The sequence below is a fragment of the Nonomuraea sp. NPDC049655 genome (assembly GCF_044465465.1).
Classification (GTDB): domain Bacteria; phylum Actinomycetota; class Actinomycetes; order Streptosporangiales; family Streptosporangiaceae; genus Nonomuraea.
This window is the reverse complement of record NZ_JBITLS010000019.1, coordinates 55,002-168,430: the sequence shown is the minus strand read 5'-3', so window position 1 is coordinate 168,430 and position 113,429 is coordinate 55,002. Positions and strand designations below refer to the sequence as shown.

97 protein-coding genes (1 of these 97 only partly in view) are annotated in these 113,429 nt (G+C 71.6%); 46 read left to right on the top strand and 51 right to left on the bottom strand.

Annotated elements, in window-relative coordinates; all coding sequences use genetic code 11:
• Positions 1–189, bottom strand: partial view of a DUF3616 domain-containing protein gene (locus tag ACIBQ6_RS45445; protein ID WP_397218959.1) — the 5' portion only. Its footprint begins 780 nt before the window's first position; 189 of the gene's 969 nt are visible here — the first part of the coding sequence; it begins with the start codon at positions 187–189; its stop codon lies off the left edge, out of view.
• A 170-nt stretch (positions 190–359) separates the two neighbouring features.
• On the opposite strand from ACIBQ6_RS45445, the gene ACIBQ6_RS45440 reads away from it, so the two are divergent.
• The 6 genes from ACIBQ6_RS45440 to ACIBQ6_RS45415 all read left to right on the top strand — a co-directional run bounded on the left by ACIBQ6_RS45440 (position 360) and on the right by ACIBQ6_RS45415 (position 6,552).
• Positions 360–1,178, top strand: coding sequence for a hypothetical protein (locus ACIBQ6_RS45440; RefSeq protein WP_397218958.1), 819 nt, complete (start codon positions 360–362; stop codon positions 1,176–1,178).
• A gap of 37 nt (positions 1,179–1,215) precedes the next feature.
• Positions 1,216–3,135 carry an ATP-dependent zinc metalloprotease FtsH gene (gene ftsH / locus ACIBQ6_RS45435; RefSeq protein WP_358284106.1) on the top strand — a complete coding sequence of 640 codons (1,920 nt, stop codon included), beginning with the start codon at positions 1,216–1,218 and terminating at the stop codon, positions 3,133–3,135.
• A gap of 101 nt (positions 3,136–3,236) precedes the next feature.
• On the top strand, positions 3,237–3,827 hold the full coding sequence (locus tag ACIBQ6_RS45430) for a DUF937 domain-containing protein (RefSeq protein ID WP_358284108.1): 591 nt from the start codon (positions 3,237–3,239) through the stop codon (positions 3,825–3,827).
• Between the two features lie 28 nt (positions 3,828–3,855).
• The gene (locus ACIBQ6_RS45425) at positions 3,856–4,437 is read left to right on the top strand and encodes a nucleoside triphosphate pyrophosphatase (protein WP_352327805.1); all 582 of its coding nucleotides are present in this window, start codon (positions 3,856–3,858) and stop codon (positions 4,435–4,437) included.
• Positions 4,438–4,447: 10 nt separating this feature from the next.
• Positions 4,448–5,215 carry an EI24 domain-containing protein gene (locus ACIBQ6_RS45420; RefSeq protein WP_397218957.1) on the top strand — a complete coding sequence of 256 codons (768 nt, stop codon included), beginning with the start codon at positions 4,448–4,450 and terminating at the stop codon, positions 5,213–5,215.
• A 233-nt stretch (positions 5,216–5,448) separates the two neighbouring features.
• The gene (locus tag ACIBQ6_RS45415; protein ID WP_397218956.1) at positions 5,449–6,552 is read left to right on the top strand and encodes a DUF4192 domain-containing protein; all 1,104 of its coding nucleotides are present in this window, start codon (positions 5,449–5,451) and stop codon (positions 6,550–6,552) included.
• 44 nt (positions 6,553–6,596) lie between these two features.
• On the opposite strand, the gene ACIBQ6_RS45410 is transcribed toward ACIBQ6_RS45415, so the two are convergent.
• Positions 6,597–6,941, bottom strand: coding sequence for a hypothetical protein (locus ACIBQ6_RS45410; RefSeq protein WP_352327808.1), 345 nt, complete (start codon positions 6,939–6,941; stop codon positions 6,597–6,599).
• 130 nt (positions 6,942–7,071) lie between these two features.
• Between ACIBQ6_RS45410 and ACIBQ6_RS45405 the strand changes: the two genes are divergently transcribed.
• Positions 7,072–7,668 (top strand): DUF1707 and DUF4870 domain-containing protein, encoded by a 597-nt coding sequence (locus ACIBQ6_RS45405; protein WP_358284116.1) that lies wholly within the window; start codon positions 7,072–7,074, stop codon positions 7,666–7,668.
• A gap of 1,076 nt (positions 7,669–8,744) precedes the next feature.
• Here ACIBQ6_RS45405 and ACIBQ6_RS45400 read toward each other — a convergent pair.
• From ACIBQ6_RS45400 to ACIBQ6_RS45385, 4 genes are all read right to left on the bottom strand, one after another.
• Positions 8,745–9,539 (bottom strand): septal ring lytic transglycosylase RlpA family protein, encoded by a 795-nt coding sequence (locus ACIBQ6_RS45400; protein ID WP_397218955.1) that lies wholly within the window; start codon positions 9,537–9,539, stop codon positions 8,745–8,747.
• A gap of 606 nt (positions 9,540–10,145) precedes the next feature.
• The gene (locus ACIBQ6_RS45395) at positions 10,146–11,669 is read right to left on the bottom strand and encodes an ATP-dependent DNA ligase (protein ID WP_397218954.1); all 1,524 of its coding nucleotides are present in this window, start codon (positions 11,667–11,669) and stop codon (positions 10,146–10,148) included.
• 109 nt (positions 11,670–11,778) lie between these two features.
• Entirely contained in the window at positions 11,779–12,153 is a 375-nt protein-coding gene (locus ACIBQ6_RS45390) for an FKBP-type peptidyl-prolyl cis-trans isomerase (protein ID WP_352357863.1), read from the bottom strand.
• 139 nt (positions 12,154–12,292) lie between these two features.
• Positions 12,293–13,732: a GuaB1 family IMP dehydrogenase-related protein gene (locus ACIBQ6_RS45385; RefSeq protein WP_357965821.1), complete on the bottom strand. Its 1,440-nt coding sequence runs from the start codon at positions 13,730–13,732 to the stop codon at positions 12,293–12,295.
• A 96-nt stretch (positions 13,733–13,828) separates the two neighbouring features.
• On the opposite strand from ACIBQ6_RS45385, the gene ACIBQ6_RS45380 reads away from it, so the two are divergent.
• Entirely contained in the window at positions 13,829–14,281 is a 453-nt protein-coding gene (locus ACIBQ6_RS45380; RefSeq protein ID WP_358284121.1) for an effector binding domain-containing protein, read from the top strand.
• A 10-nt stretch (positions 14,282–14,291) separates the two neighbouring features.
• Here ACIBQ6_RS45380 and ACIBQ6_RS45375 read toward each other — a convergent pair whose 3' ends face one another.
• Positions 14,292–14,810 (bottom strand): helix-turn-helix domain-containing protein, encoded by a 519-nt coding sequence (locus ACIBQ6_RS45375; protein ID WP_358284123.1) that lies wholly within the window; start codon positions 14,808–14,810, stop codon positions 14,292–14,294.
• Between the two features lie 82 nt (positions 14,811–14,892).
• On the opposite strand from ACIBQ6_RS45375, the gene ACIBQ6_RS45370 reads away from it, so the two are divergent.
• Positions 14,893–16,122, top strand: coding sequence for an FAD-dependent monooxygenase (locus ACIBQ6_RS45370; RefSeq protein WP_397218953.1), 1,230 nt, complete (start codon positions 14,893–14,895; stop codon positions 16,120–16,122).
• A 7-nt stretch (positions 16,123–16,129) separates the two neighbouring features.
• Here ACIBQ6_RS45370 and ACIBQ6_RS45365 read toward each other — a convergent pair whose 3' ends face one another.
• Positions 16,130–17,251, bottom strand: a complete 1,122-nt coding sequence (locus tag ACIBQ6_RS45365) for a CaiB/BaiF CoA transferase family protein (protein ID WP_397218952.1) — start codon at positions 17,249–17,251, stop codon at positions 16,130–16,132.
• Between the two features lie 221 nt (positions 17,252–17,472).
• Here ACIBQ6_RS45365 and ACIBQ6_RS45360 point away from each other — a divergent pair, with 221 nt between their 5' ends.
• The 5 genes from ACIBQ6_RS45360 to ACIBQ6_RS45340 all read left to right on the top strand — a co-directional run bounded on the left by ACIBQ6_RS45360 (position 17,473) and on the right by ACIBQ6_RS45340 (position 23,249).
• Positions 17,473–19,011, top strand: a complete 1,539-nt coding sequence (locus ACIBQ6_RS45360) for a serine/threonine-protein kinase (RefSeq protein ID WP_397218951.1) — start codon at positions 17,473–17,475, stop codon at positions 19,009–19,011.
• Positions 19,008–19,991 carry an NAD(P)-dependent oxidoreductase gene (locus ACIBQ6_RS45355; protein WP_397218949.1) on the top strand — a complete coding sequence of 328 codons (984 nt, stop codon included), beginning with the start codon at positions 19,008–19,010 and terminating at the stop codon, positions 19,989–19,991. Before ACIBQ6_RS45360 ends, ACIBQ6_RS45355 begins: the two co-directional genes overlap by 4 nt.
• Before the next feature lie 130 nt (positions 19,992–20,121).
• A complete protein-coding gene (locus ACIBQ6_RS45350; protein ID WP_364329616.1) occupies positions 20,122–21,471 on the top strand; it encodes an FAD-binding oxidoreductase in 1,350 nt (449 codons plus the stop codon).
• A 2-nt stretch (positions 21,472–21,473) separates the two neighbouring features.
• Entirely contained in the window at positions 21,474–22,733 is a 1,260-nt protein-coding gene (locus tag ACIBQ6_RS45345; protein WP_352357847.1) for a cyclopropane-fatty-acyl-phospholipid synthase family protein, read from the top strand.
• Between the two features lie 153 nt (positions 22,734–22,886).
• Positions 22,887–23,249, top strand: a complete 363-nt coding sequence (locus ACIBQ6_RS45340) for a DUF488 family protein (RefSeq protein ID WP_358284134.1) — start codon at positions 22,887–22,889, stop codon at positions 23,247–23,249.
• A 13-nt stretch (positions 23,250–23,262) separates the two neighbouring features.
• Here ACIBQ6_RS45340 and ACIBQ6_RS45335 read toward each other — a convergent pair whose 3' ends face one another.
• From ACIBQ6_RS45335 to ACIBQ6_RS45325, 3 genes are all read right to left on the bottom strand, one after another.
• A complete protein-coding gene (locus ACIBQ6_RS45335) occupies positions 23,263–24,309 on the bottom strand; it encodes a phosphotransferase (protein ID WP_397218948.1) in 1,047 nt (348 codons plus the stop codon).
• Positions 24,310–24,318: 9 nt separating this feature from the next.
• Positions 24,319–24,969: an HAD family hydrolase gene (locus tag ACIBQ6_RS45330; protein ID WP_397218947.1), complete on the bottom strand. Its 651-nt coding sequence runs from the start codon at positions 24,967–24,969 to the stop codon at positions 24,319–24,321.
• 101 nt (positions 24,970–25,070) lie between these two features.
• A complete protein-coding gene (locus ACIBQ6_RS45325; protein ID WP_387663520.1) occupies positions 25,071–26,606 on the bottom strand; it encodes a long-chain fatty acid--CoA ligase in 1,536 nt (511 codons plus the stop codon).
• A 198-nt stretch (positions 26,607–26,804) separates the two neighbouring features.
• Between ACIBQ6_RS45325 and ACIBQ6_RS45320 the strand changes: the two genes are divergently transcribed.
• Both ACIBQ6_RS45320 and ACIBQ6_RS45315 read left to right on the top strand, forming a co-directional pair.
• Complete coding sequence (locus ACIBQ6_RS45320) at positions 26,805–28,349, top strand: GMC family oxidoreductase (RefSeq protein ID WP_397218946.1); 1,545 nt, start codon at positions 26,805–26,807, stop codon at positions 28,347–28,349.
• A gap of 54 nt (positions 28,350–28,403) precedes the next feature.
• Positions 28,404–29,657: a cytochrome P450 gene (locus tag ACIBQ6_RS45315; RefSeq protein WP_397218945.1), complete on the top strand. Its 1,254-nt coding sequence runs from the start codon at positions 28,404–28,406 to the stop codon at positions 29,655–29,657.
• On the opposite strand, the gene ACIBQ6_RS45310 is transcribed toward ACIBQ6_RS45315, so the two are convergent.
• Positions 29,632–31,113 (bottom strand): FAD-dependent oxidoreductase, encoded by a 1,482-nt coding sequence (locus ACIBQ6_RS45310; protein ID WP_397218944.1) that lies wholly within the window; start codon positions 31,111–31,113, stop codon positions 29,632–29,634. The genes ACIBQ6_RS45315 and ACIBQ6_RS45310 overlap by 26 nt on opposite strands.
• A gap of 50 nt (positions 31,114–31,163) precedes the next feature.
• Between ACIBQ6_RS45310 and ACIBQ6_RS45305 the strand changes: the two genes are divergently transcribed.
• Complete coding sequence (locus tag ACIBQ6_RS45305; protein ID WP_358284151.1) at positions 31,164–31,850, top strand: TetR/AcrR family transcriptional regulator C-terminal domain-containing protein; 687 nt, start codon at positions 31,164–31,166, stop codon at positions 31,848–31,850.
• On the opposite strand, the gene ACIBQ6_RS45300 is transcribed toward ACIBQ6_RS45305, so the two are convergent.
• Positions 31,780–32,421 carry a TetR/AcrR family transcriptional regulator C-terminal domain-containing protein gene (locus ACIBQ6_RS45300; RefSeq protein ID WP_397218943.1) on the bottom strand — a complete coding sequence of 214 codons (642 nt, stop codon included), beginning with the start codon at positions 32,419–32,421 and terminating at the stop codon, positions 31,780–31,782. The genes ACIBQ6_RS45305 and ACIBQ6_RS45300 overlap by 71 nt on opposite strands.
• 47 nt (positions 32,422–32,468) lie before the next feature.
• On the opposite strand from ACIBQ6_RS45300, the gene ACIBQ6_RS45295 reads away from it, so the two are divergent.
• A complete protein-coding gene (locus ACIBQ6_RS45295; RefSeq protein ID WP_397218942.1) occupies positions 32,469–32,873 on the top strand; it encodes an ester cyclase in 405 nt (134 codons plus the stop codon).
• On the opposite strand, the gene ACIBQ6_RS45290 is transcribed toward ACIBQ6_RS45295, so the two are convergent.
• A complete protein-coding gene (locus tag ACIBQ6_RS45290) occupies positions 32,815–33,846 on the bottom strand; it encodes an MFS transporter (RefSeq protein ID WP_397218941.1) in 1,032 nt (343 codons plus the stop codon). The two genes, ACIBQ6_RS45295 and ACIBQ6_RS45290, sit on opposite strands and share 59 nt — an antisense overlap.
• A gap of 74 nt (positions 33,847–33,920) precedes the next feature.
• On the opposite strand from ACIBQ6_RS45290, the gene ACIBQ6_RS45285 reads away from it, so the two are divergent.
• Positions 33,921–34,760: an alpha/beta fold hydrolase gene (locus ACIBQ6_RS45285; protein WP_397218940.1), complete on the top strand. Its 840-nt coding sequence runs from the start codon at positions 33,921–33,923 to the stop codon at positions 34,758–34,760.
• A 48-nt stretch (positions 34,761–34,808) separates the two neighbouring features.
• On the opposite strand, the gene ACIBQ6_RS45280 is transcribed toward ACIBQ6_RS45285, so the two are convergent.
• Positions 34,809–35,945, bottom strand: coding sequence for an RNA methyltransferase (locus ACIBQ6_RS45280; protein WP_397218939.1), 1,137 nt, complete (start codon positions 35,943–35,945; stop codon positions 34,809–34,811).
• 228 nt (positions 35,946–36,173) lie between these two features.
• On the opposite strand from ACIBQ6_RS45280, the gene ACIBQ6_RS45275 reads away from it, so the two are divergent.
• On the top strand, positions 36,174–37,415 hold the full coding sequence (locus ACIBQ6_RS45275; RefSeq protein ID WP_387663540.1) for a cytochrome P450: 1,242 nt from the start codon (positions 36,174–36,176) through the stop codon (positions 37,413–37,415).
• Between the two features lie 24 nt (positions 37,416–37,439).
• Here ACIBQ6_RS45275 and ACIBQ6_RS45270 read toward each other — a convergent pair whose 3' ends face one another.
• Positions 37,440–39,119: a hypothetical protein gene (locus ACIBQ6_RS45270; protein ID WP_397218938.1), complete on the bottom strand. Its 1,680-nt coding sequence runs from the start codon at positions 39,117–39,119 to the stop codon at positions 37,440–37,442.
• 537 nt (positions 39,120–39,656) lie between these two features.
• Between ACIBQ6_RS45270 and leuS the strand changes: the two genes are divergently transcribed.
• Positions 39,657–42,104 carry a leucine--tRNA ligase gene (leuS, locus tag ACIBQ6_RS45265; protein WP_397218937.1) on the top strand — a complete coding sequence of 816 codons (2,448 nt, stop codon included), beginning with the start codon at positions 39,657–39,659 and terminating at the stop codon, positions 42,102–42,104.
• A gap of 4 nt (positions 42,105–42,108) precedes the next feature.
• On the opposite strand, the gene ACIBQ6_RS45260 is transcribed toward leuS, so the two are convergent.
• Both ACIBQ6_RS45260 and ACIBQ6_RS45255 read right to left on the bottom strand, forming a co-directional pair.
• Positions 42,109–43,077 (bottom strand): TIGR03557 family F420-dependent LLM class oxidoreductase, encoded by a 969-nt coding sequence (locus tag ACIBQ6_RS45260; protein WP_358284170.1) that lies wholly within the window; start codon positions 43,075–43,077, stop codon positions 42,109–42,111.
• 49 nt (positions 43,078–43,126) lie between these two features.
• A complete protein-coding gene (locus ACIBQ6_RS45255; RefSeq protein ID WP_397218936.1) occupies positions 43,127–43,549 on the bottom strand; it encodes a hypothetical protein in 423 nt (140 codons plus the stop codon).
• A 156-nt stretch (positions 43,550–43,705) separates the two neighbouring features.
• Between ACIBQ6_RS45255 and ACIBQ6_RS45250 the strand changes: the two genes are divergently transcribed.
• Complete coding sequence (locus tag ACIBQ6_RS45250; protein ID WP_397218935.1) at positions 43,706–46,852, top strand: S41 family peptidase; 3,147 nt, start codon at positions 43,706–43,708, stop codon at positions 46,850–46,852.
• A gap of 116 nt (positions 46,853–46,968) precedes the next feature.
• Here the strand turns inward: ACIBQ6_RS45250 and ACIBQ6_RS45245 are convergent, their stop codons facing one another.
• The gene (locus ACIBQ6_RS45245) at positions 46,969–48,051 is read right to left on the bottom strand and encodes a MalY/PatB family protein (protein WP_397218934.1); all 1,083 of its coding nucleotides are present in this window, start codon (positions 48,049–48,051) and stop codon (positions 46,969–46,971) included.
• 381 nt (positions 48,052–48,432) lie between these two features.
• Positions 48,433–49,140, bottom strand: coding sequence for a transcriptional repressor LexA (gene lexA / locus ACIBQ6_RS45240; protein WP_352357808.1), 708 nt, complete (start codon positions 49,138–49,140; stop codon positions 48,433–48,435).
• A 2,425-nt stretch (positions 49,141–51,565) separates the two neighbouring features.
• Here lexA and ACIBQ6_RS45235 point away from each other — a divergent pair.
• The 3 genes from ACIBQ6_RS45235 to ACIBQ6_RS45225 all read left to right on the top strand — a co-directional run bounded on the left by ACIBQ6_RS45235 (position 51,566) and on the right by ACIBQ6_RS45225 (position 56,014).
• The gene (locus ACIBQ6_RS45235) at positions 51,566–52,024 is read left to right on the top strand and encodes a hypothetical protein (protein ID WP_352325990.1); all 459 of its coding nucleotides are present in this window, start codon (positions 51,566–51,568) and stop codon (positions 52,022–52,024) included.
• Positions 52,025–52,742: 718 nt separating this feature from the next.
• A complete protein-coding gene (gene nrdR / locus ACIBQ6_RS45230) occupies positions 52,743–53,198 on the top strand; it encodes a transcriptional regulator NrdR (RefSeq protein ID WP_103955744.1) in 456 nt (151 codons plus the stop codon).
• Complete coding sequence (locus tag ACIBQ6_RS45225) at positions 53,195–56,014, top strand: vitamin B12-dependent ribonucleotide reductase (RefSeq protein ID WP_358284177.1); 2,820 nt, start codon at positions 53,195–53,197, stop codon at positions 56,012–56,014. The genes nrdR and ACIBQ6_RS45225 overlap by 4 nt, the downstream gene beginning before the upstream one ends.
• A gap of 110 nt (positions 56,015–56,124) precedes the next feature.
• On the opposite strand, the gene ACIBQ6_RS45220 is transcribed toward ACIBQ6_RS45225, so the two are convergent.
• Both ACIBQ6_RS45220 and ACIBQ6_RS45215 read right to left on the bottom strand, forming a co-directional pair.
• Positions 56,125–56,955 (bottom strand): glycerophosphodiester phosphodiesterase, encoded by an 831-nt coding sequence (locus ACIBQ6_RS45220; protein WP_397218933.1) that lies wholly within the window; start codon positions 56,953–56,955, stop codon positions 56,125–56,127.
• Between the two features lie 172 nt (positions 56,956–57,127).
• Positions 57,128–59,689, bottom strand: a complete 2,562-nt coding sequence (locus ACIBQ6_RS45215) for a glycosyl hydrolase family 18 protein (RefSeq protein ID WP_387663565.1) — start codon at positions 59,687–59,689, stop codon at positions 57,128–57,130.
• 99 nt (positions 59,690–59,788) lie between these two features.
• Between ACIBQ6_RS45215 and ACIBQ6_RS45210 the strand changes: the two genes are divergently transcribed.
• Positions 59,789–61,189 (top strand): MFS transporter, encoded by a 1,401-nt coding sequence (locus tag ACIBQ6_RS45210; RefSeq protein ID WP_358284184.1) that lies wholly within the window; start codon positions 59,789–59,791, stop codon positions 61,187–61,189.
• On the opposite strand, the gene ACIBQ6_RS45205 is transcribed toward ACIBQ6_RS45210, so the two are convergent.
• From ACIBQ6_RS45205 to ACIBQ6_RS45195, 3 genes are read right to left on the bottom strand one after another with little or no spacing between them, the layout of a single operon-like run.
• Entirely contained in the window at positions 61,140–61,631 is a 492-nt protein-coding gene (locus ACIBQ6_RS45205) for a pyridoxamine 5'-phosphate oxidase family protein (protein ID WP_358284186.1), read from the bottom strand. The two genes, ACIBQ6_RS45210 and ACIBQ6_RS45205, sit on opposite strands and share 50 nt — an antisense overlap.
• Positions 61,632–61,660: 29 nt before the next feature.
• The gene (locus tag ACIBQ6_RS45200) at positions 61,661–62,059 is read right to left on the bottom strand and encodes an ester cyclase (protein WP_358284188.1); all 399 of its coding nucleotides are present in this window, start codon (positions 62,057–62,059) and stop codon (positions 61,661–61,663) included.
• Positions 62,060–62,088: 29 nt separating this feature from the next.
• Positions 62,089–62,553, bottom strand: coding sequence for a hypothetical protein (locus ACIBQ6_RS45195; protein ID WP_358284190.1), 465 nt, complete (start codon positions 62,551–62,553; stop codon positions 62,089–62,091).
• A gap of 117 nt (positions 62,554–62,670) precedes the next feature.
• Between ACIBQ6_RS45195 and ACIBQ6_RS45190 the strand changes: the two genes are divergently transcribed.
• Positions 62,671–63,876, top strand: a complete 1,206-nt coding sequence (locus ACIBQ6_RS45190; RefSeq protein ID WP_358284192.1) for an amidohydrolase — start codon at positions 62,671–62,673, stop codon at positions 63,874–63,876.
• A gap of 75 nt (positions 63,877–63,951) precedes the next feature.
• Complete coding sequence (locus ACIBQ6_RS45185) at positions 63,952–65,037, top strand: PrsW family intramembrane metalloprotease (protein ID WP_364329272.1); 1,086 nt, start codon at positions 63,952–63,954, stop codon at positions 65,035–65,037.
• 36 nt (positions 65,038–65,073) lie between these two features.
• Here the strand turns inward: ACIBQ6_RS45185 and ACIBQ6_RS45180 are convergent, their stop codons facing one another.
• Positions 65,074–66,417, bottom strand: a complete 1,344-nt coding sequence (locus ACIBQ6_RS45180) for an MFS transporter (RefSeq protein WP_397218932.1) — start codon at positions 66,415–66,417, stop codon at positions 65,074–65,076.
• A gap of 46 nt (positions 66,418–66,463) precedes the next feature.
• Here ACIBQ6_RS45180 and ACIBQ6_RS45175 point away from each other — a divergent pair, with 46 nt between their 5' ends.
• Entirely contained in the window at positions 66,464–66,982 is a 519-nt protein-coding gene (locus ACIBQ6_RS45175) for a helix-turn-helix domain-containing protein (protein ID WP_358284201.1), read from the top strand.
• A gap of 34 nt (positions 66,983–67,016) precedes the next feature.
• Positions 67,017–67,637 (top strand): pyridoxamine 5'-phosphate oxidase family protein, encoded by a 621-nt coding sequence (locus ACIBQ6_RS45170; RefSeq protein WP_358284203.1) that lies wholly within the window; start codon positions 67,017–67,019, stop codon positions 67,635–67,637.
• A gap of 65 nt (positions 67,638–67,702) precedes the next feature.
• Here the strand turns inward: ACIBQ6_RS45170 and ACIBQ6_RS45165 are convergent, their stop codons facing one another.
• From ACIBQ6_RS45165 to ACIBQ6_RS45155, 3 genes are all read right to left on the bottom strand, one after another.
• Positions 67,703–67,876: a hypothetical protein gene (locus tag ACIBQ6_RS45165; protein ID WP_352357779.1), complete on the bottom strand. Its 174-nt coding sequence runs from the start codon at positions 67,874–67,876 to the stop codon at positions 67,703–67,705.
• Positions 67,877–68,186: 310 nt separating this feature from the next.
• Positions 68,187–68,633 carry a carboxymuconolactone decarboxylase family protein gene (locus tag ACIBQ6_RS45160; RefSeq protein WP_397218931.1) on the bottom strand — a complete coding sequence of 149 codons (447 nt, stop codon included), beginning with the start codon at positions 68,631–68,633 and terminating at the stop codon, positions 68,187–68,189.
• Positions 68,634–68,723: 90 nt separating this feature from the next.
• Positions 68,724–69,173 carry a hypothetical protein gene (locus tag ACIBQ6_RS45155; RefSeq protein WP_397218930.1) on the bottom strand — a complete coding sequence of 150 codons (450 nt, stop codon included), beginning with the start codon at positions 69,171–69,173 and terminating at the stop codon, positions 68,724–68,726.
• Positions 69,174–69,252: 79 nt separating this feature from the next.
• On the opposite strand from ACIBQ6_RS45155, the gene ACIBQ6_RS45150 reads away from it, so the two are divergent.
• Both ACIBQ6_RS45150 and ACIBQ6_RS45145 read left to right on the top strand, forming a co-directional pair.
• Entirely contained in the window at positions 69,253–70,359 is a 1,107-nt protein-coding gene (locus ACIBQ6_RS45150; protein WP_397218929.1) for an MFS transporter, read from the top strand.
• Between the two features lie 79 nt (positions 70,360–70,438).
• On the top strand, positions 70,439–70,690 hold the full coding sequence (locus ACIBQ6_RS45145) for a hypothetical protein (RefSeq protein WP_352326656.1): 252 nt from the start codon (positions 70,439–70,441) through the stop codon (positions 70,688–70,690).
• A 10-nt stretch (positions 70,691–70,700) separates the two neighbouring features.
• Here ACIBQ6_RS45145 and ACIBQ6_RS45140 read toward each other — a convergent pair whose 3' ends face one another.
• Positions 70,701–71,798, bottom strand: a complete 1,098-nt coding sequence (locus ACIBQ6_RS45140) for a winged helix DNA-binding domain-containing protein (RefSeq protein ID WP_397218928.1) — start codon at positions 71,796–71,798, stop codon at positions 70,701–70,703.
• Positions 71,799–71,869: 71 nt separating this feature from the next.
• Between ACIBQ6_RS45140 and ACIBQ6_RS45135 the strand changes: the two genes are divergently transcribed.
• Positions 71,870–72,502 carry a LysE family translocator gene (locus ACIBQ6_RS45135; RefSeq protein ID WP_364329247.1) on the top strand — a complete coding sequence of 211 codons (633 nt, stop codon included), beginning with the start codon at positions 71,870–71,872 and terminating at the stop codon, positions 72,500–72,502.
• Positions 72,503–72,509: 7 nt separating this feature from the next.
• Here the strand turns inward: ACIBQ6_RS45135 and ACIBQ6_RS45130 are convergent, their stop codons facing one another.
• The 7 genes from ACIBQ6_RS45130 to ACIBQ6_RS45100 all read right to left on the bottom strand — a co-directional run bounded on the left by ACIBQ6_RS45130 (position 72,510) and on the right by ACIBQ6_RS45100 (position 83,278).
• Positions 72,510–74,201 carry an ABC transporter family substrate-binding protein gene (locus ACIBQ6_RS45130; RefSeq protein ID WP_397218927.1) on the bottom strand — a complete coding sequence of 564 codons (1,692 nt, stop codon included), beginning with the start codon at positions 74,199–74,201 and terminating at the stop codon, positions 72,510–72,512.
• Between the two features lie 19 nt (positions 74,202–74,220).
• Complete coding sequence (locus ACIBQ6_RS45125) at positions 74,221–76,251, bottom strand: dipeptide ABC transporter ATP-binding protein (protein WP_397218926.1); 2,031 nt, start codon at positions 76,249–76,251, stop codon at positions 74,221–74,223.
• A complete protein-coding gene (locus tag ACIBQ6_RS45120) occupies positions 76,248–77,147 on the bottom strand; it encodes an ABC transporter permease (RefSeq protein WP_397218925.1) in 900 nt (299 codons plus the stop codon). The genes ACIBQ6_RS45125 and ACIBQ6_RS45120 overlap by 4 nt, the downstream gene beginning before the upstream one ends.
• On the bottom strand, positions 77,147–78,130 hold the full coding sequence (locus ACIBQ6_RS45115; RefSeq protein ID WP_358284224.1) for an ABC transporter permease: 984 nt from the start codon (positions 78,128–78,130) through the stop codon (positions 77,147–77,149). The genes ACIBQ6_RS45120 and ACIBQ6_RS45115 overlap by 1 nt, the downstream gene beginning before the upstream one ends.
• A gap of 83 nt (positions 78,131–78,213) precedes the next feature.
• Positions 78,214–80,562, bottom strand: coding sequence for an AAA family ATPase (locus ACIBQ6_RS45110; protein ID WP_358284226.1), 2,349 nt, complete (start codon positions 80,560–80,562; stop codon positions 78,214–78,216).
• Between the two features lie 64 nt (positions 80,563–80,626).
• Positions 80,627–81,523, bottom strand: a complete 897-nt coding sequence (locus ACIBQ6_RS45105) for a haloalkane dehalogenase (protein WP_397218924.1) — start codon at positions 81,521–81,523, stop codon at positions 80,627–80,629.
• A gap of 15 nt (positions 81,524–81,538) precedes the next feature.
• Positions 81,539–83,278 (bottom strand): hypothetical protein, encoded by a 1,740-nt coding sequence (locus tag ACIBQ6_RS45100; RefSeq protein ID WP_397218922.1) that lies wholly within the window; start codon positions 83,276–83,278, stop codon positions 81,539–81,541.
• Positions 83,279–83,524: 246 nt separating this feature from the next.
• Here ACIBQ6_RS45100 and ACIBQ6_RS45095 point away from each other — a divergent pair, with 246 nt between their 5' ends.
• Both ACIBQ6_RS45095 and ACIBQ6_RS45090 read left to right on the top strand, forming a co-directional pair.
• Positions 83,525–85,054 (top strand): MFS transporter, encoded by a 1,530-nt coding sequence (locus tag ACIBQ6_RS45095; RefSeq protein ID WP_358284233.1) that lies wholly within the window; start codon positions 83,525–83,527, stop codon positions 85,052–85,054.
• Between the two features lie 35 nt (positions 85,055–85,089).
• Positions 85,090–85,869 (top strand): DoxX family membrane protein, encoded by a 780-nt coding sequence (locus ACIBQ6_RS45090; protein WP_397218921.1) that lies wholly within the window; start codon positions 85,090–85,092, stop codon positions 85,867–85,869.
• Here ACIBQ6_RS45090 and ACIBQ6_RS45085 read toward each other — a convergent pair.
• Both ACIBQ6_RS45085 and sthA read right to left on the bottom strand, forming a co-directional pair.
• Positions 85,855–86,793: a DMT family transporter gene (locus ACIBQ6_RS45085; RefSeq protein WP_358284237.1), complete on the bottom strand. Its 939-nt coding sequence runs from the start codon at positions 86,791–86,793 to the stop codon at positions 85,855–85,857. The genes ACIBQ6_RS45090 and ACIBQ6_RS45085 overlap by 15 nt on opposite strands.
• 38 nt (positions 86,794–86,831) lie before the next feature.
• Entirely contained in the window at positions 86,832–88,235 is a 1,404-nt protein-coding gene (gene sthA, locus ACIBQ6_RS45080; RefSeq protein WP_397218920.1) for a Si-specific NAD(P)(+) transhydrogenase, read from the bottom strand.
• Between the two features lie 59 nt (positions 88,236–88,294).
• Between sthA and ACIBQ6_RS45075 the strand changes: the two genes are divergently transcribed.
• Positions 88,295–89,110: a PhzF family phenazine biosynthesis protein gene (locus tag ACIBQ6_RS45075; RefSeq protein ID WP_397218919.1), complete on the top strand. Its 816-nt coding sequence runs from the start codon at positions 88,295–88,297 to the stop codon at positions 89,108–89,110.
• On the opposite strand, the gene ACIBQ6_RS45070 is transcribed toward ACIBQ6_RS45075, so the two are convergent.
• The 6 genes from ACIBQ6_RS45070 to ACIBQ6_RS45045 all read right to left on the bottom strand — a co-directional run bounded on the left by ACIBQ6_RS45070 (position 89,088) and on the right by ACIBQ6_RS45045 (position 93,945).
• Positions 89,088–89,921: a biotin-dependent carboxyltransferase family protein gene (locus ACIBQ6_RS45070; protein WP_397218918.1), complete on the bottom strand. Its 834-nt coding sequence runs from the start codon at positions 89,919–89,921 to the stop codon at positions 89,088–89,090. The two genes, ACIBQ6_RS45075 and ACIBQ6_RS45070, sit on opposite strands and share 23 nt — an antisense overlap.
• A complete protein-coding gene (locus ACIBQ6_RS45065; protein ID WP_397218917.1) occupies positions 89,918–90,535 on the bottom strand; it encodes an allophanate hydrolase subunit 1 in 618 nt (205 codons plus the stop codon). Before ACIBQ6_RS45065 ends, ACIBQ6_RS45070 begins: the two co-directional genes overlap by 4 nt.
• On the bottom strand, positions 90,532–91,287 hold the full coding sequence (locus ACIBQ6_RS45060; protein WP_397218916.1) for a LamB/YcsF family protein: 756 nt from the start codon (positions 91,285–91,287) through the stop codon (positions 90,532–90,534). Before ACIBQ6_RS45060 ends, ACIBQ6_RS45065 begins: the two co-directional genes overlap by 4 nt.
• A gap of 20 nt (positions 91,288–91,307) precedes the next feature.
• Positions 91,308–92,078, bottom strand: a complete 771-nt coding sequence (locus tag ACIBQ6_RS45055) for a thioesterase family protein (RefSeq protein WP_397218915.1) — start codon at positions 92,076–92,078, stop codon at positions 91,308–91,310.
• Between the two features lie 10 nt (positions 92,079–92,088).
• A complete protein-coding gene (locus tag ACIBQ6_RS45050; RefSeq protein ID WP_358285933.1) occupies positions 92,089–93,579 on the bottom strand; it encodes a hypothetical protein in 1,491 nt (496 codons plus the stop codon).
• 141 nt (positions 93,580–93,720) lie between these two features.
• Positions 93,721–93,945, bottom strand: coding sequence for a hypothetical protein (locus tag ACIBQ6_RS45045; RefSeq protein ID WP_125639785.1), 225 nt, complete (start codon positions 93,943–93,945; stop codon positions 93,721–93,723).
• 141 nt (positions 93,946–94,086) lie between these two features.
• Here ACIBQ6_RS45045 and ACIBQ6_RS45040 point away from each other — a divergent pair, with 141 nt between their 5' ends.
• The 3 genes from ACIBQ6_RS45040 to ACIBQ6_RS45030 all read left to right on the top strand — a co-directional run bounded on the left by ACIBQ6_RS45040 (position 94,087) and on the right by ACIBQ6_RS45030 (position 98,857).
• Positions 94,087–94,656, top strand: coding sequence for an HhH-GPD-type base excision DNA repair protein (locus tag ACIBQ6_RS45040; protein ID WP_352329753.1), 570 nt, complete (start codon positions 94,087–94,089; stop codon positions 94,654–94,656).
• A gap of 206 nt (positions 94,657–94,862) precedes the next feature.
• A complete protein-coding gene (locus tag ACIBQ6_RS45035) occupies positions 94,863–96,953 on the top strand; it encodes a SpoIIE family protein phosphatase (RefSeq protein WP_352329755.1) in 2,091 nt (696 codons plus the stop codon).
• Between the two features lie 242 nt (positions 96,954–97,195).
• Entirely contained in the window at positions 97,196–98,857 is a 1,662-nt protein-coding gene (locus ACIBQ6_RS45030; protein ID WP_397218914.1) for an RNA polymerase sigma factor, read from the top strand.
• Positions 98,858–98,922: 65 nt separating this feature from the next.
• On the opposite strand, the gene ACIBQ6_RS45025 is transcribed toward ACIBQ6_RS45030, so the two are convergent.
• Positions 98,923–99,669 carry a YaaA family protein gene (locus ACIBQ6_RS45025; RefSeq protein WP_397218913.1) on the bottom strand — a complete coding sequence of 249 codons (747 nt, stop codon included), beginning with the start codon at positions 99,667–99,669 and terminating at the stop codon, positions 98,923–98,925.
• Between the two features lie 60 nt (positions 99,670–99,729).
• Here ACIBQ6_RS45025 and ACIBQ6_RS45020 point away from each other — a divergent pair, with 60 nt between their 5' ends.
• Complete coding sequence (locus ACIBQ6_RS45020; RefSeq protein WP_397218912.1) at positions 99,730–100,431, top strand: GNAT family N-acetyltransferase; 702 nt, start codon at positions 99,730–99,732, stop codon at positions 100,429–100,431.
• Between the two features lie 484 nt (positions 100,432–100,915).
• Here ACIBQ6_RS45020 and ACIBQ6_RS45015 read toward each other — a convergent pair whose 3' ends face one another.
• The gene (locus ACIBQ6_RS45015) at positions 100,916–101,146 is read right to left on the bottom strand and encodes a hypothetical protein (protein ID WP_125639804.1); all 231 of its coding nucleotides are present in this window, start codon (positions 101,144–101,146) and stop codon (positions 100,916–100,918) included.
• Positions 101,147–101,393: 247 nt separating this feature from the next.
• Here ACIBQ6_RS45015 and ACIBQ6_RS45010 point away from each other — a divergent pair, with 247 nt between their 5' ends.
• The 3 genes from ACIBQ6_RS45010 to ACIBQ6_RS45000 all read left to right on the top strand — a co-directional run bounded on the left by ACIBQ6_RS45010 (position 101,394) and on the right by ACIBQ6_RS45000 (position 107,099).
• Positions 101,394–103,460 carry a DNA topoisomerase IV subunit B gene (locus tag ACIBQ6_RS45010; RefSeq protein ID WP_352327648.1) on the top strand — a complete coding sequence of 689 codons (2,067 nt, stop codon included), beginning with the start codon at positions 101,394–101,396 and terminating at the stop codon, positions 103,458–103,460.
• Between the two features lie 1,264 nt (positions 103,461–104,724).
• Positions 104,725–106,080, top strand: coding sequence for a cytochrome ubiquinol oxidase subunit I (locus ACIBQ6_RS45005; RefSeq protein ID WP_397218911.1), 1,356 nt, complete (start codon positions 104,725–104,727; stop codon positions 106,078–106,080).
• A gap of 2 nt (positions 106,081–106,082) precedes the next feature.
• Positions 106,083–107,099 (top strand): cytochrome d ubiquinol oxidase subunit II, encoded by a 1,017-nt coding sequence (locus ACIBQ6_RS45000; protein ID WP_358284261.1) that lies wholly within the window; start codon positions 106,083–106,085, stop codon positions 107,097–107,099.
• Here ACIBQ6_RS45000 and ACIBQ6_RS44995 read toward each other — a convergent pair.
• Entirely contained in the window at positions 107,080–107,574 is a 495-nt protein-coding gene (locus ACIBQ6_RS44995) for a carbonic anhydrase (protein ID WP_358284263.1), read from the bottom strand. The two genes, ACIBQ6_RS45000 and ACIBQ6_RS44995, sit on opposite strands and share 20 nt — an antisense overlap.
• Before the next feature lie 139 nt (positions 107,575–107,713).
• Between ACIBQ6_RS44995 and ACIBQ6_RS44990 the strand changes: the two genes are divergently transcribed.
• Positions 107,714–108,034 carry a hypothetical protein gene (locus ACIBQ6_RS44990; protein WP_352357718.1) on the top strand — a complete coding sequence of 107 codons (321 nt, stop codon included), beginning with the start codon at positions 107,714–107,716 and terminating at the stop codon, positions 108,032–108,034.
• Between the two features lie 27 nt (positions 108,035–108,061).
• On the opposite strand, the gene ACIBQ6_RS44985 is transcribed toward ACIBQ6_RS44990, so the two are convergent.
• Positions 108,062–108,628, bottom strand: coding sequence for a thioredoxin family protein (locus ACIBQ6_RS44985; RefSeq protein ID WP_358284265.1), 567 nt, complete (start codon positions 108,626–108,628; stop codon positions 108,062–108,064).
• 51 nt (positions 108,629–108,679) lie between these two features.
• On the opposite strand from ACIBQ6_RS44985, the gene ACIBQ6_RS44980 reads away from it, so the two are divergent.
• On the top strand, positions 108,680–109,054 hold the full coding sequence (locus tag ACIBQ6_RS44980) for a VOC family protein (protein ID WP_397218910.1): 375 nt from the start codon (positions 108,680–108,682) through the stop codon (positions 109,052–109,054).
• A gap of 70 nt (positions 109,055–109,124) precedes the next feature.
• Here ACIBQ6_RS44980 and ACIBQ6_RS44975 read toward each other — a convergent pair whose 3' ends face one another.
• On the bottom strand, positions 109,125–111,617 hold the full coding sequence (locus tag ACIBQ6_RS44975) for a DNA topoisomerase (ATP-hydrolyzing) subunit A (protein WP_397218909.1): 2,493 nt from the start codon (positions 111,615–111,617) through the stop codon (positions 109,125–109,127).
• Positions 111,618–111,749: 132 nt separating this feature from the next.
• Here ACIBQ6_RS44975 and ACIBQ6_RS44970 point away from each other — a divergent pair, with 132 nt between their 5' ends.
• Positions 111,750–112,586, top strand: coding sequence for a TauD/TfdA family dioxygenase (locus tag ACIBQ6_RS44970; protein ID WP_358284271.1), 837 nt, complete (start codon positions 111,750–111,752; stop codon positions 112,584–112,586).
• Here ACIBQ6_RS44970 and ACIBQ6_RS44965 read toward each other — a convergent pair.
• The gene (locus ACIBQ6_RS44965) at positions 112,576–113,403 is read right to left on the bottom strand and encodes a hypothetical protein (RefSeq protein ID WP_397218908.1); all 828 of its coding nucleotides are present in this window, start codon (positions 113,401–113,403) and stop codon (positions 112,576–112,578) included. The genes ACIBQ6_RS44970 and ACIBQ6_RS44965 overlap by 11 nt on opposite strands.
• Positions 113,404–113,429: the final 26 nt, after the last annotated feature.

Below are 113,429 nucleotides of genomic sequence, written 5' to 3'. Positions count from 1 at the left end.
CACGTAGTCGGCCAGGAAGAAGGAGCGCTCGTCGCCGAAGTGGTCGCCGGTCCAGGTGAGCCGCTCGACGGTGGCGGTCTCGTCGCCGGCCACCCACAGTCCCGACGGCTCCCACCTGACCGCGGAGAGATTCGTGTGCGTCTGGGCGAACCGGGAGTCCTCGCCGAACCGCAGTTCCACCTGTTCCACCCCGCCATGATTGCACTTCGGTCGCTTCACACACGCAATGGCGGGATATGTCGTACGCTCCCGTCGTGCTCCATGGGGAAGATGAGACCGAGGGTTCACGAGTGAGAACCACAGACCGCCCTGCGAACCCTGTTTCACCGCCCAGGCGCTCCCGCATCGGCGATGTCCGGATGCGGTCGATATATCGGGGGCTCGCCGTCGTGGCGGCCGTGGCGGTCGGTGCCACGGTGATCGTCCTGGCGCTCCCGTCCGGGCCGGACGAGGTCGTGGCGGGGCCGGTAACCGCGCCGCCGGCCGCACCCGCCTCGTCCGCACCCGCCTCCTCCGCGCCGGCCCCCACGACGTCGGCCACCCCCACGCCGACGTCGTCCGCCACGCCGACGTCCTCCCTCACGCCGACGTCCGCTCTCACGCCGACCCCGACGCCGTCGCCGGGCTCCTCGCTCGCGCCCGGCTACACCGCCATGCAGGCCCTGTACGCCGACCCGCGGGTGCCCCGCCTGACCGGCCGCGTCAAGCGGATGGCCCTGCCCCGGCCGGCCAAACGGCTGGTGAAGGACCGGCGCACCGGCCTGGCCGTGCCCCGGCTGGGCAAGCCGTGGAAGACGCACGGGGCGGCGCCGTTCACCAGCAAGCAGGTGCTGCCGGCGGTGCGCGGCGGCAGGCTGCGCGGCATGCTGGTGACCTGCCCGCTGCCGATCATGGAGCAGAAGTCGCCGCGCGACACGGCGCTGCTGGCCGCGCGCTGGACGCTCAACCACCACCCCAAGGGCTCCAAGATCAGTTGGCTCGCCTCACAACGCGTCAAAACCGGATGGATGCTCGTATACCGCGTCAAATACGGCAAACATTCCTCCCGGGCGGCCGTCGTGGTGATGGACGGGGGAATGAGCAAGCCAGGACTTGCGTTCGTCACAGTGCCTGACTCGCAGAGAAAGCGTTGGCGTGATATTGGCCGCGTGGTCTCAGGAGTGCGTGTTCTAGGCTAGAAAGATCATGTATGCGGCGATGTGGGGGAGTGACGCCGTGGAACGCTCTGGACCGCCGCAGGCACCGAACAAGGGCAAGGTCAAGCCGCCCTGGCGCTCGGAAGGCCTGCCCGGTTCGCCAGGCGGGCGGCCGAAGATCAACTGGTGGCGCTTCGTCGTCACCCTGCTCGTGGTGTACGCGGGCTTCTTCGTCGTCTCCTCCCTGGTCGACAACAACTCGGTCGAGACGATCTCCTACACCGAGTTCACCAAGCAGGTCGAGGCGAAGAACGTCAAGGACATCTACGCCCAGGGGCTGTCGGTCGAGGGCGACCTGAGGAGCGCGGCCAAGAACCCCGAGAGCAACGAGTCCTACACCAAGTTCCAGACCGAGATCCCCGCCTTCGCCAACACCGACCAGCTCGACCAGCAGCTCAAGTCGGCCCAGGTGGAGACCACGTCCAAGCCGCTGACCCGCGGCTTCTTCTCCAACCTGCTGCTGTCGCTGCTGCCCGTGCTGCTGCTGGCCGGCCTGTGGATCTGGATCATGCGCCGCGGCGCCAGCATGATGGGCGGCGGACTGAGCGGGCTCGGCAAGTCCAAGGCCGCCAAGCCGGTCGAGGCCCACAAGGTGCGCGTCACGTTCGACGACGTCGCCGGCATCGACGAGGTGGAGAACGAGCTCGTCGAGGTCGTCGACTACCTGAAGGACCCCGGCAAGTACCGCAGGCTGGGCGCCAAGCTGCCCAAGGGCGTGCTGCTCGCCGGCCCTCCCGGCACCGGCAAGACGCTGCTGGCCAGGGCCGTGGCGGGCGAGGCCAAGGTGCCGTACTTCTCGGCCAGCGCCTCCGAGTTCATCGAGATGATCGTCGGCGTGGGCGCCTCGCGCGTCCGCGACCTGTTCGAGGAGGCCCGCAAGGTCGCGCCCTCGATCGTGTTCATCGACGAGATCGACGCCATCGGACGGGCCCGCGGCGGCGCGGGCGGCATCGGCGGCCACGACGAGCGCGAGCAGACGCTGAACCAGATCCTCACCGAGATGGACGGCTTCTCCGGCGCCGAGGGCGTGATCGTCATCGGGGCCACCAACCGGCCCGAGATCCTCGACCCGGCGCTGCTGCGTCCCGGGCGCTTCGACCGCACGGTGCAGGTGGGCCTGCCCGACGCGGCAGGACGCACGGCCATCCTGGAGGTCCACTCGCGCGGCGTGCCGCTCGACGGCGAGGTCAGCCTCGACCGCATCGCCAAGACCACCCCCGGCATGACCGGCGCCGACCTGGCCAACCTGGTCAACGAGGCCGCACTCCTCGCCGCCAAGCGCGGCAAGGAGAAGGTCGACATGTCCGACTTCGCGGACGCGCTGGAGAAGCTCCAGCTCGGCGCGGCCCGCAGCATCGTGATGCCGGAGGAGGAGCGCACCCGCACCGCCTTCCACGAGGCCGGGCACGCCCTGCTCGGCATGCTCCAGCCCGGCGCCGACCCGGTCAGGAAGATCTCGATCATCCCCCGCGGCCGGGCGCTCGGCGTCACGCTGTCCACCCCCGACACCGACCGCTACGCCTACGACGAGCCGTACCTGCGCGGGCGCATCACCGGCGCGCTCGGCGGCATGGCGGCCGAGCAGGTCGTCTACGGCATCATCACCACCGGCGCCGAGAACGACCTCGAACAGGTCACCATGATCGCGCGCGGCATGGTGGGCCGCTGGGGCATGTCGGAGAAGATCGGCCCGCTGACCATCCTGCCCAACGACGGCTCCTCGCCGCAGGCGTCGCCGGCCACGCTGGCCACCGTCGACGAGGAGGCGCGGCGCATCGTGGACGAGTGCTACGAGCGCGCCGTCCAGGTGCTCACCGAGAACCGCGAACGGCTCGACGGCATCGTGGCGGCCCTGCTCGAACACGAGACGCTCGACGAGGCGAGCGCGTACGCCGCCGCCGGCCTGGCCAGCGGCAGCAAGCAGCCCGCCCTCGACTGAGCCCCGCTGGAGACCCGCCTTTCCCGAGACTTAGGGGAACCCCGGCCTTGCCTCGATCACGGCCGGGGAACGTCTCCCGCGACTCGGATCGGGGGACTGCCTTGACACTGAATGACGAGCTTCTCACCCAGCTCGGCGACTCAGGCGTAGACCAGATCGCCGGCATGCTCGGCACCGACACGGCCACGGCGCGCAAGGTCGTCGAGGCCGTGGCCGGCACCGTCATCGGCGGCATGGCCCGCAACGCCGAGCACCCCGACGGCGCCGAGGCCCTGCGCGGCGCCCTCGACGACCACGTCGACGCCGACCCCTTCAACGGCGACGTGGCCTCCCTGACCCGCGACGGCCACAGCATCCTCGGCCACGTCCTCGGCGGCCAGGGCACCGAACGGGCCGCGGCCGGGCTCTCGCAACTGGCCGGCGTCAGCTCCGGCACCATCATGCGGCTGCTCCCGCTCGTCGCCCCCATGGTCATGTCCCTCCTGGCCGGCCGCGCCGCCAAGGCCAACATGGACGCCTCCGCCCTGGCCGCCGACCTGCGCGAGGAGCACGCCTCGCTGCCCGGCGGCCTCGGCCACCTGCTCGACGGCCTGCTGAGCGGCATCTTCGGCGGCACCGTCCCGGCCCAGGGCGGCCCGTACGACCCGGCCGACCGGCAGCCCGCGAGGGGCACCCCCAACCACGACTGGTGACCGCGCGGGCCTTCGGTAAGCTGGGACGGTGATCGTTCTGGCCTCTGCCTCGCCCACCCGCCTCACCGTTCTGCGCAACGCCGGCCTCGACCCCAAGGTGATCGTCTCCGGGGTCGACGAGGACGCCTTCTCCGCGCACTCGCCGGCGGCGCTCAGCCTCGTCCTGGCCAAGGCCAAGGCGCAGGCCGTCGCGAGCGGGCTGGAGGAGGGGCTGGTCATCGGCTGCGACTCGATCCTCGAACTCGACGGCCGCCCCTACGGCAAGCCCGGCACCCCCGAGGAGGCCGTCGAGCGCTGGCGCATCATGCGAGGGCGCACCGGCCGCCTGGTGACCGGCCACTGCGTGATCGACGTGCCGGCCGGCCGGCAGGCGGCGCAGGTGGCCACCACCGTGGTGCGCTTCGGCCAGCCGTCGGAGGAGGAGATCGCCGCCTACGTCGCCACCGGCGAGCCGCTCGGCCTGGCCGGCGGGTTCAGCATCGAGGGGCGCGGCGGCTGGTTCGTCGAGGGCATCGAGGGCGACCACGGCAACGTGCTCGGGGTGTCCCTGCCGCTGCTGCGCGAGCTGTTCGACGAGCTGGGTTACGCGGTCACGTCGTTCTGGCGCTAGCCTGCCGGGCATGCGATCTCTGCGCGACTTCGCCGCCGGCGTCGGCTTCTTCTTCCAGGGTCTCGGATGGGTGTCGCGGCACGGCCGGTGGTGGCTGTTCGGGCTGATCCCGGCGGTGATCGCGTTCGCCGTCTACGTGGCGGCGCTGATCCTGCTCGGCACCCACGCGCGCGACGTGGCCGAGTTCTTCACCCCGTTCGCCGACTCGTGGAGCTGGGCCGACCTGTTCCGCACGCTGGTCGGCATCGCGATCTTCCTCGGCGGGCTGGCGCTGGCGGTGCTGACGTTCACGGCGCTGACGCTGGCGATCGGCGAGCCGTTCTACGAACGGCTCTCGGCCGAGGCCGACCCGCTGCCCGGCGCGGTGGAGCAGCCGTGGTGGCGGACGCTGCCCCGCTCGATCAGGGACAGCCTGATCACCCTGTTCTACGTGCTGCTGTTCACCGTGCCGCTGTTCTTCCTGGGGTTCGTGCCGGTGATCGGCCAGACGGTGGTGCCCGTGGTCGGCGCCTTCGTCTCCGGGTTCTTCCTGACGGTCGAGCTGACCACGCTGGCCCTCGAAAGGCGGGGGGTGGCCAGGAAGGAACGGTTCGCGCTGCTGCGCCGGAACATGGCGACCACGCTGGGGTTCGGGGTGGTGGGGTTCCTGCTGTTCCTGGTGCCGTTCGTGGCGGTGGTGGCCATGCCGGCCGCGGTGGCCGGCGCCGCCCTCCTCGTACGCGCCCGCACAACCCCCACCCCACCCACCAACCCCACCCACCTGACCCCACCGGCATAACCCACCCGCGCGCCCCTCACCCGCGCGCCCCCACCCGCGTCACCCCAGCGGCCTGACTCCCCACCTGCGTGACCTCCCACCCGCCTGATCCCCCTCCCCGCTTCGCCGCCTGACCTGCCGGTTTGTTCCATTCGTGCGAGGTCGTCCACAGGGTGGGCCGTCGGGGCGCTCGTCATCCACAGAACCGCGCTCGGGCGTTTGCGAGGCGTGCCTCCCCGGCACCCTTGACGCTCATGACGACCAACGCCTCGGCCCCCTGCCTCACGCTCATCAGCCCGGCCGACATCCTGGCCGCCGTACCCTACCTGGTCGGCTTCCATCCCCACGACAGCCTGGTCGTGGTCGGCCTCCACCGGGGCCAGGCCAAGGTGGCCGCGAGGTGGGACCTCCCGTTCCCCCGGGGCACCCTCGACCCCCTCCCCGGCCTGCTGTCCCGTGAAGGCGTCACCGAGCTGGTCATCGTCGGCTACGGCAGAGGCGACACGGTCACACCCGCCGTCGACGAGGCCAGGCGGCTCGCCGCCGCATCGGAGATCCGCGTGGGCGAGGCGCTCCGCGCCCACGAGGGCCGCTACTGGTCCTACATCTGCGACCTGCCCCGGTGCTGCCCGCCCGAAGGCACTCCATACGACCCGACCACCAGCCAGATCGCCGCCGAGGCCACCGTGCGCGGCCTGGTCGCCCTCCCCGACCGCCGCAGTCTCGAACGCACGATCGCCCCCGCCGCCGGCCCGGTCCGCATGGCGATGCGACAGGCCACCGCCACCGCCGTCGCCGAGGTCCGCGCCCGCCTGGTGGCCGCCCCGGACCTGGACACCTTCGCCCGCGGCTACGTCGCCGAGGCGCTCGCCGAAGTCCGCGCGACCCTGACCGCCCACGCCGACGGCACCCGCCTCGACGACATCGCAGCCGCCCGCCTGGGCCTGGCCCTGACCGTGATCAGAGTCCGCGACGAAGCCTGGACCATGATGCGCGAGGCCCATTTGCCCCTGTGGAAAGACCTCACCCGCCGCCTGGAGCCCCGCTTCGTCCCGCCGGCCGCCTCTCTGCTGGCCATGGCGGCCTGGCGTACGGGCGACAACATCCTGGCCACCATCGCCCTCGAACGCGCCCTCACCACCGACCCCCACTACTCGATGGCCAATCTCCTGATGCACGCCCTGCAGAGCCTGCTCTCACCAACCGTCGTCCGAGACCGCCTGCCCAGCCCCGCCGAGCTCGACACCGCCATGGGGACGGCCAACGGCGGCTGGCTGATCCCCATGCTCGGCCTGCTCGACGACGTGCCGCCCCCGCCGGGGCCCGACCGGCACCGGGGGCCGGGCGGGAGCGCATGAAGAAAGGGTGCCGGTGGCCTCCACCAGCACCCTTTCCGCCGGAACTACAGGCTGCCTTCTTCGCGGCGCCGGCGCTCGTTGTAAGCACGCATCCGAGGGGGATAGCCCGTCAGCTGCACGTCGTACACCGGTAACGCCAGATCTCGGGCCACCTTGTGGATCACCGCGGGCGACCCGACCCTGCGCCTGGTCCACTCGCCGTCGTCGGCCACCGCCACAGCGGTCGTGTCGGTGGCGAACGTCTCAGGCTCGACGTAGAACTCGACGCCACGCCGCGAACGTGCGAAGGCGATGAGCGCTTCGATGTCGGCATCGGTCGCCTCGCGGTCGAACCGCGCGATCTTCTGCCCGCGCAGCCGACGGATACCGTAGCGGTCTCGCCATCTCATGGATCCTTTTTATACCGTCCGGAGCGCCGGTGTCGGGGATGATCTCGGGGACAGCTCGGGGTTTCTCCCGATGGCACGTCCGGCTCCGAGGACGCAGTATGAAAGTTGACTGCCGATTCCAAGGAGAGGCATGACCATCATGGCTGGGGTACCCAAGACCCCCGGGCCGGGACAGGTGCCGCCAGCTCATCTGCGCGTCACCCACCAGGACCGAGAGCACGTCGTCGAGCACGTCAAGGCTGCCTACGCGGAGGGCCGCTTCGACAAGCTGGAGTTCGACGACCGGCTGGAACGTGCGATGACCGCGCGTACGCACGGCGACCTGATGCCCATCATGAACGAGCTGTACGGGACGATGGCGGTGCCGAGATTCGCGCCGCCGATGCCCCGGCCGGTCCGTCCGGAGCGGGCTCCGGAGAGCAACGAACGCGTCCAGGCCGCCCTCGGCCACTTGCTGATGGCCGTCGGGATCCCGGTGGTGGGCCCGTTGATCCTGCTGCTCACGGCGGCCAAGACCTCTCCGTACCTGCGGCGGCATGCGCTGGAGGCCCTGAACTTCCAGCTCACCGTGGTGGGGGCGAGTTGCATCCTGCCGCTCACCGTCATCGGCATCGTGCTGCTGCCGGTGATCTGGGTCGGTGCCGTCGTCCTGGGCATCGTCGGTGGCATCTCAGCCCTGGCCGAGAGCAGCTTCCGCTACCCGTTGACGGTCCGCCTGGTCAAGTAACGCCTCCCGGCAGCACGCGGGGGAGCCTGCTCTCGACGAAACGGCGGCGTGCGCACGGGTTGGAGAGAAGCCGACGCGCGTCGGCGGCTAAAGACGGACGCGCGGATCGCAGATGCGGGGGTCTCGCGGGTACCGGATATCGGGGGATACCCGAGAGGTGGATCGCGACGTCCAAGGATCTGGATCAGGACCGAGCGATGCCGAGACCCGGGAACTCAGATCGGGCTCAAGGGATGTCGGGGGACGTCTCAGGAATCGCGGGGGACCGGGGCGGAGACACGCGGTACCGGGACCAAGGGACGTCGGGGGACGTCCGGGGACATCGAGGGCGTCCCCAGGATTTCGGGGTTCGAGGATTTCGGGTCGGGGCCCGAGCCATCGAAACCGCGGTATCGGGCCCGCGATCGGGTAGCCGCTCGGGGAGCGGGCCTGCGGGATGTCGGGGGACGTCCGGGGATGGCAGCGGATCGGGACCCGGGGATCTGGACCCGCGGATCTGGACCGTGGGACGTCGGGGGACGTTCGGGAACATCGGGGCGTCCCCGGGGCATCGGGGTGCGGGGATTCCGGGTCGGGGGCCCGAGCCATCGAAATCGCGGTATCGAGACCGCCATCGAAGAGACGTCCGGGCAGCGGGCCGAGGGATTCAAGGACGTCTGGAAGAGCAGGGGGCACGGGGTTCGGATCGCGGGCTGCGGTAACGGCCCGACGGATGTCGGTGATGTCCGGAACCAGTTGTCCACCTAGGTCTCCAGGGATCCCGGTCGCAGCTCCCGGACATCCGGGCCCAGTTCTCGGGTTCCAGCCCTCCAGGCATAGCGGTCGCAGCCCCGACATTCCGGGTTCGGTCCCCCGGGCGACCGATGTCCGTCCCCCGAACACCCCGATCCCGATGTCGCGGTTCCATCTCCTCCGCTCCCCGGCCCTCCGATGGAGACCGGCGATCGGGGCTGGGGTGTCGGCAGCCAGGATCGGCGCATTGTGGGATTCGTGGGGGGCGGTGTTGGGGGAGGGCCCGCCCCGCCCCCAGCGGACGAATGAGCGGGGGCGGGGCCGAGGAGAGAGACCGAACGCGGTCAGCGGGCCAGAACTTCGTAGCGGACGGTCATCACGCCCGCCCCCAGGCTGCCGATGGCGTCGAACGCGGCCCTGGAGAGGTCGAGGCATCGGCCGCCCACGTACGGGCCGCGGTCGTTGATGCGTACGGTGACCGCCGAGCCGTTGCGCGGGTTGGTGACGCGGACGCGGCTGCCCAGCGGAAGGGTCTTGTGCGCGGCGGTCATGGCGGAGGGGTTGAAGCGTTCGCCGCTGGCCGTCATCTGGGGCTCGCCGTAGTACGAGGCGCCACACGTCCCGGAGGACAGGACGCGGACCTTCGGCTTCGTGGCCCGGAGCTTGACCGGCTTGACGGTCTTGGTCGTCTTCTTCGCCGAGTCGGACGTTGCCGCGTCGGATGCCGCCGTATCGGACGAGGCTGTGTCGGAGGCCGGCGTCTCGGTGGCGTCGGGCCGGGCGGCGGCGGGGGCCTTCGGCGCGGGGTTGGCGCCGTGCGGGGAGTTCGGGACGCCCTTCGCGCTCGGCCCCGAAGCGGTGGAGGTCGAGGCGCTGGGGCTCGAAGCCGTGGGAGCCGGGGCAGTGGTCCTGGCCTGGGAGACGTTGGCCGCGACCGGCGGGTTGGGGGTGCCGGTGGAGGTCGCCGTGGCGGCGTCCTTGGCGGCGGTGGTGCCGGGGGCATCGTTGCCGACGGCGGCCCAGGCGGTGGTCGAGGCGGCGGCCACTACGGCGGCCCCAGCGGCGATGGCGGTCCAGCGGCGCTTGCCCGGGGAGAGCTTGCGGTCGTTGGGGGACGATTTGTGGGAGTGCTGGCCCAAGGTAAACCACGGTCCTAGCTAGGGGACAGGAAAGGGAAAGGCCAGGTCATGGGGGGTGGGAGGCGTGTGACGGCCTGTCCGCCCGCAAGGGATGGGGGATCCGGCGGGCGAGGACGAACATATGCGACAAACGGCAAGTAAAGACAACTTAATGCGACATACAGTGACATATCTCACTTAAGGGCGCAAGAGGCCCAGAACGCCGAGCGTACGCCGAGGATCTTGGGCTTTCCGAAGAACGACAGAACTCGTCTAAACACCACGCCTCAGGCCAACCCGACCGCAGCCCACAAACGGGCGCAACTTGATCTAAGGCCGCAACTGGGCTGACCGTGATCTAAGGCCGCGAACGCCCAACCTGCCCAACCCGCCCCTCAGGTCGAGACCGAGGGCATCCTCACGCCGCGGTGCCTGCTCTTTGATCGTGCAGTCTGCCCTGGGAGGGGGCGGGGGATCTGGCGGGAAGGTGGCGCGGCGGTCATGGGTGCGGACTCGTAAGGCGTTCGGGAGTGTGTGCAGGTGGAAGCGATGGGAGCTCCAGGTGACCCCTCGCTTACCTGCACGGGCCGGGCTCTGCGCTGCGGACGTGCAGGCCGGCGGGTGCGGTCAGAGCATGAGGGAGCGGACGGTGGCGACGGTGTCGGCGTCCTCGGGGCGTTTGTCCGGGCGGTAGCGCAGCACCCGGGCGAACCGCAGCGCCATCCCCCCGGGGTAGCGCGGCGAACGCTGCACGCCGTCGAAGGCGATCTCCACCACCAGCTCGGGCCGCAGCTTGACCGCCCATTCGTCGGTGGGGCCGTCGGCGAGTTCGAGGAAGCGTTCGGTCTGCCAGGCCAGCAGCTCGTCGGTGAGCCCCTTGAACGTCTTGCCGAGCATGACGAACCCGCCCTCGGGGTCGCGCGCGCCCAGATGCAGGTTGGACAGCTTGCCCTCGCGCCGGCCATGGCCCCACTCGGCCGCCAGGACGACCAGGTCGAGCGTGTGCCGGGGCTTGACCTTGATCCAGCCCGCGCCGCGCCGGCCGGCCGCGTACGGGGAGGACAGGGACTTCACCACCAGGCCCTCGTGGCCCGCCTTGACCACGTCGGTGAAGAACTTCTCCGCCTCGGCCACGTCGGCGGTGATCAGTCGCGGCGTCAGCAGACCGGGCGGGACGGCGCGGGCCAGGGCCTCCTGGCGCTGGGAGTACGGCAGGTCGAGCAGGTCGGCGCCGTCGGCGCGCAGCGCGTCGAAGAAGAACACGCTGAGCGGGGTCTGCTCGCGCAGCCTGGCGACGTCGGTCTTGCTGGAGACGCGGCTCGCGGTCACCTGGAACGGGTGGGGACGCCCGTCCGGCCGCAGCGCGAGGACCTCGCCGTCGAGCACCAGGTCGGCGGAGTCGAGCCCGAGCACCGCCTCGACCAGCTCGGGCACCTGCGCGGTGATGTCGTCGAGAGTGCGGGTGAAGACCCGCACCTGCGCGCCCGAGCGGTGGGTCTGCACGCGTACGCCGTCGAGCTTCCACTCCAGGGACGCGGGCGAGCCGGCCTTCTCCAGCGCGGCCGCCACGTTGGGCGCGCTGCCGGCGAGCATGGGGGAGACCGGCCGCCCCACCTCCAGCTTGAACGCGTGCAGCGCCGCCACGCCGCCCGTCAGCGCCGCCGCGCCCACGGCGGGCAGCCAGCCGCGCAGGGTGAGCGCCCGCCGCACATCGGCCGACGGCGCGCCGGACGCCTTGGCCAGCGCTTCGATCATCACGCCGTCGAGGGCGCCCTGGCGCAGCTCGCCGTTGAGCAGCCTGCGCATGAACTGCTGCTCCTGGCTGGTCAGCCCGGCGAACAGCTCGGCGACCAGCGCTCTGCGCGCCGCCTGCGAGCCGGGGCCGGAGACGGCCTTGATCCGGGTCAGCAGCGCGTCGACGGTCGTGAGGGTGGCGGTTGCGGCGAGTTTGGGCTGCGGGACGTCCTCCAGTGAGCGCCAGCCCACGCCGATCTGGCGCTGCGGCAGGTCGCCCGACAGGTAGGCGATGGCGATCTCCGCCTCGTCCGGGCCGACCCGGGCGAGCAGCTCGGCCAGATGCCCGACCTTGCCCAGCCGTGCGGAGGTGCGCGTCACCGCGTCGGAGGTCCGGACCACGTCGATCAGAAGCACACCGCTATCGTGCCTCACCACGCCGACATTTCCCCACCCGATATGTGCCGGGTTTTCCAAAGCAGGGGTAGCCGGGCGGGCCACCGTCGGCGGCCCGCCCGTTCCCGGTCTAGCTGACGCCGAGCAGGTCGACCACGAAGATCAGCGTCTCGCCGCCCTTGATGCGCGGCGGCGCGCCGCGGTCGCCGTAACCGAGGTGCGGCGGGATGACCAGCTTGCGACGGCCGCCGACCTTCATCCCGGCGACCCCGCGGTCCCAGCCCGCGATGACGCGGCCGCCCCCGAGCGGGAACTCGAACGCCTGGCCGCGGTTCCACGACGCGTCGAACTCCTCCCCGGACGAGAACGAGACACCCACGTAGTGGACGCTGACGTTGTGGCCCGGCTTGGCCTCGGGGCCAGTGCCTTCGACGAGGTCGACGATCTCCAGGTCGGCGGGCGGGTTGCCCTCGGGGAAGTCGATCTCGGGCTTCTCGAGTGCCACGAATGTGCTCCTGTTGACGATGACAATAACCCGACGACTCTATGCCGTCGGGGTACGGCCGTCGTTCATGCCCGCCCTTTTCTCCCGGCGCCGGGCCGCCCGAAGCCGGGAGAAAGGGCACGTCACCGTGGCCGGTGGATCACCAGCTCTGGTGCAGCGGCATGCCCTCGGCGTAGCCGGAGGAGCTCTGGATGCCGACGACGGCCTGCTGGTGGAACTCCTCCAGGTTCGCCGCGCCCGCGTACGTGCACGACGACCGCAGGCCCGCGACGATCCCGTCGATCTGGTCCTCCACGCTGGGCCGCTTGGGGTCGAGGTACATGCGCGAGGTCGAGATGCCCTCCTCGAACAGCGCCTTCCTGGCCCGGTCGTAGGCGGAGTCCTCGGCCGTCCTGAGCCGTACGGCGCGGGAGGAGGCCATGCCGAAGTTCTCCTTGTACTTGCGCCCGTCGGCGTCGGTGCGGGCGTCGCCGGGCGACTCGTACGTGCCGGCGAACCACGAGCCGATCATGACGTTGGACGCCCCGGCCGCCAGCGCCAGGGCCACGTCGCGGGGGTGCCGGACGCCGCCGTCCGCCCAGACGTGCCTGCCGAGCCGGCGGGCCTCGGCCGAGCATTCGAGCACCGCCGAGAACTGCGGACGCCCGACGCCGGTCATCATCCGCGTGGTGCACATGGCGCCCGGCCCCACGCCGACCTTGAGGATGTCGGCCCCGGCCTCGACCAGGTCGCGCACGCCCTCGGCGGTCACCACGTTGCCCGCCGCGACCGGCACGCCGGGGTCGAGCGCCCGGACGGCGCGCAGGGCGGCGATCATCTTCTCCTGGTGGCCGTGGGCGGTGTCCACGACCAGGCAGTCGGCCCCGGCCTCCAGCAGTTCCTTGGCCTTGGCGGCGACGTCGCCGTTCACGCCGACGGCCGCGGCGATGCGCAGGCGGCCCTGGGCGTCGAGCGCGGGCTGGTAGAGGGTGGCCCGCAACGCGCCCGTGCGGGTGAGGATGCCGACCAGCCGGCCCTCGTCGTCCACGATGGGGGCGAGGCGGTGGCGGCCCTCGTGCAGGCGGTCGAAGGCGCCGCGCGGGTCGAGTCCGGCGGGCAGCGTGAGCAGCTCGCTCGACATGACCTCGGACAGTTGCGTGTACATGTCCACGCCCTGGCAGTCGGCCTCGGTCACCACGCCGACGGGCCGGTTGTCCCAGTCGACGACGATGACCGCGTTGTGGGCGCGTTTGGGCAGCAGTTGCAGCGCCTCGCCCACGGTGTCGTGCGGGGTGAGGGTGAGCGGCGTGTCGTGGACCAGGTCGCGCTTCTTGACCCAGTCGACCACGTCGGCGACGACGTCGAGGGGGATGTCCTGGGGGATCACGGTGATCCCGCCGCGGCGGGCCACGGTCTCGGCCATGCGGCGGCCGGCGACCGCGGTCATGTTGGCGACGACGACGGGGATCGTGGTGCCCGTGCCGTCATTCGTGGAGAGGTCGACCGCGAGCCGCGATCCGACCGAGGAGCGCGACGGCACCATGAACACGTCGCTGTAAGTCAAATCGTAACGAGGCTCTTGGTCGTTGAGAAACTTCACGTTCATCCATCTTATGGGGTGACAGGTCCAACAAGGGGTTTCCCCCGTTCTCCGGGGCTTATGATCGGCCGGGGACATATTTGGGGGAGGTAAGTCGTGGACATCGTCGAACGGGCCGAGCTGACCGTCGTGGGCTTCGCCGTACGCACGACGAACGCCGACGAGGCGGATCCGGCGCGGGCCGCGTTGCCCGCGCTGTGGCAGCGGGCGGGCGCGCCGGGGGCCTTCGCGCACGTGCCGGGCCGCATCGACGAGAACCTCTACGCGGTGCTGACCGACTACGAGAGCGACCACACCGGCGCCTACACGCAGATCGTCGGCATCGGCGTGCGCACGGTGCCGCGCCTGCCCGAGGGCATGGTGGCGGTGCGCGTGCCGGCCGCCAAGTCGATCCGGCTGGCGGCCCGCGGGCAGCTGCCGCAGGCGCTGATCGAGGCGTGGCAGCAGGTGTGGCAGCACACCGAGTCGGGCGGCCAGCCCTCCCGCGCCTTCACCACGGACCTGGAGGTCCATCACTTCGAGGGCGCCGACCTCTACGTGGCCGTCTAGGCCCGGGGGGTCACAGGCCGAGCGCCTCGGCCGCCGCCGCGACGGCCGTCGGCTTGACCTCCTCCAGGGGGAGGCCGGCGTACTCGACCGTGCAGTCGGCCATGCCGCCGAGCGCCAGTGTGGCGCGGATCTGCTGGGCCTGCGTGAGGTCGGGGCCGAGCAGCAGGGCGATCAGCTCGCGCCGCCATTCGAACATGCGCTGACCCAGGTCGAGGTAGGCCAGGATCGAGATGTCGCGCACCATCATCCCGGTCACGTCGCGGTGGCGCCACATGAGCTCGAAGTAGTCGTCGAGCAGCGCCCGCGGGTCGCCGGGCTCCTGCCTGGCGGCGAAGCGCTCGAAGTCCTCCACCAGCGGCTGCACGATGCTGCGCACCAGGTCGTCGCGTGAGGCGAAGTGGTAGTAGAGCGCCGGCTTGGTGATGCCCAGCCGGTCGGAGATCTGGCGCAGGCTGGTGTTCTGCACGCCCTGCTCGGCGAACAGCTCGCGGGCCACCGCCTGGATACGGGACTTGGTGTCACTGGGCATGCCTGAAGTTTATCCCTTACCTACCGTTAAGTAAGGACGCGTGCTAGCGTGGACTTACCAACCGTTAAGTAAGGAGGCGGCCATGAAGGTCCTCGTCTCGGGCGCCAGCGTCACCGGGCCGGTGCTGGCGTACTGGCTGACCAGGTACGGCTTCGAGGTCACGGTGGTCGAACGCGCCCCGGCGCTCAGGAAGTCGGGCGGCCACGCGGTGGACCTGTTCCGGCCCGCCATGGACATCGTCGAGAAGATGGGGCTGCTGGAGCCGGTCATGGCGAGGAAGACCGGCACCGACCGGCTCCGGGTCCACCGCGAGGGCCGGGCGCGGCCCGTGGAGCTGGAGCTGCGCCGCATCCTCACCGCCGTCTCCGACCGGCACATCGAGATCATGCGCGACGACCTGAGCGAGGTCTTCCACGAGGCCACCCGGCACGACGCCGCCTACGTCTTCGGCGACTCCATCGCCTCGATCGCCGAGGACGGCGAGGTGCGCTTCGACAGCGGCCGGCAGAACCGCTTCGACCTGGTGATCGGCGCCGACGGACTGCACTCCAACGTGCGCCGCCTGACCTTCGGCCCCGAGGAGCGCTTCGCCGCCTGGATCGGCGCGTACCTCGCCGTCGCCTCCGTGCCGAACTTCCTGGGGCTCGACGGCCGGATGGAGGCCATGGCAGGCGAGGGCTACATGGCCGCCGTCTACAGCGCCGCGCACATGGACGACGCCCGCGCCGGCTTCCTGTTCAGGACGCCGGAGCCGCTCGACTACCACCACCGGGACGTGGCCCGGCAGAAGGAACTGCTGCGCGAGCGGTTCGGCGGCCTCGGCTGGCAGGTCCCCAGGATCCTGGACGAGGTGGACCGCACGTCCGTCTTCTACTTCGACTCCATCACCCAGCTCAGGCTCGACTCCTGGTCGCGCGGCCGGGTGACGCTGGCCGGCGACGCCGGTTACTGCCCGGGGCCGGCCGTGGGCGGCAGCACGAGCCTGGCGGTCGTGGGGGCGTACGTGCTGGCGGGCGAGCTGGCCGCGCACGGCGGCGACCACCGCACGGCCTACCCCGCCTACGAGGCCGAGATCGGCGAGTACGTGCGCCGCAGCCGCGCCTTCGCCCGCCGCGCGGCCAGGGGGATCGTCCCCGGGAGCCGCTTCGACGTGTGGGCGCTCACCCAGGGCATCCGCCTGGTCAACCACCTGCCGGTCGCCCTCACCAGGGCCGCCACCAAGATCAGCAGCAAGGGGGTGCGCCTGCACGACTCGATCCGGCTCAAGGACTACGCCGCCCACGCGCGCCCGGCGACGTCGTCCCGCCCCTGACGAAGGCTCAGGCCAGCACGCCCTGCTCCCGCAGCTTCTCCGCCTCCGCCGCCGGCAGCCCCCACGCGGACAGGTCCGTGAGGCGGGTGGCCGGCGACAGGTCCGGGTCCGGCACGCCGAGCAGGCGCGGTGCGGGCACCGGATGGGTCACGCCGCCGACCTCGGCGAACGTGCCCCGGGCGACGTTGTGCGGGTGCCGCGCGGCCTCGGCCATGGACAGGACGGGCGAGACGCAGGCGTCCGAGCCCTCGAACAGGGCCTCCCACTCGGCACGGGTGCGCTTGGCGAACTCCTCGGCCAGCCGGGCCTTGAGCGCGGGCCACTGCGTCCTGTCGTTGCGGTCGGGCAGGCCGGTCAGGCCCATCAGGTTCACCATGGCGTCCCAGAACTGCGGTTCGAGCGAGCCGACGGCCAGGAAGCCGCCGTCGGCGGTCTCGTAGGTGTCGTACTGGGGGGCGCCGGTGTCGAGCAGGTTGGTGCCGCGCGGGCCCCAGAAGCCGCTCTGCGCGGCCTGGTAGAACATCGAGAACAGCAGGGCGGCGCCGTCCACCATGGCGGCGTCGATCACCCGGCCCTTCCCGGTGCGCTCGCGTTCGAACAGGGCCAGCAGCACGCCGTAGGCGAGCATGAGGCCGCCGCCGGCGAAGTCGCCGAGGATGTTGATCGGCGGGGTCGGCTTGCCGCCCTCGCGGCCGAGCATCGACAGCACGCCGGAGATCGCGATGTAGTCGATGTCGTGGCCGGCGGTGGGCGCGAGCGGGCCGTCCTGGCCCCAGCCGGTCATCCGGCCGTAGACCAGCCGCTCGTTCACCGCGTGCAGGTCGGCTGGGCCGATGCCGAGCCGTTCGGCGACGCCGGGACGGAAGACCTCGATCACCACGTCGGCGTTGCGGGCCAGCTCCCTGAAGGCGGCCACGCCCTCGGGCGACTTCAGGTCCAGGCCGATCGTCCGCTTGCCGCGGTCCATGACGTCCGTACGAGGTCGGTCGGAGACGGCCTGCACCCGGTCGACCCGCAGCACCTCGGCGCCGTGGTCGGCCAGCATCATCCCGGCGAACGGCCCCGGGGCCAGCCCCGCGAGCTCCAGCACGCGCACTCCGGCCAGCGGGCCGCCACTACCCTTCGACATGGACATCTCCTCGACAGTCGCACAGGCAAACGGTTGTCTTCACGGCTCCGAACCTGCCTCAGTAGAACAACATTCGGCAAGTCGTGGCAAGCGGCCTTTTGCGTCCTTCCCGCGAACTCGTGGGAGGTATGGGAAACTTGCCCACTGTTCGGGTGGTCTACAGATCGCCGGCGTCCAGCGGCTGTCTGCAGCAGGCGCTCGCGCCGCTACAGGGGTAGGACATGGTTTCGGAGAGCAACCGGCTTGTCGCCAGGCGCTACCAGTTACGGCGCGAACTGGGCCGCGGGGGTATGGGCGTCGTCTGGGAGGGTTACGACACGCTGCTCAACCGGCAGGTGGCCATCAAGGAGGTGCTGCTGCCCGAGGGGCTGTCGCCGGGCGAGCAGGAGCGCCACCTCATGCGCACCGCCCGCGAGGCCCGTACGGCGGCCAAGCTCAACCACCCCTCCGTGGTCGCGGTCTACGACGTGGTCGAGGAGGGCGGCCGGCCCTGGATCGTCATGGAGCTGGTCGCGCACCCCTCGCTCGAAGAGGTCGTGGCCACCTCGGGGGCCCTGCCCGTGCGGCAGGCGGCCGACGTGGGCCGCCAGGTGCTGTCGGCGCTCAGGGCCGCCCACGAGGCCGGGATCCTGCACAGGGACGTCAAGCCCGCCAACATCCTGCTCGCCGACGACGGCCGCGTGGTGCTGATGGACTTCGGCATCGCCACGGTCGAGGGCGACGCCTCGCTGACCAGGACGGGCATGGTGACCGGCTCGCCCAGCTTCCTGGCCCCGGAACGGGTGCGCGCGGACGAGGCCGGACCGCCCTCCGACCTGTGGTCGCTCGGCGCGACGCTGTTCGCCGCGATGGTCGGCCGCTCGCCCTTCGACCGCGGCGAGGCCATGGCGACGATCAACGCGCTGCTCAACGAGGAGCCCGACTACCGGCGCATCCCGCCGATCATGCACCCGATCCTGAAGGGCCTGCTGCGCAAGGAGCCCGCCGACCGGGTGGACGCCGAGGAGGCCGACCGGCTGCTCGCGGCCATCGAGGTGGCGGCCAAGCCCGCCTACACCGACCTGCCGGAGAAGAAGCCGGGCAGCGGGCGCGGGCGGGCCGTGCTGGCCGTGGCCGCCGCCGCCGTCGTGGTCGTCGCGGGCGGCGCGGTCGCCTACTTCAAGCTCGCCACGCCCGCCGAGGGCGCCCCGCGCACCGCCCAGCCGGCCGCCGCGGCCAGCCCGCTGAGCCCGTCACCCTCGCAGCAGCCCACGACGAGCCGGACGCCGTCGGCGACCCCCACGACGACCGTGCGGCGGGTGCGCCCGGCCGTACGCGCGTGGACCTCGCGGGAGGGCTGGTCGATCCTGCGCCCGACCGGCTGGCGGGGCGCGCTGCGCGAGTCCGTGACCGAGTGGACGCGCCGCGACGGCAACGCCCACCTCGGCGTGGAGGCCCTGTACTCCAGCCTCGACGCCAACCAGATCCTGCGCGACTCGGAGGAGACGCTGCGGCAGGAGGGCCAGGAGGTGATCAGCCGCGGCCGCCGCGTGGTCAACCACCGGGGCGTCAAGGCGGTCGAGTGGGAGTTCTCCTGGACCGCCGCCAGCGCCGCCGGCACCCACTGGATCAGGCCGGGCATGACCTACCACGAGGTGCGCCGCGCGGTGGTGTCCGGCGAGACGGCCTACATCCTGTCCTGGACGGTCACCCAGGACCAGTGGCTGCGCAACAGGGTACTGATGCGACAGGTGATCGACAGCTTTACTGTGAAGGCATGAGCCCCTGGAACCTGCTCGCCCTGCCGCCGCTCCCCGAGGAGGCGACGCGCGGCCTGCTCGCCCCGCTCGGCGACCGGGTGACGGTCCGCGTGCCCGCCACCCGCGACCGGGCCGGGCTGCTGGCCGCGCTGCCCGAGGCCGAGATCGTGCTCGGCGACTGGACCTCCACGCTCGTGCTCGACGCCGAGGCGGTCAAGCACGCGCCCGCGCTGGCCTTCGTGCAGCAGCCCTCGGTGGGCGTCGACGGCCACGACCTGGCCGCCCTGGCCGAGGCCGGGGTGCCGCTGGCCAACACGCCGGGCGTCAGCGCCGTCGCGGTGTCGGAGTGGTGCCTGGCCGCCACGCTGTCGCTGTCGCGCCGGCTGGGGGCCGCCGACGCCGCCGTGCGCGCGGGGGAGTGGCCGCAGCAGGGCCTGCGCCCGCGCGAGCTGAGCGGCCGCCGGGTCGGCGTCGTCGGGTACGGCCCGATCGGCGAGAACTGCGTGCGCCTGTTCGGCGCCCTGGGCTGCGAGGTCTCCTACTGGACCAGGTCCCCGCGGCAGGCGCCCGGCCGCGCCGACCTGGAGACGCTGGTGGCCGGCAGCGACGTGCTGGTGGTGGTGATCGCGCTGTCGGAGGAGACCCGCGGGCTGATCGACCCGCGCCGCATGAAGCAGGGCGCGCTGCTGGTCAACGCGGCCAGGGGCGGCGTCGTCGACCAGGCGGCGCTGGTCGCCGCGCTGCGTGACGGGCACCTCGGCGGCGCCGCGCTCGACGTGTTCGACGCCGAGCCGCTGCCCGCCGGCGACCCGCTGCGCGATCTGCCGGACGTGCTGCTGTCGCCGCACGCCGCCGGGGTGACGCCCGAGGCGACGACGCGCCTGCTCACGGCCGTGCTGGACAACCTCACGGCGGCACTGGAGGGACGAGAGGTGCGTGCCGTGCTCAATGGGGTCTCACCCCTGGTTCGACGCAGATTTCCGCATTTGCCTGCCACATAGGCGTTTCACCTGGCACGATGAACAGTTTTCGTGTCTTTAACGACCCCGGTCTGTTCGAGCCGGGCTGCGGGAGATACGGTCTTACGGACGATCTCTACCAGCTCAAGGGGGTGCTTCCGTGACGACGACGATGTCGACACACCAACGGGCAGTAGAGCAGATCCGGCAGTCCTACGCCGAGATCCCCGGCGACGCCGCTCCCCGGTTGGCCAAGTCCACGTCCAACCTGTTCAGGTTCCGTGACGGAGGCAGGACGGCCAAGCTGTCGGCCAGAGACCTCGACGAGGTCATCAGCGTGGATCCGGCGACGATGACGGCCGAGGTCCAGGGCATGACCACCTACGAGCACCTCGTCGAGGCCACGTTGCCGCACGGGCTCATGCCGTACGTGGTGCCGCAGCTCAAGACGATCACGCTCGGCGGCGCCGTCACCGGCCTCGGCATCGAGTCGACCAGCTTCCGGGACGGCCTGCCGCACGAGTCGGTGGAGGAACTGGAGATCCTCACCGGCGACGGCCGCATCGTCGTGGCCCGTGACGACAACGAGCACCAGGATCTGTTCCGCGCCTTCCCCAACTCCTACGGGACGCTCGGCTACGCCCTGCGCATCCGGATCAAGCTCCGCAAGGTCCAGCCGTACGTGCACCTGACGCACATCAGGTTCACCGACGCGGCCAAGTGCATGCTGGCCATGCAGGAGATCTGCGACAGCATGGTGCACGACGGCGAGCAGGTCGACTTCGTGGACGGCGTCTTCTTCGACCCGGAGGAGATGTACATCACGCTGGGCCGCTTCGCCGACCGCGCGCCCTACGTCTCCGACTACACCGGCATGCGCATCTACTACCAGTCGATCAGGCAGCGCAGCCGCGACTGGCTGAGCATCCACGACTACCTGTGGCGCTGGGACACCGACTGGTTCTGGTGCTCGCGGGCGTTCGGCGTGCAGCAGCCGGTGGTCCGCTCGCTGATGCCGCGCCGCTGGATGCGCTCCGACGTCTACCGCAGGCTCGTCGCCCTCGACCGGCGGACCGGCCTGACCGCCCGCATCGACCGCTGGCGCGACCAGCCCGTCCAGGAGTCGGTCATCCAGGACGTCGAGGTGCCGGTCGAGCGCGGCGCGCAGTTCCTGGAGTTCTTCCACGACAAGGTGGGCATGACCCCCGTCTGGATGTGCCCGCTGCGGTCGAGCTCCCAGTGGCCGCTGTACCCGCTGGAGCCCGGGAAGCTCTACGTCAACTTCGGCTTCTGGGGCATGGTCCCGCTGCCGCGCGGCCAGTTCGACGGCTACTACAACAGGCTCATCGAGGACTCGGTACACGAGCTGGACGGCCACAAGTCGCTCTACTCGACCTCCTTCTACGCCCGTGAGCAGTTCTGGGAGCTGTACAACGGTGATGCTTATTGGCCGGTCAAGCGGGAATACGACCCGAACGGTCGCCTGCTGGACCTGTACGAAAAGTGTGTACGGGGAAGGTGAGCATGGCTCTCGCAAGCATCTTTGAGAAGATCGTCGGCTCTGACGCGAACATCTCGTTCATGGCCTATGACGGCAGCAAGGCCGGTCCCGACGGCGCCGACCTCGGTCTTGAGGTCAAGTCGCCCATCGCGGTGGCCTACCTGGCACAGGCCCCCGGGGAACTGGGTCTGGCCAGGGCGTACATCTCGGGGCACATCGACGTGCACGGCGATCTGTACACCCTGCTCGACCGCATGTGGAACATCACCACCAACGACCTGACCGCGGGCGAGAAGCTGGCCGCCGTACGGTCGCTGGGCGTCAAGCCGTTGCTGATGCGGGTGCCGCCGCCTCCGCAGGAGGTGCGTCAGAGCGCCCTGGCCCGGCTCGGCTCGCGGCACGCCAAGCAGCGTGACGCCGAGGCGATCCACCACCACTACGACGTGTCCAACCGGTTCTACCGGTGGGTGCTGGGGCCGTCCATGGCCTACACGTGCGCGACCTACCCCGAGGAGGGCGCGACGCTGGAGGAGGCCCAGTACACGAAGTTCGACCTGGTGGCCAGGAAGCTCGACCTCAAGCCGGGCATGCGCCTGCTCGACGTCGGCTGCGGCTGGGGCGGCATGGTCATCCACGCCGCCAAGCACTACGGCGTCAAGGCGCTGGGCGTGACGCTGAGCCGCCAGCAGGCCGAGTGGGCCCAGAAGGCGATCGCCGACGAGGGCCTCCAGGACCTCGCCGAGGTGCGCTTCATGGACTACCGCGACGTGCGGGAGACCGGCTTCGACGCGGTCAGCTCCATCGGCCTGACCGAGCACATCGGCAAGGACAACGTCCCGTCGTACTTCGAGTTCCTCTACGGCAAGCTCAAGCCGGGCGGCCGGCTGCTCAACCACTGCATCACCCGTCCGACGGGCAAGGAGAAGACGTTCAACAAGGGCGGCTTCATCAACCGCTACGTCTTCCCCGACGGCGAGCTGGAGTCGGTGGGCTGGCTGATCAGGCAGATGGAGGACATCGGCTTCGAGATCCGCCACGAGGAGAACCTGCGCGAGCACTACGCCAAGACCCTGCGCCACTGGTGCGACAACCTCGACGCCAACTGGGACGAGGCCGTCCAGGAGGTCGGGATGGGCACGGCCAGGGTGTGGGCCCTGTACATGGCGGGCTGCATCGTGGGCTTCGAGCGCAACAAGGTCCAGCTGCACCAGGTGCTGGGCGTCAAGCTCGACGACGACGGCCGGTCCGGCGTGCAGCTGCGCCCGGCGGTCAACTGGCCGTGACGGGCGGGAGAGGGCCCCTCGCCCTCTCCCCACGTCTCACCCCCCAAGGCGCTGTCCGAACGGCCGGCCTCACAGTCCCCCGGCCGGGTCCCTGAACGGCGCTTGGCATCGCCCGGCGTAGCGTGGTCTCACGGTCGGAAGGAGGGGCGGACGGTGACGGCTGGGAACAAGGTTCGGGTGCGCCGGGTCTACGAGGAGCCCGCGCCGGACGACGGCGCCCGGGTGCTGGTCGACCGGCTGTGGCCGCGCGGGCTGGCCAAGGCCGACGCCCACCTCGACGAATGGTGCAAACAGGTCGCTCCCTCCACCGAGCTGCGCACCTGGTACCGGCACGACCCCGACCGGTTCGCGGAGTTCGGCGACCGCTACCGGGACGAGCTGGCCGAGCCTGAGCGGGCCGAGGCGGTCGCCCACCTGCGCGAGCTCGCCGGGAAGGGCCCGCTGACCCTGCTCACCGCCACCAAGCAGCCCGAGATCAGCGAGGCCGCGGTGCTCGCCGAACTGCTCGGCGCCTGACCGCCGGGAACGCTCAGCGGGCGGAGGGCCCGCCGGCGGCCAGGCCGTCGAGCGTGCGGGTGAGGAAGTGCCAGCTCAGCTCGGCGTCGCGGGTGTGGCCGTGCGGGGCGCGGAACAGGGCGACGTACTGGGCCACGTCGTCGAGGCTCCAGCGCAGCCGGTAGAGGGCCAGGGCGGCGGGGTCGGGCGTACGGCCGGTGGCGGCCGCGTACCTGGCCAGGTCGCCGGGGGTCCTGGCGACCAGCCACAGGTCCCGTTCCGGCACGGCCAGGCCGACGGTGTCCCAGTCGATCAGCAGGCAGCGGCCCTCGTGCCGGAGCACGTTGCCGGGGTGGGGTTCGCCGTGGGTGACGACGGGTGGGCCGAGGTCGCGGCAGCCGCGGTCGAAGTCGCGCAGCCGGGCGTGCAGGGTTCCGGCGTGCCGGTCGAGCAGGGCTCGGGCCCGTTCGGCGTACGGGCCGCCGGTCCACGGGCGGCCGGTCTCGGCGAGGGCCCGCTCCAGCGCCGCCCGTCCGGCCGGCTGCAGGGGGCGGGACGGGGTGGACGGGGGCGGGGACGTGCCGTGCAGCTCGGCGAGCAGGTCGATGACCTGGGCGCGGTCGTGCTCGGCCGGCTCGTCGTCGAAGCCGCCGGTGACGCCGTCGACGAACGGGAAGACGCTCAGCGCGTACCGGGCGGCGAGCGGGCGGAGCAGCGCGCCGCCGTCGAGGTCCGGCACGGGCGCGACCACGAACTTCAGGGTCGCTGACAGCGCCGCCGCCGTCTCCAGCGCCCGCCCCAGCTCCCCGAACGCCACCCGCGCCCCTTCGTCCAGGCCACCGGCAGCCCGTGGCTCTTGGAGGAGGCCGTCGGGAGCCGGTGAGGGGGGTGGGGCGGTGTGCGGCGCGGAGGGCAGGGTGGCGGCGGTGAGGAACCAGCGTCGTCCGTCGGCGCCGGTCGCGATCCAGTGGTGGTCGCCGAAGCCCACCGGCGCGTGCGCCAGCCCGACGGCCTTGATCCCCCACGCCTCCAGGGCGGGCGCCAGCAGCGATTCGTCCAGATCCGCGGGTTTGTCACGCATCCGGCCACATTAGCGACCGTCCCCGCCGCCGGGCATCCCGATCAACAGCTCCATGGCCGCCAGCACGTCGTCCACCGTGAGGTCCGCCGGGGGAGCCGCCGCGCCCGTCCCGCGGTCGATCCAGATCGTCCGCAGTCCGGCCGCGCGTCCGCCGGCGATGTCCTTCTCCGGGTCGTCGCCCACCATCCACCCGCCCGCCGGCACGGCTCCGCACCGGTCGGCGGCGATCCGGAACAGCCGCGCGCCGGGTTTGCGCACGCCCTCCGCGCCGGAGATCGCCCATCCGTCCACCCGTTCGGCCAGCCCGGTACGCCGGATCTTGCCCGTCTGGTTGTCGGCCATTCCGTTCGTCACGATCCCGACCGCCCACCCCGCCGCCCGCAGCCGGTCGAGCCCCGCCAGCACCTCGGCACGGCACTCCACCAGCCACGGCAGCCTGGCCCGGTAGGCCCGCCACAACTCCTCGACGGGCTCGGCAAGCGCGAAGCGCTCGCGTACGCGGGCGAAGAAGACGTCCATCGGCACGGACCCGTCGGCGTCCAGCCGTACCAGCCAGTCCACGGCGTCCGGGCCCAGCCCGCGGCCCACGGCGAACTCGGCCGCCCACAGCCGGAACGCCGCCAGCCGGTCGATCAGCGTGTTGTCCAGGTCGAACAGCACGAGCGGGCGGGCCTTGATGATCGGCTCGACGATCGGCGCAGGGGGCGGCGCGGGGGGCGGCGCGGCGGGAAGGCGCGGGCCGGGGCCCGCGCCGCGGCCGGTCAGCGGAGCTCGCGCTTGAGGATCTTGCCCGTGGCCGTCATCGGCAGGGCGTCGCGGAACTCGACGATCCTCGGGTACTTGTAGGCCGCCATGTTCTCCTTGGCCCAGGCGATCAGCTCGTCCTCGGTGACCGACGAGCCGGGCGTGCGGATGACGTACGCCTTGACCTCCTCGCCGTGCGACTCGTGCGGGACGCCCACGACCGCCGCCAGCGACACCGCCTCGTGGGTCATGAGCACCTCCTCCAGCTCGCGCGGGTAGACGTTGAAGCCGCCCCGGATGATCATGTCCTTGGCCCGGTCGATGATGGCGTAGTAGCCGTCGGCGTCGCGGGTGGCGATGTCGCCGGTGCGGAACCAGCCGTCCTTGAGCACCTCGGCCGTCGCCTCCGGGCGGCCGTAGTAGCCCTTCATGACGTTGTGGCCGCGGATGGCGATCTCGCCGGGGCCCTCGCCCTCGACCGTCTTCCAGTCGCCGTCGATCAGCTTCATCTCCACGCCCCAGATGGGCGTGCCGATCGTGCCGGGCTTGGTGGGCCGTCCGAGCTGGTTGAAGCTGGCCACGGGGGAGGTCTCCGACAGGCCGTACCCCTCCAGGATGCCGATGCCGAAGGTCTGCTCGAAGTCCTTCAGCACCTCCACCGGCGAGGACGCGCCGCCGGCCACGGCCACCTTCAGGCTGCGTGGCACCTCGGCGCCCTCGGCGTGGATCTTCGTGAGCATGCCCCAGTACATCGTCGGGACGCCGGCGAAGGTTGTCACGCTCTCCTTGCGCATGAGCTCCAGGGCCTCGCCCGGCTCGAAGCGCGGCATCAGCACGACCGTCGCGCCGCGCATGAAGGCGGTGTTCATGACGGTCGTCTGGCCGAAGGAGTGGAACAGCGGCAGCACCGCGAGGTAGGTGTCGCCGCCCTCGCTGCGCGGGAACATCCGGTCGCTGATCAGGGCGTTCATCAGCATGTTCTGGTGGCTGAGCTCGGCGCCCTTGGGCTGGCCCGTGGTGCCCGAGGTGTAGAGGATCACGGCCGTGTCCTCGGGGTCGGTCTGCACCGTCTCGAAGTCGGCCGGCACGCCGTTGAGCGCCGCCCACACCGTCTCGCCGTACGGGGACTCGGTGGCCAGCGGGGTGGCGGGCAGCACGAAGAAGTGCTCGCAGCCGTCCGCGGCCTCGAAGCCCGCCTTGCCGCGCTCGCCCAGCGGCAGCTCCGGCGAGCCCTCGAAGCAGAACAGCGCCTTGGCGTCGCTGTCGTCGAGATGGTAGGCGATCTCCCGGCCCTGCAGCAGCACGTTCAGCGGCACCACGGTGGCGCCGGCCTTGAGGATGCCGAAGTAGACGAACGGGAAGTACGGCAGGTTGGGACAGGCCAGCGCCACCTTGTCGCCCTTGCCGATGCCACGCGACACCAGCAGGTTCGCCACCTGGCGGGCGACAGTGTCGATCATGCCGTACGGCAGGCGCATGTCGCCGAAGACGATCGCCGTGCCGTCGGGGTTGTTTCTGGCGCTGTCCTCCAGGACGACCGACAAGTTGAGCATGAACGCCTTCCTCCTCTGTACGCGCTTGCCGCCATCTTGGCATCAGCCCATACCGACCGGTAGGGCGAATTTCATTCGGCCCTGCTGCGGCCCGCTGAACGCGGGCCGCAGTAGGTGACAGAGGTTACAGATGCATATGGACGCGCCAGCTCACCTGGAGTAAGCAAGTGGCAGGTTACTTAGCCCCCTGGAGTGCTCATGCAGTACGACTACGTGATCGTCGGAGCGGGGTCCGCCGGGTGCGTGCTGGCCAACCGGCTGTCGGCGGACCCGTCGGTGTCGGTGGCGCTGGTCGAGGCGGGCGGGCATGACGACAAGCTGGAGATTCGCATGCCCGCCGGCTTCGCCAAGCTGTTCAAGACCGACTACGACTGGAACTTCACGACGGCCAAGCAGGGCGAGATGTCCGGCCGCGAGCTCTACTGGCCGCGCGGCCGGGTGATCGGCGGCTCGTCCTCGCTCAACGCGCAGATGTGGGTGCGCGGCTGCCAGGAGGACTACGACCAGTGGGGGGTGCCCGGCTGGACGTACGAGGAGGTCCTGCCCTACTTCACCAGGGCCGAGCAGCGCGTCGGCAGCAACCACGGCGGCGTCTACGGCACCTCCGGCCCGCTCTACGTCTCCGAGCTGCGCAGCCCCAACGTCACCACGGCGGCCTTCCTGCGGGCCTGCGAGGAGCTGGGCCTGACCCGGCTGGCGGAGCTGAACGGCCGCTCCAACGAGGGCTACTGCCCCACCCCTGTCACCCAGAACCGCGGCCGCAGGTGGAGCGCCGCGGACGCCTACCTGCGCCCGGCCGCCGCCAGGCCGAACCTCACCGTGCTCACCGGCGCGACCGTGGACCGCGTGGTGTTCGAGGGCTCCCGCGCGGTCGGCATCGAGCACAGCGGCGGCACCCTGGTCAGAGCGGCCAGGGAGGTCGTCCTGTCGGCGGGGGCGATCGGCTCGCCGTACCTGCTGATGCGCTCCGGGGTGGGCGCGGCCGAGGAGCTGCGCGACGCGGGGGTGCCGGTCGTGCGCGAGCTGCCCGAGGTCGGCAAGAACCTCCAGGACCACCTCGCCTCCGGCGTGTACGTCGAGTGCAAGGAGCCGGTGACGCTGACCAAGGCCGAGTCCCTGGTGAACCTGCTGCGCTACATCGTGCTGCGTTCGGGCATGCTGACCACGAACGTCGGCGAGGCGGTCGCCTTCGTCCGGACCTCGGCCGAGGAGCCCGCCCCCGACATCGAGCTCGTCTTCGCCCCCGGCCCGTTCGTCGATCACGGGCTCACCCCGCCGACCGGCCACGGCCTGACCGTCGGCGTCGTGCTGCTGCAGCCGCAGAGCCGCGGCAGGGTCGGGCTGAGCGGCCGCGACGTGCTGATCGACCCCGGCTATCTGAGCGCGGAGGCCGACGTCAAGCGCCTGGTCGCCGGGCTGAAGACGGCCAAGCAGGTGTTCGCGACGAGCGCGATGAAGCGGTACGCGGGCGGCCCGATGGCGCCCTACTGGGGTCCGGAGAGCGACGAGGAGCTGGCCCGGTGGGTGCGCGAACGCGGCGAGACCCTCTACCACCCCGTCGGCACCTGCCGGATGGGCACCGACGAGGGGTCGGTCGTGGACCCGTCGCTCCGGGTGCGCGGCCTCGAAGGGCTCAGGGTGGTGGACGTCTCCGTCATGCCGACGCTCAACCGCGGCCACACGCACGCCCCGGCGATCATGATCGGTGAGAAGGGCTCCGAGTTGATCCTGGGAAACCGGTAGCCGCGATGCGGCGGACCTTGACGTAAGTGAGCACTTGCCCAAGGCTTGTACGGTATGACGCTCTCCGCGGATCTGGACATCTCGCAGATACCGTTCTGGGGACTGCCGCAGGCGGACCGCTTGGAGACCTTCCGCCGCCTGCGCCGGCTCGAACGGCCCCTCTTCGTGCCGGAGCAGACCGTGCCGTTCATCGGCGGCGGGCCCGGCTACCACGCCCTCGTGCGCCATGCCGACGTCACCGAGGCCAGCAGGAACGCGGCCGTCTTCAGCAGTGAGCCGTGTTCCAACAGCATCCCGGACATGCCGCGCTGGCTCAGCGTCTACTTCGGCTCGATGATCAACATGGACGACCCGCGCCACGCCCGCCTGCGCAGGATCGTCTCCAGGGCCTTCACCCCGCGCATCCTGTCCAAGATGGAGGAGGACCTGGCCAGGGCCGCCGCCGAGATCGTGGACGAGGCGATCGAGCAGGGGCCGGGCGACTTCGTGGCGCAGGTCGCCGCCCGGCTCCCCGTACGGGTCATCTGCGACATGATGGGGATTCCGCCGAAATTTCATGACCTGGTGTTGCGGCGGACCAACGTCATCCTCGGCAACGCCGACCCCGAGTACACCGGCATCGACCCGAACTTCAGCCGCGTCAACGTCGCCCGCGGCCTGGCCAAGCTGCTGCGCGCCGGCTACTCGCTGAACCGGATGGCCGCCCGCCTCGGCGACGAGCGCCGCAAACGCCCGACCGGCGACCTGGTCAGCCTGCTCGTGGGCGGCGAGGAGCGGCTCAGCCCGCAGGAGCTGGGGTCGTTCTTCATCCTGCTGGTGGTGGCCGGCAGCGAGACCACCCGCAACGCCATCGCCTACGGGCTGAAGCTGTTCACCGACCATCCCGGCCAGCGGGAGCTGCTGCTGGCCGACTTCGACGCGCGCGCCGGCCGGGCGTGCGACGAGATCGTGCGCTACGCGACCCCGGTGATCCAGTTCCGCCGCACGCTGACCCGGGACCACGAGATGAACGGCGTGCCGTACAAGAAGGGCGACAAGGTGCTGCTCTTCTACAACTCGGCCAACCGCGACGAGTCCGTCTTCACCGACCCGGACGTCTTCGACATCACCCGCGACCCCAACCCGCACGTCGGCTTCGGCGGCCCGGGGCCCCACTACTGCCTGGGCGCCCACCTGGCGCGCAGGGAGATGAGCGTGATGTTCCGCGAGCTGTTCACCCGCCTGCCCGGCATCAGGACGGCCAGCGAGCCCGACTTCCTGCTGTCGAACTTCATCAACGGCATCAAGCACCTGCCGTACACGTTCTGACCGCCTCGGCCAGGCCGTCGTCCGCGCCGCGCCAGGCCACGAACCCGTCCGGCCGCACCAGCACGGTCCCGTACGGCCAGCCCTCGACCACGTGCACCGGGACGCCGGGGTCGGGCACCGGCGCGCCGGTGAACACGCTGAAATCGGGCCCGACCAGGTCGAGGCTGGACCGTTCGCCGATCCACACGTGCGGCAGCCGCGAGCCGGGCGAGCCGTCGAGGCAGAGCGTCACGTCCTCGGTGGAGGGCAGGCCCTCGACCGCCGAGGCGCCGCCGTAACGGTAACCGACGTGCACGATCGGGGCGTTCACCGCGCCCGCCGCCGCCCTGAGCCGGGCGGCCTCGGGGCCGGAGCCGAAGTGCATCCGCAGGTCCCGCATCCGCAGCCGCGACTGCTCCAGCGCCAGCAGCGCGACCGGCCGCCGCTCGTCGTGGTAGGTGTCCAGCAGCGCGGGCGCCGACCGGCCGGTCAGCACGCGGGCCAGCTTCCAGGCCAGGTTGTGGGCGTCGGCGACCCCCGTGTTCAGCCCGAACGCGCCCGTCGGCGGCACGGCGTGCGCCGCGTCGCCGGCCAGGAAGACGCGGCCCTCGCGGAACCGGTCGGCGACCTGGCCGCGGGCCCGCCAGCCCAGCACGCTGACGATCTCGACCTTCAGCCCGGGGTCGCCGATCGCGGTCCTGAGCAGGTCGGGGCTGGGTTCCTGGGCGGTGTGGAAGACCCATTCGCTCTCGCCGTCGATCGCCATGAGCATGCCGGGCGCGTCGGGAGTGGTGAGCTCGGCGAGCGCGAAGCCGTACCCGTCGGTCAGGTGGCTCAGATCGGCGTGGAACATGACGTTGTGCAGCTCGGGGCCGAGCGCGCCGGGGCCGGTCACGCCGATGCCGAGCGCCGCCCGCACCCCGCTGCGCACGCCGTCCGCGGCGATCACGTAGCGGGCGCGCAGGGTGCGGGTCCCGTCCGGGCCGGACACGACCGCCGTCACGCCGTCGGCGTCCTGCTCCAGGGAGAGCAGTTCGGTGTCGTACGCGACGTGCGCGCCGCGCTCGCGGGCGGCGTCGAGCAGCACCCGGTCCAGCCGGTTCTGCGGGCATATGCCGCGCAGCCGGGCCGGGCTGTAGGCCGCCGTGTCGAACATCCGCGTCCGGGCGGGCAGACCGGCCGCGATCGCGGCGAGGTCGGCGCCGGCCAGCGTGTCCACGGTGATCTTGCCGAGGGTCGCGTTCGTCATGTCGATGGCCACCTCGTCCACCGCCCGCTCAAGGCCGGCCTCGCGGAGCAGCTCGACCGTCCGCGGGCCGATGCCGGTGGCGCGGGGGTGCGCCCGCGGGCCGGGCTCGCGCTCGACGACCAGGGCGGGCACGCCGTGGCGGGCGAGGAACACGGCCGCGCTCAGCCCGACGCTGCCGCCGCCGACGATCAGGACGTCGGCGTTTTGTGGGAACACTGTGTCCGTCATGGGAACACTGTAACCACAGGCGTACGATGAAGGCCAGAGGGGGGAGCCGGATGTCACTGGTGTGGAGTCGCGAGCCGTACGCGCCGAAGCGTCAGGCCCTGAGCGTCGAGGCGATCGTGCGGGCCGCGATCGCGGTGGCCGACGCCGAGGGCCTCGACGCGGTGTCCATGCGCCGGGTGGCGAGCGAGGTCAAGTCGGGCACCACCTCGCTCTACCGCTACCTGGAGAACCGCGACGAGCTGCTCGACCTCATGGTCGACGCGGTGTGGGGCGAGGGCGAACCCGGTCCGCTGACCGGAGACTGGCGGGCCGACCTGGCCGGGGTGGCCCGCGACCAGCGCGCCGGCGTGCTGCGCCATCCGTGGCTGGCCGCGCTGATGACGAGCAGGCCGGCGCTCGGGCCCAACTCGCTGCGGCGGGTGGAGCACGCGCTGTCCGCGGCCCGGCCGCTGACCTCCGACATCACCCGGGCCGCCGCCGTGATCGGGGTGATCGGCGACTACGTGCTCGGCGCGGTGGCCAAGGAGCTGGCCGAGCAGGAGGCGCTGCGCCGCACGGGGCTGTCGGAGGAGGAGTGGCGGGCGACGATCGGCCCCTATGTCCGCGAGGTGATGGCCACCGGCGCCTATCCGGAGTTCAACCGGCGGGTGGCCGAGGCCGACGACCTCAGCTTCGCCGACCAGTTCGAGTTCGGGCTGGAGTGCCTCCTTCAGGGGTTCGCGGAGCGAATCCGCTGAGCAGGGCCGCCACGGCCAGCTCGAAGCGCTCCCGGTGGTCCTCGGGCGTGCCGAGGCCGTCGGCGACCGCCCGCGCCAGCACCGGATGGTCCGCCAGGTCAAGGTCGGGCTGCCGCGGGCTGTCCGGCCCCGCCTCGGCCAGCGTGTGCCCGATCACGAACGTCGACACCGCGTTGATGACGTGCAGCGCCTCCTTGGCCGTGAAGCCCGCCTGGGTCAGCGCGGCGGCGGCGCCTTCGACCATGCCCAGGGCTCCCGGCGTGGCCACCGGCCGGATGGCGACCACCGGCATGAGCGCGGGATGCCGCAGCAGCTCGTCCCTGATCGACTCGGCGAACGCCCGCATCCACACCTGCCAGTCGCCGGAGGGCTCGATCGTGACGCGCGAGAGCACCAGCTCGACCAGCCCGTCGAGGACCGCGTCCTTGTTCGGCACGTAGTAGTAGAGCGTCATCGCCTCCACGCCCAGCTCCTTGCCCAGCTTGCGCATGGACAGCCCGGCCGCGCCCTCGCGGTCGAGGAGTCCGAGGGCCGCCTCCAGCACCCGCTCCCTTGACATCCGCTCTCTCATACACCGTAAGATACTGCCGTCTTACACCGTAAGAGAGAGGGTCGACAGTGATCACCGACTTCTTCGCCGCCGTCAACGAACGCCGCCTCGACGACCTGGGCGACTACCTGACCCCCGACGTCGTCGACCACAACAAGATCATTTTCGGTGAGCCGGACGAGCCCGGCGCCGCCTTCGAGGGCATCCGGATGCAGCTCGACGCGTTCGACCCGTTCCACATCGAGGTCGAGGAGGTCGTCGCCGAGGGGGACAAACTGGTCGCCCGGCTCCGCATGACCGGCACGCACTCCGGCGCCCACCCGCGCATGCCCACGCCCACCGGGCGCAGTTTCGACGTCGAGGCGATCTTCCTGGTCACCCTCCGCGAGAGGCGGATCAGCGAGATCCGCGCGGTCAGCGACCGGCTGGGCCTGTTCCTCCAGCTGGGCTGGGACTGGCCGGAGACCGACTGATCCGCCCGCCCGCCAGGGCCAGCGGCAGCAGCGCGCCCATGGGCCAGCGGTGCAGCACCTGGCCGACCGCGATCGGGCCGATGACCGCGGCCGCGCTGAAGGCCAGGAAACGCACCCCGGCCTCGACCGGGCTCGCCTCCAGGGGGCCCTGCACGTACAGGGTGAGGTACGTGAACCCGCCCAGCAGCGCGGCCAGCATGAGCAGCGTCGTGGCCGAGCCGACAGCGAACACCCGGTTCCGGAACAGCCCGAAGTCGATCATCGGCGTCGCCGTCCGCCGCTCGGCGAACACGAACGCCGCCAGCAGCGCGAGCCCGGCCACCAGCAGCAGCGGCACGTCGTGGATGAGCGCCGGGATGATGGCGAACAGCGCCGCGGCGATCAGCACGACGCCCAGCGGGTCCAGGTGACCCCGGCCGCGCGACTCCGGCACCCGCTGCCGCAGCGCCACCAGGATGAACACGCCGATCGGCAGGTTGATCAGGAAGATGGCCCGCCAGCCGAACGTCGCCGTCAGCACGCCGCCCACCACCGGGCCCAGCGTCATCGCCAGGCCGGAGACGGCGCTGAAGATGCCGAGCGCCCGGCCCCGGGCCGGGCCCTCCGGGTAGACCGAGGCGATCAGCGGGGTCGTGGTGCCGTACAGCGCGGACGCGCCCAGGCCCTGGACGCCCCTGGCCACGTCCAGCAGGGCAGCCGTGGGGGCCAGCGCGCAGGCCAGCGAGGCCACCGTGAAGACCGTCACGCCCACGGCCAGCATCCGGCGGCGGCCGTACCTGTCGGCCAGCACCCCGGCGGGCAGCAGGACGGCGGCCAGCGTCAGCGCGTACGCGTCCACCACCCACTGCACCTCGGGCAGGCTCGCCCCCAGGGCGGCGCGGATGTCGGGCAGCGCGATGGTCACGGCGGTCAGGTCCACCACCACGAGCACGATGGTCAGTGAGGCGAGAGCGAGAACCCATCCGCGTCGCATACCTGCTCCTCACGATGAGAGGCCCCTTGTGCAGTGGTACTCCCGGAAGGAGGCGAATGCTAGGTTTCCCAGTCATGGAGATCAGAACGATCCACGCCAACGGTGTGGAGTTCGCGTATCTGACCGTGGGGGAGGGGCCGCTGGCGTTGTGCCTGCACGGGTTCCCCGACACCGCGCACACCTGGCGGCACCTGATGCCCGAGCTGGCCGGGCGCGGCTACCGCGCCGTCGCGCCGTTCAGCCGCGGCTACGCGCCCACCGAGATCCCGGCCGACGGCGCGTACGAGGAGGCGGCCCTGGTCGCCGACGTGCGCGCGCTGCACGAGGAACTCGGCGGCGACGAGAACGCGGTGATCGTCGGGCACGACTGGGGAGCCTTCCCCGCCTACGCCCTGGCCGGGCGTTTCCGCCGGGCGGTCGCGCTCGCGGTGCCGCCGCCGGGCGCGCAGCTTCCCGGGCTGCTGGCGTACGAGCAGCTCAAGCGGTCGTTCTACATCTTCCTGTTCCAGACCGTGCTGGCCGAGCCGGCCGCCGCAGACCCGGCCTTCCTCGACCGGCTGTGGCGGGACTGGTCGCCCGGCCACGACCCGGCCGAGGACCTGGCGTTCGTCCGGCGCAGCCTGGGCGAGCCCGCCAACATGGCGGCGGCCATCGGGTACTACCGCGCCGCGCTCGGCACCACGCCCCCCTCCGGCCGCTACCCGGACGTCGACCCCGCCACCGCGGGCCCGGTCCTGTACCTGCACGGCGAGCGCGACGGGTGCATGGGCGTGGAGATGGCCAAGGACGCGGCCGGCAGCCTGCCGCCGGGGTCGCGGGTCGAGCTGGTGGCGGACGCGGGCCACTTCCTGCACCTGGAACGGCCCGCCGAAGTCAACGGCCTCATCCTCGACTGGCTCGGCCCCGCCTCCTGACCGCAGTGATCACCGGGTGGGGACCGGCTCGCCTCCTGACCGCAGTGATCACCGGGTGGCACCTCGGCCGGCACGGTCCCGCCTGCTGAGTACGGTGATCACCGGGTGGCGTCCCGACAGGCCCACCGGGAGCGCCTGCTCGATCGTGAACCCGCGCGGCGCGCCGCCCGGTGTCCCGCCGGCGCCGGGATCGTCGTGGAGCAGCGCAACGGCCAGGCCGCCGGGTTCCAGCACCCGCCGCACCTCCCGCCACAACGGGTCCAGGCCGGGCCCGAGCAGGCCGCGCGGCGGCACCTGACGTCCCCAGGGCGGGTTCACCAGCACCCGCCGCACGCTTCCGTCCGCCACGGGGAGCCGCCCGGCGTCGGCGAGCCCCCAGCGGAACGGGCCAGGACCGTCCGGTGGCAGGGCGGCCCGCGCGTTCGCGGCGGCCGCCGCGACGGCGGCCGGATCGCGGTCGAACCCGACGAACCCGACACCCCCGACACCCCCGGCGAGCCCGGAGAGCCCGGCGGGCCCGGTGTGCGGCGCGCGCGTGAGCGCGTGGGCCTCGATGAGTGTGGTGCCCGCGCCGCAGCAGGGGTCGAGCACGACGCCGCGGAAGCCCTCCGCGCCCAGCCCGGCGAGCTGGGCCATCGCGGCCGCCAGCGGCGGGTGCAGCGTGCCCGGGATCGAGGCCGTCTTGTACGGCCTGCGGTGCAGCGGCCGGTCACCGGCCCGCCGGGCGATGACCGCCTGGTCACCCTCGATCGTCACCCGCCACGCCGTCGCCCCCGCGGGCGGCCGGCCGCCGTCCCGCCGGGAGTGGTAGCGCAGCCGCCACGACCGGGCCAGCTCGGTCCCGACGGCGTCCTCGATCTCGTGCCTGGTGTAGTTGCGGCGTCCCACGAACGAGGCCGAGACCTCGACGTCGGGGCCGCCGGGCGGGCCGAGGTCGATCCCGCGGGCCGCCCGCGCCAGCCGGGCGAGCGCGGAGCGGCCGTGGCCGACCCCGTCCACCACGGCCGCGGCCAGCAGTACGTCGTCCGCGGTGCGCAATCCCAGGAGCCCGGCGCCGGGCCGGACCTCGAACCACACCTCCCGATGGCGGACGCCGACGACGACCCCGAGACGGGCACGCCGAATCTCCGCCGCGACCAAGGGCTCGGTGCCACGCACCGCCCTGGCCACCGCCAAGGTGAGCAACTGTTCTTCTCCCACGTAGCGACCCGGGACGGCGGCAGGCCGCCCCGCATCACCGGCGGTGGGTCAGCCCACGGCCCGCCGGCGGATCGCTAGCCGAGGAGGAAGAAGAACGTCATGCGCGGCACCCTACAAAGCCCCGTCCGCGCGAGCCACCGGTTTTTCCGGCCGCCACGTACGGTGTACGTCGAACCCATTGACGTAAGTGGTCGCTTTCCGAATGATGGCCCTATGACCGTCCTGGACTTCGACCTTTCGGACCGGAACTTCTGGGCCAGGCCCATGAGCGAGCGCGAGGCGGCGTTCGACCGGTTGCGCGCCCGCGAGACGCCGGCCTTCTTCGAGGAGATGGAGATGGCCGTCGCGCCCAAGGGGCCCGGCTACTACGCGCTGGCCAGGCACGCCGACATCCTGGAGGCGAGCCGCAACCCCGAGGTCTTCTGCTCCGGCGACGGCGGCGCGACGAACATCCCCGACATGCCCGCCGAGTTCACCGAGTACTTCGGCTCCATGATCAACATGGACGACCCCCGGCACGCCCGGCTGCGCAGGATCGTCTCCCGGGCCTTCACGCCCAAGATGATCAAGCAGTTCGAGTCGGACGTCGAGGCCGCCGCCGTGCGCATCGTCGACGACCTGGTGGCCGCCGGTCCCGGCGGCGACTTCGTCACCGACGTGGCCGCGCGCCTTCCGCTGAAGATCATCTGCGACATGATGGGCATCCCCGAGCGCGACTACCGGTTCGTCTTCGACCGCTCGAACATCATCCTCGGCGGCTTCGACCCCGAGTACACCGGCGGCGACCTCGACCAGCTGGCCACCCGGCTGCTCACCGCCGGGATGGAGCTGCAGCAGCTCGTCCAGGACCTCGCCGCCCACCGCACCGCCAACCCCACCAACGACCTGACGTCCTCGCTGGTCAACGCCAACATCGACGGCGAGCGGCTGACGATGCAGGAGCTGGGGTCGTTCTTCATCTTGCTGGTGGTCGCGGGCAACGAGACGACCAGGAACGCCATCTCCTACGGCCTGCGCCTGCTCACCAAGAACCCCGACCAGCGCGCCCTGTGGCTGGAGGACGTCGAGGGCCGCGCCCCCGGGGCCGTGGAGGAGATCGTCCGGCTGGCCTCGCCGGTGAACTTCATGCGCCGCAAGGTCACCCGCGACCACGAGATGAACGGCCACCTCTACCGCGCCGGCGAGAAGGTGGTGCTGTTCTACTGGGCGGCGAACCGGGACGAGCGGGTGTTCGCCGACCCGTACCGCTTCGACATCACCCGCCACCCCAACCCGCACGTCGGCTTCGGCGGGCCGGGGCCGCACTTCTGCCTCGGCGCCCACCTGGCCCGGCGGGAGATCACGGTGATGTTCCGCGAGCTGCTGCGCCGGGTGCCGCAGATCGAGGGCGGCAGGCCCGACCGCCTGCACTCCTCGTTCATCAACGGGATCAAGCACATGGAGTGCACGTTCTGAGCCGGGCGCGGCGGCGCCCGGGGCTCAGGACTGCGCGCTCAGCTTGAGCTGGTTCATCACGGTACGGATGTCCGGCAGGAGCTGCTTGCCCTCGTCCGGGATCGACACGAACACGATGGCGGGCACGCTGCCGCCGGTGTTGACCGCCATCGTGACGATCGTGGCCTTCTCCGTGCCGGCGGTCATGGCGTAGGCGATGAGCCGGCCGGTGGAGGCGCCCACCTTGATCGGCTGCTGCGCGATCTTCCTGACCTTGTTGCCGTCGGGGTAGAAGTCCTTGCGGGCCTGCAGCACCATGCGCCGGATGACCGGCTCCAGGTCGTCCTCCTGGTACAGGGAGGACAGGTTCGCCGGCAGCGGGCCCGACATGACCTGGGCGTACTTGTCGGGCGCGACCTCCGTGTACTGGCGGGTGTCGTAGCCGAACGTGGACTTGACCGTGGCCCGCTGGTCGAGCTGCCAGCTGCCGCCCAGGCGGGGCAGGGAGACCCCGGCCGCCGCGTCCTCGACCCGGCCGGTCACCGGGGACGCCTTGCCCGGGTACTTGGGCAGCGCGGGGATCGTGGTGGAGCGCTTGCCCGTGCCCGCCTTCGTGGGGCCGGCCGAGGCCGCTGGGGAGGAGGCGGTCTTGCCCTCCGGGGTGTCCTCGCCGGCCAGCGGGCCCGCGAGGAAGGCCCATAGCAGCGCCGCGACCAGGGCGATCACGACCGAGCCGCCGAGCGCGTAGATCCAGATGGGCTTGCCCGGCTCGTCGTCCAGGGAGTCGTGGTCGCCGCCCTGGTACTCGTCGCCGAAGACGTTGTTCCAGAGCTCCTGCTGGCGGTCGGGGGGCGGGGTGCGCGAGCCGCTGATCTGACCGGCCGTCACGAACCGGCGGTCGGGGTCGGAGGGGTCGCGGTTGAGGTTCGAGCCGGGGCGCGGGTGGTCGGGGTGGCCGTCGCCGGGCATGCCCGGTCCGGCCGGAGGCGCTCCGACGTGGGCCGCCGCGAGCGGGCCCGGGGGCATCGCGGGGTCGCCCACCATCGTGTCGGCCTGCCGGCCGCCGTACATGACGGTGTGCTCGTCGGCCGGGCCGGCGGACGGCGCGCCAGGTCCGCCAGGTCCGCCAGGTCCACCGGGCCCGTCGAGCGGCGACGGCGCGGGCTGGACGGGGGCGTCGAGCGGGCCGGGCGCGCGGCCCAGCGTGACCGTGCGGTCCAGCGGGTCGGCGGCGGACGCCGACGGGGCGGGGGCGGGGCTGTTGGGCCAGGGCGCCGGCGTGGACAGGTTGGACCACGCGCCGGGGGACGGCGTCGGCGGCTGCGACCAGGCGGGCACCGGGTCCTGCGGCTGGGCCGGCTGCTGCTGCTCCGGCCAGGAGACGGGGACCTCCTGGCGGGGGGCCTCGGGCCAGCCCTGCTCCTGCCGGGGCGGGTCGGGCCAGGACGGCCGCGCCGGCTCCGGCCACGACGCGTCGCCGCCCCGCTGCTGCGCGCGGGAGTCGTTGCGAGACGGGTCGTTGCGCGGTGAGTCGTTGCGCGGTGAGCCGGTCCGCGCTGAATCGTTGCGCGGGACGTCGGGCCAGGAGGGGTCGGGGCGCGGCGGCTCGGGCCAGGAGGGCGCCTGCGGGGCCTCGGGCCAGGACGGCTGGGCCGGGGCGGCCTCCGGCCACGACATCGGCACGCCGGAGGACTCCTGCCCGCCGGACGGCCAGGAGGAAGGCACGTCGTTGCGGACCTCCGGCCAGGACGGTGGCAGGTGCGACGCTCCGGAGCTCGCGGAATTCTCCGTTGCCATTGCTGCCGGCCCTCCCGAGGTTGTGTCCGGATGTGCCGCTATATCCGGATTTGACGTACCAGGCATGATCTCATGGGATTTTCCAGGAGATACGGCTGGTTTCGCAGCGAAACGAGCGAAGCCGTGCGGATCGGTTGGCGGATCCTGCAGCGGCAGGTCGCCCTCCGGTCGATCTGGCTCAGCTGGGTACACCACGCGACGACAGTATTCTAAAGGGACATATGAGGTCACAACGGATACATCACCATCAGGTCTCGCTGGACCTGAAGGGTCTATTGTGCCTGCGCCGGTCCCCGGAGTATCTGCATTCCGTCGAAGACGTGCGCTAGGCTTGACACATGCGTTCCGCGACCCTGCTTCTTAGCGGGCCGCGACGGCCCTGAGAGGTCTCGCCGTCGCGGCTACCCCTCGTCGTGCACGAGGGGTTTTCTTATGGGTCCGAGTCAAGCCAGAAGGACAGTAGCCGTGAGTGAGTACGACCCGCAGGCGCTGCAGGCCAAGTGGCAGCAGCGATGGGAGGAACAGGAGCCCTACCGGGCGAGCGAGGACGCGGCCGACACCCGGGAGCGGCGCTACATGCTCGACATGTTCCCCTACCCGTCGGGCGACCTCCACATGGGCCACGGCGAGGTGTTCGCCATCGGCGACGTCGTCGCGCGCTACTGGATGCAGCAGGGCTACAACGTCCTGCACCCGATCGGCTGGGACTCCTTCGGCCTGCCCGCCGAGAACGCCGCGATCAAGCGCAACGCCCACCCCGCCGAGTGGACCTACGCCAACATCGAGACGCAGGCCCACTCCTTCCGGCGCTACGGCATCTCCTTCGACTGGTCGCGCCGCCTGCACACCAGCGACCCCGAGTACTACCGCTGGAACCAGTGGCTGTTCAACCGCTTCTTCGAGCGCGGCCTGGCCTACCGCAAGGGCGGCCTGGTCAACTGGTGCCCCAACGACCAGACGGTGCTGGCCAACGAGCAGGTCGTGGCGGGCAAGTGCGAGCGCTGCGGCGCCGACGTCATCCGCCGCGAGCTGACGCAGTGGTACTTCAAGATCACTGACTATGCCCAGCGCCTGCTGGACGACATGGAACAGCTCGACGGCTGGCCCGAGCGCCTGCTGACCATGCAGCGCAACTGGATCGGCCGCTCCGAGGGCGCCGACGTGCTGTTCGAGATCGAGGGCCGCGACGAGCCGGTCCACGTCTACACCACGCGCCCCGACACCCTGTACGGCGCCACGTTCTTCGTGGTCGCGGTCGACGCCGCGCTGGCCGACGAGATCGTCACCGACGAGCAGCGCCCGGCCTTCGAGGCCTACCGCGCCGAGGTCGCCAAGCTGAGCGACATCGAGCGCCTGTCCACCGACAAGGAGAAGACCGGCGTCTTCCTGGGCCGCCACGCGGTCAACCCGGTCAGCGGCGAGCGCATCCCGGTCTGGGCGGCCGACTACGTGCTGTCCGACTACGGCCACGGCGCGATCATGGCCGTGCCCGCCCACGACCAGCGCGACCTCGACTTCGCCAGGAAGTTCGAGCTGCCGGTCAAGGTCGTCGTCCACACCGGCCTGGCCGATCCCGGCGAGACCGGCGAGGCCACGCCCGGCGAGGGCACGCTGGTCAACTCCGGCCCGCTCGACGGGCTGACCAAGGCCGAGGCCATCGCCAAGATCATCGAGATCCTGGAGGCCGAGGGCCGGGGCACCGGCGCGGTCAACTTCCGGCTGCGCGACTGGCTGCTGTCCCGTCAGCGGTTCTGGGGCACGCCGATCCCGATCATCCACTGCGCCGACTGCGGCGAGGTGCCCGTCCCCGACGAGCAGCTGCCCGTCACGCTGCCCGACCTGCGCGGCGAGGCGCTGGCGCCCAAGGGCGTCTCCCCGCTGGCCAGCGCCACCGAGTGGGTCAACGTCGAGTGCCCCAAGTGCGGCGGTCCGGCCAAGCGCGACACCGACACGATGGACACGTTCGTCGACTCGTCCTGGTACTTCCTGCGTTACACCTCGCCCGGCTACACCGACGGGCCGTTCGACCCCGAGCAGGTGCGCAAGTGGGGCCCGATCGACCAGTACGTCGGCGGCATCGAGCACGCCGTCCTCCACCTGCTGTACTCGCGCTTCTTCACCAAGGTCCTGCACGACATGGGCATGGTGAGCTTCACCGAGCCGTTCCTGCGCATGCTGAACCAGGGGCAGGTGATCAACGGCGGCAAGGCGATGTCGAAGTCCCTGGGCAACGGCATCGACCTGGGCCAGCAGATCGACGCGTACGGCGTCGACGCCGTACGCCTGACGATGATCTTCGCCGGTCCGCCGGAGGACGACATCGACTGGGCCGACGTCTCGCCGGCCGCCTCGCAGAAGTTCCTGGCCCGCGTGCTGCGCGTGATGTCGGAGGCGACCGCCGAGCCCGGCGTGTCGTTCGAGGGCGGCGACGCCGAGCTGCGCAAGGTCACCCACCGCACGATCGACGAGGTCACCAAGCTGGTCGAGTCGCAGCGCTTCAACGTCGCGGTGGCCCGCATGATGGAGCTGACCTCGGCCGCCCGCAAGGCCATCGACTCCGGTCCCGGCGCGGCCGACCCGGCGGTGCGCGAGGCCGCCGAGTCGCTGGCCGTCATGCTGTCGCTGGTGGCGCCCTACGTCGCCGAGGAGGGCTGGGAGCGCCTGGGCCGCACCGGTCCGGTCGCCTTCGCCGGCTGGCCCGTCGCCGACCCCGCGCTGCTGGTGCAGGAGTCGGTCACGTGCGTGGTGCAGGTGGCGGGCAAGGTGCGCGACCGGCTGGAGGTCGCCCCCGACATCTCCGAGGACGAGCTGCGGGCCCTGGCCCTGGCCTCCGACAAGGTGTCCGGCTACCTCCAGGGCGCGCCGCGCAAGGTGATCGTGCGCGCGCCCAAGCTGGTCAACATCGTCCCGTAGGCGGCTAGATCCGGCGCAGGGCCGGCAGGAGCTCCTTCTCCGCCCAGTCGAAGAACGGCTCCTGCTGGTCGTGCCCGATCTGCACGAGCGCCACGTGCGTGTACCCGGCGTCGGCGAACTTCTTGACGCCCTGCACGACGGCGTCCAGGTCGTCGCCGCAGGGCACGCTCTCGGCGACGTCCTCGGGGCGCACCGAGCCGGCCGCGGCGGCGAAGTTCACCGGGCCGGGCAGCTCGGCCATGACCTTCCAGCCGCCGACGCCCGACCAGCGCCACAGCCGGTGGGCCCGCTCCTTGGCGGCCTCGGGGTCGGTGTCGTAGGCGATGGGGAGCTGGCCGTAGACCGGTTTGCCCTGGCCGCCCGCGGCGTGGAACTGCTGCACCACCTCGGGCATCGGGTCGTTGATGACCAGCACGTCGCCCAGCTCCGCGGCGAGCTCGGCCGACCGGCCGCCGGAGGCGGCGATGCCGATCGGCACCTGCTCGTCCGGCAGGTCGTAGAGCTTGGCGGAGTCGACGTCGAAGAACTCGCCCTGGTAGGTGACGTACTCGCCGCTGAACAGCTCCTTGATGATCTGCACGGCCTCGGCGAACATCCGGTGCCTGGTGTCCACCGGCGGCCAGCCCTCGCCGACGACGTGCTCGTTGAGGTTCTCGCCGGCGCCCAGGCCCAGGGTGAACCTGCCCTCGCTCAGCACCCCCATCGTGGCCGCCTTCTGCGCCACCACGGCCGGGTGGTAGCGCATGATGGGGCAGGTCACGTACGTCATGAGCGGCAGGCGCTCGGTCACCTGCGCCGCCGCGCCCAGCACCGACCAGCAGTACGGCGAGTGGCCCATCTCCTCGATCCACGGGAAGTAGTGGTCGGAGATGACCGCGTAGTCGAAGCCGACGCGCTCGGCGGTGGCGGCGTAGTCCACCAGTTCGCGGGCCGGGGTCTGCTCGGACATCAAGGTGTAGCCGATTTGTACCATGCGGTCGGGCTACCCACGTTTGTCCGGATTAGGGTCGGGCGTCCGGAGATCAATCGTCACTCCGCAGCTCCTCGATCACCAGCCCGAGGCCGATGGCCAGCAGCCAGAGGTCCTTGGACAGGCCGATGCCCTGCTGGCTCGGGCGCAGGCTGCCCTCCTCGCGCATGCCCGGCGTCCTGAGGTAGAGCCCGAGCAGGCCCGCGGCGAACGCGGTCAGCCCCGCGCCGGCCAGCAGCGACGGCACGAACGGCAGGACGAGCGCGGCCCCGAGGGCGAGCTCGCCCTTGGACAGCAGCCGGGTGAAGGCCACCGGGTCCTGGCCGCGCAGGAACGGGTACGTGCCCGCGGCCATGCCGTGCAGGCCGGCCGCCGTCTGCTCGTCGGCCTTGGTCTTGCCGATCCCGGAGTTGAGGATGATGGCGGCGGCGGCCAGGCGGCCCGGGACCTGGTGTGGGCGGACGAAAAATCGCATGATTCCTCACAGCGTGTGATTTGTGGCGATTGGCTCCTTCCCTGCCGTTCCCCGCACATCCGGGACATCGGACGGTCTTGGCTGTTCGCGGACGGTGGACCGCCGCTCTGAGAGAAAATCTTTAGCTGGTTTGGTGTCTCGCATTAGTGTCTAGCTGTGACATATGGCGCATACCTGAGATATCCACATCTGTCTGGTGACCTGGTCACCTTCGTCGCCGACGACGATGTCTGGCTCGCCCCCGTCGCCGGCGGCCGGGCCTGGCGCTTCACCGCCGACCGCGTGCCGGTCTCCACCCCGCGCTTCTCGCCCGACGGCTCGCGCATCGCGTGGACCAGCGGCAAGGAGGGCGCCCCCGAGGTGTTCGCGGCCGAGCTCGACGGCGCCGAAGGCACCCGGCTGACGCACTGGGGCAACGCCATGACCGGCGTCCGCGGCTGGACCGCGGACGGAGCCGTGCTCGCGGTCAGCTCCACCGGGGAGGCGTCGCGTACCCGGCTGTGGGCGTACGCCGTCCCGCTCGACGGGGGGCCGGCCGGGCGGCTGCCGTACGGCTGGGTCAGCGACGCGGCCGTCAACGGCGCGAAGGTGGCCACGGTGTCGCCGGTCTGGCGCGAGCCGTCCCAGTGGAAGCGCTACCGGGGCGGGACGGCGGCCAAGATCTGGGTCGACGCCGACGGCGACGGGGAGTTCGTCCGGCTGTTCGCCGACAGCCCCGCCCAGCACTGGGCGGTGAACTGGGTCGGCGACCGGATCGTCTACCTGTCCGACGCGGACGGCGTGGGGAACCTCTACTCGGCCCTTCCCGACGGGTCCGACGTGCGCCGGCACACCAGCCACGACGAGTTCTACGCCCGTCACGCCACGAGCGACGGCGAGCGGGTGATCTACAGCCACGCGGGGGACCTGTGGCTGCTGGAGAGCCTGGACGCCGAGCCGTACAAGCTGGAGGTGAAGCTCGGCGGCCCGCGACCGGGACGGGCGCGCCGCCCCGCGCCCACGCGCGTCGGCGCCTTCTCCCCGGACACGACCGGGCGGGCCAGCGCGGTCGAGATCCGCGGCACCGCGCACTGGGTGACCCACCGCGACGGGCCCGCGGGCACGCTGCGGGTGGAACCCGGCGTGCGGGTACGCCTGCCGCGCGCCCTCGGCGCCGACGGCCGGGCCGTGTGGGTCTCCGACGCCGGCGGCGAGGACGGGCTGGAGACCGGCGCCCCCGGCGGCGAGATCAGGAGCCTGGCCGGCGGGCAGCTCGGCAGGGTGCTCGAACTGACCGCCGCCCCCGACGGCAAGCACGCGGCCGTGGCCACGCACGACGGGCGGCTGCTCGTCGTGGACCTGGAGTCCGGCGACCTGCGCGAGCTCGACCGCACCACCCAGGGCGACATCAGCGGGGTCACCTTCTCGCCGGACTCCGGCTGGCTGGCCTGGGTGCATCCGGACCACGAGCCGCTGTCGCAGATCAAGATGGGCCGCGTGGACGGCACATCGGTGATCGACGTGACGCCGCTGCGCTTCTCCGACTACGACCCGGTGTTCACCAAGGACGGCAAGCACCTGGCCTTCCTGTCGGTGCGCACGTTCGACCCGGTGTACGACGCGCACGTGTTCGACCTGTCGTTCCCGGCGGGCTGCCGGCCGTACATCGTGCCGCTGCAGGCCGCCACGCCGTCGCCGTTCGACCCGTCGTTGCAGGGACGGGGGTTCAACGGGGAGGACGACAAGCCCGGCAAGGACGACAAGAAGGACGACGCGCCGCCGCGTACCGAGGTGGACCCGGAGGCGCTGGCCTCCCGCGTGGTGCCCGTACCCGTGCCGGCGGGCCGCTACGGCAACCTCAGGACCGCCAAGGACGCGCTGCTCTGGCTCCGCCACCCCCTGACGGGCCAGCTCGGCGACGGCACCGAGCCGGTGAACGAGACCGTGCTCGAACGCTACGACCTCAAGAAGCGCGCCAAGGCCGAACTCGGCAAGGAGGTGCGGGCCTTCGAGGTCAGCGGCGACGGCACCAGGCTCGTCACCAACGGCAAGAACGGCCTGCAGACGCGGGCGGCCGGCGAGGGCGACGAGGTCGTCACCATCGACCTCGACCGCATCACCGTCCAGATCGACCCGGTCGCCGAATGGCTCCAGGGCTACCGCGAGGCCGGACGGCTCATGCGCGACCACTTCTGGCGCGAGGACATGGGCGGCCACGACTGGCAGGCCACGCTCGACCGGTACGAGCCGCTGGTCGGCCGCCTCGGCTGCCACTCCGAGCTGATCGACCTGCTGTGGGAGGTGCAGGGCGAGCTCGGCACCTCGCACGCCTACGCCAGGGGCCACGACGGCGTCAGCGACCCGCGCCGCCGCCAGGGCCTGCTCGGCGCCGACCTGGCCAAGGACGAGGACGGGACCTGGCGGGTCGAGCGCATCCTGCCGGGCGAGACCTCCGACCACGCGGCCCGCTCGCCGCTGCTCGCGCCCGGCGTCGCGATCCGTCCCGGCGACGCGATCGTGGCGGTGGGCGGGCGTCCGGTCGATCCGGTACGCGGCCCGCTCGCGCTGCTGTCCGGCACCGCCGACCAGCCCGTGGAGCTGACCGTGCGGCCCGCGGCCGGCGGCTCGACGCGCCGGGTCGTCGTCACCCCGCTCGCCGACGACAGCCAGCTGCGCTACCACGACTGGGTGGAGAGCCGGCGGGCCTTCGTCCGCGAGTCGTCCGGTGGGCGGCTCGGTTACCTGCACGTCCCGGACATGGTGGCCTCGGGGTGGGCGCAGTTCCACCGCGACCTGCGTACCGAGATGGCCTTCGAGGGGCTGGTCGTGGACGTGCGCGAGAACGGCGGCGGGCATCTGTCGGAGCTGGTGCTGGAGAAGTTGTCGCGCAAGGTCACCGGCTGGGCGCGGGCCCGCGGCTACGAGCCGATGCGCTACCCCGAGGACTCGCCCCGCGGGCCCATCGTGGCCGTCGCCGACGAGTTCGCCGGGTCCGACGGCGACATCGTCAGCGCCGGGATCAAGAACCGCGGCCTCGGCCCGCTGGTCGGCACCAGGACCTGGGGCGGCGTCATCGGCATCGACTCGCGCTACTCCCTGGTGGACGGGACCGTGGTGACCCAGCCGCGGTACGCGTTCTGGCTGGAGGGGCCGGGCTGGGGCGTGGAGAACCACGGCGTCGATCCCGACGTCGAGGTCGTGATCACGCCGCAGGACCGGGTGGCGGGCCGCGACCCGCAGCTGGCGAAGGCGGTCGAGCTGGCGCTCGCCGCGCTGGAGGAGCGTCCGGCCGCCACCCCGCCGGACCTGCCGCCGCTGAGCTGACCGTCCTGAGGGGCGGCCCGTCGGGGCCGCCCCTCAGCCTGGCGGGATCTCGGAGCGCGGCCGGTCCGGCCGTCTGCCGGCCCGGCCTGGCGGTCTCGAAGAGCGCCGGGCCCGCCTCAGTTCAGCCTGGTGAGGATCTCCGAGAGCACCGGTTCGGTCGTCGCGAAGTTCAGCCGTACGTAGTCCGCGCCGCCCGGCCCGAACGACGCGCCGTCGTTGAGCCGCACCTTGGCCTCCCGCTCGATGACCTCGGCCATGCCGGGCTGGCCGGTGTGCAGCCACGCCAGGTAGGTGGCCTGGGGCATCCGGTACCCGAACCGGTCCGGCAGCCGCTCGGCGATCAGCCGGCGGTTGCGGTCGAGCAGCGCCCGGGTCCGGTCCAGCCAGGCGTCGCCGTGCCGCCAGGCCGCGACCGTGGCCTCCACCCCGAACAGGTGCGTCGAGCCGAAGAGGAACGGCGGCTGCGCCGCCAGGGCCGCGCGTATCCCGGCGTGTCCGATGTGGGCGACCGAGCAGCGGATGCCGCCCAGGTTGAACGCCTTCGTGGCCGAGGTGAGGGTGACCGTGCGCTCGGGGAGGATCGTCGCGAAGGGGATGTGCCGGTGGGGCGCGTAGGTGAGGTCGGCGTGGATCTCGTCGGCCAGCACCAGCAGGTCGTGGCGTTCGACGTGCTCGGCCAGCCCTTCCAGCTCGGCGCGGGTGAACACGCGGCCCGTCGGGTTCTGCGGGTTGACCAGCAGCAGCACCCGGCAGCCGGACAGGTCGGGCACCTCGAACCGCCACGCGTCGCCGTCCGGTTCCAGCTGGATGGGGACGAGCGGACGTTCCATGACATCGAGGGTCGTCAGGAACGGGTGGTAGGCGGGGGTGTGCAGCGCGACGCCGTCCCCCGGCTTGGTCCAGAGGTGCAGCAGCACCTGGAGGGCCTGGTTGATGTCGCTGAACGTGTGGACGTGCGAAGGGTCGGCCGTCCAGCCGTGGCGGACGGCCATGCGCTCGGCGAACGCCTCGGCCAGGGGGCCGGCCTGCGGCTTGTCCAGCCAGGTCGGGTAGCCGAGGTCGCCGGCGGCGCGGCGGGTCAGGGCCTCGATCACCTCGGGGGCGGTGGACAGGTCCATGTCGGCGATCCAGGCGGGGACGACACCGGGGGCGGTGATTGCCCATTTGAGACCGTCATGCGTCTCTTTGAGGTCCTTCATCTCTTTGGAGGCGGGGGTCTCTTTTGGGGCATTCGTGTCGGTCACGGGCACAGTCTAGGAGTCTGCGGTGTGGCGGTATGGGGGGCCTTATGCCGGTGCCTGCCGTCTGGGGCGTGGGCGGCTGCGCGGGGGTGGGCGCGTTGTGTTCCGGGGCCCGAAGGAACGTCCCGGGAGAAAGGCGAGCGGGCGATGCGACGCCGCCCTCCACGCGAGGCCGGGGTGGAAGGGCCTCGACGTTGGAGGGCGGCGTTCGGTGCGTGCGACTTGCGAGGAATCGCCACATGGCGCCGACGACCACAGCCCCCGTGTGAGGGAAGCCGGATCGCGGAGAAACCGAACGGCGGCCGCAGCCTCAAGGAGGGCGGCCGGCCGGCGGACGGACTAGAGGCGGCGGAGGACGGCCACCACCTTGCCCAGCACGCTGGCCTCGTCACCGGGGATGGGCTCGTAGTTCGAGTTATGAGGCACCAGCCACACGTGCCCGTCCTTGCGCTTGAACGTCTTGACCGTGGCCTCGCCCTCGATCATGGCGGCCACGATGTCACCGCTCTCGGCGACCGGCTGCTGGCGGACGACCACCCAGTCGCCGTCGGCGATGGCGGCCTCGATCATCGAGTCACCGGCCACCTGGAGCAGGAAGAGCGTGCCCTCGCCGACGAGCTGCTTGGGAAGGGCGAAGACGTCTTCCACGCTCTCCTCGGCCAGGATCGGGCCACCGGCGGCGATGCGGCCCACGAGCGGGACGTAGGCGGCGGTCGGCCGGCTCACCGGAGCCTCGTCGTCGGTGGCGTCGGGGTCGACCCACAGCACGGGCTCGCCGGGCAGGCGCACCTCCAGGGCGCGCGGCCGGTGCGGGTCGCGGCGCAGGTATCCCTTGCGCTGCAGGGCGGTCAACTGGTGCGACACGCTGGACGTGCTCGTCAGCTGCACGGCCTCGCCGATCTCGCGCATCGATGGCGGGTAGCCGCGCTGCTGCACCGAATCGCGGATCACTTCGAGGATCTTGCGCTGCCTGGGCGTCAGGCCCAGGGAGTCGCGCCGGCGCACCGCGAGGTCTGTGACCCCGTTAGCGTCTTCCCGCTCGCTCATGCTCTTCCTCCTCGCCTGGCGGCGGCCCGCCTCACCGGCGAACCTCCCGGTCCGTGGTCTTGATGTCGCACACAGCGACCGTATCGCTGTTGAAGATCATCTTCAAACAATTGTTCGAGTCTTCCTCGAAATTGTCGCCAGCGTGGTGTACAACATCGTACGGGAGTTCGATCGACACCGTGTTCGATTTGCTGATCTTATTTTGGCCGTTTCCTCGGGCCAGACGGCGGGAGGTCAATCGTGCGAACGACCCCGAGCACCGACACGACCAGCGAAGACGCCAACCGGCTCACCCTAATCGCCGACGCCACCCGGGGCGCGGGCCGACGGGGAGACGACCCGCACACCGGCTCCGGCCGCCACGAAAATCCGGGAAAACGACCGGCTCCCGATTCGAACACCCGGCGGCGCCGCGCCGGCGGCTCAGGGGGAGCCGTCCAAGGCTCGGGCCGCCCCCGGCTGTGGCTGGTCCCCTCCCCGCGTCCCGACGCGGACACGGACACGGGCGCCGACCGGACGCTGCCTCAGAAGGGCGGTGGACAGCCTCTCGCCGACGACACACTGACTGGCCGCCGCCCCGAAGGCGAACAGGGCACCCCCGGCACGGACGTGACAAAACCCCGCGCCCGTCCGCCCGAGCCCGGCACCTGGCGCCGACGGCCGCCCGAAGCGAGCGGACGGCATACGGAAGACGAGACGGAGGGGCGGCGAGGCCGAGGTCAGGCGGAGGGGCCGGGCAGGCGCGGCGAGGCCGACATGTCAGGAAGCCGAGGTCTGGCGGAGGCGTCGGGGAGGCGAGGTCAGGGGGGCCGTGCGGCGCGACCGGCGGGCCGGAACTCGGCGATCGTGCCGGAAGGGGAGCGGGAGCGCCGGGCGGAGGCCCGGGCGGACCGCCCCTGGGAACGGCGGCGTCCAGGGGAGGCCACGGGCCGGCCCGAGCTTCGTAGGCGGCGCTCTGGTGAGCCCACGGCCCGACCCGAGACGCGAAGGCGCCGCTCGGGCGACTCGACCGAGCAGCCCGAAGCTGAGGGGCGGCGCCGGACGAGGAGCGAGCGGCTGGGCGAGCAGGGGCGACGCCGGGAGGAGGCCGTCGAGCGGTCCAGCAAGCAGGGGCGGCGCTCGGGGCAGTCGGTGGAGCGGCCGGGCGAGCCAGGGCGGCGCTCGGAGCAGTCGGCCGAGCGGTCGGACAGGCGGGGGCGGCGGTCGGGACGGGTGGCGGAGCGGTTCTCGGTACGGGGGCGGCGCTCTGGGGAGGCCAAGGGCCGGGATCGGGGGCAGGTGGTGAGCGGGCCGGGGGGCTCGCGGCGCCAGGGGGCGCGGAGGAACGGGGGTTCTGGTGACGGTGAGGCTCGCGGGGGGCGGGAGATGTTGGGACGCGTTGTGGGGGCGGAAAGTGCTCCGGCCGGTGACGGTGCAGGGCTTGCACGGAATGGTCGTACGACCCCTACGGTCTTGCGGCGGCGGCGGCGGCGGCGGGGCCGTGGGCGGGGTGTCGGGGTGATTCCCGCGGGGGCTGGCGTCAAGGCTGCGGCTCCTCCGGTGCGGCTGACCCGCCGGGGGCGGATCGTGCTGCTGGTGGTGGTGATGGTGTTGCTGTCCCTGGGCGGGTTCTGGCTCGGGACGCGGGCGGCCGGGCATGCGGCTGTGGGGGCCGGGGCGCCCGGCGCTTCGGCTGTGGGCGTCGGGGTGCTTGGCCACGCGGCTGTGAGTGTCGGGCTGCCCAGCCGGGCGGGGTAGCCGGGGGCGGAGGTCGGCTGAAGGCACTCCCTGCGGGGGATCGCCGGACGCCGGACGCAGGGGGTAGAGCTCCGGGGGCCGGCCCAAGTGGGCGGGGATGGGCCCAGGCTGATGGGCCCAGGCCCAGCAAGCAGGCACAAACGGGGTCCCACGGGAACGGGCGCAGGCTGGCCTGGCCTCAAGAAAGCGGCAAGCGGGCAGGTGGCCTGGCCTCGAGAGAACGGGGGCAAGGAGTCCTGCCAAGGCGCCAAGGGTCAGGCCAGCCTGGGCCACCACCAGGCGGGCACTGGACAGCCTGACACCGGCACATCGCCCTGGCTCTGCACGCCCTGGCTCTGCACGCCCTGGCTCTGCTCGCGCCGGCCCTGCGCGGCCATCGCCGCCGCCCGGCCGCTCAGTACTGATGACGGCGTCTTGCTGACGGCCCTTCAGATCTGGCGGTTACCGGCCGTGCTCATCTTGACCACGACCCGCACGATCACGGACGTCGTGCGCTGGTCAGGGTGGTGGCGTCATCATCAGGCAGCCGTCCGACACTGCCACTGCCAGGGCGGATCCCCACCATGAGCGCGATGTGTCACTGGAGGACAGCTAGCCGATCGGTCGCTCAACAGGCACTCCACAGGTTCTCAACATCGGCCTGGCTACCTTCGCGGTGTCCAGTACGACGAGCACCAAGGAGAACTCGATGCGAACGTTCAACACGATGGTCGTCGGTGCGGCGGTCGCCGCCGCGGCTCTGACCGCGGGTGCCCCGGCGCAGGCCTCCGTCCAGACCGGCGCCCAGACCTCCCTCACCGCCGTCACCACGGCCGCCGCGGCGGCCGGCTCGGCGACGATGTCCTGCCGTGAGGTGCGTGTGTACCGTCCGGAGATGCGCAAGGGGCACGTGGCCGCGACCGGCTGGGCGATCGGCTGCTCCAGCAACCAGCGCGTCAAGATCATGCTTCAGCGCAAGCGCTGGTGGGGCTGGCAGAACATCTCCAGCGCCTCCTGGTACGGGGCCGGCAAGAGGACGTTGTACAAGGGCTGCAAGCGGGGGGACACCTTCACCTACCGCCTGCAGGGCCAGGTCAGCTACTACGCGGGAAGCAAGTACGTCGTCCACAACGGCTGGAGCCCCACGATGCGCGCCAAGTGCCCGTGACGGGCTCCGTCCGCCACCCCGTGGGATGACCCTCCACGACTCCAGTGACGCTTGGTGATCTTGAGGCGTTGGGGTCGCATGGAGACGGCCACCGCGTGATCATTCGGAGCTCGTGAAGACAGCCGAAGATCGCGCGGTGGCCGCGAGCCACAGCGTTGCCCCTGACGGCTGGGTGGTCGTCTTCAAGGAGCCGGCCTTCCACTGCTGCCGCGTGCATGGCTCAGGGGCGGGGCTCAGGGGGGCAGGGATGCAAGCGAAAGGCCGGGGAGGCAAGCGAAGGACGGGGAGGCAAGCGAAGTGCCGGGGTGGGGGTTCCGCGGTGTTTTGTGGGGGTAGGGGAGGGGGCTTCGGGGGTGGTGGGAGGTGGGGGGAGGCTGTGAGCTCCGGTACCTTTGTGGGGCCTGTTTGGGCTGGTCGCCGTCGGGTGTGAGGGGTCCGGTCGGGTGAGGCGCGCGAGGGGCCGGCCGGGGCGACACGCCCGGGGCCCGTGTGACGCGGGGGCTGATCAGCGACTTCAGCTCCACGGTGTTGCTCAACTTGCGTTCATGGTCGCGCGCTTCTACGGTTGGACCACAACATCTAGTAGTTACACCGATGTCGGTTCACCACACCTTGTGTTTCCGTGACCGCACCATGGCGAGCCGTGGGGCGTGCGCGAGCGTACCGCGGCGAGGGTTTTACGCGTGTGGTGGGCCGGGCGGGTCGAGGAGGCGAAGCCGTGCACTGTCCGTTCTGTCGCCACCCTGACACCAGGGTCATCGACAGCCGGTCCACGGACGACGGCGCGGCCATCAGGCGCCGGCGCACCTGTCCCGAGTGCGGGCGCAGGTTCACCACGCAGGAGACCGTCCTGCTGATGGTGAGCAAGCGTAGCGGGGTGACGGAGCCGTTCTCGCGGGACAAGGTCGTCGCGGGCGTGCGGCGGGCCTGTCAGGGCAGGCCGGTCAGCGAGGACTCGCTGGCCCAGCTCGGGCAGCGGGTAGAGGAGGCCATCCGGGCCAAGGGCGCGGCCGAGCTGCCGTCGAACGAGGTGGGCCTGGCGATCCTCGGCCCGCTCCGGGAGCTGGACGAGGTGGCCTACCTGCGATTCGCATCGGTTTATCGCGGTTTCGAGAGCCTGGCGGACTTCGAGGCCGAGATCTCACAGTTGAAGGCGGAGAAGGGGGAGTCATGACGGACACGGCCAGCGGTTCAGTGGCGCGCGGGGGTAAGCGGCCGCGTAAGGGGCTGAGGATGAAGCGGATCTTCACGAAGCCCGGCGTGCACCCGTATGACGAGGTCCAGTGGGAGCGCCGCGACGTCGTGATGACGAACTGGCGCGACGGCTCGATCAACTTCGAGCAGCGGGGTGTCGAGTTCCCCGAGTTCTGGTCGGTGAACGCGGCCAACATCGTGACGACCAAGTACTTCCGCGGCGCCGTCGGCACGCCGCAGCGCGAGTGGAGCCTGAAGCAGCTCGTCGACCGGGTGGTCGGCGTCTACACCCGCACGGGCGTCGAGCACGGCTACTTCGCCAGCGACGAGGACGCCGAGATCTTCGACCACGAGCTCAAGCACGCGCTGGTCCACCAGGTCTTCGCGTTCAACTCGCCGGTCTGGTTCAACGTGGGCACCGCCTCGCCGCAGCAGGTCAGCGCCTGTTTCATCCTCTCCGTGGACGACCAGATGGAGTCGATCCTGGAGTGGTACAAGGAAGAGGGCGTGATCTTCAAGGGCGGTTCGGGGTCGGGCGTCAACCTGTCCCGCATCCGTTCGTCCAAGGAGCTGCTCTCCAGCGGCGGCACGGCCAGCGGGCCGGTCAGCTTCATGCGCGGCGCGGACGCCTCCGCGGGCACGATCAAGTCGGGCGGCGCGACGCGCCGGGCGGCCAAGATGGTCGTGCTCGACGTCGACCACCCCGACATCGAGGAGTTCATCGAGACCAAGGCGCGCGAGGAGGACAAGGTCCGCGCGCTGCGTGACGCCGGCTTCGACATGGACCTGGGTGGCAAGGACATCGTCTCCGTCCAGTACCAGAACGCCAACAACTCGGTGCGCGTCTCCGACGAGTTCATGCGCGCGGTGGAGAAGGGCGACCAGTTCGGCCTGCGTGCCCGCCTGACCGGCGAGGTCATCGAGAAGGTCGACGCCAAGGACCTGTTCCGCAAGATGGCCAAGGCCGCCTGGGAGTGCGCCGACCCGGGCGTGCAGTACGACGACACGATCAACGACTGGCACACCACGCCGGAGACCGGCCGGATCACCGCCAGCAACCCGTGCTCGGAGTACGTGCACCTGGACAACTCCTCGTGCAACCTGGCCAGCATCAACCTGCTGAAGTTCCTGAAGGACGACAACACCTTCAACGTCGCCGACTTCGTCAAGCTGACCGAGCTGATCATCACCGCGATGGACATCTCGATCACCTTCGCCGACTTCCCGACCGAGAAGATCGGCGAGACCACGCGGGCCTACCGCCAGCTCGGCATCGGCTACGCCAACCTGGGCGCGCTGCTCATGGCCACGGGCCACGCCTACGACTCCGACGGCGGCCGCGCGGTGGCCGGGGCGATCACGTCGCTGATGACCGGTGTGTCCTACCGGCGCAGCGCCGAGCTGGCCGGCGTGGTGGGCGCGTACGACGGTTACGCCCGCAACGCCGAGCCGCACAAGCGGGTCATGCGCAAGCACGCCGCCGCCAACGACAACCTGCGCACGGTCGGCACCATGGACGCGAAGATCCACGCCGAGGCGTCGCGCCAGTGGTCGGAGTGCCTGAAGGTCGGCGAGAAGAACGGCTACCGCAACGCCCAGGCCAGCCTGCTCGCCCCCACCGGCACCATCGGCCTGATGATGGACTGCGACACCACCGGCATCGAGCCCGACCTCGCGCTGGTCAAGTTCAAGAAGCTGGTCGGCGGCGGCTCGATGCAGATCGTCAACCAGACGATCCCGCGGGCGCTCAAGCAGCTCGGCTACCAGCAGGAGCAGATCGAGGCCATCGTCGAGTACATCGGCGAGCACAGCCACGTCGTCGACGCTCCCGGCCTGCGCAAGGAGCACTACGAGGTGTTCGACTGCGCGATGGGCGAGCGGGCCATCGCGCCGATGGGCCATGTGCGGATGATGGCGGCGACCCAGCCGTTCCTGTCCGGCGCGATCTCCAAGACGGTCAACCTGCCGGAGTCGGCCACGATCGACGACATCGAGCAGGTCTACCTGGAGGGCTGGAAGCTCGGCCTGAAGGCGCTGGCCGTCTACCGCGACAACTGCAAGGTCGGCCAGCCGCTGTCGGCCGGCAACGGCGCCAAGAAGGACGAGCCGAAGGCCGTCGAGGCCGAGCCCGAGGTCAAGGTCATCGAGGTCAACCGGCCGACCCGGCGGCGCATGCCCAACCAGCGTCCCAGCATGACCACCCGCTTCACCGTGGGCGGCGCCAAGGGCTACATGACCGCTTCGTCCTACCCTGACGACGGGCTCGGCGAGGTCTTCCTCAAGATGTCCAAGCAGGGCTCGACGCTGGCGGGCGTCATGGACGCCTTCTCGGTGGCGATCTCCATCGGCCTCCAGTACGGGGTGCCGCTGGAGACGTACATGAGCAAGTTCGTGAACATGCGGTTCGAGCCGGCGGGCATGACGGACGACCCGGACATCCGGATGGCCACGTCGGTGATGGACTACATCTTCCGCCGCCTGGCCCTCGACCACCTGCCCTACGACGAGCGGGCGGCGCTCGGCATCTTCTCGGCGGCCGAGCGCGCCGCGCAGCAGCGCGGCGAGGACCCGGCGGCGCTGCCGGAGGCGGTCGACCGGGAGGCGCTGGCCCAGTCGGCGCCCATCGAGAAGCCCAAGGAGGAGCCGAAGGAGGAGCCGGTCCGGGAGCTGACGCTGGAGAGCCACCAGCGCTTCACCGCCGACGCGCCGCTCTGCATGACCTGCGGCACCAAGATGCGGCCGGCCGGAAGCTGCTACGTCTGCGAGGGCTGCGGCTCGACCAGCGGCTGCAGCTGATCCGCGCTGAACTGAGATGAGGGGGCCCGGGAACGGGCGCCCTCATCGGCTTTCCGGGGTCGGGTTCCCGTCAGGTGTTCGGGGTCAGGTTCCGGTCAGGGGTTCTGGGGTCAGGCTCCGGTCAGCAGGTCGCGCAGGATGTCGGGTTTGTCGGTGATGATGCCGTCCACCTGGTACGTGAGCAGGCGTTGCATGACGTCGGGGCTGTCGACCGTCCAGGCGAAGACCTTCATGCCGTGCTCGTGGGCCAGCTTCACGTACGAAGGGGTGAGCGCGGCGTACGGCGGGTTGACATGGTCGGCGAACCTGGCCAGGCCGGGCAGCGCGGCGGCGCTCGGCGTGCCGAGCAGCCCGATCGGCACGTCGGGCAGCAGCCGGTGGAAGGCGCGCATCGAGTCCCAGTCGAACGACTGAACCACCAGCCGCCCCGGCGCGAGCCAGGAGGGCTCGGCGCGCAGCGCGCGGACGATGCGGGCCTCGATGCCAGGGTAGAGCTTCGGCTCCTTGACCTCCAGCAGCATGCCGGCGCGGGACCCGGCCGTCGCGCGCAGCGCCTCCTGCAAAGTCGGCACCCGCTCGCCGGTGTACTCCCGGTCGAACCAGGAACCCGCGTCCAGCCTGCGGATCTGCGCGAGCGTGAGGTCGCGCACCCGCCAGGGCGCAAGGCCCGGCAGGGCGCGCTCGGCGTCGGTGGTGCGGGCGAGGGTGGTGTCGTGCATCAGGACCAGCTCGTGGTCCTTGGTCTCCTGGACGTCCAGCTCGAACAGGTCGGCCCCCTGACGGGCGGCGAGCTGGAAGGCTGCGACGGTGTTCTCCGGCGCGTACGCCGAGGCGCCCCTATGGGCGACGTTGACCACTGTGGTCACAGTGGCGGCGGAGGAGGGCGGGGAGGCCAGGGGGAGGAGGGCGAGGGGCAGGAACAGGGCGAGTCGCCGCAACATGGATCTCCTCGGTGGGGGAGAGACCGACAACCCCGACCATGACCAGCAATGATGACCGTGAGTTGAGGGCAGAGTAACGCAGCGGTGCCCATCCGATGAGGCTTCGACACGCGGACATGCCTGAGGGCGGGCCGCCCGCGGCGGCCCGCCCTCGGCTGTCACCGAACCCGGGTTACTTCAGGCCGGCGTCCAGCGCGGTGGTGAGGACGCCCGGATCGCCGGACATCTCCCAGATCATCGCGCCCAGCAGGCCCTTGCTCTTCAGCCAGGCCGTCTTCTTGCCGATCGACCAGGCGTCGTCGAACGTCCACCACTGCCCGTTGTTGCCGGTGTAGCAGTAGGTGGCGACGGCGACCTCGTCGTGGCGGATCGTGCAGCCGGGCACCATGGCGAGCAGGTTGCTGTAGCCGCGCGTGCCCGCCTCCTCCTGGAACTGGCCGGGAGCGGCGCCGTGCGCGTCCTGCCACTCGCCTGCCTTGCCGCCGTCGGTCACCTGCTGCCAGCCGCGGCCGTAGTAGGCCAGGCCGATGGTCAGCTTGCGCGGGTTGACGCCGGCCTGGAGGTAGACGTCCACGGCCTTCTCGACGCTGAAGTCCGGGTTGTACGGGCTGTCCGCGTCGAGGTACAGGTTGCCCTGGTGGCCGGTGCGGTTCGGCTCCCAGGAGTTGTCGCTGCCCGCGCCGTGGAAGTCGTAGCCCTGGATGTTGAAGATGTCCAGCGACTTGGCGACCTCGGGCAGGTCCCAGCCGGCGGCGATCTTGGCCGGGTCGGCCGGGGTGAACGCCGTGAGCTGGTACCGCTTGCCGGTCGTCGTCGTCAGCGCGTCGAGCTGGCGGCGGAACTCGGCGATCAGCAGCGTGTTGTTGGCCTTGTCGTTCTGGCCGATGTGGTTGCCCGCGTGCCCTTCGGCGCCCGGCCACTCCCAGTCGAGGTCGATGCCGTCGAAGATGCCCGCGGCCGTGCCCGGACCGCCCTTGCCGTTGTAGTCGGGCAGGTTGCCCTTGATGTAGGTGTCGATGCAGGAGGACACGAACTTCTTGCGGGAGGCGTCGGTCGCCGCCACGTCGGAGAAGTACTTGGAGTACGTCCAGCCGCCGAGCGAGATCAGCACCTTGAGGTTCGGGTACTTCGCCTTGAGCTTCTTGAGCTGGTTGAAGTTGCCCTGCAGCTTCTCCCAGCCGGTGTCGGCGACCCCGTCGACCGACTGGGCGGAGCTGAACGGCCTGCCGTAGTCGGCCTCGGCGTCACCGGCGCCGTCGCCCTGGTTCGGGTCCTGCGGGTCGGACGTGGTGCCCTTGGTGACGCCCTGCAGGCAGGTCAGGTTCTTGGGGTCGATGTTGGCGAAGGCGTAGTTGATGTGGGTCAGCTTCGCCGCGGCCCCGGTGGTGTCCAGGTTGCGGACGAAGTACTGCCGGCCGTAGATGCCCCACTGGACGAAGTAGCCGACGCGGGCGTACCCGGTCTCGACGATGTCCGACGTCGTCACCTTCACCGGGGTGGAGGCGGCCGAGAGGTTGTCGTACAGGTCGCGGGCCTTGACCGTGAAGGAGTACTCGGTCGAGGGGGACAGGCCGGAGACGACCGCCGTCGTGCCCGTGACGGTCGTGGCCAGGGTCGAGCCGGCGAAGACGTCGTAGTTGGCCACGCCGGTGTTGTCGGTGGAGGCCGTCCAGGCCAGCGTGACGCTGCTGGAGGACTTGGCCGTGCTGCGCAGTCCCGACGGCACCGACGGCGCCTGCGAGTCGTCGGCCGGGTTGCGGGTGGTCACCTTCAGCGGCGCGGAGGCGGCCGACAGGGTGCCCTTGCGGTCCTTGGCCTTGACGGTGAACGTGTACTCGGTGTTCGGCGTCAGGCCGGAGACCGTGCCGGAGGTCTCGGTGACCGAGGCGGCCAGGGCGGAGCCGTTGTAGATCTCGTACCCGACGATGGGCAGGCTGCCCTGGGTGGCGGCGTCCCAGGCGAGGGAGACCGTCTTGGTGGTCTTGACCGGCGAGCGCAGGTTCCCGGGGGCGCCGGGCGGCGCGTCGGGGGTGCCGTCGCAGTTGACGTCGTTGATCCGGCAGCTCGTCGGCTCGGCGTTGGCCGTGCTCACGGTGAAGCTCGGGCTGTAGGGCTCGGTGGTCGCGCCCGCGTTCACGGTGGTGTTGTAGTGGACGGGGGTCAGGGTGACGGTCCGCCCGCTCTGGGTGAGTGAGCCGTTCTGGGCGTTGCTCGCGGTGACGCCCGCGGGCAGCTCGAACACGATCGACCAGCCGTTCAGCGCGGTGGTGCTGTTGTTGGCGACGATGAACTTGGCCGAGGTGCCGTTGACGTCGTACGTGGCGCTGACCGGCGGCTTGGCGGGCGGGTCACCGCCGGTGCCGTCGCAGTTGGCGCCGTTGATCAGGCAGCTCGTCGGCTGGACGGCCGAGCTCAGCGTCACCTTGGGGCTGTAGGGTTCGGTGTTCTTCCCCGCCTGCACGGTGTTGATGTAGAAAGCGGGGGTGAGCGTCACCTTGGTGCCGTTCTGGCGGATGGTGGCGTTCTGGGGGTTGCTCGCGGTGACCCCGGACGGCAGCTCGAAGACGATCGACCAGCCGCTGACGGCGGTCGTGCCCGGGTTGCTCACCAGGAAGGTGCCGGTGTTCCCAGAGAGGGAGAACGTGGCGATGAGGCGGCTCGCGGCCTGTGCGGGAAGGGTGCACATGCCGATGATCACGAGGACGGCGATCAGGGGGGTGACTAATCGGCGCACGTCAAGGACCTTTCTTTAAAGAAAGTTTCCTAACAATTACGCGGATCGTAAGCCCCTCCCACTCAACTTGCAAGAGCCTGTCTGATCTAGCCTGACAAGATGCGAGGGGTGCTGCCGGTCCTGCTGTCGGCGTGGTTCATGGCCCAGTTCGACTTCTTCGTGGTCAACGTGGCCGCGCCGGCCATCGAGCACGACCTGAGCGCCGGTCCGGCCGCCCTGGAGCTGATCGTGGCCGGGTACGCCTTCACGTACGCGGCCGGCATGATCACCGGCGGCCGGCTCGGCGACCGCTACGGCTACCGGCGGCTGTTCGTCCTCGGCGTGGCCGGGTTCACCGTCGCCTCGGTGTTGTGCGGCCTCGCGCCCGGCGCCGCCTGGCTGGTCGCCGCCCGGCTGCTCCAGGGCCTGGCCGGCGCCGTCATGGTGCCCCAGGTGCTGGCCATGATCTCGGCCGTCTATCCGCCGGAGCGCCGCGGCCGCGCCCTCGGCTGGTACGGCGCCGCCGGCGGCCTCGGCTCCATCGCCGGCCAGGTGCTCGGCGGCCTGCTGCTCACCGCCGACGTGTTCGGCCTCGGCTGGCGGGTGATCTTCCTGATCAACCTGCCGGTCGGGCTGGTCGTCGTGCCGCTGGCCCGCTGGCTGCTGCCCGAGGCCGACCCGCACAAGCCCGTCGCGTTCGACCTGCCGGGCGCGGCGGGGCTGGCCGCCGGGCTGGCGCTGCTGCTGGTGCCGCTCGGCCTCGGCAACAGCCTGGGCTGGCCCGCCTGGACGTGGGCCGCCATGGCGGCGAGCGCGCCGGTGTTCGCGCTGACCTGGTGGTGGCAGCGGACGCTGGCCGCCCGGGGCGGGCAGCCGGTGCTCGACCTCGGCCTGCTCAAGGTCCACTCCTACCTGGCGGGCGTCGGGGCGATCGTCGCGTTCATGGCGTACTTCGCCTCGTTCATGTTCACGCTGACGCTGCTGCTGCAGAGCGGGCTCGGGCTCACCGCGTTCCAGGCGGGCCTGGCCTTCGCGCCGATGGGCGTGCTGTTCACCGTGACCTCGCTGCTCGGCACCCGCCTGGTCGGCCGGTACGGGCTGGTCGTCGTCATGATCGGCGGCCTGGTCACCGCCCTGGGGCTGGCGCTGCTGGTGGCCGGGGCCGGGTGGGGGCTGCCGTACGTCATGGTCGCGCTCATGCTCGTGGGCTCGGGCAACGGCCTGGTCCTGCCGCGGCTCATCGGCGCGGCGCTGGTGGAGGTCGCGCCGCACCAGGCCGGCATCGGGTCGGGCGTGCTCAGCACGGCACAGCAGTTCGCCGGCGCGGGCGGCGTGGCGGTGATCGGGGCGGTCTACTTCGCGGTCGCCGAGGGCGGCCACCACGCGCGGGCCATGCGCTGGTCGGCGGCCATCGACCTGGCGCTGATCCTGCTGGTGGTGGCGATGGTGGCCTACAACCGGCGGCGCGCGGTCAGGGCGTCGGCAGCAGGGCCCCGTAGAGCCGTCTCGCCTGGATCCTGACCACCAGCCGGCGGTCGGCGACCATGCGGTGCAGGAACGCCAGCTCGCCCGCGGCGTCACCGAAGGACGGCTGCATGGCCAGCAGCTCCAGGCCCACCTCGTCACCCGGCCGGTCGCTCACGGGGGACAGCTCGGCCTCGCCCTCGGCGACGGCGTAGGAGCCGAAGTCGTCGCTGGCGACGTAGAGCGCGCAGCGGGGGTCCTGGTGCAGGCGGCGCACCGTCAGCCGGTCGGCGACGGTCGAGATCCGCACCACCCGCCGCGGCGGGTCCCAGGTGTAGACCACCGTGGACAACTGCGGACGGCCGCCGCCGCCGTTCGTGGCGAGCGCGCCGAAGCGCTGGCCGGCGAGCAGCGCCGACAGGTCCTCCTCGGGCAGCTCCAGCGGCTGTGCGCCCATCGAGCCCATCGAGCCCATCGCCCCCATTGCCTCCTGTGACATCCTTCGCCCCCCGTCGTGATGCGAATATGTCAGCCTATCCCGAGTTGCCGGGAGAACGACTGGACGTCGGAGATCACCCAGTATTCGGAGAATCGTCCGTCCGTGGCACGCAGGAGGTCGTGCCCGGAGAAGGAGACGGGGGTGCCCGGCTGGGCGCTCGCGCCGGGCAGGCCGCCCCGGTAGGCGCCGGTGAACGTCCACCGGGCGGCGACCAGGTCGCCGTCGACGGCCGGGCCCACGTCGAGCGTGACCCGGACGTCGTCGAACGGCTCGTGGCCCTGCCGGATCGCCTCGATCAGCCCGTCGGGGCCGTGCACGTCCGCGCCGGGCCAGTGGCCGACGAACTCGGGGGTCACCAGGTCGTGCGCGAGGGGGAAGTCGCCGTTCCACAGTTCGAGCAGCCAGCGCTCGTACAGTTCGGTCAGCATGGCGGCAGGACTACCCGCGCGGGAGGCCCCTAGCCGCAGTTGCCCCAGCTGGTACGGCCGCCGCCGGCGATGGACCCGTCGGTGCCCTGGATCGTGCCCCAGAACTTCACGCAGGCGCTCTTGGCCCAGTACTTGACCGGCCCGGCGTACTGCCCGAACTTGCCGGCGTCCATGCGCACGATCGGGTCCTGCTTCTCGTCCTTGTGCGGCTTGGGCATGACGGTGAGCCTGGCGCTCATCTGCGTCTTCGAGCCGATGAAGCTGGACTTGATGGTGACCACGCAGTTCTGGCCGGTGCCGCGGTTGTACAGGAGGTAGACCGTGCCGTAGCGCTTGCCGCCCTGGGTCTTGACGGGCTTGGCGCCGCCGGAGACGAGCCCGAAGCCCGATCCGCAGACGCCCTGCGGGGTGCTCGCGGCCGTGGCGTTCGCCGGGGTCGCGAGAACGCCGCTGAGACCGATCGCCGCCGTCAGAAGGATTGCCTTTGCGGGCATGCGCACCAGTACGTCCCTTTCGATTGGCCTTGACTGAAGATCTCGACAAGCATGCCCGAAATCTGGTTATCGGTCCAGGCTTTACGGGGGAAAGCATGGCAACGGTAAGTTGCCGCTATGACTCTCGCCATCATCAACGGATATGTCGTGCCGGTTGACGGAGATCCCATCGAGGGCGGCACCGTCCTGGTCGGCGACGGGAAGATCCTCGCCGTGGGGCGGGACGTGACCATCCCCGACTCCGCCACCGTCGTGGACGCGGACGGCGGCTGGGTGCTGCCCGGTTTCGTCGAGGCGCACGGCCATCTCGGCGTGTACGAGGAGGCCGAGGGCTGGGCGGGCAACGACACCAACGAGATGACCGACCCCAACGGGGCCCGGCTGCGCGCCCTCGACGCCATCAACCCGGCCGACCAGGGCTTCGCCGACGCGCTGTCCGGCGGCGTCACCACGGTCGTGATCAAGCCGGGCTCCGGCAACCCGATCGGCGGCCAGACGGTCGCGGTCAAGTGCTGGGGCAGGTCGGTCGACGAGATGCTGGTCAGAGAGCCGGTGAGCGTCAAGAGCGCGCTGGGGGAGAACCCCAAGCGCGTCTACGGCGACCAGAAGAAGCTGCCCTCCACCCGGCAGGGCGTGGCCGCGGTGATCCGTGACGCCCTCATGAAGGCGCAGGACTACAAGGCGAAGAAGGCCGCGGCCGAGCGCGAGGACAAGCCGTTCGACCGCGACGGCACGCTGGAGATCCTGGTCCGCGTGCTCGACGGCGAGCTGCCGTGGTGCCAGCACGCGCACCGCGCCGACGACATCGCCACCGCGCTGCGCCTGGCCGACGAGTTCGGCCACCGGCTGATCCTCAACCACGGCACCGAGGGCCACCTGCTGGCCGACACGCTGGCCGAGCGGAACGTGCCGGTCATCATCGGCCCGCTGTTCACCAGCCGGTCGAAGGTCGAGCTGCGGCAGCGCGCCCTGCGCAACCCGGGCATCCTCGCGCGGGCCGGGGTCGAGCTGGCGATCACCACCGACCATCCGGTGGTGCCCATCCACTTCCTCGTCCACCAGGCCACCCTCGCCGTCAAGGAAGGGCTCGACCGGGACACCGCGCTGCGCTCGATCACCGTCAACCCCGCCCGCATCATGGGCCTCGACGACCGGGTGGGCTCGCTGCGCCCCGGCCTCGACGGCGACGTGGTGATCTGGTCGGGCGACCCGCTCGACGTGATGAGCCGGGCGCTGAGGGTGTTCATCGCCGGACGTGAGGTGTACTCCTACGTGGACGGGGAATCCGTCGTGGCCGATCCCTATTACCGCGAGTCACGGTGATGTAGGCGACTGTCAAGTGCGCGACGGCCGGGAACGCTCATAGTAGGTGCACTGAGTCGGAGAAAGGCGCCCCCCATGACAGCTCCGCACCCCGCCAGGAGACCCAGCAAGGCGCTCCTGATCGGACTCGTCGTCTCAGGCGTCCTCGCGCTGATCGTCCTCGGTCTCATGCTGCACAAAGGCGGGCCGGTCGGGTTCGGGCTGTCGGCGGTGCTCGGGCTCGCGCCGCTGCCGGTGCTGCTGGCCGCGGTGCTCTCGCTCGACCGGCTGGAGCCGGAGCCGAAGCTGCACCTGGCCTTCGCCTTCGCGTGGGGCGCGGGCCTGGCGATCGTGCTCGGCGTCGGGCTGACGCTGGCCGGACAGGCGCTGTTCCTGCGGGCCGGGTACGGCGCCCAGCTCGTCAACGACGTCGGCACCGTGTTCCTGGCCCCGGTGATCGAGGAGGCGCTGAAGGGGTCGGCGCTGCTGCTGCTCCTGCGCAGGAAGCAGGAGATCGACGGCCTGACCGACGGCATCGTCTACGCCTCCATGGCGGGGCTCGGCTTCGCCGCCGTGGAGAACATCGGCTACTACCTGATCGCGTTCGGCCAGGACGGCACCGGCGCCGCGGTCCGGCTGTTCGTGCTCAGAGGGCTGATCGACCCGCTCGGCCACCCCATCTACACCTCGATGATCGGGCTCGGCGTCGCCTACGCGCTCACCCGCCGCACGCCCGCCAGGTTCGCCGCGATCCCGCTCGGCTACCTGGGCGCGGTCGTCCTGCACGGGCTGTGGAACGGCGCCGCCTCCACGCAGTCGCTGGCCTGGCTGGGCACGGCGTACCTGGTGATCATGGTGGCGCTGGTCCTGCTCATCGTGGTCACCGTCGTCGAACGCCGCCAGCTCGTCTCGAAGATGGGCGTCTACCTGCCCGGCTACGGCCAGACCGGCCTGGTCACGGCGGCGGACCTGAAGATGCTCAGCACGCTCAAGGCCCGCAAGGCGGCCCGCAGGTGGGCCAGGGGCGCCGGGCTCGGCCGCGCGATGAGCGACTACCAGCAGGCGGCGACCGAGCTGACCGTGCTGCACCTGCGGGCCGAACGGCAGGGCATGGACCCGGCCAGGTTCGCCATGGAACGCGACGCCCTGCTCACCTCGATGGCCCACGCCCGCCGCTGGTAGCCGGGACCGGGCTCAGGGCCGGACCCGGCGGCGGGCTCAGGGGCGCGTGAGCACGGCGGCCAGGGCCGTCACCGCCGCCAGCACGATGCAGGCCGCCACCGCGACCGTCGCCCCCCGGTCCACGCCGAACGCGCCGACGACCGCGGCCACGCCGGCCGCGCCCAGGGAGGAGCCGACGTAGCGGGCGGTGTTGTTGGCGCCCGACCCCATGCTGACCCGGTGGGCCGGCACGCTCTCGATCGCCAGGTGGGTGATCGAGGAGTTGATCAGCCCGGACCCGGCGCCGCTCACCACCAGCCCGGCGATGACCAGCGGCAGGTCCAGCGAGCCGCCCACGCCCAGCAGGCCGGCGAACCCGAGCGCGGTCAGGCCGAGGCCGAGGGCCAGCCGGGCGGCGGTGCGCAGGCGTACCAGCCGGGACGCCAGCGACACCGCGAACGACGTGCCCGACCAGAGGCAGAACAGCAGGCCGGTCTGCAGCGGCGTCAGCGCGTGCGCGGTCTGGAGCACGGTCGGCAGGTAGCTGAGCAGGCCCACCACCGCCGCCCCGACGACCAGCGCGCCACCGGTGGCGACCAGGAACACCGGCCGTCCGAACAGCTCCAGGTCGAGCAGCGGCTCCGGACGCCGGCGCTCCACCGACACGAACGCCGCCACCAGCACCGCCGCCAGCGCGAACGCCCCGATCACCACCGGACGCCCCCACCCGGCACGCCCTTCGGTGACCCCCGCGACCAGCGCCCCCACGCCCAGGCTGAGCAGCACCACGCCGGGCACGTCGAAACGGCGCGGCGCGGGGGAGCGGGACTCGGCCAGCAGCCGCGCCGAGGCCACCGCCAGGGCGAGCGCGACGGCCGACAACACCCAGTAGACCGCCCGCCAGCTCACCGCCGTGGCCAGCACGCCGGAGGCCAGCGGGCCGAGCGCGGTGCCCAGCCCGATCATGGCGCCGTACAGCCCGGTGGCCCGCACCCGCGCGGCGCCCGAGGGGAAGGCGTGGCCGACGATGCCCAGGCTGGCGGCCAGCATCGCCGCGCTCGCCCCGCCCTGCGCCAGCCTGGCCAGCACGAACACCGGCACCGACGTGCTCAGCGCGGCCGCCACGCCGGCGGCGGCCAGCACGGCCGACCCCCACACCAGCACCCGCCTGCGCCCGTGGTCGTCGGCCAGCCCGCCGGAGACCAGCAGCAGCGCCGACAGCCCGAGCGAGATGCCGCCCAGCATCCACACCGGCCCCGTCGGCCCGGCGTCCAGGGACGCGGCCGTCTGCGGCAACGTCACCATCGGCACCGTGTAGTTCGTCAGCACGAGCAGGGGCGCCGAGGACGCCACGGCCAGCGTGCCCGGCCGGACCCGGGTCAGTTCGGTCATTGAACTCATGCGGCGCAACGTATCACGGTTCGGTGAATGAACTAACATGGCTCCCATGGCGCTCGGCAAGAACTACGAAGGCCAGGACTGCTCGCTGGCCAGGGCCCTGGAAGTGATCGGCGAACGGTGGACGCTGCTGGTCGTCCGCGACGCCATGTACGGCGTGCGCCGCTACGGCGACTTCCTCGCCCACCTCGACATCCCGCGGGCGGTCCTGTCCCAGCGGCTCGGGGCGCTGGTCGAGGCCGGCGTGCTGGCCAGAAGCCGCTACCAGGACAACCCGCCCCGCGACGAGTACGTCCTGACCGCCACGGGCCGCGAGTTGTGGGTCCCCATGCTGGCCCTGTCCCAGTGGGGCGAGCGCAACCTCGGCGGGGACGGCCCGCGCCGCCTGTTCCACCACGCCGCCTGCGGCGCCCGGCTCGACCCGGTGTCCCGGTGCCCGTCGTGCGGCACGGCCGTCGGACTGGAGGACATCGAGGTGCGCCCCGGCCCCGGCCTGACGGACAACCGTGATGATCCGGTCAGCGTTCTGCTCAGGGCACCCCACAGGATGCTTGCTCCGATCTCCTGACAAAATCGAGCGGTACCCCTCGAAAGGAGATCAGATGAGCTGGGCGGAGATCGGGTCCGAGGAGGAGTTGCGGGAACTGCTGGGCGAGGTGATGCCGAGGGCCGTGACCAAGGAGCGGGTCCGGCTGCACGCGCGTGACCGCGACTGGCTGGCGGCCTCCCCGTTCTGCCTGATCGCCACGTCCGACGCCGAGGGCAACTGCGACGTCTCGCCCAAGGGCGACCCGGCCGGGTTCGTCCACGTCATCGACGACACCACCATCGCCATCCCCGACCGGCCGGGCAACCGCCGCGCCGACGGGTTCCTCAACGTGCTGAAGAACCCGCACGTCGGCCTGATCTTCCTGATCCCCGGCCGCAACGAGACCCTGCGGGTGAACGGTCGCGCCCGGCTCGTGCGCGAGGCGCCGTTCTTCGACGAGATGGTCGTCAAGGGCCACCGGCCGCGGCTGGCCCTGGTGGTGGAGATCGAGCAGATCTTCTTCCACTGCGCCAAGGCGTTCCTGCGCTCGCAGCTCTGGGCGCCCGACTCCTGGAACCCGTCCGTCCTGCCCTCGCACGCCACTCTGATCAAGGAGGTCCAGGTGGTCGAGGAGACGCTGGAGCAGCTGGAGTCGTACTACGGCGAGGGCTACGCCAAGAGGCTCTACGGCTGAGACCGGACGGCCGGCGGGGGGAGCCGGTCGTGTCGGGCCTCAGCGGTGCGGTGAATCCGTGCGGTTCAGGCGGCCGGCGTCGGTCCGCCGGGGAAGCGGATGACGTTCCGGCCGCTGTAGGCCCGCAGGTCGACCACCTTGGGGTCGGTGGCCTCGGTCCTTCGGCGGCGGACCGCCGCCCGGATGTCGCGGATCTTGTGCCTGGCGATGTGCGGCGGCACCACCGCAAGCCTCTTCATGTGAGCCCCCCGTGATGTTTCTGTTACCTCTGTTATCTACCGATACAGCCGTAAGTTCGCTGTAAAGGGTAGCTAATAGGGCAACTTTCGCCCTGACGGGGTGCGCAGATCGGGTTCGGCCGACGGATGCGGACGCCTGATGGCCGTCGATTTCGGGACTCTGACACGTTTCACGGTCTTCCCCCTTCCGGGCCGCCGCCGGCTGACGGCGGCTCGGCGGGTGCCGCCACCCGCCTTGCGCGCCAACCTAACCGGGGCTCCCGGGACCGCTCAACGCATTTCTACGGCCTCGCGTGCGGGTGCGCCCGCGTCACGTCCCCGGAACCAGGCGGGCGGTCACGCCGATCCGGTTCCAGGCATTGATCATCGCGATGGAGACGACGAGGGCGGCGAGCTGCTTGTCGTCATAGTGCTCGGCCGCCTGCTGCCACACCTCGTCCGGCACGGCCTCGCCGCGGTCGGCCAGGCGGGTCGCCTCCTCGGTCAGCGCCAGCGCCGCCCGCTCGGCCGGGGTGAAGACCGTGGCCTCCCGCCATGCGGCGACCGACCACAGCCGCTCGTCGCTCTCCCCGGCCTTCTTCATGTCCCCGCTGTGCATGTGCACGCAGTAGCCGCAGCCGTTGATCTGGCTGGCCCGCAGCTTGACCAGCTCGATCGTGGCCGCGGGCAGGTCGCTGCCGTGCATGTACGCCTCCACCGCCAGGAACCCCCGGTACGCCTCCGGGGCGAGTTTGGCGATGTCGATGCGCTGGGTCATGGTGATCCTCCCTGTGTCGTCATTTCCATGACACACGACGAGACGGCCCGGTTCGATGTGACAGCTCCGGCGGGAGGACCGGATTCGTTCTCAGCCCCGGCAGTTGCCCCACGAGCCGCGGCCGCCCCATGCCTCGACACGGTTGTCCGGGGTGCGCGTCCAGCCCGCGTACTTCACGCACTTCCAGCTACCGTCGATGTGGCCGGTCTCGGCGTAGAAGCGGTAACGCTGCACGTCCTCGCTGCGGCCGCCGCCGCGGACCTCGATGGAGGCGCCGGTGACCGTAGGGGTGCCGCGGAAGGCGGTCTTGATCGCCGCCACGCAGTTCTTCCCGGCGCGCTTGTCGTACATGAGGTAGACGTGACCGAGCACCTTCCCGTCGCGCGTCTTCATCGCGCGGTGGCCGTCCTGCACCCGGTGGTAGCCCGCGCCGCAGACGCGCTCGGGCGTCTCGGGGGCGGTGGCCGCGGAGGCGGCGGAGGGGGTGGCGGCGAGACCGGCGGCGACCAGTCCGGCCGCGATGACCGTTCGCGTCAGCACGATATTCCCTTCGGCGGGGGACATTAAGGACGTCGTCGATCTTTACCGAGACTTGACCGCAATTCAAGGGGGTTGGTGAATGCCGCTCATCGCGGTGTCCGCCGTCTGGGCGGTGTTCTGGGGGTCCTGGGCGGCTCTGCTGCCTGCCGTGAAGCACGAGCTCGGCGTCTCGGCGGCGCAACTCGGCACGGCGCTGAGCGCGGTGCCCGTCGGGGCCCTGCCCGCGATGGCGCTGACCGGCCGGCTGGCCCGCGGGCGCGAGCGCCATGCCCTCATGACGACGACCGTCCTGTTCGGTCTGGCCGTGGCGGGCCTGGCCGCGGTCACCGCGTACTGGCCGCTCGTGGCCGGGCTGCTGCTGCTCGGCGCGGCCAGCGGGGCGCTCGACGTGGCGCTCAACCTGACCACGGGACGCGTCGAGCGCGAGAGCGGCCGGCGGCTCTTCCAGGCGGTGCACGCGGCCTTCCCGCTCGCGGTCATCGTGGCCGCCCCGCTCACCGGCCTGGCCCGGTCGCTCGGCCTGGACGTCCGGGCCGTGCTGCTGGTGATCGCGGTGCTGGTGGCGGCGACGTCTCTGACGCTGCCTGCCCTGCCCGTGGGCGGCGGCCGGGCCGCCCCCTCCGGCGACCACCACGCGGGGCGCCGGCTGTGGGGCGTCGCGCTGCTGCTCGGGACGCTGGCCGGATGCGTGCTGGTGATCGAGAACGCCGTCGAGCAGTGGTCGGTGCTCCTGCTGGAGGAGCACCGGGCCGCCACGCCCCTCATGGCGAGCCTGGCCCCCTCGGTCTACATGGCCGCGCTCACGGCCGGCCGGATCGCCGCGCAGACCTTGCCTCCGGTGCCCCTGCGCGCGCTGTACCTGGTCGCCGGGGTGGGCGGCGCGGCCGGGATCGGCCTGGCCGGCCTCGGTGACGGCGTGCCGCTGTCGATGGCGGGCTTCGCCCTGACCGGGCTGGCGCTCGGGCCGCTGGTGCCCGCGCTGCTCAGCCGCTCGGCCGCCGACGACCCGACCGGGACGCTGGTGTGGGGCGTCTCGATGGTCTCCTACGCCGGGTTCGTCGTCAGCCCGCTGCTGGTGGCGGGGCTGACCGGACCGTTCGGGCTGCCCGTCGCGCTCGCCGCGCTCGGCCTCCTGGGGCTGCCGCTGATCGTACGTTTCGTCATCATCGACGGTGACTCGGCGTGAATATGGCGTTTCGTTGGGGAAAGCGCACCACGGTTCGGGGTATTGCCCCAGGTGATTCGGACGTGAAGAGGGGATCACCATGGCCGTCTGCGACAACTGCGGCAACGACTACGACATGGCCTTCGAGGTGCACGCGCAGGGGGCCGTGCACACCTTCGACTGCTTCCAGTGCGCGATCGAGGCCATGGCGCCGATCTGCGAGCACTGCGGCACCAAGGTCATCGGGCACGGAGTCCAGTCGGGCGAGCACTGGTACTGCTGCGCCCACTGCGCCCGCGAGGAGGGCAACAAGGGCATCGTCGACCGGGTGATGGCGAGCTCGTCCGCCTGACCGGACGGCGTCAGGCCGGGCCCAGCAGCGACCGCATGCGGCCCAGGGCGCGGTCGAGCGCGTCCTGGGGCACCGGCGCGGCCAGGTCGAGGGTGATGGCGCCGTTCTTCGCCTCCCACACACCGGCCACCCGGCCCTCGTGCACCACGACGGGCGAGATCCAGCCCGCCTGGCGGCTGACCTTGGGCTTGAGCGACGGCGGGACGAGCGGGGCGAGCGTCCGCGGCGCCCCCAGGATGAACTGGTCGAAGCCCGGCAGCAGGTGGACCTCCTGCGAGGGCCGGGTGGCGGCCAGGTCGTCGGCGTGCTCGGCCAGCGCGTACAGGGTCGTGCCGTCGTCGGCCCTGACCTCCACCAGCTCCGGGGCCAGGCCCTTGACCCACGCCTTGAGCACCGCCTTCCTGGCCACGCCGCCGAACAGCCAGGTGTCGAACATCTCCGGCGTGGCCGGCCCGTGGGCCCCCAGGAACGCCCGCAGCACCCGCACGCCCGCCTCCTCCTGGCCGGGCAGCTCCCCAGGCCAGCCCGGCACCCACGACCGCGGCGCGGTGAAGGTCACCTTGCCCTCGCGGGGCGGCCCGTAGCACAGCTCGCCCAGGCGGCTCAGCGGCTTGAGCAGCGCCCCCCATCCGGACGTCAGCGCCTCGCGGAGATGGGCGTCGCCGGTCAGCGCCACGATCGCGTCGACCAGCTCCTCGCGGGTCAGCGGCGCTCCCTTCAGCGCTTCGGGAACGGCCTCGATGACGGCCTCGATCTCCGCGGCGGTCACGCCGTGCCCGCGCTGCCAGGAGCCCTTCTCCCAGAAGCGCAGCGTGCTCAGCGCCGCGCACAGGCCGGCCAGCTCGTCGGCGGGCACCAGGTGGAGGGTGCCGCGCATGAGCCAGGTCTTGACCAGGGTCCGATCGCTCCACAGGGCCCGGTCGATCTCACCGGGGTCGGGCCGGGCGCTCCTGACCGCCACCGCGAGCTGGGCCGAGGAGGCGACCTGGGCCTGCACCCCGCACAGCCGGCGGGCCACCGACACCGCGTCCGGCCCGTCGGCCGCCGCCACGAACTGCCTGCGCAGGCGCCAGGAGAGGATCTGCGGCCAGGTGAGCTCCATCGTCATGCGTCACTTCTACCGCCTCCCACCGACATTCCGCACATTGGGCGAAAAAAGGGGATATGAGAGGATCAAGCGTGCCTCTCGACGGTCATCTTCTCGCGCTGTTCGCGGTCACCACCATCGTGGCGATGATCACGCCCGGCCCCGACATGCTGTTCGTCCTGGGCTGCGGGATGCGGGGCGGCCCCAGGGCCGGACTGCTGGCCACGGCCGGGGTGGCGACCAGCGAGGCGATCCACGTCGCCGTGGCCGCCGCGGGGCTGGCCGCGCTCTTCGCGGCCGTGCCGGTCGCCTTCACCGTCGTACGGATCGGCGGCGCCGCGTACCTGATCTACCTGGGCGTGCGGATGTTGCGGGACCGCAAGGGCGGGGTGAGCGACATGCCCGAGCCGGGCACCGGGATGTCCGGCCGCCGGGCCTACCTGAGCGGCCTGCTGACGAACCTGCTCAACCCCAAGATGGTCACCTTCACCGTCGCCTTCCTCCCGCAGTTCGTCGATCCGGGGCTGGGGCGGATGTGGCTGCAGTTCGCCGTGCTCGGCGCCGTCCTGATCGCCTTCGAGTTCGTCGTGGACGGCGCAGTGGGCGTGCTGGCCGGGCGCATCGGGGGATGGCTGCGCCGCAGCGCCGTCGCCCGCCGCCGGGTGAACACGGCGACGGGCGGCATCTTCGTCGGGCTCGGCGTGAAGCTCGCCGTGGAGCGTTGAACGCCGGTCAGCCGGTGAAGCCGATGTCCTCGTAGCGCAGGTCGTAGAAGCCGCGCGCGCCGACGTTGGCCAGCGTCTGCTTGGCCGCCACGTTCTGCGGACGCTGGTAGAGCGGCAGGACGTTGACCAGCTTCCAGATCAGCCCGTCGGCCTCGTTCGTCTGGGTGCGGGCGCCGGCCGGGTCGAGGTTCTGGGCCGCCTTGTCCATGGCCTGGTCGATCTCCGGCGAGCCGGTACGGCCGAAGTTGGCGTTCCACGTCTTGCCGTTCGCCGAGTTCGCGTAGATCCCGTAGCTGCTCGAAATCGGGTAAGGCGTCCCGATGTAGGCGAAGGGCGTGATGTCGAAGTTGCCGGGGATGACGTACTTGGTGAAGAAGTCGTCGCTCGGCACCGCCTTGATGGTGAGCTTCACCCCGATCTGGGCCAGCATGTTCTGGGCCAGCTCACCCTCGGACTTGCTGAGCTGCACCCCGGACGGCACCACGAACCGCAGGTCGAGCGGCTGCCCGTTCTTCTGCCTGACGGCCCCGTTCAGCTTCCAGCCGGCCGCGTCGAGCATTTGCTTGGCGCGTTCGGGGTTGTAGACGCCGAGACTTCCGGCGTTGTCCAGGTAGCCCTCCTGGGTGTTCATGAAGAAGTGGTTGTTCAGCAGCGCGATCGGCCAGTCGAGCCCCTGCAGGTCGGACTGCGCGATGGCCTGCCGGTTGATGCCGAGCTGGATGGCCTGCCGCACGTTCACGTCCTTGAGCGGCTCGCTCGACCCGTTGAAGGTGAAGTGCCGGAAGTCGGGCCCGGCGGCCTGGCGCACCTGGGCGCCCTGCGTGGCCCTGGCCCGCGCGTAGTCGGGCGCCGACGGCCCGACGTCGATGAGGTCGAGCTCCCCGTTGCTGAACGCGCCGATCAGTGAGTCCTGCTCCGAGGCCCGGTAGATGATCTGGTCGAGCTTGGCCCGGTTGCCCCACCAGGCGTCGTCGCGGACGATCGTGATCGTCTTGGCCGTCTGGTCGAAGCCCTTGAACTTGAACGGCCCGGCGGTCACCGGGATCTTGTTCAGCCACGCGGTGTTGAAGGCCTGCGGCGTCCGGTTCGTGGCGGCCGGCAGCAGCGGCCCGAACAGCGACTGCCAGTCGCCGAACGGCTTGGCGAAGGTGACCTTCACCTCGTGGTCGTCCTTGCCCCGCTCGACCTTCTCGATGTCCTGGTAGCCGGTGGCCGAGACGATGTGGAACTCGGGGTTGCGGCCGTTGAGCGCCTGCCACTGGGCCTGGTAGTCGGCCCAGGTGATCGGCTGCCCGTCCGACCACTTGGCCTTGGGGTTGAGCGTGTAGGTGACGACCTGCTTCGGGCTCTGGTCGGTGACCTTGGCGTCGAGCACGTAGTCGGGATCGACGGTGATCTCCGCCTTCTCGTCGGAGACGAACGGCGAGGGCAGCAACGCGTTGCTGATCACGGCCGCCATCGCCAGGTTGCCGTCGACGTGGTTCCGGTTCCACTGGGTGGGGAACTCGTTGATGCCCCAGCGCAGCGTGCCGCCGTCCTTGACCTTGTCGCGCGGCTGCGGGTTGATGTCGAAGGCCTTGATGGTCTTGTGCGCGCCTTCCGTGCCGCTCGCCGAGCCGCCCCCCGAGCCGCCGCCGCAGCTCACCAGCGACAGCGAGCCGGTCACGGCGACGGCCACGACAAGACGTGAAGCTTTCATCGAGCGCATTCCTCCTGAACTAGACGACGTCGAGCCTCTCGGCGTAATGGCAGGCCGCGCCCTGGTCGTCGCCCACCGGCAGCACCTCGGGCTCGACGTCCACGCAGAGCGCGCGCTCGTCGTGGGTGAGCACCGAGCGGAACTTCGGGCAGCGGGTGCGGAAGCGGCAGCCGGTCGGAGGGTGGGCCGGGCTGGGCAGGTCGCCTTCGAGCAGGATGCGCTCGCGTACGCGCTCACGCGCCGGGTCGGGCAGCGGGATCGCCGACAGCAGAGCCTGCGTGTACGGATGCGCCGGAGCCCCGTAGACCGCGTCGACCTGCCCGATCTCGGCGATCCTGCCCAGGTACATGACCGCCACCCGGTCGGCGATGTACCGCACCACCGCCAGGTCGTGCGCGACGAACAGGTACGACAGCCCGAGCCTGGACCGCAGCGAGCCGAGCAGATTGATGACCCCGGCCTGGATCGACACGTCGAGCGCGGAGACCGGCTCGTCCAGCACCAGCAGCCTGGGCTCCAGCGCCAGCGCCCTGGCGATGCCGATGCGCTGCCGCTGGCCGCCGGAGAAGTCCTGGGGGTAGCGGGCGGCGTGCGCCGGGTCGAGGCCCACCAGGGCGAGCAGCTCGCCCACCCGCCGGCCCGGCCGGCGCTCGCCGTGGGTGCGCAGCGGCTCGGCCAGGATGTCGTAGACCGTCATGCGCGGGTCGAGCGAGGCCATCGGGTCCTGGAAGACGACCTGCATGTCGCGCCGGATCGCGGTGCGCCCGGGGCCGTCCAGCCGGGCGGTGTCGCGGCCGAGCACGACCACGCGCCCCTCCTGCGGCGGGACCAGCTCCAGGATCTGGGTGAGCGTGGTGGTCTTGCCGCTGCCCGACTCGCCGACCAGGCCCAGCGTCTCGCCCCGGCGGATGTCGAAGCTGACGCCCGCCACCGCGTGCACCGTGCCGACCCTGCGCTTGAACAGCGCCCCCTTGAGCAGCGGGTAGTCCTTGACCAGGCCGTCGACCTCCAGCACCGGCTGCTCGGCGCGGACCGCGGGGGCGACGGGCTCCCCGGCCGCGTGGCGGCCGGGGCCCTGGGGCCGGACGATCTCCCAGCGGATGCACGCCGCCCGGTGGCCCGTCGCCACCTCGAACAGCGGCGGCTCGGCCGCGTCGCACTCGTGGATCTTCAGCGGGCAGCGCGGCGCGAACGGGCAGCCCGGCGGCAGCGCCGCGGGGGAGGGCGGGTTCCCGGCGATCGGCAGCAGTGGCTGACGGCCGCCGCGGTCGACCCGCGGGATCGAGGCCAGCAACCCCGCCGTGTACGGCATGCGCATCCGGTAGTAGATGTCGTCGACGTCGCCCACCTCGACCGGGCGCCCGGCGTACATGACCAGGACCCGGTCGGCGAAGCCGGCCACCACGCCGAGGTCGTGCGTGATCATGATGATCGCCGCGCCGGTCTTGCGCTGGGCCTTCTTCAGCACCTCCAGCACCTGCGCCTGGATGGTCACGTCGAGCGCGGTGGTGGGCTCGTCGCAGATGATCACGTCGGGGTCGTTGGCGATGGCCATCGCGATCATCACGCGCTGCCGCATGCCGCCGGAGAACTCGTGCGGGAAGGCGAGCGCCCGCTCGCTCGGCGACGGGATGCCGACCAGCTCCAGCAGCTCGACGGCCTTGACCGCGGCGTTCTCCTTGCTCACCCGCTGGTGGACGCGGACGGCCTCGGCGATCTGGTCGCCCACCCGGTAGACGGGCGTGAGCGCCGACAGAGGGTCCTGGAACACCATCGACACGGTCTTGCCGCGGAAGCGGGTCAGCTCCCGCTCGGAGGCGCCGATCAGCTCCTTGCCGTGCAGCCGCACCGACCCGGTGACCCGGGCGCTCGGCGGCAGCAGGCCCATGACCGCGGCCGAGGTGACCGACTTGCCCGACCCGGACTCGCCCACGATGCCCAGCACCTCGCCCGGGCTCACCGAGTAGGTGACCCCGCGCACCGCGCGCACGTCGCCGAAGGACACGTGCAGGTCGCTGACCTCCAGGACGGGGTTCGCCGCCGGCCTCATCGCCGCGCCGCCGGGTCGAAGGCGTCGCGCAGCGCGTCGCCGATGAGGTTGACCGCCAGCACGGTGACCACCAGCAGCCCGGCCACGAACCAGAACGTCCAGGGCGCGTAGACCGCCGTGCGCGAGCCGTCGGCGATCAGCGTGCCGAAGGACACGTCGGGCGGCTGGATGCCGAACCCGAAGTACGACAGTGAGGTCTCGGTCAGGATGGCCGCGCTGACGTTGAGCGTGGCGTCGACGATGAGCAGCGAGGACAGGTTGGGGATCACGTGCCGGAAGATGATCCGCACCGGCGGCACCCCCATGAAACGGGCGGCGTGGATGTACTCGCGCTCCTTCAGCGAGATCGTCATCCCCCGGACGATCTTCGAGGTCACCATCCACAGGAACAGCGCCAGCATGACCACGAACAGCACCCACTGCCCGGCCCCGAACAGCGGCGACATGATCGCCAGGATGAGGAACGCGGGCAGCACGAGCAGCAGGTCGGTCACCCAGCTCAGCGCCCGGTCGGTCCAGCCCAGGAAGTAGCCGGAGAAGGCGCCCACCACGGCCGCCACCGCCGTGGACACCAGCGCCGCCAGCAGGCCCACGATCAGTGACTTCTGCATGCCGCGCAGGGTCACCGCGTAGACGTCGGAGCCTGTTTGGAGCGTTCCGAACCAGTGCCGCGGCGAGGGCGGCTGGAGGAACGCCGTGAAGTCCTTGTCGGTGTAGGACCACGGGCTGAACAGCGGGCCCGCGAACGCCAGCAGGAACATCAGCGCCAGCACCGCGAACCCGACCAGCCCCTGCGGCGAGCGGAAGAACCGCCCGGCCACCACCCGCAGCCGCGACGGCGCCCGGCCCAGGTCGCCGGTCAGCTCCTCCGCCAGCTCCTCGTCGGAGAGCGTCATCACGCCCGCACCCTGGGGTCGAGCGCGGCGTGCAGCAGGTCGGAGGCGAGCGCGGCGCACAACACGGCCACCGCGGCCAGGAAGGAGATCGCCGCCACGGTGTTGACGTCGTTGGTGAAGATCGAGTTGATCAGCTGCTCGCCCAGCCCGTGCCAGCCGAAGATCTTCTCGGTGAAGGTGGCCCCGGTCAGCAGGGTGCCGAACGTGAAGGCGAAGTAGGTGGCCACCGGGATGAGCGCGGTGCGCAGCGCGTGGCGGGTCAGCGCCCGGCCCCTGCTCAGCCCCTTGGCCCTGGCCGTGCGGACGAAGTCGGCGCCGAGCACGTCGAGCATCATGTTGCGCTGGTAGCGGCTGAAGACCGCGACCAGGCCGACGGACAGCGAGATCGTCGGCAGGATCAGGTGTTGCACCCGGTCGAGCACGTAGCCCCAGAACCCGGTCTGCAGGCCGGCGCTGTACTCGCCGCTGACCAGCAGCACCTGGCGGCCGAAGAGGTTGTCGTTGGCCCAGGCGCCGGCCAGGATCAGCATGTTGGCCAGCACGACGACCGGCACCGCGAGCACGACGAACGACAGGCCCGTGGAGAGCCGGTCGAACCAGCCGTACTGCCGCACCGCCGCGTACGCGCCCACCAGCACCCCCAGCAGGCTCCCGAACAGCAGCCCCAGGATGACCAGCCGGAACGTGACCCCCATCCGCCGCCTGAGGTCCTCGTTCACGGGCGAGCCGGTGACGGTCTTGCCGAAGTCGCCGTGCAGCACGCCCGCGGCCCAGGTGGCGTAGCGCTGGAGCAGCGGGGTCTTGTCGTTGAGGTTGAGGGCGGTGAGCTGGGCGTCGACGACGGCGGGCGGCGGTTTCGGGGTGCGGTCGGCGTAGTTGGAACGCGGGTCGAGCGCCCCGGCGGCCAGCAGGTACGCCAGGCTCGCGGCCACGCCGACCAGCACCACATAGTTGAGCAGCCTGCGGGCCAGGAACCCCGCCATCGTCCCCCTCCCGGACGCGCACGATAGGTAGTCATACTGCTACACCCAGCAGCATCGTGGCGCGGGGAAATGCCAAAGAGGGGTTAACGTCCGGAAAGTTCGTCCACGGCGGTGCGCACGTCGTCGCTGGTGATCGTCGTGAGGTCGGCGGCGCTGGCCGACCCGCCGCCCGACGCGTGGGCGGCCAGGCGCACGTCGCGGCGCATCGCGGCCCGTTCGAACAACGAGCGGGCGAAGCGGCCGTTGCCCAGGCCGTCGATCAGGCGTTCCTCGCACACCCAGGCGAACACCTCGTCGAGGTCGCGCAGGGCCTGCTCGTCGAAGCTGTCGCCGGCCTTGCCGGCCAGCAGCACCGCGATCTGCGACAGCTCGCGCGGCGAGTAGCTGGGGAAGGCCACGCGCTGGTTGAACCGGCTGGCCAGGCCCGGGTTGGTGGCCAGGAAGGAGTCCATCTCGCGCGAGTAGCCGGCCAGCACGATGACCAGCCGGTCGCGGTCGTCCTCGGCCCGTTTGAGCAGCGTCTGGACGGCCTCGGAGCCGAAGGCGTCGCCCCCCGCGTAGCCGGGGTTGACCAGGCTGTAGGCCTCGTCGATGAACAGCACGCCGCCGAGCGCCCGGTCGACCAGCTCGTTGGTCTTGATCGCGGTCGCGCCGAGGTGCTGGCCGACCAGGTCGGCCCGATGCGCCTCGACGACGTCGGGTCTGGCCAGCAGGCCGAGCGCGGCGAAGACGCGGCCGAGCACCCGCGCGACGGTGGTCTTGCCGGTGCCGGGCGGCCCGGCGAAGACGAAGTGCCGCATCTGGGGCGGCGTGGGCAGCCCGCGCTCCTGCCGCATGCGGGCCACCTGGAGCTGGGCGGCGATGGCGTGCACCTGCCGCTTGACCGGCTCAAGACCGGCCATCGCGTCGAGGTCGGCCAGCGCCTCCTCCAGCGTGGGCGTGGCCACGTAGCCGCGGAAGCGGGCGGTCAGCTCCTCGAACGCCTTCGTCACGTCCGGCGTGGTGGTGGTCACCAGGTCGTGGGTGGTCGGGGTGCCGCCGGCGCCCACCACGCGCACGTCTCTGGCCTGCGCGGCGGCCTCGACCAGGCTGCGCACGAAGCGGGCGTTGCCCAGCTCGTCGACCAGGCCGCGCCGCTGGACGTCCTCGTAGAGGCCGAGCAGGGCGCGCCTGGCGTCGGGGGCCATCGTGTCGCCCCTGCGCCGCTGGAGCACCTCGGTGATCTCGGCCAGCTCGGGGGCGGAGTAGCTGGGGAAGCGCACCCGGGTGGCGAACCTGCTGGCCAGGCCCGGGTTGCTGGACAGGAACGAGGCCATCTCCTGCTCGTAGCCGGCCAGGATGATGATCAGGCGCTCGCGGTCGTCCTCGGCCCGTTTGAGCAGGGTCTGGACGGCCTCGGCGCCGAACCTGTCGGGCTGGCCGTCGGAGGAGTTGACCAGGCTGTAGGCCTCGTCGACGAACAGCACGCCGCCGAGCGCCCGGTCGACCAGCTCGTTCGTCTTGATCGCGGTCGCGCCCAGGAACTCGCCCACCAGGTCGGCCCGCTGCGCCTCGACCACGTAGGGGGTCTCCAGCAGGCCGAACGCGTAGAAGATCTTGGCCAGCGCGCGCGCCACGCTGGTCTTGCCGGTGCCCGGCGGGCCGACGAAGACGAAGTGCCTGGTCGGGCGTTCGGCGGTGTAGCCGGCCTCGGCCCGCAGCCGGGTGGCCTCGATGGAGGCGGCGATCGAGCGGACCTGCTCCTTGACCGGCGCCAGCCCGATCATGCCCTCCAGCTCGGCCAGCGCCTCCTCGACGGAGATCTGCGGCGGCGCGCCCGCCTTGTCGGCCTGCGGCTCGGGCCGGCCCTCGCGGGCGCGCACGCGCACCTGCTGCTCCTCGGCGGACAGCTCGGCCTTGGCCCGGCGCGCCTGGAGGAACCGGTGGACCAGCACGACGACGGCCGCCAGGCAGGCGCCCCAGAGCGCGACGGCGGCCGACAGGAAGGACAGCCCGAAGGCCAGCACCCCGGCGGGCACGAGCGCGGCCAGCGTGGTCACCCACGGCGTGACCCAGCGAATGAGGTGGGCGGCGGCGGCCACGGGCAGGGCCAGCGCGACCATCGCGTGCAGCGCCATGGAGCCCGGGGGGAAGCGCCAGGAGAACAGCGGCAGCGCCAGCACCACCCAGCCGGCCACGACCAGCGCGGTCGCGGCGGCCCGCGGGAAGCGCATGGTCAGCGCCACGAAGGCGAGCGCCATCAGGACGAGGGGGAACGTCTTCAGCAGATCCCAGCCGAGCGCCGCGCCCACGCCCATGACGACGATGAGCAGGACTGCGTAGAGCACCCGGCGCACGGCGGGGGGAATCTGGAAATAACGCAGTCTCACCTGCTCGAACAGATCCCGCGCCGCGGCCCGCCCCGCGGCCTGGGCCCTGTCGGACTCACGCATCACGCCTCCCCGGTCCGCCCCCGGTTATACCGCACCCGACCGACGATTGGGCGGGCCTGACACGCTAGGTGGAGGTCACGAAAAGGGCGATCCGCCGTCCGAGTTCGGTGCCGGCGTCCTCCTGGAGGAAGTGGCCGGCGCCGGCGATCACCGGATGGGACAGCCCGGCCGTGCCCGCGACGGCCTTGAGCATGATGGGCGCCATGCCGCCGGTGATGGGGTCGCCGTCGGAGAAGGCCACCAGGAACGGGCGGTCGAGCGTAGTGAGGATCTGCCAGGCAGCGCGGTTGGCGGGCGCGGCGGGGTCGTCGGGCGTGATCGGCACGAGCCCGGGCAGGGCACGCGGGCCCGCTTTGTACGACTCGTCCGGGAACGGCGCGTCGTAGGCCGCCCGCACCTCGTCGCTGAGGCGCGTCCGGCAGCCCGCCTGGACCAGCCGGGCGATGTCCAGCGTGGGGGCACCGGCGACGGTGTCCCTGAAGCGGTGCCAGACGTCGGGCATGGGAATGTCACCCGAGGGCAACCCCGTGTTGGCGGCCACGATCCTGGCCACGCGCTCGGGGTGCTCGGCGGCGATCCGCAGCCCGATCAGGCCGCCCCAGTCCTGGCCGACGACGGTGACGCGGTCCAGGGCCAGCGCGTCGAACAGCAGCGCGCGGGTCCACTCGACGTGCCTGGCGTAGGTGTGGTCGGCGGGGTCCACGGGTTTGTCCGAGCGGCCGAAGCCGATCAGGTCGGGGGCGATCGCGCGCAGCCCGGCCGCGGCCAGCTCGCGCATGACGTGGCGGTAGAGGAAGGACCAGCTCGGCTCGCCGTGCAGCAGGACGACCGGCTCGCCGTCCGCGGGGCCGGCCTCGACGTAGGCCATGCGCGGGCCGTCCGGCAGGTCGGCGTGGCGGGGCTCGTAGGGGAAGTCGGGCAGGTTCGCGAAACGCTCTTCGGGGGTGCGCAGGGTCCGCATAGAACAAAACTCTATTCACCGTCGCTGGTGCCTGCCGGGGAACTCGCCGACGAGCACCTGCTTGGGGGTGACGCGCAGCACGTCCGGACCGGCCAGGGCGATGCCGCGCACCTCCACCCAGAACCGCCGCTGCAACGGGTCGGCCGCGAACACCGCGACGCGCGGGTCGGCCGCCACGCCCTCCCACGCCTCGGGCCCGGCGATCAGCCGCAGCTCGCCGGAGGAGGTGACGGACCCGGCCGCGCCCACGACCCGGGGGCCCGCGGGGTCGCCGTAGGACAGGACGAGGCTCCTGGCGTAGGAGAACGCCTGGCGCGCCTCCGGGGTCAGGGCCACCGAGGGCGCGCCGCCCATGGGCAGGTCGCACATGACGAGCGAGGCCCGCCACGGCCCCGGCGCGCCGCGCCACCACGCGCGCAGGGCGCGGGCCGCGAACACCGTCATCGCCGCGCCGAGCGCGCCCACCCCCGCCCGCCAGCCCCAGGCCGACCCCAGCGCGCCGCCGGCGGCGCAGCCGAGGGCGGCGAGCGCCACCAGACCGCCCGCGGCCAGCAGCCAGCCGTCGCCCCCGCGGCGGGCCCGCAGCCAGGCCCGCACCATCGGGAACGGCACCGCCACCGCCGCCACCGCGGCCCGCGGCTCGACCGCCAGCGCCCCGCCGACCAGCGGCACCAGCACCGACCAGGTCCTGATGAGCACGATCCACAACGTCACGCCGGCGTTCCTGGCCGCCGTGCGCTCGCCCGTGACGCGGGCCAACTCGGCCAGCGCGGGCATCGGCCGCCCCCGCCACGAATCCGCCAGCACCCGGACGACCGTCAGCGCCGGCCACATCAGCACCACGATCCCGGCCAGCCCCGCCCAGACCGGATCCCGCCAGGACGGCGCCGCGTGCGCCGCGCCCAGCAGCAGCCACCCCGCGAACGCCGGCACCGACAACCCGGCCGACACCACGGCCGCGCCCAGCCAGGGATCACGCCCCGCCATGGCCGGCACGTACGCCCAGACCCCCACCCGTCGCGCCTGCCGGACCGTCAGCGGCACCAGCGCGGCCAGCGCGGCGAACCCGCACCAACGGGCCCACCCCGCGGAGTCGAGGGTCAGCGCGGCCGCCGTGACGGCGATCGTGGCCAGGGCGAGCAGCAGCCGGGCCTGGCGCGCCCACACCTCCAGCGCCCGCCTGGCCCGTCCCGTCTGGCGCGGATCGACCGGCCAGGCGGGATCGTGGTGCGGGCGCGGACGGTCCCAGCGCAGCAGGCACAGCGCCAGGTTCACGCGGGCCTGCGGATGGGCCGGAGCCGTGGCGAGCGCGGCGCGGTAGGCCCGCCCGGCCCGCGGATGGTCGCCGCGCAGCAGCGCCAGGTCGCCGAGCAGGACCTCGGGGTCGGCCTCCTCGGGGGCGAACCGCGCGGCCAGCACGGCGTCGGCGACCGCCGCGGGCCAGCGGCCGGGGATCCGGCGGGAGATCGCGGCCAGGCGCAGGCGGGCCGACCAGGAGCCGGGCGCGAGGTCCACCGCGCGTTCTGCCGGGGGGAGGGCGTCGGCGTCGCGGCCCTGGCGCTCGTGGGCCAGGCTGATGAGGCGGCAGGCCCATTCGTCGCCGGGGTCGAGGTCGGCCGCCCGGCGCGCGGCCTCCAGCGCCGATTCGGGACGGCCCGCGTTCAGCCTGGTCAGGGCCTCGGTGCACCACTCGCGTGAGGACTTATCGGAAATATCATCTTTACCGGCACTTCCAGCGTTCCCCACGGCTCCCATGATCGGGTGGCGGATGGAGGTTGGGTAGATCCGGACATATGGCTGTATCTCACTAGAGAGGTGGGGGGCCTCGCGGATCGGCCCATACCGCTATGCCGAGCGCCTGGCATGGCCTAAGCTGCCACGCAAGCCGGAGTGGAGAGCCGCGGCAGGAGAGGGCGCGAGACCGCCCCCCGTGAGTTCCCCCGCTTTCGACCGTTCTGCACGTGCAGGCCCTGGTGACCGGATCGGCCTGCAAGGAGGCCCATGACCGTCACCCAGGCCGCACCCCTCGTACGGCGTGCCGATCGCCCGCGACGGGACAACCGCTGGGCCGTCCTCGTGCTGCTCTGCCTGAGCCTGCTGCTGATCACGGTCGACGCCACCGTCCTGCACATCGCGGTGCCCGCGCTCACGGCCGCGCTCGAACCGTCCTCCGTCGAGCTGTTGTGGATCATCGACAGCTACTCGCTCGTCGTCGCGCCGCTGCTCATCGTGTTCGGCACGCTCGGCGACCGTTACGGCCGCAAGCGGCTGGTCCTGGGCGGTTTCGTGCTGTTCGGCGTGGCCTCGGCGGGAGCGGCGTTCGCACCCACGCCGCTGACCCTGATCCTGGCCAGGGCGCTGCTCGGCGTCGGCGGCGCGATGATCATGCCGGCCACGCTCTCGCTGATCCGCCAGGTGTTCACCGACCGGCGCGAGCGGGCCGTCGCGCTCGGCGTCTGGAGCGCGGTCGCCGCGGCCGGGGCGGCGGTGGGCCCGCTGATCGGCGGCGTGCTGGTCGGCCTCTGGTGGGGCGCGGTCTTCCTGATCAACGTGCCGATCCTGCTGGTGCTGCTGCCCCTGGCCGTCCGGCTGCTGCCGGAGTCGCCGCTGCGCAGGGAACGTCCTTGGGACGCGACGAGCGCCGTGTTGTCGGTGCTCGGCCTGCTCGCCCTGGCCTTCGGGCTGAAGGAGGCCGGGTCGGGGACCCTGCTGCCGTTCTGGGCCTCGGTGCTGGTCTTCCTCGGCGGCGCGGGGCTGCTGGTCGCGTTCGTCCGCCGCCAGTCCCGTCTGCCGGCGCCGCTGCTGGAGCTGGCCCTGTTCCGGCGGCGGGAGTTCACCACCGGCGTGGCCGGCGTGCTGCTGGGCGTGTTCGCGCTGGTCGGGCTCCAGCTCATGCTGGCCCAGTACCTGCAGCTCGTGCTGGGCGACAGCCCGGTGCGCGCGGCGGTCAGGATGTTGCCGCTGGTGCTGTCGGCCGTCACCGGCGGGCTCGCGGCGGCCCACATCCTGCCCAGGATCGGCATGCGCGCCACGATGAGCGGCGGGCTCGGGCTCGTCGCGCTGGCCCTGACGCCCACGCTGGGCTGGGGCGTCGAGGGCCATCCGGTGATGCTGGCGGTCTGCTTCGTGGGCATCGGGTTCGGCGTCCAGGTGGCGCTGCTGGCCGCCTCCGACACGATCATGTCCTCGGTGCCCGAGTCCCGGGCCGGCGGGGCGGCGGCCATCGAGGAGACCGCGTACGAGCTGGGCGCGGGCCTCGGCGTCGCCGTGCTGGGCACGATCACCACGCTCGCCTACGCGCCCGCCCTGCCCGCCGTGCCCGGCGTGTCCGCGGGCGGCATGGACCAGGCCAGGCAGTCGCTGGCCGGCGCCGCCCACGTCGCCCGCGAGATCGGCGGCAGCACCGGCGACGCGCTGCTCGACGCCGCACGCTGGGCCTTCGTCAACGCCCTGCACACGACCGTGGTCGTCAGCGTCGTCCTGCTCGGCCTGACCGCCGTCGCGGTGGCCATGCTGCTCAGCCGTGATTGAGGTGTGCCGTGCCCCGGACAGGGCAGACAAATATCGTGAAACAGGCCCTGCGTGATGTCGCCGCCTTAGTCGCCCGCGTCGGCGTGGGCGGCATCTTCTTCGCCAACGGCTGGACCAAGCTGGAGGACGGGCTCACCGCCACCGGCGCGAAGTTCCTCCAGCAGGGCGCGCCCGCGCCGGGCGCGTGGGCCACGGTCACCATGCTCACCGAGCTGATCGGCGGGGCGCTGCTGATCGCCGGGCTGGGGGTCGCCGTCACCGGGCTGATCCTGTTCGCCGAGGCGCTGGGCGTCTTCCTGGTGGCTCCGCCGCTCAACCCCATCAGCATGAACGAGCTGATCCTGCTCGGGGCGGCCGCCATCCTGCTCGCCGTCGTGGGCGCCGGACGGCTGTCGGTCGACCACATGGTGGTGATCCGCAGGCGGGAGACGGAGGCGGCCAACGAGTTCGCCGCCGACGCCGAGGCCGACCGGGTCATCGCCTCCCTGCGCGACGCCGACGCGCCCGCCCACCAGTCGAAGCCGGCCGAGGACGCCGCCCCGCCCGCCCGCCGGTCGAGACCGGCCGAGGACGCCGTCCCGCCTGCCCGCCGGTCGAGACCGGCCGAGGACGCCGTCTCCGAGGGGGCCGGTCAGCAGGCCGGGGACGCGCCCTCGCCCATGACGGACACCATGCCGCACCCCCGGCCCCGCACGCGGCCCGCCGGCCCGCCGGCCACCGAGGAGCCCGCGCCGGCCCCCGTGCCCGGCGACACGCTGGTGGCGGGCCGCAAGAAGCCCGCGCCCCGCGGACGCCGTCCCTCAGCGGACGGCTGAGCGCGCGGGCACGCGCAGCGCGCCCTGGGTGAGCGCGATGGCCAGCAGGATGACCAGCGCGCCCACCGGCTGGTTCCAGGTGATCGTCTCGTCGAGCAGCAGCACGCCGGAGGCCACCGCGAACACCGGCAGCAGGTACGTCACCGTCGAGGTCGTCGTCACGCCCGCCAGGGCCTGGACCCGGTACAGCAGCAGGTAGGCCACGCCCGTGCCGAGGCCGCCGAGGCCCAGCAGGCTCCACCAGACCTCGGCGGGCGCCGCGGTGTCCACCAGCGGCACGCCCGCCACCAGCGTGATCACCGCGAGCTGGACCGCGCCGGTCAGGAGCTGCCCCGCGGCCAGCACCACCGGCGGCTCGGACCGCCGCCCGGTGATGAAACGCCCCATGTACGCCCCGCCGACCCCGTAGCACAGCGCCGCCCCGAAGCAGGCCAGGCTGCCGCCGAGCTGCCCGCCCGCCATGGGCTGCCACACCCCGAGCACCACCATGACGCCGGCGAACCCGAGACCGAGCCCGGCCGCCCGCGCGGCGGTCGCCCGCTCGGCGCGCAGCACCAGCGTGAAGGCCAGGGTGCACAGCGGCGTGGTGGCGTTCCAGATCGCGGCGACGACGGAGGAGACGTACTGCTCGCCGTAGGCGAACAGGGTGAAGGGCAGTGTGGTGAGCACGACGGAGGCGATCTGGAAGTGCCCCCACAGCCGCGGGTCGCGGGGGAGCGGCCGCCTGGTCACCGCGAGCGCGACCAGCAGGGTGACCGCGCCGACCGCCATGCGGCCGAACGACACCTGCAGCGGGTGCAGCGCGCCGACGGCGATCTTGATGAAGAAGAAACTGTTGCCCCAGATGGCGGCCAGCAGCAGGAACGCGGGCAGCCACCTCCCCGTGGCCTCGCTGCGCACGTACGCCTCCTGTAGATGAACCATCGAGGAGCGTAGCGGTCACGACCGACAATTGGGAGAAGTCACATGTCGGCGGTGAGCCGGGCCACCACCCGCATCTTGTTCATCGCGTCCAGCGCCGCCACCTTGTACGACTCCGCCAGCGTCGGATAGTTGAACACCGCGTTGACCAGGTAGTCGACGGTCCCGCCGCAGCCCATCACGGTCTGGCCGATGTGCACCAGCTCGGTGGCCCCCGTGCCGAACACGTGCACGCCGAGCAGCCGCCGGTCCTCCGAGGAGACCAGCAGCTTGAGCATCCCGTACGAGTCGCCGATGATCTGCCCCCTGGCCAGCTCCCGGTAGCGCGAGATGCCCACCTCGAACGGGATCCGGTCGCGGGTCAGCTCGTCCTCCGACCTCCCGACGAAGCTGATCTCGGGGATCGTGTAGATGCCGATGGGCGGCAACTCCCGCACCTCCGCCACGGGTTCGCCGCAGGCGTGCTGGGCGGCCACCCGGCCCTGCTCCATCGAGGTGGCGGCCAGCGCCGGGAAGCCGATCACGTCGCCGACCGCGTAGATGTGCGGCACGGCCGTGGCGTAGTGCTCGTCCACCCGGATCCGGCCGCGGTCGTCGGCGGCCAGACCGGCGGCCCCCAGGTTCAGCTCGGCCGTCCTGCCCTGGCGTCCGGCCGAGTACATGACGCAGTCGGCGGGGATGCGCTTGCCGCTCTCCAGCAGGGTCAGCGCGCCGCGCGGGCGGCGTTCGACGGCGGCGACGTGCTCGCCGAAGCGGAAGGTCACCGCCAGGTCGCGCAGATGGTACTTGAGCGCCTCGACGATCTCCAGGTCGCAGAACTCCAGCATGCGCTCGCGCCGTTCGACCACGGTCACCTTGGTGCCGAGGGCGGCGAACATGGAGGCGTACTCGATGCCGATGACCCCGGCGCCGACCACGACCATGGTCTCGGGCACCCGGTCCAGGTGCAGGATCGCGTCGGAGTCGATGACCGTGCGCTCGTCGAACTGCACGCTGTCCGGGCGGGCGGGGGAGGTGCCGGTGGCGATCACGATCCGGTCGGCGGTGACCTTGCGCTCCTCGTCGCCGCTGATCCCGATGGTGTGCGGGTCGAGGAAACGTCCGGTGCCGGGCAGGACCGTGACGTGGTTGCGGCCGAGCTGGCTGCGGATCACCTGGATCTCGCGGCCGATCACGTGCTGGGTGCGCATCCCGAGGTCGGCGACCGTGATCTCGTCCTTGACGCGGTAGCTGGCGCCGTACAGCTCCCGCTGGTTGAGGCCGGTGAGGTAGAGGACCGCCTCGCGCAGCGTCTTGGACGGGATCGTGCCCGTGTTGATGCAGACGCCGCCGATCATGTTCCGTTTCTCGACCATGGCGACGCGCCGGCCCAGCTTCGCCGCCGCGATGGCGGCCTTCTGCCCGCCGGGACCGGAGCCGAGCACCAGCACGTCGTAGTCCGCCACATCGCCCAGTGTGAGCGCGCGGGGTTACCGGCGGAAGACCCGTCGGCCAGACTGCGCGTATGCAACGTGCATTCCGTCAGGTCGACGTGTTCACCTCCGTCCCTTATCGCGGCAATCCGCTCGCGGTCGTGCTCGACGGCCAAGGGCTGGACACCGAGGAGATGCGGCGCTTCGCCGCCTGGACGAACCTGTCCGAGACGACGTTCGTGCTGCCCCCGACCGTGCCCGGGGCCGACTACCGGGTCCGGATCTTCACCGGGGGCGGCGAGCTGCCCTTCGCCGGGCATCCCACGCTCGGCACCTGCCACGCCTGGCTGGAGAGCGGCGGCCGGCCGCGGGACACGGCGGAGATCGTCCAGGAGTGCGACGCCGGGCTGATCCGGGTGCGCAGGACCGCGGACGGGCTCGCCTTCGCCGCGCCCGAGCTGCTGCGGTCCGGGCCGGTCGAGGAGGAGCTCGCCGAGCGGCTGGCCGAGACCCTGCGCATCGGACGCGAGCGCATGCTGGCCGTCGAATGGGCCGACAACGGGCCCGGCTGGGTGGTCGTGCTGCTCGCCGCCGCCGAGGAGGTGCTGGAGCTGCGGCCGGGCGCGATCGAGCACATGGTCGGCGTGGCGGGGCCCTGCCCGGAGGGCTCGCCGTACGCCTACGAGGTGCGCGTCTTCGCCCCCGACGTCGAGGATCCGGTGACCGGCAGCCTGCACGCGTCCCTGGCGCAGTTCCTGCTGCGCACGGGGCGGGCGAAGGCGCCGTACACGGCGGGGCAGGGGACCGTGCTCGGCCGCGCCGGGCGCGTGCGGATCACCGCCGACGATCGTGACGTGTGGGTCGGCGGGTCGGTCGTCACCTGCGTCAGCGGCCAGGTCGCGTTGTGAAGCGCACCTCGTCGCCGGGCCGCAGCTGCGCCGCGACCGGCAGGTCGGCCTGCCGCACCACCGCGATCACCGGGTAGCCGCCCGTGGGCGGGTGGTCGGCGAGGAACACGATCGGCTGCCCGCTCGGCGGCACCTGCACCGCGCCGGTGACCATGCCCTCGCTCGGCAGCTCGCCCTGCCTGGCCCGCGTCAGCCCGGGGCCGCGCAGCCGCACCCCGACGCGGTTGCTGTCCTGGCTCACCTCGTACGGCCCCCCGCACAGCGCCTCCAGCGCCCCAGGGGCGAACCAGTCGTCCCGCGGCCCGGCGAGCACCCGCAGCACGGCGGGCGCGGGCCCCGGCGGCGGCGCCAGGTCCACCGAGATCTCCCCGGCGGCGGATCCGCCCACCGGCAGCAGCGTCCCGGCCCGCAACGGCTCGGGGCCGAGCCCCGACAGCGAGTCGGTGGACCGGCTGCCCAGCACCGGCTCGACCGCGATGCCTCCCCGCACCGCCACGTACGTGCGCAGCCCCCACTTCGGCGCCCCCAGCCGCAGCTCGCCCCCCGGCGGCACCCAGAACGGCGCCCCCATCCGCGCCTCCGCCGGCGCGCCGGTCAGCGCCGCCCACGCGCCCTCGTGGAAGCGCAGCCGCGCCAGCCCGAACGTCGCCTCGACGCCCGCCGCGTCCTCGCGGTTGCCCACCAGCCGGTTGGCCAGCCGCAGGCTCGCCGCGTCGGCCGCCCCCGAGCGCGGGACGCCCAGATGGGCAAGGCCCGGCCGCCCCAGATCCTGGACGGTCGCGTAAGGGCCGGGCGCGATCACCTCGATCATGCGCGCTCGAACCGCACGCGCATCCCCGGCCGGAACAACGACGGCGGCTCGGCCGTCACGTCCCACACCCGCGTCTCCGTGCGCCCCAGCAGCCGCCACCCGCCGGGCGAGGCCGTCGGGTAGACCGCCGAGTACGGCCCCGCGACCGCCACCGAGCCGGCCGGCACCGACGTGCGCGGCGTGTCCAGCCGGGGCAGCTCCAGCACGGGGTCGAGCCCGGTCAGATAGGCGAACCCCGGGGCGAACCCCAGCCACCCGACCACCAGCTCGCGCCCGGTGTGCCGGGCGACCACCTCCTCGGCCGAGATCCCGGCCAGCGCCGCGACGGAATCGAGATCGGCCCCGTCATAGACGACGGGAATCGTCACCACCGGTCCGGCCGGTGCGTCCGCCCCGGCCGCCGCCTCGCGCGCCGATCCCGTCAAGGCCGTCAGCCTGGCCCGCAACCGCTCCCGGTCGGCGCCCGGCGCCACCACCAGCACGGTCTCCGGCCCCGGCACGACCTCCACGACCCCTTCGGGCCGCTCGGCCCGCAGCGCCGCGTCGAGCCGGTGGGAGGCCGCCAGCGACCCGGTCTCGACGAGCAGCGCGTGCTCTCCCGCCGGACGGATCACGCGAACGCCTGCAGGACCACTCCGGCCGCCAGCAGGTCGTTGCGCACGGCACGGGCCAGCCCGACGGCGTCAGGGGTGTCTCCGTGGACGCACAGCGACCGGGCGGAGACGGACACCTGACTGCCGTCGACGGCCGTCACAGAGCCCTCCAGGGCCATCCGGCGGGCCCGCGCGGTCACCGCCGCCGCGTCGTGGATCACCGCCCCCGCCTCGCGCCGCGGCACCAGCGCCCCCGCCGCCGTGTACGCCCGGTCGGCGAACGCCTCGCTCACCGTCGGGACGCCCGCCGCCGCGGCCACCTCGTGCACGACCGAGACCGGCAGCGTCAGCACCGGCAGCGACGGGTCGTAGTCGGCGACCGCGTCGATCACCGCCGCCGCCTGCACCTCGTCGCGGCAGACCCGGTTGTACAGGGCGCCGTGCGGCTTGACGTAGGAGACCCGGCCGCCCATCGCCCTGGCGATGCCGTCGACGGCCGCGAGCTGGTAGAGCACCTCGGCGCACAGCTCCTCGGGCTCGACCTCCATCTCCCTGCGGCCGAAGTGGGCCAGGTCGCGGTAGGACACCTGGGCGCCGATCGACACGCCGCGGTCGACGGCCGCGGCGCACGTGCGCCTGATCGTCACCGGGTCGCCCGCGTGGAAGCCGCAGGCGACGTTGGCGCTGGTGACGATGTCGAGCAGCGCGAGGTCGTCGCCGAGCCGCCAGATGCCGAAGCCCTCACCGAGGTCGGCGTTGAGGTCGATCACCATCCCACCATCATGGCGCAGCGCTACCTCGGCGCGACGAACAACGTCTGAGTCGCCGCGCCGACTTCGCCGCGCTCGTCGTACAGGGTGGTGCGGGTCAGGCCGCGGCCGGAGGGGCCGATCGCGGTGGCCGCGTCCATGCAGGTCCACTCGCCCACCGGGGTGCGGAACAGCGAGATCGTCAGGTCGACGTTGACGAAGACGTGGGTGGCGAAGTCGACGGCCGGGCTCACGCCGTTGCCGCTGTCGGCGAACGCGGCCAGCCGCTCGAACGGGGTGATCTCCTCGCCCTCCACCAGCGGCACGGTCAGCCTGCCCCACACCGTGGCCGGGCCGGGCAGCATCGGGCCGCCGCGGGCGAACCGCCAGTCGAACGCCCTGCCGTAGCCGAAGCCCGACACCAGGTAGGACGCCGCGTGCTCGGGCGAGGGCGGCGGCACGGGCGCGGGCGGCCCGGCGGCCGGCGTGGCGGGCGTGTCGGCCTCGCGGATGCGCCACGCGGTGGCCCTGGCGTACTCGCGCCCGCCGGACAGCACGGCCGCCGACAGGCACTGCACCCGCTTGCCGTCGCGGACGACGTCGGTGACGACCTCCAGCTCGGCCACGGGCACCGGGGCGAAGACGTCGACCGCCAGCCTGGACAGCGCCAGGCCGGGCAGCGGCGCGGTGCGGTCGAGCTCGTGCACCATCAGGGCGGTCACCGGGCCCATGTGCTGGGAGCCCGGGTCCCACGGCCCCTGGGTGTGCTCGGAGGCGAGGTAGCGGCCCATGGCCAGCCGGCGGTACATCGACATGGGACGGACTCTAGATCTCGTCGGGGATGTCGGCGATGTCGTCGAGGGCGGCGGCCAGCTCGTCGGGGTCGCCGCCGATGCGCTCGGCGATCTCGATCAGCACGTGGAGCACGTCGTGGCGGTCGTGGCCGAGGTCGAGCAGGCGCTGGGCGGCCTCCCACAGCTGGGGCGGGTCGCCGTCCCACAGCCGGGTCGCGATCTCCTCGTGCCAGGCCAGGTGCTCCTGGTCGATGACGCCGCCGTGGTCGATCTCCAGTAACGTGCGCCGGTCGGCCTCGTCGGCCGGGTTGAGCCGGTCGAGGTCGATGCCGTTGTGCACGCCCTGCAGGTAGGGGAACGCGAACACCCGCCTGGCCAGCGCCGACAGGTCGCCGTCGGGCAGCAGCCGCTCCAGCAGCGGCCGGTCGAGCCCGAACGACGTCGGGTCGCGGTAGGCCTCGGGGAACTTGCCCGTGGCCTCCCACACCGCGTCGAGAGTGGCCTTGAGCCCCTGCTCGGGCAGGCCGGTGCGGCGCGCGGCGAAGCGCACCCACGCCGACAGCACGTGCGGCATCGCCTCCTGCTCGGCCGAGCTCAGCATCACCTTGCGCGGCAGCCAGTCGAGCAGGAACGTCTCGCACTTGGTCGGGCTGACCCGCAGCGGCCGGTTGAAGTCGCGCTCGCAGCCGTAGTCGATGATGTGGTCGGCGCAGCGCGAGGCCGCCGACGGGTCGGACAGGTGCTCGGCCGCGTCGGAGGCCAGGAACTCGGCGGCCAGCATGGCCCGCCGCTCGCGGCTGTAGGGCGCCTCGATGTGCAGCGGCGCCGGACGTTTGCGGCCCGGCGGCAGCGCCTTGAGCCGGGCGCGGGCGAAGGCGTGGTAGGCGCTGTAGCTCTCGCTCACCGGCGGCGGCGTCTTGGGCTCCCTGGTGGCCTTCATGGCCGAGTCCAGGAGCGCCCTGGCCTGCTCGGGCTGGATCTCCTCGAACAGCAGCATCGGGTTGCCCGCCGCCTCGGCCCTGGCCTGCTCCAGCAGCTTGTCGACGTGCGAGGACACCCACGCGTCGCGGGCCATGCCGTTCATGTTGTGGTCGACGACCACCACCAGCGCGTGCCGGTCGCTCGGCACCGATGCCTCGTTCCATCGGTAGGCGAACGTGCAGATCACCGTGTCCTGGTCGCCGTAGGCGTCGCGGGAGACGTAGCAGCCGGTGGGCTTGACCGCGCCGACCTTGTCGGCCCAGCCCGGCCTGGCCACGCCCGACTCCATCATCGCCAGCGCCGCGCCCTCGGCCTTGGCGCCCTGGCGGGCGGTGCCCAGGTAGGCCAGGCACACCAGCAGCGTCAGGGAGGCCGGGGTGCCGGCCTTGGCCGCGTAGTCGACCAGGCCCTCCCCGAGGACCTGCTCCACGTCACCGCCCCTGACCCGCCTGCCCCACCAGGCCCCGATCATGTCTGAGACCATCAGCTCCGCGTCGAGCGGGCTGCGCACCGCGAGCAGCTCGCGGGCCGCCTGCACCATCTCCTGGAACACGTCGTCGGGCGGGCTGCTCTCCCGGGGATCTCGTCGGTGTCGGCGCACGCCCTCACTCTCTCGTATTCCAGGCGCAAACGGTGAAGAGAACTCGGCCTGGTGACCCCGATGTTATCGGTGGAGCCGCGATCAGCGGGGACTTCGGGGCGGCGGGGCGGAGTTCACGATGGCGAGCAGATGCTCGCGCGCGATGCGCTCCACGACCTCCGGTGTGGGCGGGACGCCGAGATGCTCGGCGCACGCGCACACGTCGGCCACGCACCGGTCGATCGTGTCCACGGGTACGGTCAGGAACTCTTCGGCCAGCCGGAGACTGACCGGCTCCCTGAGGAAGCGTGTGGCCAGAGCGAGCATAGATGTGAGATTCCTCTGGAGACCCGGGAGCAAACCCCCAGGAACGTATGCAGGGTGACTTGCGCTCCCATTTCATCTTTTCTCGGCCTTGTGTCAAGGCTCTGAGGCGCCTGTGTTCGCTTCTCGTGCAAAGCTGTTTCCATGCGCATCCAGCTCGCCCAGCGGGACGAGGCAGACGAGCTCCTCGGCCGCAGCCCGCTCGCCCTGCTCGTCGGCATGCTGCTCGACCAGCAGATTCCCATGGAATGGGCGTTCACTGGGCCGTACACCATCTCGGAGCGCCTGGGGCACGACCTGACCGCCGAGGAGATCGCCGCCTGCGACCCCGAGGCGTTCGCCGCGCTCCTGGCGCAGAAGCCGGCCGTGCACCGATACCCCAAGTCGATGGCCGCCCGCGTCCAGCAGCTCGCGGCCTACCTCGTCGAACACTACGACGGGCGGCCCGAGCTCATCTGGAGCGACGCGGCCGACGGGAAAGACTTGTTGAAACGACTGCAGGCCCTTCCGGGATACGGCAAGCAGAAGGCCCAGATCTTTTTGGCATTGCTGGGCAAGCAGCTGGGGGTCCAGCCGTCAGGCTGGCGTGAGGCAGCCGGACTCTACGGCGAGGAGGGGTCATACCGTTCGGTCGCCGACGTGGTCGACACCGACAGCCTGGGCCGGGTGCGCGCCGCCAAGCAGGAGGCCAAGCGCGCGGCCAAGGGCGAGTAACCTGATCTTGCTGCGCAATGTGGAGCGACTTTGACAGGATGCGTTGACCCTTATGGCGACCGGGCGGCGGCGGGGGCTTCCGTCGGCGCATGCCCATCGCCGATGATGTACTGCAGAATCCGGTCGCCCGGAGCTGCGCTACGCCGATACACAGTTATGGAGATGTGCCGCGTGGGAGACCCTGGCACGCGACGGAGGTGCCGACCATGAGCGCCGAGACCTCCGTTCCCCGTCCCCGGGAGTCGGATGTGGACATCTCAGACTCCGCCCTGTTCAAGGGCATGCTGTCGGAGGCCGAGTTCGCCTTCGCGTTCTTCGACGGCGATGGCCGCGTCCAGCGGGTCAACGACGTGTTCAGCGACGTCGTCAGCGTGCCCGCCGAGCGCCTGGTGGGCCGCCTGCCGGTCGAGGTGCTGGCGGCCGACCTGAGCCAGATCATCACCCACGCCGTCCAGGCCGTCATCGAGAGCGACGCGCCGGTCACCGAGGGCCGCGTGCGCGTGCGGTCCGCCGAGGGCGACACCCGCCACTGGTCGCTGTCGTTCTCGCCGGTCCACGACGAGGCGGGCGAGCTGCGCGCCATCGCGCTCGTGGGCCTCGACGTGACCGAGAGCCGGCAGACCGAGGAGGCGCTGCGCCGCAGCGAGGAGCGTTACCGCTCGCTGGTGGAGGCGCAGTCCCAGCTCGTCTGGATCACCTCGCCCACGGGCGCCGTCGTCGAGGACGCGCCCCAGTGGCGCGCCATCACCGGCCAGGGGCTGGAGGAGTACCTCGCCAACGGCTGGCTGGAGGTGGTCCACCCCGAGGAGCGCCAGCAGACCGAGGAGGCCTGGCGCGAGGCGCTGCGCGGCCGCACGATGTTCGAGTGGAACTACCGGGTCCGCACCCGGGCCAGCGGCTACCGCCACTTCGAGGTGCGCGCGGTGCCGATCATCAGGCACGGCAGGGTCGTGGAGTGGGTCGGCGCCAACACCGACGTCACCCCGCAGCGCGAGGCCGAGGAGATGCGCGGCAGGCTGACCGACCAGCTCGGCGCCGCCGCCCTGCGCACCGCCCGGCTCCAGGGCGCCACGGCCCAGCTCGCCGAGGCCCTGACGGTCGAGCAGGTCGTCCAGGTCATCATCGACGTCGGCCGCACCGCCCTGGCCGCCGACCGCTCGGCCGTGGCGCTGCTCGACACCGACCGCGCCGCGCTCAAGCTGGTCAACGGCGAGGGCATCCCCGAGGTCCAGGGCTCGGGCGACGAGATCCCGCTGTCCCACTCCAACGTGATGACGATGGCCGTCAACAGCCGCCGTCCGGTCTTCGCCGAGTCGCCCGAGTCGCTGAAGGCGCAGCTGCTGGAGGCCGGCGACGACGAGGAGGCGCTGGCCGGGTTCATCAGCCAGGGCGACGAGCGCGCCTGGGTCGGCCTGCCGCTGCTGGCCGCCGGCCGGGCGCTCGGCGCGCTGCGCTTCTCGTTCACGCGCCCGCAGAAGATCTCCCAGGAGGACGGCGTCTTCCTGGAGGCGCTGGCCGGACAGTGCGCCCTGGCCGTCGAGCGGGCCACGCTCTTCGAGCGCGAGCACCGCACCGCCGAGACGCTCCAGCGCAGCCTGCTGCCCGACCGCCTGCCCGTGGTCAAGGGCCTGGTGCTGGCCCAGCGCTTCCGTTCGGGCAGCCGCCACGTCCAGGTCGGCGGCGACTGGTACGACGCGTTCGTCCTGCAGGACGGGCGTGTCGCGGCGGTCGTCGGCGACGTCATGGGCAAGGGCGTCAAGGCCGCGGCGGGCATGGGCCGCATCCGCAACGCGATGCGGGCGCTCGCGCTCACCAACCCGCCGCCCGCCGCCGTGCTCACGGGCCTCGACCGGGTCTTCGAGGCCACGGAAGAGGAGGAGCAGGTCACCACCCTGGCCTACATGGTCGTCGAGCCGGTCACCGGCGAGGGCACGCTGGCCATGGCGGGCCACCCGCCGCCCGTCCTGGTCTCGCCCCAGGGCACGGCGATCCTGTGCGACGCCGAGCCCGGCACGCCGCTGGGCTGGCCGACCAGCCGCCGGCAGTTCCGGTTCGTGGTGCCGCCGGGACACACCGCGGTGCTCTACTCAGACGGTCTCGTGGAGAACAGGAAGCGAGGGCTTGACGCCGGTCTCGCAGAGATTTGCAGTGTTGTGACCGAAGCGCCGCCTGAGGTGGTCAGCAGTCCGCACATGTTGCTGGACTTCCTGGTTGACCGGATGTTGTCTGGATATGAACAGGATGATGACGTTACCGCGCTCGCAATTCACGTCCCGCCGGCCACGAAGAGTGACTGAATGAAACAGTCATAACGGTTGCTTTCGGGTATCAGTGCCCCGCTTACGTACGCACTACTGTCTTGGTCGGCCTAGGGTGGAGGACAACCGCCGGGAGGTGGCCGTATGGAGTGCGGGGTCGTGCCACAATGCTGTGTCAGGTCCGTCGCGCTTCGCACGGCCTCACCGATCTCCGAGAGAGGCAACAGCCCCCAGCGGGCATCTGGGTCCATTGTCGCCACGCGTTCGTTCGAGAGGTGTTCGTGTCGCCTGCAAGTTCGACTCGCTCGAAGCCACAAGAGCTGAACGAGCCCGTCATTCAGCGACTGCTCGAGCGTGGGCGCTCGCAGGGTTTCCTCGAGTCTGAGGATGTCCGTCAGGCCTTCGAGGAGGCGGACATCCCCATGTCGCACGCCGCCGCGTTCTTGCGGAACCTCAGCAAAGAGGGCGTGACCGTGGTGGTGACCGCCGCGGATTCGGCTGCGCCGAAGAAGTCTCGTGGTCCAGCAAAGCGCCGCACCGCTGCCCCCGTCAAGACCAAGACGGCAGCGGCCGCCAAAGAGCAGCAGCCCGAGACCGTGACCGCGGTCGTGGGCGCCGCTGAGGCCGAGCCGGCCGCCAAGAAGCCGGCTCCGGCCAAGAAGGCCGCTCCCGCTCCGAAGAAGGCGGCTCCGGCCGCCGCCAAGAAGGCCAAGCCAGAAGTCAGCGCTGGGCCTGCCGAGACCAAGCCGAAGGCACCCGAGGGCCTCAAGGCGACCGACTCCGACGACGACGATCTCGAGCTCGACGGCGACGTGGAGCTGGAGGACCTCGAGGACATCGAGGTCGACGACATCGTGGCCGAGGACGACTCCGACTCCGAGGGTGACTCCGACTCCGACGACGACTCCGACGACGAGCCCAAGGCCGCCGACGTCGTCGCCGCCACCGCGGACAAGACCGAGGACGAGGTCCTCATCCTGTCCGACGACGACGACGACGCCCCGGTCGCCCAGGTGGCCGCCGCCGGCGCCACCGCCGACCCGGTGAAGGACTACCTCAAGCAGATCGGCAAGGTCCCCCTGCTCAACGCTGAGCAGGAGGTCGAGCTGGCCAAGCGCATCGAGGCCGGTCTGTTCGCCGAGGAGCAGCTCGGCGGCGGCGAGACCGACAGCCTGCCGGTCGACGTCCGGGCCGAGCTCGAATGGATCGCCGAAGACGGCCGCCGGGCCAAGAACCACCTGCTGGAGGCCAACCTCCGGCTCGTGGTCTCGCTGGCCAAGCGCTACACCGGGCGCGGCATGCTGTTCCTCGACCTGATCCAGGAGGGCAACCTCGGTCTGATCAGGGCCGTGGAGAAGTTCGACTACACCAAGGGCTACAAGTTCTCCACCTACGCCACGTGGTGGATCCGGCAGGCGATCACGCGTGCCATGGCCGACCAGGCGCGGACCATCCGCATCCCGGTCCACATGGTCGAAGTGATCAACAAGCTGGCCCGGGTCCAGCGGCAGATGCTGCAGGACCTCGGCCGCGAGCCCACGCCGGAAGAGCTGGCCCGCGAGCTGGACATGACGCCCGAGAAGGTCGTCGAGGTCCAGAAGTACGGCCGCGAGCCCATCTCCCTCCACACCCCGCTGGGTGAGGAGGGCGACAGCGAGTTCGGTGACCTCATCGAGGACTCCGAGGCCATCGTGCCGGCCGACGCCGTCAGCTTCACGCTGCTGCAGGAGCAGCTGCACTCCGTTCTCGACACGTTGTCGGAGCGGGAGGCGGGCGTCGTGTCGATGCGGTTCGGCCTCACCGACGGGCAGCCGAAGACGCTCGACGAGATCGGCAAGGTTTACGGGGTCACCCGTGAGCGCATCCGCCAGATCGAGTCGAAGACCATGTCCAAGCTGCGTCACCCGTCCAGGTCCCAGGTCCTGCGCGACTACCTGGACTAGGAGCCACCTCGTCGATCGCCCCGTCCGGAACCCTCCGGGCGGGGCGATCGCCGTTTCCGGGGGCGTCAGGCCGGGTCGGTGACGTGCACGTCGAGCAGCCAGGGGCGGTTCGGCCGGGCGGGTTCGGCGAGGTCGACCGTCCAGCCCAGGTTGTCGAGGGTCTTGGCCAGCTCGCCGGGCGTGCCGGGGGCCTCCTCCTGCTGGAGCAGGACGCGGGCGATCTCGCCTCGCGTGGCCTTGGCCATGTGGCTGACGACCTTGCCGTCGCGGAAGACGCGTACCGACACCGACCGGTCGCCGGGCTGCCAGGCCCCCGCGTACGTGGCCGAGCGCAGGTCCACCACCAGCCCCGGCATCCGGTCCAGCTCCTTGGCCAGGTGCGTGCGCCAGTAGGCGGCCAGGCCGCCCAGCGGCGGCAGGCTGACGCCCATGGACAGGCGGTACGGCGGCACCCGGTCGGAGACGCGCAACACGCCCCACAGGCCGGAGAAGATCAGCACGGACTCCTCCGCCCTGGCCCTGGCGGCGTCGTCCAGGGTGTTCAGGCCGAGGTTGTCGTACAGGACGCCGGTGTAGAGGTCGGCGGCGGGAAGGGTGGGCGCGGTCTTCAGCGCCGTGTTCTTGGCCGCCTCGCCCGCCAGACCGGGCGTCAGCCCGAGCACCTGCGCGGCGTCGCGGCGCTTGGAGGCCCGGATGAGCGCGGTCACGACCCGCTTGCGGGCACGGTCGAGCTTGGGGAAGGACAGCTCGCCGAGCGGCGGACCGCTCCCCTCGGCGGCCTTTCCTTCGGACGGCGGCAGCAGAATCAGCACAACCCCACACCCTAACGGGCCGGTCAGAGGGTGTTCGCGCTGGTCGGCTAGGCTGCGCGGATGAACGTCGACCTGCTGGTGCACCAGGCGTGGCCGGCCTACGAGCAGCGCGTCCACGACGGCTGGGTGCTGCGTTCCGCCGGCGGCGTGACCAAACGGGCGAACTCGGTGCTCGCCCTGAACGCCCCCGCCGACCTGGACGCCGCGATCGGCGCCGCCGAGGCGTTCTACGGCGAGCGGGGACAGAGCTGCGCCTTCTCCGTCGGCCCCGGCACCTGGGCCGGCCTGGACGCCGAGCTGGCCCGCAGAGGGTACGAGCTGGTCGATCCGACGGTCGTCATGGCCGGATCGCCGTCGGCCGAGCCGCGCGGCCCGGTGCGGATCGAGGACCATCCGTGGCCGGAATGGCTGGAGACCTGGTGGTCCGTAGACGGCAGGTACGGCGCCGGCCTGGAGGAGGCCGCCCGCATCTGCACCGGCGTGCCCGCCTGGTACGGGGCCGTCGAGGAGGACGGCGTGCCGGTCGCGGTCGGCCGGGTCGTGCCGCAGGGGGACACGGCGGGGATCTTCTGCATGGCGACGTTGCCGCGGGCCCGGCGGCGCGGGCTGGCCCGTACGGTGCTGCGCGCCCTGACCAGGCATGCCGGGGCGAAGAGCGCGTACCTGGTCACCACCGAGCCTAACCACGGGGCTCAGGCTTTGTACCGCGGCGAGGGTTTCCAGACCATCGGCCGATACCACTACCGCGTGCGAACACCGTGACCTGAGCCGTACGACCGGCCTGGACCAAAGGCGTGTGCACGGCCCGAACCACGCCGCGTGCGGAGGGTCTTGGCTCCGGCGCCCGGGCGGCCCTCTGACCACCGTGCGGGGGCCTGGCACACGGCAGGCACGGCCACCTGCGCCCCGTCTCCGTCCGCGTTCTGGATCCGCGTGTACGTGTGTCCAGGGCCACAGTCTGCGTGCGCCCGGACATCGCCTGCGTGTGGCCTGATTCACCGCCTGCGTGTGCCCTGGACCACCGTCTTCGCGCAACCCGGCGACCGCCTTCGCGCACCCAGCCCTGCCTGTGCGCGGTCTGGCCACCTACGTGCGTGTGACCTGAACCATCGCTTGCGGGCGCTCTGACCACCGCCTGGACAGGGCTGAACGACGGGGCTGAACGCAGAACGGCGATCCCGGCGTGGTGTGCCGGGATCGCCGAACTGGTCGTGCAATATGTGGTTATGTGATCACAACGAACGCGTCAGCGGTCGTCGTTGGGGTTCATTGACGGGGTTTCGCTGAGGCGAGCCGACTCGTCCAGGATGTCGGCGCCCTTTTCGCGCAGCGCTGCGACGTGCTGACGCCCATGGTGGGCGCAGAACAGCAGCTCCCCACCAACAGGCAGGGTCGCGCGAATGTAGGCCTGGGCGCCGCAGCGGTCGCAGCGGTCGAGGGCCGTCAGCGGCTTAACGGGGGCGAGAGCTCCAGTCACGTATCGCCTTTCGGGTCACCCCCGCCGAAGCGAGGATCTGGCGTCAGTCACTTGAGACAACATCTAACCGGACGTGGACGTTCCCAACCTCCGCCTCGCTACGCCCAGAGCAGAATGTGTCCGAAAGTAATGGTGATCAGCCGGTTGGTAACGGCAAACGTGTCGCCATGGCAAGCTTGTACGCGCGCCTGAGGGAAGAACGGTAGGCTACGCACACGTGTTCGATGCTTAGACCAGGGGAGCAAGAGTGACGGTAGTGGAGGCGGGTTACACAGCTCGTCACCTGTCGGTGCTTGAGGGCCTCGAGGCCGTACGCAAGCGGCCGGGCATGTACATCGGGTCCACCGACAGCCGCGGGCTCATGCACTGCCTCTGGGAGATCGTGGACAACGGGGTCGACGAGGCCCTGGCCGGCCACTGCGACCGCATCGAGGTCGAGCTCTACGCCGACGGCTCCATCGAGGTGCGGGACAACGGCCGCGGCATCCCCGTTGACATCCACCCCAAGACCGGCCTGGCCGGCGTCGAGCTCGTTTACACCAAGCTCCATGCCGGCGGCAAGTTCGGCAGCGGCTCCTACGGCGCCTCCGGCGGCCTCCACGGCGTGGGCGCCTCCGTGGTCAACGCCCTGTCCTCCCGGCTCGACGTCGAGGTCGACCTCGACGGGCGGGTCCACGAGATCAGCTTCAGGCGCGGCGTGCCCGGCGTCTTCGACGGCGACGGGCCCACGGCCAAGTTCAAGAAGAAGTCCGGGCTGCGGATCGGCGGCAACCTGCCCAAGAACGTCACGGGCACCCGTGTGCGCTTCTGGGCCGACAAGCAGATCTTCCTGCCCGACGCCGAGGTCTCGCTCGACGAGATCCACGTGCGCCTGCGGCAGACCGCGTTCCTGGTGCCCGGCCTGACCCTGGCGGTCTTCGACAGCAGGGGCGAGGAGCGTACCGGCGAGGAGTTCCGCTTCGACGGCGGCATCTCCGAGTTCACCGAGTTCCTGGCCCGCGACGAGCCCGTCTGCGAGGTGCTGCGGCTGCAGGGCGTGGGCCACTTCCACGAGACCGTGCCGGTCCTCGACGACCAGGGCCACATGACGCCCACCGAGGTGCAGCGCGAGCTCACCGTCGACGTGGCGGTCCGGTGGGGCAAGGGTTACGAGTCGACCGTGCGCTCGTTCGTCAACGTGATCGCCACGCCCAAGGGCGGCACCCACCTGACCGGTTTCGAGCGCGGCCTGGTCCGCACGATCAACGAGCTGCTGCGCGAGACCCGGCTGCTGAAGAGCGGCGACGACCCGGTCAACAAGGAGGACATCTCCGAGGGGCTGACCGGCGTGGTCACCGTCCGGGTGCCCGAGCCGCAGTTCGAGGGGCAGACCAAGGAGGTGCTCGGCACCTCCGCGGCCACCCGCATCGTCTCCCACGTGGTCTCGCGCGAGCTCAAGGAGCTGTTCGCCAACCCGCCGCGCGGGTTCAAGCAGCCGCTGCGGGCCGTGCTGGAGAAGATCGTCGCCGCTGCCAAGGCCCGCATCGCGGCCCGCGAGCACCGCGACAACCAGCGGCGCAAGAGCGCCCTGGAGAACTCCGCGCTGCCCGCCAAGCTGGTCGACTGCCGCAGCGACGCCGTCGACCGCAGCGAGCTGTTCATCGTCGAGGGCGACTCCGCGCTCGGCACGGCCAAGCTGGCCCGCGACTCCGAGTTCCAGGCGCTGCTGCCGATCCGCGGCAAGATCCTCAACGTGCAGAAGGCGTCCGTGAGCGACATGCTCAAGAACGCCGAATGCGCCGCGATCATCCAGGTGGTGGGGGCCGGGTCGGGGCGTTCGTTCGACATCGAGGCGGCCCGCTACGGCAAGGTCATCCTCATGGCCGACGCCGACGTCGACGGCGCGCACATCCGCTGCCTGCTGCTCACCCTGTTCCACCGCTACATGCGGCCGATGGTGGAGGCCGGCCGGGTGTTCGCGGCCGTGCCGCCGCTGCACCGCATCGAGCTCACCAACCCCGGGCGCGGCAAGGAGAAGTACATCTACTGCTACTCCGACGCCGAGCTGCAGAAGGTCCTGCGCGACCTGGAACGGCGGGGCAAGCGCTGGAAGGACCCGGTGCAGCGGTACAAGGGCCTCGGGGAGATGGACGCCGACCAGCTCGCCGAGACCACGATGGACCCGCGGCACCGGGTGCTGCGCCGGGTCCGCATCGAGGACGCCGAGGGGGCCGAGGCCATCTTCAGTCTGCTCATGGGGAGCGACGTGGCGCCGCGACGGGAGTTCATCGTCAGCAGCGCGGCCGAGGTCGACCGCGACCACATCGACGCCTGAGCCTGGAGGCTCTCACCCGGGGTCACGTATCTGGCCCCGGGTTTCGCTGCCACCGGCTCAAGCAAGGGCCCAGGTTTCAGGGGCCTTGCGCCCATGTCCGCGGCGCTGCCGTGCTGCAACCTCGCCGGCAGAACGCCACCGGGTTCCAACGCGACGGAGCTACTGGGGCCGCCGAATGTCACGTCACCGCGCCTCAATCTGGCCCCTGGGCTCAAGGTGATGGCGGCGTCATCGGGCCAGGCGGGAGGACGCCGGATTCCGGGTGTCATCGGGCCAGCGCGACGCCGGGCTCAGGAGGACGCCGGATTGGGGCGGCATCGGGCTCAAGGCCGGCATCGGGTTCAGGAGGACATGCAGGGCCTCGGAACGCCCCCGGGCAGCAGGGTTTCTGGCCCAAGGAGGTGTGGCGTTGCCGGCGGATGGCGCGCGGGCTGGCTTGAGGAAGTCCTCATGGGAGGTCGGGCGGAGCTCCCGGCCGATGCTCGGGCGCTGCACGTTTGGTAGGGCGCGGGGCTGCTTGGCAACCCCGGCGACCCCGTCTCGAAGGGTTCTGCCCAGGTCGGAAGGGGCCCGTCGCTTCCGCCGCCAGACGGCCGCCCTGGCGGCACGCCGGTCACAGGGCGTTCAGGGGGCGCTTGCGGTGATGCGCTCTCTGTCGCACGTGGTCTTTCGCAGGCACCTCGGTCTCGCCCGCCACCGACGGTTCGGCCGGCTGGGATGGGCTTCGTTGGCAGCGCAGCGCGCCTCAGGTTCTGTGTCCGCTGCAGAGATGCGCAGCGGGTGTGGGCCGCTCGGGCCCGTTCATGGCTCCGCCTAGAGCCCCGACCGGTGCTGTGGGCGTGTCGGCTTGGGGCGTCACCCGGAACCTGCGCCGCCTCGGTGTGCCCGCGCAGGACGTGGGAGCCGGTCATCACGGTGGCCGCCGGTAAGAGCATGTCGCGCCTGGGTCAGCGAGGGCCTTGGACCAGCTTCGTCGTCCGGCGTCGCACCGGCACTGGCCCCAAGGCTCTCAGAGCCTCACGTAGGGCTTCTGAGGTCACGGCTGGGGTCCGCGTGCTAGTAGGGCGTTCTGGAGGCTCCTGGGGCCTCGTGGACTTCCGCACGCAACCCTTGCGGACGGTGATCGCCAGTTACGTAGTGTCATCCACGGGTGGGCGGGGTACGGGCGGGACGCAGCCGTTTCGCGGATTACCTCCTGGGACGAGCCCTGCCAGATCCCCCGACGAAGTTCACGGCCCCGATGGGCGGGGGGAGAGGAACGGCGATGGGGGTGACCGCGGGGGCGGCGGTGGATCTGGGGGCGGCGCGCATGCAGATGGCGTTGTCCCTCGGCTGGCACATCATCATCGCCTGTCTCGGCGTCGGCATGCCCGCCATCACCCTGCTGGCCGAGTGGCGCGGGCATCGCACCGGGGACAACAACTACCGGCTGCTGGCGCGACGCTGGGCCAGGGCGCTCGGGGTGCTGTTCGCGGTCGGCGCGGTCTCGGGGACGATCCTGTCGTTCGAGATGGGCCTCCTGTGGCCGGGCATGATGGGCGTGTACGGCGAGGTCATCGGCCTGCCGTTCTCCCTGGAGGGCATCGCGTTCTTCGTCGAGGCCATCTTCCTCGGCATCTACCTGTACGCCTGGGACCGCCTGCGTCCCGTCCCGCACCTGCTGACCGGGATCCCGATCGTGCTGGCGGGGGTGGCCAGCGCGTTCTTCGTGGTCGCCGCCAACGCCTGGATGCAGCAGCCCACGGGGTACGAGGTCGCGGGCGGCCGGATCGTGGCCGTCGATCCATGGGCGGCGATGTTCAACCGGGCCACGCCGCCCCAGACCGTGCACATGATCCTGGCGGCGTTCATGGTGGCCGGGTTCCTGATGGCCGGCGTGTACGCGCTCGCCATGCTGCGCGGCCGGCGCGACCGCTACCACCGGCTCGGCCTGCTGCTGCCGCTCACGGTCGCGGCGGCCGTCACGCCCGTGCAGATCGGCGTCGGCGACTGGGCCGCGCACTTCGTGGCCGAGTACCAGCCGGTCAAGCTGGCCGCCATGGAGGGCGTGTTCCGCACGGGCCGGGGCGTGCCGCTGCACCTGGGCGGGATCGCGGTGGACGGCGAGCTGAAGTACGCCCTGGAGATCCCCTACGGCCTGTCCCTGCTGGCCCACTGGAACCCGCACGCGGAGATCGCCGGCCTGGAGCAGGTGCCGCTCGCCGACCGGCCGCCGGTCAACATGGTGCACTGGGCGTTCCAGATCATGGTGCTGGTGGGCTTCGGGCTGCTGCTGCTCGGGGCCTGCCTCGCGCTGTCCTGGAAACGGCGGCGTGACCTGCCGGAGTCCCCGTGGTTCCTGCGCGCCGCCGCGCTGTCGGGCGTGGCCGCCGTGCTGGCGCTGGAGAGCGGCTGGGTGGTCACCGAGGTCGGACGCCAGCCGTGGATCGTGTTCCGGGTGATGCGCACGGCGGAGGCGGTCAACCCCGCGCCGGGCCTGGTGTACGGGTTCGCGCTGGTCACGGCCGTCTATGTGGCCCTGACCGTGGCCACCGTGTACGTGATGCGCCGTCTGTCCCGCGACGTGCCGGTGCCGCTGGCGCCGCAGGAGCCCGACGTCACCGGCTACAAGGTCGTGTGACGATGCCGCTGCCGCAGATCATGCTGGCCGTCCTGTGGGTCGGGCTGACGGCGTACGTCCTGTTCGGCGGCGCCGACTTCGGCGGCGGCGTCTGGGACCTGCTGGCGGGCGGCGCCGAACGCGGCCGGCGGCGGCGGGACCTGGTGGAGCACTCCATCGGCCCGGTCTGGGAGGCCAACCACGTCTGGTTGATCTTCGTGATCGTGCTGGCCTGGACCGGCGTGCCGTCGGTGTTCGCCTCGGTCGCCTCCACCCTCTACATCCCGCTCACGCTGGTGGCGCTGGGCGTGATCGGGCGCGGCGCGGCGTTCGCGTTCCGCAAGGTCTCCGCGCGGCTCTGGCAGCGGCGGCTGTTCGGCGCCACCTTCGCCTTCTCCTCGGTGGTGACCCCGTTCTTCCTCGGCGCCGCGGCGGGCGGCATCGCCTCCGGCCGGGTGCCGCCCGGCGTCGCCAAGGGCGACCTGGTCGGAAGCTGGGTCAACCCCACGTCGATGGCGGTCGGCGCGCTGGGCGTCGGCACGGCCGCGTACCTGGCCGCCGTCTACCTGACCCGCGACGCCCAGCGCGGCGGCCAGGAGGACCTGGCCGAGGAGTTCCGGCGGCGGGCGCTGGGCTGCGGGGCGGTGGTCGGCGTGCTGGCGGCGGTGAGCCTGCTCGTGCTGCGCGCCGACGCGCCCGCCCTGTTCGCCGAGCTGACCACCGGCCGCGCCCTGCCGCTGCTGGCGCTGTCGGTGCTGGCCGGGCTGGCCTCGCTGGTGCTGCTGTGGCGGCGGGCCTATCTGGCGGTACGCCTCAGCGCCGCGCTGGCCGTGACCGGGCTGCTGTGGGGCTGGGGCGTGGGGCAGTACCCCGTGCTGCTCCCCGGCCTCACCCTCGACCAGGCCGCGGCCACCGACGCGGTGCTGGGGGCCAGCCTGGGCTCGCTGGCCGTCGGCGCGGTCCTGCTGGTCCCGTCGTTGTGGTGGTTGTACGCCACCTTCCAGCGCGAGCGCGGCGAGATCAGTCGCCGACCGGCGTGAGCAGGCCCGTGCGCACGTCGTAGATCGCGCCCGTCACCGGCATGTCGGCGGGCAGGAACGGGGTCGTGCGGATGCGGGTGAGGTCGTGGCGCAGCGCCTCGCCCTGGTCGGGGACGGTGTGGAACTCCAGGCTGCGGGTGTCCACCCCCCGGGCGCTGGTCAGGTCGTGCACGTCGGCGTCCGTCACCTTGGTCATCCCGCAGTCGGTGTGCGGCATGACCAGGACGCGCTCGACGCCCAGCAGGTACACGGCGAGGACCAGCGTGCGCAGCACGTCGTCGGTGACCCGCGCACCCGCGTTGCGCAGGATCTTGGCGTCGCCGGGCTGCAGGCCCAGCAGGCCCAGCGGGTCGATGCGGGAGTCCATGCAGGTCACCACGGCAAGCCCGCGGGCTGCCCGGCCGGTGAGCCCGGAGTCGCCGAAGTCCTTGGCGTACTTCGCGTTGGCGGCATACAGGTCGTCGAACGCAGTCATGCCTCAGATCTTCCCTTACGTCCCAAAGATGATGCTTTCCGGGGTGGCGACTGGCGCGAGTTCCCGAAGGTCCCACGAAAATCACTCACCTTGAGTGATGATGTCGTCACCATCTGTACGCCGTCGAAGAAGGTCAGTCGTGAGTAGGTCCGAATCGCTCGCCGCGTATCTCCGCGCTCAGGCCCGGCGCCGCCTCGACCGTGTGGAGTCCAACGACGACGGGCGCAACGCCAGATGCGCGCTGGCCCTGCTCGACACCGCCGCGTACGCCGCCGGCCTGCCCGAGGACGACCCCATCATCCTCATGCTCGACCAGGCGGGCTGCTACGGGCCGCTCGGCTGCGAGGAGTTCGACCCGGGGGAGGCCGGGGTCCGGCTGATCCGGTCGTGGACCGGCGGCGAGCCCCACGAACTCCTGCTCGCCCTGCCCGCCGCCATCGAGGCCGCCGCCTCCGCCTGACCGTGTTCAGGCTGCGGTCAGGCCCTGTCAGGCCGTGGGCTCGTTCCCCGGCCGCCACTTGATGCCGCAGCCGATCGAGGCGCGCTGCTCGGCCGGGACGGGATCGCCCGCCAGCAGCGCGTCGACCGCCGCGCGCAGCGAGGAGCCCGTCACCGGGACCGAGTTGCCCGGGCGCGACCCGTCGAACTCTCCCCGGTAGACGAGCCGCAGGTCGCCGTCGTAGAGGAAGAAGTCGGGCGTGCAGGCCGCGCGGTAGGCCTTGGCGACGTCCTGGGTGTCGTCCAGCAGGTACGGGAACGGGAACCCCGCGCGCCGGGCCTGTCCGGCCAGGTGTGTGGGATCATCGTCGGGGTAGTTCACGCTGTCGTTGCTGCAGATGCCCACCACCGACAGCCTGGAGCCGTAGCCCGCGGCCAGCGTGCCGAGGCCCGTCTCGATGTGCCGTACGTAGGGGCAGTGGTTGGACAGGAAGACCACGAGCGTGGCGGGAGAGCCCTTGAGGTCCGCGAGCGAGACGCTGCCGCCGTCGATGGCGGTGAGGTCGAAGGCGGGCGCGGGAGTGCCCAGGGGAACCATGAACGAATTGGCAGCCATGACCCTCATTCTCGTCGGCCGGGGCGCCGGCGAAACAAGTCCAGGAGGTGAATGATGGCCGGCATCGCGGAGTTCCGCACGACGGTCCTCGACTGCCCGGAGCCGCGGGCGCTCGCCGAGTTCTACTCGCGCCTGCTCGGCTGGCCCGTCACGTACGAGGACGACAGCTGGGTGGTCGTCGAGGACGGCGGCTCGCCCAAGCGCCTGGCCTTCCAGCGCGTGCCCGGCCACCGGCCGCCGACCTGGCCGGAGGGCGATCGGCCGCAGCAGCTCCACATCGACGTCACCGTCACCGACATGGACAAGGCCGAGCGGCAGGTGGTGGAGATCGGCGCGACCAAGCACGAGCGGCAGCCGAGCGAGGACGACAGCTTCCGGGTCTTCCTCGACCCCGCCGGCCACACGTTCTGCCTCTGCCGCGACTGACCGGACGCCCGCCGTTCAGGTCTCCCTGAGCCGGCGGAGGGGGCCGAGGCCGCCCTCCGCCGGCCGGGGATCACTCCGCCTCGGTCACCGGCGGCGCCGGCGCGTCGGCCTGCGGCCCCGCAGCCAGGGCGCCGCCGACGGCGCCGATGGTGTGGGTCAGCCGCACGCCGGAGCCGTCGCGGCGGCCGATCTCCTCCGGCAGCGGCACCGGCTTGCCCACCGCCGACACGGCCTTGGCGGGCGCGGGGCCGGCCCAGGCGAGCAGCAGCTCGTCCTCGCCCTTCAGGAACCGCTGGGCCCGCACGCCGCCGGTGGCCCGGCCCTTGGCAGGGAACTCGGCGTAGTCGGAGACCTTGCCGCCCCCGACCTGCGTGCCCGGCAGCGCCGTCGAGGACCCGGCCACGGTGACCACCTGCGCCGGACGCGAGGGGTCGACCACGCCGAACCAGATCACCCGGGCGCCGCCGTCGAGCCGGATGCCGGCCATGCCGCCGGCCGGACGCCCCTGGGGACGCACCAGCGAGGCCGGGTAACGCAGGAGCTGGGCGTCGGAGGAGATGAAGACCAGGTCGTGGTCCTCGGAGTCGAGCTCGGCGGCGCCCACCACGGTGTCGCCGTCCTTGAGGGTGATCACTTCGAAGTCGTCGCGGTTGGCCGGGTAGTCGGGCACCACCCGCTTGACCACGCCCTGGGCCGTGCCGAGCGCCAGCCCGGGGCTGTCGGGGTCGAGCGAGCCGAGGCCCACGACCTTCTCGTCGGGCTGCAGCGAGACGAACTCGGAGACCGGATGGCCGCCCGACAGCGTCGGCGGGTTGGCCGAGGGCGGCAGCGTCGGCAGGTCGACGACCTGGACCCGGATCAACCGGCCCAACGACGTCACCACGCCCACCTCGCCGCGTACGGACGTGCGCGCCACCGACACCAGCACGTCGTGCGCCGAACGGTCGCCCTCACCCGCCAGCGGAGCCGCGTCGGAGGTGCGGGCCAGCAGCCCCGTGGAGGACAGCAGCGCCCAGCACGGGTCGTCGGCCACCTGGAGCGAGGCCACCGGCGTGCGGGCCACGCCCGGCGCCTCCAGCAGCACGGTACGGCGCGGCGTGGCGTACTTCTTGGCCACCTCGGCCAGCTCGCCCGAGACCACCTGCCGCAGCTTCGCCTCCGAGGACAGGATCTCGGTGAGCGCCGCGATCTCCTCGCTCAGCGTCTGCTTCTCCTGGTCGAGCTCCAGCTTGTCGAACCGGGTCAGCCGGCGCAGCGGCGTGTCGAGGATGTAGGCGGCCTGGATCTCGGTCAGGTCGAAGACCTCCATCAACCGGGCGCGGGCCTGCGCCGAGTCGTCGGAGGAACGGATGACCTGGATGACCTCGTCGATGTTGAGCAGCGCGATGATCAGGCCGTCGACCAGGTGCAGGCGCTCCTCGCGCTTGCGCCGGCGGTACTCGGACCTGCGCCGCACGACCTCCAGCCGGTGGTCGACGTAGACCTGCAGCAGCTCGCGCAGGCCGAGCGTGCGCGGCTCGCCGTCGACCAGGGCGACGTTGTTGATGCCGAAGGTCTCCTCCATCGGCGTGAGCCGGTAGAGCTCCTCCAGGACGGCCTCGGGGATGAAGCCGTTCTTGATCTCGATGACCAGGCGCAGGCCCTTGTGCCGGTCGGTGAGGTCCTTCAGGTCGGCGATGCCCTGGAGCTTTTTGCTGGTCACCAGCTCCTTGATCTTGGTGACCACGCGCTCGGGGCCGACGTTGTAGGGCAGCTCGGTGACGATGATGCCCTTGCGCCGCGGCGTGATCTGCTCGACCGCGCACCTGGCCCGCATGCGGAACGTGCCGCGCCCGGTCTCGTAGGCGTCGCGCACGCCCTGCAGCCCGATGATCGAGCCGCCGGTCGGCAGGTCGGGGCCGGGCACGAACTTCATCAGCTCGTCGAGCGTGGCGTCGGGCTTCTTGATCAGATGGCGGGCGGCGGCCACGACCTCGGCGAGGTTGTGCGGCGCCATGTTGGTCGCCATGCCGACCGCGATGCCGGTGGTGCCGTTGACCAGCAGGTTGGGGAACGCCGACGGCATGACCGTGGGCTCGGTCTCCTGGCCGTCGTAGTTGGGCTTGAAGTTGACGGTGTCCTCGTCGAGCGACTCCACCATGAGCATCGCCGCCGGGGCCAGCCTGGCCTCGGTGTAGCGCATGGCGGCCGGCAGGTCGTCGGGGGAGCCGAAGTTGCCGTGGCCGTCGACCAGCGGCAGGCGCATCGAGAACGGCTGTGCCAGGCGCACGAGGGCGTCGTAGATGGCGCTGTCGCCATGGGGGTGGAGCTTGCCCATGACGTCGCCGACGACGCGCGAGGACTTGACGTGGCCGCGCTCTGGACGCAGGCCCATCTCGCTCATGGAGTAGAGGATGCGCCGCTGCACCGGTTTGAGGCCGTCGCGAGCGTCGGGCAGAGCCCGCTGGTAGATCACCGAGTACGCGTACTCGAGATAGCTCTTGCGCATCTCGGAGGAGACGTCGATGTCGACGATCCGCTCCTCGAAGTCCTCAGGCGGGGGTGCAGTCGTACGTCGGGCCATGTCGAACATTGTGCCGAAGAGACTCGGGTGCCCGCGACTCGTCGGCGCGCCGCCCTGCTCTTGACCAAGCAATTGCTTGGGTCTTACCGTCGGAGGCGAGGACCCCGTCCACCCGCCTCCGGAGGCTTCGCCATGATCGAGTTCCATCCCGTGACCAAGCACATCGGCGCCGAGGTCACCGGGGTCGATCTGCGCAAACCCCTCTCCCCGGAAGACGTCGCGACCCTGCGCGAGGGGTGGCTGCGGCACCTGGTGCTGTTCTTCCGCGACCAGCACATCGACGACGAGCAGCACCTGCAGTTCGCCCTCAACTTCGGCACGATCAACCATCCGGCGTTCAAGAAGGACTCCGGCAGCCCGATCCACATCCTCGACCAGACCTCCCCGAAGGGCGAGGGCGGGGACGAATGGCACAGCGACAACACCTTCGAGCCCACGCCGCCGATGGGCTCGCTGCTGCGCTGCATGCAACTGCCGAGCGTGGGCGGCGACACCTGCTGGGCCAACACCTACCTGGCCTACGAGACGCTGTCGCCGTCGATCCAGCGGCTGTGCGACGAGCTGACCGCCGTGCACGACATCACGATGTCGATGAAGAAGGCGATCTCCAAGGGGCACCCGTTCGACCTGGCCGAGATCCAGGCCAAGTGGCCGCCGGTGGAGCGCCCGGTGGTCCGCGTGCACGCCGAGACCGGGCGCAAGGCCCTGTTCGTCAACCGGGCCTCCACCACCCGCCTGGTGGGGCTGAGCGACCGGGAGAACGAGGCCCTGCTGCCGCTGCTCATCGACCACATCCGCTCGCCCGAGTACCAGTGCAGGCTGAACTGGCGTCCCGGCACGCTGGCCTTCTGGGACAACCGACCCACCCAGCACTACGCGGTCGCCGACTACACCGAACGCCGCCGCATGCACCGCGTCACGATCAACGCCTTCCCCGAGCACGCGGACGAGGAGCGCCTCACAGCTTGAGCGCGGCCCAACCTGACAGGGCGAAGAACAGGAACAGCAGCGTCTCCACGCCGTAGACGATGTTGCGTCCGGTCGGGCCGACCAGCACGTACGCCACGGCGGCGAGCGTGCACCCGACCACGAGGAGCACGTCCACCACCCCGAGCACGATCGCCAGCGCGAGGCGCACCAGGAACCACAGGAAGCCCAGGCCGAACCAGCTCGACATCGTGGAGTCGTCGTAGGCCCACCTGGACAGCGCCATGGGGGAGTAGAAGGAGGTGTCCCAGTACTCCTGCCAGCGCTCCCCGATGCCCGCCGACCGCTCCTTGACGGTGGCCTGGGCGTTCTTGAACTCGATGGTCCGCACGGCGCCGTTCGTCACGTCGATGAGCACCTGCCGGCGGACGACCTGGATCACGGCCGTGCCGTTCACCACGGCCATGAACTCGCCGGAACCGCTGTTGACCTTGTAGATGTGATCGAAGCCGGCCACGTCCGGCTTGTCCGGGCTTCTGCGGGCGTCGCGGACGACGACGTAGAAGGCGTCGTCGTCGGCCTCGGGCAGGTTGTACTCGGCGCCGATCGAGAAGATGCCGACCGGCGTGACCAGCGAGGTCTCCCCCGAGACCTGCACCTTGCCGTCGCTTCCCCATTCCAGCTTCACCGGCAGGAAGGCGGGGTGGTAGGACGCCTTCACATCGGTCCCGGCGCAGCCCGCCGTGGTGAGGATCATGACGGCCAGCACCACCCGGGCCATCATCTCGAAGTGATCTTTCGTGTTCCTCCGGCGACGCGTCGCCGCCGGTACGACCGGGGTGTGGACAAGCCCCGTCATCAGCCCTCCTGGGGGGCGAAAGCGCT

Bases quoted from the DNA above. Each gene is read 5' to 3' on its own strand.
- ACIBQ6_RS45440 (WP_397218958.1), top strand. From the start codon at position 360: ATGCGGTCGATATATCGGGGGCTCGCCGTCGTGGCGGCCGTGGCGGTC.
- ACIBQ6_RS45420 (WP_397218957.1), top strand. From the start codon at position 4,448: ATGCGATCTCTGCGCGACTTCGCCGCCGGCGTCGGCTTCTTCTTCCAG.
- ACIBQ6_RS45415 (WP_397218956.1), top strand. From the start codon at position 5,449: ATGACGACCAACGCCTCGGCCCCCTGCCTCACGCTCATCAGCCCGGCC.
- ACIBQ6_RS45410 (WP_352327808.1), bottom strand. From the start codon at position 6,941: ATGAGATGGCGAGACCGCTACGGTATCCGTCGGCTGCGCGGGCAGAAG.
- ACIBQ6_RS45405 (WP_358284116.1), top strand. From the start codon at position 7,072: ATGACCATCATGGCTGGGGTACCCAAGACCCCCGGGCCGGGACAGGTG.
- ACIBQ6_RS45375 (WP_358284123.1), bottom strand. From the start codon at position 14,810: ATGCCCAGTGACACCAAGTCCCGTATCCAGGCGGTGGCCCGCGAGCTG.
- ACIBQ6_RS45370 (WP_397218953.1), top strand. From the start codon at position 14,893: ATGAAGGTCCTCGTCTCGGGCGCCAGCGTCACCGGGCCGGTGCTGGCG.
- ACIBQ6_RS45365 (WP_397218952.1), bottom strand. From the start codon at position 17,251: ATGTCGAAGGGTAGTGGCGGCCCGCTGGCCGGAGTGCGCGTGCTGGAG.
- ACIBQ6_RS45360 (WP_397218951.1), top strand. From the start codon at position 17,473: ATGGTTTCGGAGAGCAACCGGCTTGTCGCCAGGCGCTACCAGTTACGG.
- ACIBQ6_RS45355 (WP_397218949.1), top strand. From the start codon at position 19,008: ATGAGCCCCTGGAACCTGCTCGCCCTGCCGCCGCTCCCCGAGGAGGCG.
- ACIBQ6_RS45350 (WP_364329616.1), top strand. From the start codon at position 20,122: ATGTCGACACACCAACGGGCAGTAGAGCAGATCCGGCAGTCCTACGCC.
- ACIBQ6_RS45345 (WP_352357847.1), top strand. From the start codon at position 21,474: ATGGCTCTCGCAAGCATCTTTGAGAAGATCGTCGGCTCTGACGCGAAC.
- ACIBQ6_RS45335 (WP_397218948.1), bottom strand. From the start codon at position 24,309: ATGCGTGACAAACCCGCGGATCTGGACGAATCGCTGCTGGCGCCCGCC.
- ACIBQ6_RS45325 (WP_387663520.1), bottom strand. From the start codon at position 26,606: ATGCTCAACTTGTCGGTCGTCCTGGAGGACAGCGCCAGAAACAACCCC.
- ACIBQ6_RS45320 (WP_397218946.1), top strand. From the start codon at position 26,805: ATGCAGTACGACTACGTGATCGTCGGAGCGGGGTCCGCCGGGTGCGTG.
- ACIBQ6_RS45315 (WP_397218945.1), top strand. From the start codon at position 28,404: ATGACGCTCTCCGCGGATCTGGACATCTCGCAGATACCGTTCTGGGGA.
- ACIBQ6_RS45310 (WP_397218944.1), bottom strand. From the start codon at position 31,113: ATGACGGACACAGTGTTCCCACAAAACGCCGACGTCCTGATCGTCGGC.
- ACIBQ6_RS45305 (WP_358284151.1), top strand. From the start codon at position 31,164: ATGTCACTGGTGTGGAGTCGCGAGCCGTACGCGCCGAAGCGTCAGGCC.
- ACIBQ6_RS45300 (WP_397218943.1), bottom strand. From the start codon at position 32,421: ATGAGAGAGCGGATGTCAAGGGAGCGGGTGCTGGAGGCGGCCCTCGGA.
- ACIBQ6_RS45290 (WP_397218941.1), bottom strand. From the start codon at position 33,846: ATGCGACGCGGATGGGTTCTCGCTCTCGCCTCACTGACCATCGTGCTC.
- ACIBQ6_RS45285 (WP_397218940.1), top strand. From the start codon at position 33,921: ATGGAGATCAGAACGATCCACGCCAACGGTGTGGAGTTCGCGTATCTG.
- ACIBQ6_RS45275 (WP_387663540.1), top strand. From the start codon at position 36,174: ATGACCGTCCTGGACTTCGACCTTTCGGACCGGAACTTCTGGGCCAGG.
- ACIBQ6_RS45260 (WP_358284170.1), bottom strand. From the start codon at position 43,077: ATGGTACAAATCGGCTACACCTTGATGTCCGAGCAGACCCCGGCCCGC.
- ACIBQ6_RS45255 (WP_397218936.1), bottom strand. From the start codon at position 43,549: ATGCGATTTTTCGTCCGCCCACACCAGGTCCCGGGCCGCCTGGCCGCC.
- ACIBQ6_RS45245 (WP_397218934.1), bottom strand. From the start codon at position 48,051: ATGAAGGACCTCAAAGAGACGCATGACGGTCTCAAATGGGCAATCACC.
- lexA (WP_352357808.1), bottom strand. From the start codon at position 49,140: ATGAGCGAGCGGGAAGACGCTAACGGGGTCACAGACCTCGCGGTGCGC.
- ACIBQ6_RS45235 (WP_352325990.1), top strand. From the start codon at position 51,566: ATGCGAACGTTCAACACGATGGTCGTCGGTGCGGCGGTCGCCGCCGCG.
- ACIBQ6_RS45225 (WP_358284177.1), top strand. From the start codon at position 53,195: ATGACGGACACGGCCAGCGGTTCAGTGGCGCGCGGGGGTAAGCGGCCG.
- ACIBQ6_RS45220 (WP_397218933.1), bottom strand. From the start codon at position 56,955: ATGTTGCGGCGACTCGCCCTGTTCCTGCCCCTCGCCCTCCTCCCCCTG.
- ACIBQ6_RS45210 (WP_358284184.1), top strand. From the start codon at position 59,789: ATGCGAGGGGTGCTGCCGGTCCTGCTGTCGGCGTGGTTCATGGCCCAG.
- ACIBQ6_RS45205 (WP_358284186.1), bottom strand. From the start codon at position 61,631: ATGTCACAGGAGGCAATGGGGGCGATGGGCTCGATGGGCTCGATGGGC.
- ACIBQ6_RS45200 (WP_358284188.1), bottom strand. From the start codon at position 62,059: ATGCTGACCGAACTGTACGAGCGCTGGCTGCTCGAACTGTGGAACGGC.
- ACIBQ6_RS45195 (WP_358284190.1), bottom strand. From the start codon at position 62,553: ATGCCCGCAAAGGCAATCCTTCTGACGGCGGCGATCGGTCTCAGCGGC.
- ACIBQ6_RS45190 (WP_358284192.1), top strand. From the start codon at position 62,671: ATGACTCTCGCCATCATCAACGGATATGTCGTGCCGGTTGACGGAGAT.
- ACIBQ6_RS45185 (WP_364329272.1), top strand. From the start codon at position 63,952: ATGACAGCTCCGCACCCCGCCAGGAGACCCAGCAAGGCGCTCCTGATC.
- ACIBQ6_RS45180 (WP_397218932.1), bottom strand. From the start codon at position 66,417: ATGAGTTCAATGACCGAACTGACCCGGGTCCGGCCGGGCACGCTGGCC.
- ACIBQ6_RS45175 (WP_358284201.1), top strand. From the start codon at position 66,464: ATGGCGCTCGGCAAGAACTACGAAGGCCAGGACTGCTCGCTGGCCAGG.
- ACIBQ6_RS45170 (WP_358284203.1), top strand. From the start codon at position 67,017: ATGAGCTGGGCGGAGATCGGGTCCGAGGAGGAGTTGCGGGAACTGCTG.
- ACIBQ6_RS45165 (WP_352357779.1), bottom strand. From the start codon at position 67,876: ATGAAGAGGCTTGCGGTGGTGCCGCCGCACATCGCCAGGCACAAGATC.
- ACIBQ6_RS45160 (WP_397218931.1), bottom strand. From the start codon at position 68,633: ATGACCCAGCGCATCGACATCGCCAAACTCGCCCCGGAGGCGTACCGG.
- ACIBQ6_RS45150 (WP_397218929.1), top strand. From the start codon at position 69,253: ATGCCGCTCATCGCGGTGTCCGCCGTCTGGGCGGTGTTCTGGGGGTCC.
- ACIBQ6_RS45145 (WP_352326656.1), top strand. From the start codon at position 70,439: ATGGCCGTCTGCGACAACTGCGGCAACGACTACGACATGGCCTTCGAG.
- ACIBQ6_RS45140 (WP_397218928.1), bottom strand. From the start codon at position 71,798: ATGACGATGGAGCTCACCTGGCCGCAGATCCTCTCCTGGCGCCTGCGC.
- ACIBQ6_RS45130 (WP_397218927.1), bottom strand. From the start codon at position 74,201: ATGAAAGCTTCACGTCTTGTCGTGGCCGTCGCCGTGACCGGCTCGCTG.
- ACIBQ6_RS45125 (WP_397218926.1), bottom strand. From the start codon at position 76,251: ATGAGGCCGGCGGCGAACCCCGTCCTGGAGGTCAGCGACCTGCACGTG.
- ACIBQ6_RS45120 (WP_397218925.1), bottom strand. From the start codon at position 77,147: ATGACGCTCTCCGACGAGGAGCTGGCGGAGGAGCTGACCGGCGACCTG.
- ACIBQ6_RS45115 (WP_358284224.1), bottom strand. From the start codon at position 78,130: ATGGCGGGGTTCCTGGCCCGCAGGCTGCTCAACTATGTGGTGCTGGTC.
- ACIBQ6_RS45110 (WP_358284226.1), bottom strand. From the start codon at position 80,562: ATGCGTGAGTCCGACAGGGCCCAGGCCGCGGGGCGGGCCGCGGCGCGG.
- ACIBQ6_RS45105 (WP_397218924.1), bottom strand. From the start codon at position 81,523: ATGCGGACCCTGCGCACCCCCGAAGAGCGTTTCGCGAACCTGCCCGAC.
- ACIBQ6_RS45100 (WP_397218922.1), bottom strand. From the start codon at position 83,278: ATGGGAGCCGTGGGGAACGCTGGAAGTGCCGGTAAAGATGATATTTCC.
- ACIBQ6_RS45095 (WP_358284233.1), top strand. From the start codon at position 83,525: ATGACCGTCACCCAGGCCGCACCCCTCGTACGGCGTGCCGATCGCCCG.
- ACIBQ6_RS45085 (WP_358284237.1), bottom strand. From the start codon at position 86,793: ATGGTTCATCTACAGGAGGCGTACGTGCGCAGCGAGGCCACGGGGAGG.
- ACIBQ6_RS45075 (WP_397218919.1), top strand. From the start codon at position 88,295: ATGCAACGTGCATTCCGTCAGGTCGACGTGTTCACCTCCGTCCCTTAT.
- ACIBQ6_RS45070 (WP_397218918.1), bottom strand. From the start codon at position 89,921: ATGATCGAGGTGATCGCGCCCGGCCCTTACGCGACCGTCCAGGATCTG.
- ACIBQ6_RS45060 (WP_397218916.1), bottom strand. From the start codon at position 91,287: ATGGTGATCGACCTCAACGCCGACCTCGGTGAGGGCTTCGGCATCTGG.
- ACIBQ6_RS45055 (WP_397218915.1), bottom strand. From the start codon at position 92,078: ATGTCGATGTACCGCCGGCTGGCCATGGGCCGCTACCTCGCCTCCGAG.
- ACIBQ6_RS45050 (WP_358285933.1), bottom strand. From the start codon at position 93,579: ATGGTGCAGGCGGCCCGCGAGCTGCTCGCGGTGCGCAGCCCGCTCGAC.
- ACIBQ6_RS45045 (WP_125639785.1), bottom strand. From the start codon at position 93,945: ATGCTCGCTCTGGCCACACGCTTCCTCAGGGAGCCGGTCAGTCTCCGG.
- ACIBQ6_RS45040 (WP_352329753.1), top strand. From the start codon at position 94,087: ATGCGCATCCAGCTCGCCCAGCGGGACGAGGCAGACGAGCTCCTCGGC.
- ACIBQ6_RS45035 (WP_352329755.1), top strand. From the start codon at position 94,863: ATGAGCGCCGAGACCTCCGTTCCCCGTCCCCGGGAGTCGGATGTGGAC.
- ACIBQ6_RS45020 (WP_397218912.1), top strand. From the start codon at position 99,730: ATGAACGTCGACCTGCTGGTGCACCAGGCGTGGCCGGCCTACGAGCAG.
- ACIBQ6_RS45005 (WP_397218911.1), top strand. From the start codon at position 104,725: ATGGGGGTGACCGCGGGGGCGGCGGTGGATCTGGGGGCGGCGCGCATG.
- ACIBQ6_RS45000 (WP_358284261.1), top strand. From the start codon at position 106,083: ATGCCGCTGCCGCAGATCATGCTGGCCGTCCTGTGGGTCGGGCTGACG.
- ACIBQ6_RS44995 (WP_358284263.1), bottom strand. From the start codon at position 107,574: ATGACTGCGTTCGACGACCTGTATGCCGCCAACGCGAAGTACGCCAAG.
- ACIBQ6_RS44985 (WP_358284265.1), bottom strand. From the start codon at position 108,628: ATGGCTGCCAATTCGTTCATGGTTCCCCTGGGCACTCCCGCGCCCGCC.
- ACIBQ6_RS44980 (WP_397218910.1), top strand. From the start codon at position 108,680: ATGATGGCCGGCATCGCGGAGTTCCGCACGACGGTCCTCGACTGCCCG.
- ACIBQ6_RS44975 (WP_397218909.1), bottom strand. From the start codon at position 111,617: ATGGCCCGACGTACGACTGCACCCCCGCCTGAGGACTTCGAGGAGCGG.
- ACIBQ6_RS44970 (WP_358284271.1), top strand. From the start codon at position 111,750: ATGATCGAGTTCCATCCCGTGACCAAGCACATCGGCGCCGAGGTCACC.
- ACIBQ6_RS44965 (WP_397218908.1), bottom strand. From the start codon at position 113,403: ATGACGGGGCTTGTCCACACCCCGGTCGTACCGGCGGCGACGCGTCGC.